The sequence below is a fragment of the Marinobacter metalliresistant genome (assembly GCF_038098645.1).
Lineage (GTDB): Bacteria > Pseudomonadota > Gammaproteobacteria > Pseudomonadales > Oleiphilaceae > Marinobacter > Marinobacter metalliresistant.
The window spans coordinates 344,792-460,134 of the sequence record NZ_CP101118.1 but is presented as its reverse complement, the minus strand read 5'-3'; the positions used below and the strand labels follow the sequence as shown (position 1 = coordinate 460,134).

The window sequence follows — 115,343 nt, the reverse complement described above, 5'->3', positions numbered from 1 at the left end:
AATTGCGCAGTTCACGGGCCTTTTCATTCATGGCGTCTTCGGCGCCATCAACGCCGACGGCGGTGGTTGTGATGACTTTGCCGGAGCGCAGCAGCCCCACCCGGATCTTTTTCACCAGTTGATCCGTATCGATGCGCTGCATGGTGTCGTTGACGATCCGGCTCACGGCCATCACGTAGCGATCGCCGCTGGGGTTGTCAACGGCGCCGCTGGAGAGCAGGTCCTGCAACGCGGCATCGGCGGCCCGCTCAAAGTCGCGGTAGTCCATAGTCATGGCAACCGCGCCATCATCGGCTGCCGGGTCGATGTAACGTGTTGGGGTCGCGCAGGCGGCCAGGAGTGTTGAACACAAAACGACGGGCACCCATTTATTCATTACTCATTCCTTTTCGCATAACGCACAATGACAGTTTTATGGACGGCGATATCATCCGGCTCAGGGTTCGCGGTCCTCACGTAAGTGAAGTTGGTAGCTGACGACCTTTTCATGTGGCGCTGTCGCCGTAAAGAAGCGGGTCTGGTTCGGGAGCACGCGGGCGGGACGATACCCTTCACCGACACCGGGCACGACCATGCCCTCTGCATCAAACCAGGTGACAGCCCATTCCATCAGCGTGTCCTGATACGCCTGCACCGCGAACTGGATTTTGAGCAGATCGCCGCCGCCCGGCATGTCGATCCGCTTTTCGAGCAACTCTGTCACCGTCACAAAGCCCCCGATCTCAGGATCGACCCGGAGATCGTCGCGCTGCACGACTTCCCTTTCCGGCTGTATGGGCGCGCAGGCGCCCAGCAAACTGGTCACGAGTATCAGAACGGCTAACTGCATCATTCTGGACATAGTGTCTCTCCTATAAAGGTGCGGACGTCTGGTTCGAGGGGGCTGGCAGCACCAGGCGTTGTCCGGGATTGTTCCCTTGCAGATCCAGTAACATTACCGTAGCCGGGCTGACCATGGTAGGCCGTTTGACGTAAATCAGCGTGAACGGTTGATCCGGCACCTTTATCCGGCCCAGCAACCCCTGCTGGCTGTCTTTCAGGGTGAGGTTGCCGTCGGCCGGTCGCTCAAGCCGGGCAACCTCCCAGTGATCCGGCAGGGCCTGCCAGCCCCGCAGGTCGGCCTGGGTGGTGGCCAGGGTGTAGATAATTGAGCCAATCTGGCCAACAGCGCCCAGTTGTTCGGTGGCCTGATACTGCATGACTCCCTTTACCACGGCCGCTGAAATTGCGCGGGTCAGGATGCCGGGGAAGCGCGCCTGCATTTCCGTACGAATGACCCTGCCCATCTGGGCCATGGTGTCCGTGTTCACTGACGGGCCGTCACCGGAACTGGCAATCAGGTTGCCGGGCACAGCGCGGCGGTCTTTGTAGCGCGGGAGCGCGATGGCGGCGAAAATCAGTGATGGTCGATCCCGGGGAGTCACAATGAGCGGTACGTCAAAGCGAACTTCCTCGAGTACCGGCCCCAGGCCGTTTTCGTAGAGCACCCAGACCATGGGCGGCAACTCTTCCCGCCGGAGCTTGCCTGCAGCCAGTGACTGAGCCAGTCGGGCATCAACCGCCAGCGTTGGATTGCCCGGCGTCATACGGGCAACCCGCTCGAAGGAACTGACCGCTCGATCAATATCCGACTGGCCGTTACCCGCAGCGAGAAAATACAGGCCGTGCAGGTAGGTACTGACCGGCACGATATAATCGGCATACACAGCCCAACCCGCCGGATCACCGTAGCGGTCCTCCAGCACTGAGCGGAATTCCCTGCTTTCAGCGTTGCGGCGCACTGAGGCGGCATTAGTGGGCCCGGACTGTACCGCCTCGCGCTGGGCCCGAATATCTTCGGAAAAATAATCCACCGCACGCCGGGTCCGGTCATCGGCCCGGTTGAATTCTACCCGGGCAAAGTCGCTGTTGCCCTTTGCCAGAAAGGACAGCCCCTTGTAGGTATTCACCAGAATGGCCTCAGACATCAGCGCCCGGTAATCCCGCGATGATTCGTTAACCAGTACCGAGGCGACCTTTCCCATAGCGGAAGAAGCCACCGTTTGGGTATCCAGGTACTTCATGCCAGACTCCGCCTGGTCAAAGGCGCTGATGGCGGCATCGTAATCGCCCGCCAGGCGGTAGGCTTCGCCCAGGTGCAGCAGTTCCAGTACCCTATCGCCGGAACGGCCATTCTGCCCGCTGTCTTCCTTTTTCGTCGGCAATGCCATGGCGTTGGCGGCAGACTGATAATTACCCCGATCGTATGCGCTATTAAAGGTTGCCATCCGGTCACGCTGCTGGAAGGCGGAACAGCCCACAATGCCCGGCAGGAGGATCATTGCTATGGAGAGGTTCAAAAAACGGCTTGGCAATCGGCTGTTCAACATCATTATCCCGAGCGGCGCCTGGAACTGGCAGGTCTGATAGAGAGTCCGAAGTCATTGGCTTTGCCCCCTCATGGGTGAGGAAGAAAACCGCAGTTCGGACTCAGCTATGGCAAGAATACATCAAGTGAACCGGATATGTTTCCGGACCACACTATCGATGGCCCTCAGTAGACATCCTCCAGATACCGCCCCTCGGCTCTGAGAGTTTCCACATCGGTGCGCAATGGCTCGAGAATGTCTTCAATGACCTGCATTACCCCTGCTGCCATATCCCGGCCACCACAGACCAGGATCTGAGCCCCCTTTTCAACCATCTGACGCACAGCGATCTGATCCTGCCTGAGCTTATCCTGAACATAGACACGCTCGTCAGATCGAGAGAACGCCGTATTCAGGGCCGTCAGCCGATGGTCTTCAAGGTAGCGCCCCAGCTCGGGTTGATACAGAAAATCCGACTGCGAACTGCGCCCACCCCAATAAAGATACATAGGATGACGTTCGGTATTTTTCCGGATAAAACCGGTTAGTGGGCCAATCCCTGCACCGGCACCAATCAGAATAATCGGGGTGTTGCCAGTCGCTGGCCGAAAGCCAGGGTTATGGCGGATAAAGCCATCGATACAATCCCCAGGCCTGAGCTCGTGTAAATATCCGGAGCAAAGACCACCAGGTTGTTTGCGTACGCATATCTCCAGAATCCCGTCACTGGCAGAGGATGCCAAAGAGTAAAATCGCGCGGCCTGGCCATGCGGAGGCATGACACCAAGCAGGTCGCCCGCGTCAAATGGTGGCAGAATTTTGCGGCCTCGGAAGAGAAACTTCGGCCACCGGCCCCGACCCGGCTCTGCCGCCCTGAAACGAAGGATGCTGGTCGGTGCCTGCACGGCGAGCCCGTAATCCGCCCGCTCCACTAGTTCCAGCTTTACCGTGGGCGGCGGCAGCGGATCGTGGCTCAGCGAAAGCGGAGTCCCGATAAGCTCACCGACCTTGTCTCCCCATTCGCTGAATTGCGTGGCGGAACACCGATCAATCAGCTCAATGGTCTGCAATTGGCTCAGGCCTTTACTGGCGAGCGCCCCATCCACGTCCAAGGCAAACTGACAGAAATTCGGAAACTGGCTGTCACCAAAGCCCAGAACGGCATATTTCAGGGTCTTCTCGCCCCTGAAATCACTGAGTCTGGCCATGAACCGGCGAGCGGACGCCGGCGCGTCGCCGTCGCCATAGGTTGAGGTCAGTACAAAAAGCAGGGAGGCCTGCGGATAATGGTCAGCCAATGCGTTCATCTCGCTGCAATGCACCCGAAAACCTGCCTTGTTCAGGCTGCCATGGAGTTCCCGGGCAAATCCCCTGGTAGTATTACCTTCGGAACCGACGAGGATAATAGCTTCAGCCTGAGAGACATCGGCATTGTCCGGAATCTGCCCTGACGACCGGCGACGTCGCCACCAGATGCTTATCCCTGTCACCGAGAGCACCGGCACGGTCAGCGCCGCAGCTCCGAGAATCAAACCCAGCCACCACAGGCCCTCGCCGGTATGCAAACTGATCATCCACTGCTGGAACACGCTACCGCCAGAGCGGGGCTGGTACTTCAGCAGCTCACCGGTCGCCTGATCAACAAACCCGGAACCGCCGCTGGTGGTCAGTGAATAGACATCCTGCGGGTCATCAGGATAGGGAAACACCAGTTCCCGAAATTCGCTGAGGTCCACCTCCGAGAGGGCGCCCAGCGTTGCCACCGGAGCCGGTTTTCCACCAGAGACCTCAGCAGGGAAAGTCGGCCCGGTTTCGGGAGTTTCCGGCAGCAAACCAAAGCGCTGTGCCGACATATAACTGCCGGTCAATGCCGACAGCAGCAACCCGAGAACGGCAAACCGGGCCAGTTCGGAATGAATCCGTTTGCCGCCGGAACCGGCGAATGGCCGTAACAATGCCTTCCAGCCGCCGGTCCGACGGACCAGCAGCAGAATTCCGGAGATGCAGAGAAGTAGCATCACGGCGGCCATCACCCCGGCCAGCCCCCGGCCCGCGTCATCCAGCAGAAACGAGCGATGCAGGTCCCTGATCCAGATAAAAAAGGCCGATGGCTCATAGGGCGCAATGCCTTCGCCAGTCAAGGGATTAACCAGATCCGCCCCGGGCCGGCCGTCACGGTTGTAATAAACGACTACTCCACCTGAAGGGCCACGCACAATCTGTTCGGTTCCCGGGTAATGGGCCACGACCCGTCCTGCCAGCTCCGCCACGCTTACCTCGCCAGCAGCCGGGATCACAGCTGCCGCCCTGTCCATGGCGGGCGCCAGGGCCAGTACCGCCCCGGTGACGGCAAGCGTCACCAGGAACAACGCCACTAGCAGACCCGGTAAACCGTGCAATTGTCGCAACATAGCCTTGGCTCCTGTCAGTCCGTTAAAAATCGTAGCGGAATGAGCGAACATAACCACGCCCGGTGACCGGCTTGCCGGAACCTTCAGTGGTCAGTGGTACGGCGACATCCGCCCGGTTGTCCCGCATATCTTCAACGGCGGTGTCGATACGGATCTCATAGCCCTTGTCGATCAGCGCATCGTCCAGGTTCAGGGTGATTTTCAGGGTGCGCCCGCTGGTTATACTGGCTCCGGTCAGCCCATCGTACTCAGCCGGATTCAACCCGCTGCCACGGGCCCAGCCACTCAGGTGCTTGTAGTATTTGGATTTTTTCCCCGCAACCCAGAGAGTCCCCTGATATTTGCCGGAAGCATCCGTAAGGTAAAGCGCCAGGTAGGCGCCATCGCCACCGTAGTCGAGTAACTCGGTCGTAAAGGTCACTTCACGAGCCTGTGCAAGAGCGGGTAAAGCAATGGCTATAGCCAGGGCCAGAGCAAAAAAGATCTTTTTCATACAGTCTCTCCGATAGAAACGTACAACGCGTTAAACAAGAACGGACAGGATTGGCGGATTATTCGACCGTCACACTCGGGCGACCCTTGACGATGCCATTTCGCGGAACCGGCGTCTCGCCAGTGCCCTGGCCGCCGTCACGTGCCTTTGTCCGGTAATCTCCATCGCTGTCATCATCGTCATCGTCGTCCTCTTCCTCTCGCTCCATGTCCATCAATATCAGGGAGGCGGGTCCGAAAGAGGCCTCCGCCCGGTTACCCTCCGGGTCACGGCCCTTTACCTCATAACAGCCGTCATCCACCTTGATGCGGTATACCGTCCAGCCCTCGGCTTCAAGTTTCTGGCGCAGGTTTTCCCGGGGCTGCCAATTGGCCACCGGGTCATCACAGTCATCGTCAGCCAGCAGAGGCGTACTCAGAAATAGTAGAGCGAGGGATATAATCACGGGTTTGGTCTTCATGGGATGTCTCCTGTTGAATCCACAATGAATACCCTATGAGGTTTTCCTGACAATGGCCTGAACGCGGCCAATCATGGACATCTTCCACCGTGTTAAAGTCACGAACGCAAACTGTCCGCGCCATTCAGGCTGCTGTCAGGTCCCGGCTGTAGTATCTTTCTCCCAGAACTGGATCAGAGGTGAACTATGCGGGTACTGTTGGTTGAGGATACTGCAGGGCTTGGCGAGGCAGTGCGGGATCAGATCGCGGATGACGGCCACGCGGTAGACTGGGTGCAAACCCTGGCCTTTGCCGAAGCCAGTGTTCAGACCACGGCTTACGACCTGATTCTGCTCGACCTGATGCTTCCGGACGGCCATGGCTTCGGTTTCCTGAGGAAACTAAGGGCAACCGGAAACACGACTCCCGTAATCATCCTTACTGCCCGGGATCAGGTGTCAGACCGGATTGAAGGACTGAACGCCGGCGCCGACGACTATCTGGTAAAGCCCTTTGATCTTTCCGAGCTGTCGGCCCGTGTGGCAGCGGTAGCCCGTCGTTACCGGGGCAACCCGAGTCCACGGATACGCGTGGGTCATCTGGAGGTGGATCTTGGTGATCATCGCATCAGTCGCGACGGCAAACCGGTGGAGCTTACCGCTCGAGAGTGGGCACTGTTCGAGGGCTTCATCCAGCGACCTGGAATGTTATTATCACGGTCGCAGTTGGAGGATCGCCTTTACGCCTTCGGGGCAGAAATCGAAAGTAACACCATCGAGGTTTATGTCAGCCGTTTGCGTAAAAAACTGGGGCGGGACGCCATCATAACGGTCCGGGGCATGGGCTATCGCCTGGAAACACATGACCAATAGAACCAGCTTACAGAAAAACCTCGGCATCGGCCTCACACTCGGCGTCATCCTTCTCTGGCTGTTAGGCGTTATAGCTTCCGGACTCGTGGCACAGCACGAAATGAACGAGGTTTTCGACAGTGCTCTGGAAGAAACGGCCCAACGCATTCTGCCGCTGGCCGTTACCGATATCCTGAACCGGGAAACTGGCACCGGAAATCAACGGGCCCCCGCCATGAAAGACCATGACGAATACCTCACTTACCTGGTCCGGGACGACCAAGGCAACCTCCTGCTCCAGTCCCACGATGCCGACCCCCGGGTTTTTGGCACATTACCCGGGGAAGGGTTTTCAAACACGTCGACACACCGGATCTACGGAGCATCTGCCGTCAGTGACACCATCTACATTGAGGTGGCGGAACCCCTGGCTCACCGGCGCGAAGCTGCGTTGGAGGCGGGTCTGGCATTGCTGATGCCTCTGATTTTCCTGATTCCGGTCAGCCTTCTGGGTGTCTGGTGGATGGTCCGGCTTTCCCTGCGCAAGGTGGTCGAATTCCAGCAATCGATAGAATCCCGGGGCGCTGGAGATCTGTCCCCCGTTGCGGGCGATCGGTTACCAAAAGAATTTGAGCCGATCGCCGTTGCCGTCAACCGGTTGCTGGAACGATTGCACCGCGCTCTTGAGGCAGAACGGAGTTTTACGGCCAACAGCGCCCATGAATTGCGGACACCACTGGCAACTGCACTCGCCAAAGTGCAGCGACTGAAAACCCAGGTACAGAGTGATCAACTTAAGAATAATGTTGCCGAGATTGAGGAAGCTCTGCGCAGCCTGTCGATGCTGTCCGGAAAACTGCTCGAGCTGGCGAAAGCCGAAGGAGGGGGCGCAATATCGCAAAGTCGGCACAACCTTGTGCCAATACTGGCGATGATCGTTGCTGATTTTGAAGGTCAGGTACCGGGTCGAATCATCCTGAACCTGCCCGAGAGTGAAGTGAACTCCTTCCTCGATCCCGATGCCTTTGCCATCCTGGTGCGCAACCTGATTGAGAATGCCCTCAGGCATGGCTCCCATAAACAGCCTGTGGAGGTCAGCATGGTAAACGATGGCACGCTGAGAGTATGTAATGGCGGTAACATCGTGCCACCGGAACAGCTCGCCCTGTTACGGAACCGGTTTGCACGCTCAAAAACGGATGCGGCCGGTTCCGGCCTGGGCCTGGCCATTGCGGATGCTATTGCCACGGGTGCGGGCCTGACATTGCATTTGCGTTCGCCGGCAACAGGACGCCAGGACGGTTTTGAAGCGGAGCTTAATGTGGCAGGCGCCCGGTAAGTCCGCAGTATTGGCAGCGTGGGCCGATCTCATTGTGCCCTGGACTGGGTTATTCCCAACTGCCTGTTGACCGCATCCCGAATCTCCCGGTAACGATCGGGATTATTGATCAATGCGTCAAGATCATCCTCGGGAAAAATCTCTTTCTTCTTTATCCTGGCTTGCTCTTTGGCAAAGATGGACGGCAACAATTGTTCCAGACAGCGCAACATAACCTCGGGCGAAACCGACGCCCCGGGCGATGCCCCCAGTAACGTCCCGTAGGTTTTGTCTCTGGACACGAGGATTTCCGTGCCCATTTGCAGATCCCCATCCTTGATGATTTGCACTCGCTGGCCTGCTTCAACCGGTTTCCAGTTAAACTTTTTACTCAATCCCGGGGCAAAGTTGTCCAGTTCTTTAAACATGCTTTTTTCGCCCTTGAACGTCTCTGAAACCAGATATTTAACCAGTGGGAAATGCTCCAGGACGACATTCAGCAAGCCGGGGATGTCATGCAGACGCATCGAACCAAGGTAATCCAGAAGTCCACGACCTTTCTCAAGAACCGGTTTGAATGACGCGAAAGGACCAAACAACAAGTAGTACTGACCCTCCGCCACCCGCAAATCCAGATGCGGCACGGACATGGGCGGTGCGCCAACCTTCGCCTTACCATAGGTTTTAGCCCGGTAATGATCGGCCTGCTCGGCGCTGATCGGGGCCTGCAGGAAGCGGCCACCCACCGGGAAGCCGGTAAACCGTTTTGCAAAAGGCAAGTGGCTCTTTTTCAGGATCGGAAAGGCACCGCCGCCGGCGCCCACAAACAGCACATCCGACTTGTACCGGCTTGCAACTCCCCTGCTTTTCGTTTCGACAAGCCAGGTTCCGGACGGACTACGATGTACACGCTTTACATGGGTGCCGTATTGGATTCTCACGCCCAGATCTTTGACGGCATACTCGGCCATTTGCTCCGTCAGGGCGCCAAAATTAACATCCGTCCCCGTTTCAATAACGGTAGCCGCCATTTTTTCATGGCGGGGCCGTCCCTCCATGGCGTAAGGAATCCAGCTCTTTATTTCATCGAAATCCTCTGAGTAACGCATGTGCTCAAAAAAATGATGAGCGGACATTTCCTTGAACCGCAACCGCAGTTCTTCAATCGCAGATTCGGAAACAATGGTGCAGTGTTTGGTCTGGTTGATAAAAGACGTAGGGTCCTTGATGGCACCCTTCTCGATCAGATAAGCCCAGAACTGCTTGGCAACATTGAACTGGGCGTGGATCTTCAAGGCTTTTTCAACCGAAATGACCTCTGCATCCACCGGAGTATAGTTAAGCTCGCAGTTTGCTTCATGCCCCGTACCGGCGTTGTTGAATACCCATGAGTTCCCCGCCCCGGCGCCATCCAGTCTTTCCAGAATGGTGATATCCAGCTCGGGTGCCAGCTCTTTCGCCAGGATGGCGAACGTGGTACCCATAATCCCTGCGCCTATGACGATTACGTTCATAAAGTCTGCTCACCGGTCTGAATTTTTCTGACAGTAGTCAACAAAGTCTTCTGGCTCGAAAGTACCATGGGTGGTTTATGGATAGAAAGAGGCTTGCTCAGCCAGTATCAAAACGCCCCGTGTCTGCGAAACCGGACAGAACTGTCCGAAAAATCCGACAGTCTCTAAGGGTTTCGCGCTTGAGCTGTCCCGATGTCCGGACATTTGATGCGAAATACCTGGAAAAACGATCCAATAAAGATAACAAAGCTTTATAAACCAAAGTATTACGCGATTGGCACGGTTTCTGTATATTTCTGTATAAGTGCCAGCAATAACTATAAAAACTGCCTGAAGAACAACTCGTTAAAAATGCTGTTTTTCAACTTCGCTCGGATAATAATAAGGAACAACTATGCGTTTTCTCCTCTTGGCTCTTCTGCTGGTAAGCCCCCTGTGTTTCAGTAAAACCGTCGTTATCATCCAAAGCTATCACATCCAGTACAAATGGGACGCGGATTACATCGCCGCTGTTCAGTCAGTACTTGGCGACAACCATAAAATTCATATTCTCGAGCTGGACACGAAGCGTCTGCCCAAGGCCGAATGGCCCCAAAAAGTTGAAATCACGCAGCAAGCCATCGCGAAAATCAATCCGGACGTCGCTATTCTTGGTGATGACAACGCCTTTTCGTTAATGGCCGCGCATCTGGTTGAAAAGAATATTCCCGTTGTCTTCCTAGGTGTGAACGGAGGGCCCGTGCAGCACCCTGCTCTTGAGCACCCTCTGGTCACCGGCATACTGGAGCGGCCCTTCTTCGCGGAAAGCATCCGCCATCTGAGAAAAGTACTCAGCCAGAAGGATCGTTTCCTTGTGTTGATGGATGATTCACCAACCATGCGCAATGCCGTAAACGAATACTTCGGTGACAAAAGACAAGCCACCCTTTACGGCTCGCAACTGGACATTGTGCTTACCAATGACAAGGACACCTGGTTGCAAAGCGTTTTCAATGCACACGAAACCTACGACGCTATTGTGGTCGGAACGCACCACACCATTCGCGATGAAGCCGATAACTACATCACCCCAAAAGAGCTCATGACTGAGGCATTTACCCGCACCCGAATTCCGATCTTTTCATTCTGGGATATTTTCATCGGCAAGGAACAAAGCATCGGGGGATTCACCATTTCAGCCCATCAGGAAGGCCTGACCGCAGCTCGCCTCGCCTCCCTGATACTGAACGGGGTTAAACCCAATCGCATACCCCAGCTGAAATCCCTGAGTGGCCACTACGTGTACAGCGAAAGTGGACTGAAACACTGGAACCTGGATTTGTCGCCACTGATCGCCAGCCAGGCGAACTTTGTTGACTAAATCGTCACGATTCACTCCAGACAATTCCCGTTCGGTCGTTAACTGAGATATCTAGCACTTTGGAAGAGGTTGTACAGTGACTGCCACCATTGTTGAATCTATTGAGCGTCGCCTCGGCGTGCGCGGCAAACTGCTGATTGCACCGGTGTTTATCTTGCTGCTGTTCGCGCTCGTCACTTTTTACAGTGTTCGCGAATTCCGGAGCCTGGATGATCGAATGGGCACTGTCGCCAGGGACCTTGCCCCCGAGACGGCGATTGCAACGGATGTTCTCATCAACCTTTACCGGTTGAGACTTTGGGTTTTCGACTATTACGCCACGGGTAACGAGGAAGTCCTGTCCCGTCTTGAGCAGCTCGAGTCTGGATTTTTCAACGATCTGGCAGATGCTCAGGCAAACATCCGGGCCCCGGAACGTATCCGGCTGGTCAGGGAAATCGAGCAGGCCACCTCCCGGTACGTTGGTATCTTCGAAGAGGAGTTGGTCCCCGCCAAACAGCAAGTTCAGCGAATTGTTGCCGAAGAACTGGACCAGTATGGCCCTGCCGCTTCCAAAGCATTGCGCAGGGCTATTGACGGCATCACCAACCGGGAACCGGACAGCCCACTCCGGGTCACGCTTGAGCAGTTGATCCACGATACGCTCCTGATGCGAATGGCAACCCAGCGATATTTTTCGGATGGCACTGAAACCTCCGAGAAAGCACTGGGTTATGCCATGGAGGATGTATCGGATGCCCTTTCCTTTCTCGATATGGATGCCGTGCCCGATTTCATACGCCAATACCTCGATACGGCCATTGAGGCGCTGGAGAAATATCAAGCCTCAGTGAACAATCTTTTGCTTCATCAAAGCGCCATGAACCGAACCAAAACAGAACAACTCGATGTTCTGGGCCCGCAAATTACGCAACTGGCGAGGGAGCTCGAACAAAAGGTTTTTGTTGCGCTGGAAGCCGTGGCCGATGAGGCGGAATCAGAAACCGACACTGCTCTGCGCCTGACTATGGCCGCCTTCGCAACCTCTGTATTGTTGGGACTGGTGGTTGCCTTCCTCTTTAGCCGGATGATGGCCATTAGCGTGAAACGCGCTCGCGCGGAAATCCTCGGATACCTGGAAGACATTGGCAACAATCGCGGCAATGTCTCAACCCGACTCACCAAAGGGCGCCCGGATGAAATCGGGGACTTCATATCAGCCGTCAATTCGTTTCTCGAAACCCTCGAGGACATCATCTCAAGGATTGCCACGGCATCCCGGGGGTTGACCAGCGAATCCGAGTCCCTGTCCGGCATTACAGAGAGGACGACAAAAAGCTCCGGGCAGCAGAGAGACCAGATTACCCAGGTATCGGCGGCGATGCAGGAAATGGTTTCCACATCCGATGAGATCGCTTCAAATACCAACGACACGGACGAATCCGCCCGGCAGGCCGCGCGGCTGGCCGATTCCGGACAGGCAACCGTGACCAATGCAATCCAGTCGGTAACCCGGCTTGCGGAACAGGTCCAGGAGGGTTCCAAACGCATTCAACGTCTGGAACAGGAGTCTGGTGAAATCGGTGGTGTCCTCGAAGTGATACAGAGCATCGCCGGGCAAACCAACCTCCTGGCCCTGAACGCGGCCATTGAAGCAGCCCGGGCGGGTGAAGCCGGCCGGGGCTTCGCTGTGGTTGCTGATGAAGTCCGCGGGCTCGCCAGGCGGGTTCAGGATTCAACGGTCGATATTGAGCGGATTGTTTCCAATCTTCAGAGCGGCGCCGCGGGGGCCGTGGTTGATATGAGCAAGGCCAGACAGATGGCCGGAGAGGCCAGCGAAGAGGCTGGCAGGTCCGGCACGGCGCTGTCGGACATTCTGGCCGCAGTGAACCGGATTGTGGACATGACCACACAGATTGCGAGTGCCACCGAACAACAACGGGCGACCGCCGCGGAAATGACTCAGAATGTCGAGGCCAGCAGTGGTGCCATCGACGAACTGACTGGAGACATTTCTCACGTAAACGATTCCAGCAAGGCGCTTGCAGGTATGGCCGAAGAAATGGACAGCCTCGTTCGCCGGTTTCACGTCAGCTAATTATTCCGGTTGTTAACTGCGTCATAGGCGGTCCCGGTTATTGCTGATACTTTCAGGGCTCACGTTACGAAATGTAAACGTATACGGAACAGCCCGGAGGGATTTCGCCATGAAACGCTCACGCCATTGCCAGGTTCCTGGCTTTCGCACTCAGGCCGCCGTCCTGTTCACGGCGGCCATGGGCTTCAGTGCTGCCCACGGGGCAAGCCCGGTAAATGTTATTTTTTCAGCGGAAAATGCCCTTTACGGCGCCGGCTATGACATCGGGCGTGCGGACGGCTGGTATGACAACAAGTTGCGGGCCGCTGTCCGGAACTATCAGGACAAAACCGGCCTTCCCACCAGCGGTGACCTGGATTCGCAAACCCTGAAGGCGCTGGGTGTAAATACCACCGCCAAGGCAACAGTCAGCAGCAATGCTGTCGCCAGCCGTGAAGACGCTGTGGCTGCACTGGGCTTACCGGAACTGAACCTGCGGTTACGGCCTCAAGCTGTGGCGAAAATGGTGCCGCGAACGGAGCCAAAGCCCGAGCCATCTGCACCGTTGATCGAGGCCCCCCGGGAAACGGGAACTGAAGAACCTCCTGCAAGCGCTGAGGCATCTGCAAGCAAGCCACCAGAACCTATTGATGATTCTGATAACAAAACCATTTATAGTCAATTAGTTAAAAACGAAACCTCAACTCCTTCTGAAGCTCCATCCTCGTCCTCCCCGGCCGTTTTGGGGGTCGTATCCGAGTCGTCCAGTGAAACTGCGCCAGCCCCGGAATCCGAGACCGAAATCGTTGACTCCGTACCACCGGCAAATCAAAAACCTGTTACCGCTGTTGCAGTGGTGGCCGTTGAGGCAGACGGCCCATTAACACAGCTGCCAGCAGAGCCAACAAGTACCGACCCCCTTGAGCCTGAAACCGAAGTTACAGTCACAGAACAAACCGCCGGCACTGGCAACCCTGCTGCAACGAATCAGCCTGAGAACAAACCCCGGCGAAGTACCGGTGGCGGATTCTTCAGTGCGTTGTTTGATTTCTTCTTTGGCTGGCTGGTGTGAACGTCAGCCCTGAGCCTGGCGGCTGAAAACCTTCCAGTCGACCACGTTGCCATCCGAATCAAAATGAACGTAGCCTCGGAAGCTTGGGTCTTCTTCCCAGGCTTTCACGAAGCCTACGGTTTCGCCGGCATCAGAAACGATTTCAAAGGCCTCGCTGCGGACAGCTGCAATTTCACTATCAGGATCAATCTCTGAACGTTTGAGGGTAACGGAAGAGTCTAAAGGCAAGGTGCTTTGCAGGAATTCCTGGATCATCGTCGAGCTCTCCTTTCTGGGTGAACCGTTGGGGTTCTGGAGGTAGCCAAACTATAGACTGGTCTGTTCAGGGAAAATACAGATTCAAATCAACTTTCTTATATTTTTTCGAGATAAAAACGCTTTAAGAACAATGGCATATTTTATTTTTGCCACATTCCGAAAACGCTGAACTGGTGATTTTCTCACCAGCTCAGGAGGTTACCGGTGCAATTGCCGGTCAGTTCTTCCGGATCAGAATTTCCAGAAAGGCGTGCTCAGTTTCTGTTCAACCAGTTCGGGTGAAAACCCGACGTCGTTCAGCAACCGGCGATCCATTGTCATAACCAGGCGGACGAAGTTGCGCTTCATCCGCCAGCCTTTGTAAAGAGAAGCTGCGCTTTTCATTTTAAAACTCCTGAGTCAACGACAAAATGTCGGTCATTCAAAACCGGGACCTTGTTTAATTAGGATCCTATTTTAGGGTTGACGAGGAGTTTTCTAAATACTTGGAAACCCCTACACACAGGGGCTCTCAGCGTTTTTCCGTTAAATTCAGGCTACACATTCATTACGTTTTCATGATGCCTTGTCGTTTGAAACCAGCGCCTGGTAAAGATTATCCTTAAGCCGGGCGCGCTTCTGTTTCATGCGATGCAATTTGTCGTCACTAATAGGCGCATCCCTCTTTTCCAACCCTTCTATCTCCTGATCCAGCTCCGCGTATTCCCGGAATTTTTCATCGAACCTCGGGTCGTTGCTCTTGAGCTCATCAATAAGGTCGCTGTACTGGGGAAATTCTTTGTGAAGCTCATGGCTGGAAATGCCCATCGTCTTGCTCTCCTCTTCTGTGCAGAGTTATGCATCGTGTCGATCAAAGGTGATCACCTTCAGCATAGACGAGCCTGCCAGTTTCCGGGCTTCTTTGACAAATCGCTAATTACGCACGACGTTACATGGGTATAGCATGGAAGAACGTTAAACCAGTTACGCCTCGGGACACTCGCGAATGACCTTTGCACGAATTACCGGCACCGGCTCTTACCTGCCAGACAATATCGTTACCAATAAAGACCTTGAGAAAATGGTCGACACCACAGACCAGTGGATTCGCGAGCGCACAGGAATCGAGCAACGGCATATTGCCATTGAGGGACAGACCACGGTCGACCTGGCCGAGCAAGCTGCGAGGAACGCCATTGACGCCGCTGGCATTAACGCTGAAGACATTGATCTGATTGTGTTCGCCACCTCCACCCCGGACAAGATCTTCCCGAGCTCCGCCTGCATTCTTCAGGCCCGGCTGGGAATCCACGGCTGCCCGGCTTTCGATATTCAGGCAGTCTGCAGCGGTTTTGTCTACGCATTGGCAACTGCGGAAAAATTCATCAAAACCGGCAGCAGCAAGAAGGCGCTCGTCATCGGGGCTGAGGTGTTTTCCCGCATCATCAACTGGGAAGACCGCGGCACCTGTGTACTCTTCGGGGACGGTGCCGGTGCGGTGATCCTGGAAGCCGATGACGAAACCGGCATTCTCTCCACGCACATCCACGCCGATGGCCAATATGAAGAGTTACTTCATGTGCCCTGCGGTATTGCGGATGGTTATGATCAGGTGAAAGCCGGGCGCGCGTTTGTGGAGATGAAGGGCAACGAAGTGTTCAAGGTGGCGGTGAACACCCTCGGCAAGATTGTCGACGAAACCCTCGAAGCCAATCAAATGCAGAAATCGGATATTGACTGGCTGGTGCCCCACCAGGCCAATCTTCGAATCATCTCGGCTACTGCCAGAAAACTGAATATGTCCATGGACCAGGTTGTGGTTACCGTCGGCCAGCATGGCAACACCTCAGCAGCTTCGATACCCCTTGCCCTGGATGTTGCCGTGCGCGACGGGCGAATCAAGCGCAATGAGGTGATCCTGCTGGAGGCCTTCGGTGGCGGATTCACCTGGGGTTCCGCACTACTGAGATACTGATTTTCCCTTCCCGTACCCTGTCTTTCCGGGCTTCGGCAATTGCTGAAGCTCGATTGCCATTGTGTTGGCGACCCCCTGTCGGATAGACTGTGTTTTTATACAGTACTACTAACGCTCACTGCGAGGAATGACCATGGCAGTACAAGCAGTCTACTTTTCCGATAGGGACGGCCTGGATATGGCACTGAAAAATCCTGACACGATGCTGTTCACCTCAAAAGCCGAAGCCGATGCCCGGGACAAGGTTCTGGAGCTGGCCGAAGAAATTCAGGTATTTCTCAGCCGCAAGGTTGAAGGGCTTGGCGATGACCTGGCTGAACGCTGCGCCATGGCCATCGCTGAAGAAAAGGATCTGTTTCAGAAATCGCTCAAAAAACCGGATCTTCTTAACGCGGAGCAGGAATAAGAGCCAAGGGCGGCAGGCAGGTAAAGGCCGCCCTGCCTCACGCTATGCTTTTCCACTGCCCCTTATTGTAACGCTCTGCCCCATTCTCAGACATCCGGCACAGGCAGACCCACTGATTCTGCACCAGGGCCGCCACGTCTGGCTGGCAACGAATCACCGACTCTATCCGCTGTGCCGGAGCGTCAATCAGCACCGTCAGCCGAACCGGTTCGTGGCGCCAGTAGGTTCCGTCGTGCACCGATTGCAGAGGCAGGCCGATCCTAAGATGCGACCCATTGCCTTCAACCACCCCCACATTGCCACCAACGACCGAATGAAGCAGCTTGTTCCCTGAGCCGTAGACTTCCGGAACCGTTACCGAAGCAAAGTACTGGAGGTTAATCCAGTTGGCTACGATCATCGGAGCGGCAAGCAGCCCTTCCAGCAGGCTGCCATCGGCATCCAGGGCGGGATCATAATCGTGCAGAAATACCCGGCCGGAAAGATTCCTGCCGCGGGTTCTTGTCCGCTTGGCAAAGATGATGGCTGCATTGTTGGCCAACCCCCACTCCGGACGCACCTCTGACCAGTCTCTGGTCCTTGTCTCCATGGCTTCTTTCAGCTGGTCATCCCCCAACCCATTCAGTTTCAGTGGCGTTGCCCGCTCCTTGCGAACCCGAACGCCAGCCTCCTCAAAACCCGCCTGTAAATCCGCCAGCTTATGAACGTGGGAATCCGGAATCAGGTGGCGATCGGCAATGGTCACCTTGTCAGTGGCCGTGCAATGCTCGGCAGCCACGGCCCAGGTATAGTCGGGGATTCTTATACCCCGGGCGGCCAGCCCTGCCCGGATTTCGGGCTCGTTGATCAGGCGGGCGGCAAGGCGCGCGTTGACGCCGCCACTCTGGCCGCCGCAGGCGCCGCAATCCAGTCCGGCCTGATTCGGATTGTTATCGGTATGACTGCCATGGCCAACAAACACCAGCAAGGGCGCAAAGCTGCCGGTTAACGACATGCCCCGGAGCATGTTTTCTGCCAGCGTTACCTTTTCCGCATCGGAAAGGGGATCACCGCCATGGTTATGAACCAGTCGCCCTTCAATACAATGTTCAGTATTGCTGTGCTGGCCACGCTTCAAGCTGTCCTTCAGCAATTTCCAGGCCCACGCAAGCCCGGTTGTTTCCACCATAGTGAATGTGGAGAGACTGCTGTATTTCGCCTTTCTCACCGATTCCCGGGCAATTTCCTTCTGATCCAATGCCCTGTTTTCAGCGAAGTCTTCCCGCAAGCTGCCCTTGGTATCGATTAAACGGTATGGCGCTGACAATAGCCCCGGCAGGCGCCGGACCGGCGCGAAAGGCCCGTGCTGCTGGTGCGCAATGGGCATTCCGAAAAAGCCCGCGAAACCCAGCGTCTGAACGCCGGGACAGACCTCTTCCAGGTGTCGGCGCATCACTTCAGACCGGACATCAATACAGAAGACAGCCTGGACTTCCAGCGTCTCGTTGTCTGGAACCGAAACCGGCTCGGTCTGATGCCCGAATCCAAGCGCCTGCCAAAGCGTGCGCTGATAACCGAGCTCAAACGCACGCTGCCACACCCAGAGCCTGTTTCGATCGTTCCGGTCGCCGGCACGGCGTGCCCGCGCTCTCTGTTTCTGCCATTGGGCTTTTTGGGCGGGCGAGGCAAAGCCAGCGCCGAGGGACTCCCAGACCAGCATGATGGCCAGCAGTTCTGCGCAGCGATCAGACGATGCGCCCTCAAGGCCAGCGCGCCAGTCCTCTCCACGGCACCAGGAGGCCCAGCCGTTTACCCGAAGCAACAGACTGTGGAACAGGGCCTCAAGCTCCTGACCAGAAACCCTGATGGCCTTGATCGATTCTTCAATCGCCTCATCCATGGTATCCGGCACGGCGTTGAAAAACGCCCGGGCACCCGCCAGACCGGTTCTGAAATCCAGGGAACGATCCTCGCGAACCGACTCGAGCCAGAACCCGAACAAACCCGTGTCATATTCGCCCCTGGTCGCAGACCAACGGCCCTGGCGCTGGTCAAAAAAAGCGCCACAGGTTTTCGAAACCTGATCACAAACCACCTCAGCCAGGTTCTCTTCACCATTGCCTGCGGAGTTTGCCGGACCTCCTGAAAACGTACCAAGAATCGAGCCCTGTCCGGGAGCAGAGGTGTTTGATGGACGGCCAGGCCAGTCCAGATAATCCGCAAGACACTGCTCGCCGCCAAACTCCTCGATACTCGCCCTGAGATCCTCTTCCCGGATCCGGCCGCCGTCCCAAGCCTCCCGGTAATACTCCGGGGGCATCAGCATGTTGATCCCGCCACGCTCCTGCAGAAGCTGGTCTGCTCTCGCCGCCGTACTATGCCTCAGGCCCCAGAACGGGTTGACCGCAATCCACTGATCCAGCGGCCACACCGGCGCAATCAGGTTACAGGCCTTGCGGAAAGAGTCGCGCCAACCATCATCCATTACCTGCAACTCCGGCACCGACACCGATAAATTGGTCATGATCTTTCCTCCAGTCTGAACGGATGATGGGGAACTCTACGAAACATTGACGGCACCCTCAGCGCTTCGGCCGCCAGCTGACGGGTCAGCCGGTCAAACGGCAGGTCGAGATAGAGCCCCTGCCGGAAGTGGGCGCCGAGCACCCGGGTTGCCCGGAAACGGGCGCCCAGAACAATCAGCAGCGAACATAGGGCCAGCAACGCGACCATTGCCGCCCCCAGTGCGTAACCGACCGGAGGAACGGCAAAACCCTCATGCACGGGCACCGCCGGCCCCACCAGCGTATGCAGCAGTGAATAGACCGGAACCAGCAACACCGACATGCCTGCCAGTTTGAATTTTACTGAAGCGGTTGCGCCGGCCGGTATGCCCATGGCCGCGGCGGCGACTGCAAGCACCAGCAGCGCCCCGAAAACCGGGTTGTGCTCAACAATCCACGGAGCCTGGAACAGAATCAGAGTTGCGACCAGCCCGGTTGAGCCCGCCCAGAGCATCCGGCTGGCCACTGGAGGCTCGGCAAAGCCACCCGCCGCCGACACCACCACCGTGCGCCCGGAGGCCAGGAAGGAGTGGGCCTTATAAAGCGAGTGAGCCAACAGATGCAGCAGCGCCAGCGTGTAGGCTCCCATGCCGATTTCAAACAGCATGAACCCCATCTGCGCACAGGTGGACCAGGCCAGAGCATGCTTCACGGAGTGTTGGGTCATCATGGTGAGCGCCGCAACGACCGCTGTGAGGCCGCCAATCACCAGCAGTAACAGGTGTCCGGCGGTGAATCCGTCGAAGACCGGGAACAAACGCAGCCACAGAAATCCGCCGAGGTTGATCACGCCGGCATGCAACAGTGCAGAAACCGGCGTCGGCGCCTCCATCACCCGGATAAGCCAGCCATGGAAGGGGATCTGGGCACACTTGAGAATGGCCGCCAGAGCCAGGGCCACCGAGGCCATGGTCAGCTCCGGCGAACCACCTGCACGGGCGGTCTCGCTCGTCACCATCTCTGGCAGGTAAAAGGTGCCGTAGTGGAGATACAGCAACACCACACCCGAAATCACCAGCACGTCTCCGGCGCGGCTGACGATAAACTTCTGAACCGCTGCCATTCGCGCCTGTGGCCGGTCCTGGTAAAGCGTAAGAAGGTGGTGCAGGGCCAGGCTGACACCAATCCAGGCGCCTGCCAGAATCAGCAGGTTATTGGTGAAAACCAGAACCAGAACCGAAGCGATCGTAACCAGGAACCAGGGAAGGAAGCGATCACGGCCGGGATCCTGGCTGAGATAATTGTGCGCAAACCGCAGAATCACCCACCCAACGAACGCCACCATCAGAGCCATCCAGACGGCGATACCATCCGGGTACAAGCCAAAGCGACTGCCGAGGGTAGCCAGTGTGTTGCTGTCGCCAACGACCACGGACTGGATGATAAGCAAAGTGGCAACCAGTAAAGACGCGGCCATTGAGAGCACCATCAGCCAGCCGGCAATGCGCCAGCAGTGATTCCGCTTCAGGGGGCTTTTCAGCCAGCCGCTCAATCCGGCCAGCGCAAAAAGGGCCACCGGCAGCATCAGCCAGATGGCCAGTACCAGTAACGAAGAAAATTCAGCGATTGGATTCATAGGGACAAACCTTCTGTTTGGCGGAACCTTTCGGGAGTACTTTGCCCTTGCCAGACCGATATAAAAAATGGTTTATACTGATTAATTCATTCTGTTTTTGAGAACGGTCGGCAATGAAGCTCAATTACCACCACCTGTATTATTTCTGGAAGGTTGCCCGCACCGGCCATCTCACCCGGGCGGCAGACTCCCTGCATATTTCCCAGTCCGCTCTTTCAGGGCAGATCCGGAAACTGGAGGAAAGCCTCGGCCATGACCTGTTCATTCGGGAGGGGCGCCGGCTCAAGCTGTCCGAGGCGGGACGCATGGCTTTCTCCTATGCCGAAGAAATCTTCCGGCAAGGTGAGGAACTGTCGGCCCTGTTTGCCTCAGGCGCGCAACCGAACCGGGAAATCCTCCGCATTGGCGCCGTCGCGACCCTGTCACGGAACTTTCAGGAGGGTTTTCTGCAACCCTTACTGAACCGGGAGGATCTGGAGCTTAGCCTGCAAAGCAGCCACATCGATGAATTGCTGCGGCGTCTGTCGGCCCATCGACTGGACCTGATTCTTTCCAATCAGACAGTACAGGGGGATGAGCAGAACCCCTGGCGCTCCCGTCTGATCGCCAAACAGCCGGTAAGCATCATTGGCCCGACGGGCCTGGAGGTGCAAAGAGAGTTCCCTGAGATGCTCAGGAACCGGAGCCTGATTGTTCCGGGACCGGACAACAACATACGCCAGGCTTTTGATCAGCTCTGCGAATACCACAGGCTCCGCCCGCACATTGCCGCGGAAGTGGACGACATGGCCATGATGCGACTGCTGACACGGGACACCGGGCACTTTGCCATCATGCCGCCGGTGGTGGTGCGGGACGAACTTAAAAGCGGGGCCCTGTCGGATTACGGCGCCCTGCCCGGCGTCTTCGAGGAATTCTACGCCATCAGCATCCGGCGCCAGTTCGAGACTCCAGCGCTGCGGGCGCTGCTTTCGCAGACCTCTGATAATTTTCTCGCCCAGCCCACGGTTGATCATTCTGACTAGCCAGTCTGGCCAAAAAAGTCATCCATCGGGGTGCTGTAGAACCGTATACTGATCCCGAACGAGCACAACAATAATGACGGACAGCCTTCCATGACCCCGCCCAGCGAACGTGAACGCCCATCCATTCTGATCATTGGCGCCGGTTTCGGCGGCCTCGGAATAGCCATAAAACTGAAGCTGGCGGGCTACACCAACCTGACACTGCTGGAAAAAGCCGACCGGGTGGGTGGCACCTGGCGCGACAATACCTACCCTGGCGCAGCCTGCGATGTCCAGTCCCACTTCTACTCCTACTCGTTTGAACCCAAGCACGACTGGTCCAGAAAATTTGGCCTGCAACGGGAAATCCTCGGGTACATGGAACACTGTGTCGCCAAATACCGGCTGGCCGACCACATCCGTTTTAATTCGGAAGTGCAGGAGGCGGCTTTTGATGACAACAACAATCAATGGACCGTTACTCTGGCCACCGGCGAGCAACTGACCGCAAGCGTGCTGATCACGGCAACAGGCCAGTTGAATCAGCCCGCCTGGCCAAAGCTCGATGGCCTGGAGCGCTTCAAAGGCAAGCTGTTTCATTCAGCCCGCTGGGATCACGGCTATGATCTGACGGGTAAGCGGGTAGCGGTTATCGGTACTGGCGCGAGTGCCATCCAGTTTGTGCCGGAGATTGCCCCAAAGGTAAAACAGCTGGACCTGTTCCAGCGCTCTGCCGCCTGGGTGCTGCCCAAGCCGGACCGCCCCTTCAAACCCTGGGAGCAGGCCTTGTTCCAGAAAGTCCCGGCCTGGGACCGGGTCTACCGCTATCTGATCTACTGGAAAAACGAAAGCCGGGCCCTGGCATTCACCAAATTCAGCGGATTGCTGGAGTTCCATGCCAACCAGGCAAAACGAGAAGCCAGAAAGCAGGTCACCGACCCGGCAAAGCTGCACCGTATCATCCCCGATTACAAAATCGGCTGTAAGCGCATTCTGATTTCCAACGATTGGTACCCGGCCATTAACCGGCCAAATGTGAATCTGATTACCGACCCCATTGACCATATTGATGAGACCGGTGTAGTTACCCGAGACAGCCACCACCACCCGGTGGATGCCATCATCTGCGGGACCGGTTTCCGGGCCTCGGAGTTTCTCTCCCCCATGCGGATAACCGGCCGGAGCGGGAAGACCCTGAACGAGGCCTGGCAGAACGGCGCAGCCGCCTTCAAAGGCATCACCGTCAGCGGCTTTCCCAATCTGTTCATGCTGTATGGCCCCAACACCAACCTGGCCCACAACTCCATTCTGTACATGCTGGAGTCCCAGTTCCGTTATGTCCTCGGTTGCCTGGATGCGCTCGGAAAATACCCCGGCTCCGCCATGGACGTTCGCCAGGACAGGCAGGACCGGTTTACCCATGTCGTCCAGGACGGGCTTGAAGACACTGTCTGGAGTTCCGGGTGTACTTCCTGGTACCTTGATGCTAATGGCCGGAATACCATTAACTGGCCGGGGTTTACCTTCACCTATCGTTTCGCGACACGACGGGTGGACACTGCGGACTATCAGTTTATTTATCCCTCTCAGCCATCTGACTGAGGCAAATCCTTCATCAATACTTGAAGCCTTCGCTAATTCATAGGATGATTGGGTCATAGGTTTGAGGGATGATAGACACATGCTAGAACGTATCCGCAAAGGCTCGCTTGTGGAAACCGCGATAGAAAGCCTCCGAAATGCCATCGAAAAAGGCGACTGGGATGTTGGCGATCGTCTGCCGGTGGAATCGGAGTTATCAGACGCTCTCGGGGTAGGCCGGAACACTGTCCGCGAAGCGGTTCGGGTGTTGGTGCATGTGGGGATGCTGGAAACCCGGCAGGGAGATGGCACCTACGTGCGCGCCACCCGGGACGCCGGCGAAACACTCCGCAGGATCACCCGTACCCAACTGGCGGATCAGCTGGAAGTGCGCATTATGCTGGAAACCGAAGCCGCCAAGCTGGCTGCGGCAAGGCGCACAGTCCAGGATCTGCGGAACATGACCAGCGCCCTCGATGCGCGGGCCAAAGCCGGTGGGGATCTGCAAAGCCGCATCCGCCATGATGAAGCCTTCCACCACGCCCTGGTGGCGGCCTCCCATAACCCGGCACTGGCTGAGCTGTACAATTACTTCTCCCACGCCGTCAGCCAGACCATCGAGCAGACCGAAACCAATACCGACCTGCCAGAGCCGTCCCAGGAAGATCATGAACTTCTGCTGGCCGCGGTCCGCCGGCAGGATGAGACCAGGGCGGAGAACCTTGCCAGGGAATTATTGAAACCCAGCCTTCAGGCGCTCAAGCGGCAGGAGTCCTGAAATATGAGGTTCAGGATTGATACCTTCACCCTGCTCCTGCTCGGCGCCATCGTTCTGGCAACGTTTCTGCCCGCTACGGGCCAGGCCGGAGACATGCTGGCGACCGCCGGCACGGTAGCGGTCGCCCTGCTCTTCTTCTTCCACGGTGCCGCCCTGTCCCGGGAGCAGATTGTTTCCGGGGCCACCCATTGGCGCCTGCACATTCTGATCACATCGCTCACGTTCATTTTCTTCCCGCTGGCGGTGTTGCCCATCAACGGCCTGAGCGACATTGTGCCAACCTGGATGCCGAAAGATCTGGGCCTGGGGTTCCTGTACCTGGGTGTACTGCCATCAGCGGTCTCCTCCTCCATCGCCTACACGGCCATGGCCCGGGGCAACGTACCTGCGGCCATCTGCAGCGCCGCCGCCTCCAATGTCTTCGGCATGATGCTGACACCCTTCCTGCTTCTGCTGCTGGTGAGCACCTCGGGGGGCGGAGACTTTTCAGTGGCCGAAGCGCTGAAAGACATTATCCTGCAACTACTACTCCCCTTCACGGTTGGCCACGCCATGCGGCCCTGGCTGGGCGGTTACCTGGCGCGAAATGAAAGCCTGATGGCACGCTACGACAAGTGTGTAATCTGGTTGATTGTCTACTCGGCCTTTTCCTTCTCGGTGGAAAGCGGCCTGTGGCAGAAACTGCCGTTGCAGGCGATCCTGTTCGCTATCGCGTTGTGCCTGGGTTTGCTCTTGCTGTTTATAGTGTTTGCCAGGTTTCTGGTGCGGCGATTCGGCTTCAGCCTCGAAGACGAGGCAGCTGTCGTGTTCTGCGGTTCCAAGAAGAGCCTGGCATCAGGGTTGCCCATGGCGAAGGTACTGTTCTCCGGCCACCCGGGCTTCGGGATGATCGTTTTGCCGATCATGTGCTACAACCAGATCCAGGTGATCGTCGGGGCAATCCTTGCGCAGAAATACCGGGAGAAGATTGAACAGGCCAATGCAGAAAAAGCGGAATAACCGGGGTGGCGGCTTTAACCGCCCCCCATTCCGCCAAAGAACGCGGCAAGAATGACCAGGCCCACAATCCAGCCAATGATCGCAGGCCAGAAATTGACCATCTGGGGAGGCTCATCGTCCTGCGCTTCCGCCATCTCCCGTTCTGGGTAATTGCACTCATCCGGCAAATCCCGAACCTGCTCAACGCTGAACCAGTTAAACCAGTCCCCGAGAAACTGGGCGACAGGAGCGGGAAACGTGCCGTTTTCAGCCATTGGGCGCAACTGCGGCTCAAGTTGCCGGCCAATCTCCCGGCGCAGTGGCTTCTGATCCGCTGGCGGTTCATTAAGAATCGCCTTCCAGATACCGACGTCCCTGCTCCGGGAGGAGTCGTTCAGCAGCGCCTTGATCTGGATAACCACCTCACGGACAACCTGGCCGTCGTTGGCATCAAGTGGACGATCAGTTCCCTCACCCCCGGCCCGGCCCTGCTCCTGCAGCCGAACGGCTACCGGCTCCTCCCCCGGTGGCTCCGGGGCATCACCCACCGCCTCCCGAAACGCCTGCTCAAGGCGCCGGGCCTCGTCATCAGAGGCAAATTTTAGCTGTTGCTCATACGCGTCCTGGATCCGCTGGCGATCGCCGGTGGGCTCAATTCCAAGGATTTCCCAACAATTCATACAGCTGCAACTCCCGGGCCTGACATTCATTACATTTTTGAGAGACAAAATGCCCCACGTCCCCTACGATAGGCACCAATCACACTATAACAATACCAACTTTTTTCTCGGCAGATTATAGAACGTCAACCATGCATCAAGCGACAAAAACGGCAGGAATGAAAAAGGGCCGCCCCTTTGTGACCTGGCTCAGCGCCACTTTGATTGGCGGTGCGTTGTTACCGTCGACAGGGTTCGGCCAATCCCCCACATCCGATCTCATGCCCGGCCTGCTCGCCCTTGATGGTGTGCAAACCGAGATACCCGAGGTTCTGACAACAACACGATTACGACAGTCAAAACTTCGGGTGCCCGGCACGACCACCATTCTCACCGGCGACATGATTCGCGATCTGGGCATCATGAACCTGGTTGAAGCCTTCCGTCTGGTTCCCGGCATGGTCGTTGGTGCATATGGCAGCAACAACCCGGTCGCAACCTATCACGGAACATCCCAGTACGAGCAACGACGTCTGCAGGTTCAGGTCGATGGCCGTACGGCCTATCGGGTCAGCCTGGCAGACGTTGACTGGATTACCATGCCGGTGGCCCTGGAAAACATAGAACGGATCGAGGTGAGCCGTGGTCCTAACTCCGCCGCCGATGGTATCAACGCGTTCCTGGGCAGTATCAATATAATCACGCGCTCACCCCAGGACACCGCTGGCGTGGAAGCATATGCAAGCGCAGGCTCCCGCGGCTTCGTCAGGGCCTTTACGTCCGTCGGCGAGGCCGGCCAGGCCGGTAGCTGGCGGCTTTCTTACGAAAAGCGCAAATCAAATGGTTTCGACACCACCAGGGATGGAGTAACCCCCTTTCATGATGGCCACAACGTCAACAACTTCAACTTTGACAGTATTATAAATATCGACAGCCGCCACTCCGTGGACTTCCGTGCCGGCGTGATCGACGGCATCAACGAAGAGGACCGGGACAGATCCGGCAAGTTGGGCGCGATGACAGACCCAGACATTGTCGCGGATGATTACTACCTGCAGGTCCAGTTTAATGGCGCCACCTCCCCCAATCACTTTTATCATGTCCAAGCCAGCCACCAGGTTCAGCAGCGCCGCCAACGCTGGTCTGTCAGAATCCCCGAACTACCGGAACCGGGAGAAGCCCCGCCAACTGCTCCGGATTTTTTGGCGGACCTGTTTCCTCCGGGAGTGCCGCTCCCTTCCCAGACCTCTCCGCTCATCGCAGACTTGAATGAGGATATCAAGGAATCCCGTCATGAATTCGAGATTCAGGACACGATCATCTTCAATCCGGGCCTGAAACTGGTGTCCGGTCTGGGCTACCGAAACGACGGCTACGACTCGGAAACCTTCTTCAATGGCAAAGGCAGTACTTATCAGAGCCGGCTGTTCGCCAACCTGGAATACTCACCGAGCCATTGGCTGACCCTCAACGCGGGCGGAAACTGGGAACGAACCTCTACGACCGACGAGGGCTATTTTTCTCCGAGGATCGCATCCAATTTTATTCTGAACAACAACCATGCCCTGAGGTTTGTCTTCTCCCGGGCTGTGCGTACACCGGATGCTTTTGAACAGTCCCCCGACTGGTCCTACCGGCCGGTCAATGTGCGCGCCCCTTACGAAGCGCTCGAGGGCACCCGCCTGCTGATCGAGGATCTGGTGGATAGCAGCACCTCCACCTATGGAGAAGATCTCGAGGAGGAGTGGATCACCTCCCGGGAAATCAGCTATTTTGGTCAGTTCCGTTTTGAGCATGCGATGCTGTCCACGGAGATCCGGTATTTCAACGATGATTTCCGGGACATGATCAGTGGGGTCATTAACGAAGAAGAGTGGTTCATCGCCAACAACGTTGCCATGAAGCAGGAAGGTGTCGAACTTGAGACCTCACTCACATTCCCGGGCACCATGCTGCGAGCCACTTATGCTTACATGGATCAGGAAGGGTATTATACCGGTGATCCTGCCGCCCTCTCGCCCAAGGACCAGAGATATGTGGTCGGCCTGCTTTCCCGACTGTCTGCCCGTCACTCGGGTAGCGCTGCCTGGATACAGGAGCTGCCATTCGAACTACAATCTTCAGTATCCTATTACTGGACTAACGAAGTCCGGGAGACCCGCTTTGAGCGCGCGGATTTTCGCCTCGCCAGGCGCGTTGACAGGCCGGACTACAGCTATGTGCTGGCTTTGACGATCCAGCATTATCTTGATCTTCAGGCCTGGATGAGCCCGGACAACCGGATTGAGGACCACAACCAGTTTTTCGTTGAGGCTGGAATTCGCTTCTGAACACCTATTATGGAAAGCATCTGACCCTGGACGGTATGAGGCACACATCAAACAGTTTTTCTGAAACGCGGAACGGAGCGCTGGTCCGAAGACTGGTCCTCCGGCTTTGCTTCGGATTGCTGATCTGGGCGTTTGGCCACTCGGCTTTTGCCCAGGATGAAGCCGTCAGGCGAACCGTCTATCTTGCCGGTTCCGGCAATGGCGCCCTGGACCAGCATTTGACCGGCTTACTTCAGTCGCAAATGGGCGAAGGCGTCAACCTGCGCCCGATAACCGATGACCAGATTCCGATGACCGCGGAGGCGCCGGTCATCACCATTGGCCCCTCTGCCTTCTCCCGGGTCCGCCAGGGCAACCGCTCGGCGCCCATTCTTGCGATGCTTGTGGAAAAATCGTTTATTTCGACATTTGCAGATCGCTCGCCGGGCCAGATTTCCGGCATTCTTTACGATGTTCCCCTGATCCGTCAGGCGCTGACAGGAAAGGCAATCCTGCCCCAGGCGACCAGGATTGCCCTGCTGGCAACCGCGGATTCGGTGACGCTCTATGAACCGTTGCTTGATGAACTGCCGGCCTTCGGAATGGCCGGCAGGATTTTTCTGGTGGATGACGCCGACGACTTGATCCCAACCCTTGTTCGGGCGCTGGGGTATGGTGATTTCCTACTGGCCGCTCCCGACAGTGCGATCTACAACCCAAGGACCATCAAGCACATCCTGCTGACCGCCTATCGCCGTAACCAGATTGTCATCGGGCCCACCCAGGCCTATGTGAAAGCGGGTTCACTGGCATCCAGTTATGCACCATTTCCCGAGATGGCTCGGTTGGCCAGCCAATTTCTGGACACCTACTTTGAGACCGGAGAGTTCCCTCCGCCCTCCTACCCGGATCAGTTCCGGGTAGAAATCAACAAACAGGTCGCGCGCTCCCTGAACATCCCATTGCCCAGCCGGGAGGACATTGCCGCCCGGGTGGATCGACAACTGACCGTCAACGGAGAGGTGTCTGATGAGTAATACGCCCCGACAGCAGCGCCCGTTGTCCCGCAAGCTGTTGCTGCTCGGCGCATTGCCCGCCGTTGTCATGTTCCTCGTGCTTATGGTGTTTTTCACATCAGCCCGGCTGGAGGATGCCCGTCGCGACTTGTCAGACAGCAGCCAGATGCTGGCAGACAGTCTGGCTCCGGCTCTGGAGTACGCGGTTGTATCCGGCAACACCCTGGCTCTGGAGCAGGTTCTCTCTCAATCCCTGCGCCGCAGCAGGACGGACTGGATCCGGGTATCGGATGTTTTGGGCGAGCAGGTCGGCTTCGTTGCCCAAGGACCGGTGAATCCGCAGGAAAACCCGGAACGCTATCAGGTTTTTGAGGCAGAAATTCTCCAGCAGCCTCTGGAGCTCGGGTCAGAACGCGCCGCGGAGTGGTTTGAACCGGACTATGGCTTTGGTTCGGGCGCACTGCGGGTGGGAACTGTGCAGGTCGGTGTCGGCACCGATGTTCTGGCGGACCGTCGCATGGGCATTCTGTGGACATCCACTGCCGTCGGTCTGGCATTGCTTTTGTTCACCATCCTGATCATCAACCATTTCCTGACCACTATCCTCTCTCCGGTCCGGGATCTGACCGACCGGATCGGTAAGCTGACAGCCGGCGATTACCAGGAACGACCGCTGAATACCCGCCAGACCTCCCGGGAAATCGTCGCCATTGAAGAGCAACTGAATCAACTGGCAAAACACCTGGCCGGCCTGCAGACCGCCCGGGATCAGACCCTGACGGCGTCTGAAAGTGCTCGCGAAAAGGCGGAAACGGCGAATCAGGCGAAATCCGAGTTTCTTGCAACGATGAGCCATGAATTACGCACGCCGCTTAATGGTGTACTCGGCATGATTGACCTTGTTCAGGAAGAACCACTCAGCAACCGCCAGCGCGACTACCTCATCACGGCCCGCCAGTCCACCGAGGATCTGCTTACCGTGATCGGCGACATCCTTGATTATTCCCGTATGGACAGCGGAACTCTCAAGCTGGAGACTCAGGAGTTTGACCTCAGACAACTCATCCTGAACTGCACCGCTACCTACCGGCATGTGGCCGAGCAACAAGGCCTGGCCCTGAATCTCACATTCTACGGCGACTGGCCCGATACCCCGCTGGTTACCGGTGATGCCGCGCGCCTTCGGCAGGTGCTCGCCGGGCTAGTGGACAATGCCATCAAGTTTACCAGTGACGGCTTTATCAATATTCAGGCCGGCTGCTTCTGCCTTGAAGACAACTGCGTCATCCTGAACTGCTCAGTCAGCGATTCCGGGTCTGGCATTCCGGTGGAGCGCCTGCACGACATTTTTAATTCGTTTGAACAGCTCGACGGCGGAAACACCCGGCTGCACGGAGGTACCGGGCTGGGCCTGTCTCTGGTGCAATGCCTGGTGGAGCTGATGGGCGGCCACATTCAGGTTGAGACCGACCTCGGCAAAGGTTCGTCGTTCCGGTTTGAATTGCCTTTTGAGCTGGCAGAAACCAATGCCCGACCAAATCCCCCCGGCATCCTGCCGCGAGAGTCGATAGGCGGAACCAGCCATGCCCTGGTGGTGGAAGACAACCCGGTGAACCAGCGGGTTGCCACGGCCATACTCAGCCGGTTGGGCTTTCAGACCGATTCCGCCGACAATGGCAAGGAAGCGCTGGAAAAGGTAACCACCAATCACAACGGATACGATGTGATTCTGATGGACTGCCAGATGCCGGTTATGGATGGTTACGAGGCAACCCGATACATCAGGGACTGGGAGAAGAGTAACGGTCAGTCAGGAACGCCGATCATTGCGCTGACCGCCGATGTACTGCCAGGCACGGAGAAAAGCTGCCTTGACAGCGGAATGAATGACTACCTGGCCAAACCGGTCCGAAAGGAAAATCTGCGCGAAGTACTGAGCCGCTGGATACAGCTTTAAGGTGGGTTGGCGCCCTTCCCTGGGCGCCTTTTGGTGATTCAGGGCTGATTCAGGCCACCGGCTCTCTCATGGTGACGAACTCTTCCGCCGATGTCGGGTGAATACCCAGCGTGGAATCAAACTGCGCCTTGGTGGCACCGGCCTTGATGGCCACGGCGAGGCCCTGGGTTATCTCGCCGGCATCCGGCCCGACCATATGGGCGCCCAACACCCGGTCGGTTTCATCGTCCACCACCAGTTTCATCAGGCTGCGTTCATCCCGTCCGCTGAGGGTGTATTTCATTGGCCGGAATTCGGAGCGATAAATCCGCAGGCGATGTCCTGCTTCGCGGGCCTCCTCCTCGGTCAGGCCAACCGTACCGATGCTGGGCTGACAGAACACAGCGGTGGGTATGGCGGAATAATCCATGTCGCCCTGGCCGTCACCGAACAGTCGTCTGGCCAGCACCATGCCTTGCGCCAGGGCCACAGGCGTGAGCTGCGGAGTGCCAATCACGTCACCCAGTGCCGTGATTGAGGGGACGGCGGTCTGGAAATGATCATCCACAACCACATGCCCGGACGCACTCAGCTGGACGCCCAGATCTGTCAGCCCCAACCCGTCGACCAGAGCCCGCCGGCCTGTTGCAGCCATCACCAGGCCGGTTTCCATGACCTCTCCGTTACTGAGCTGCACCCGGTAATGGGCATTTTCAGCGTCAACCGATTCGATCGTTACGCCAAACTGGAGGTTGACGCCCTTCTTGCGCATTTCCTGTTCCGTGAACCGACGGACATCGCCATCAAATCCTCTCAGGAACAGGTCACCACGATACAACAGCGTGGTCTCAACGCCCAGACCGGCCAGAATGCCGGCAAACTCAACGGCAATGTAACCACCTCCCCAGACGACCGCCTGTTTTGGCAGTTGCGGCAGGTAGAACATCTCGTTGGAGGTAAGAATGCACTCTTTACCCGGTATGTCCGGAATCACCGGCCAGCTGCCGGTGGCCACGGTAATGTGTTTCGACGTATATGACTTGTCGCCGACCACAACCGTATGGGCATCGGACACAGTGGCGGTGCCTTCGATAATTGTAACCCCGGCATTCTCAAGCAGCCGGCCGTAAATGCCGTTCAGGCGCTCAATTTCGGCGTTCTTGTTGGCGACCAGCTTGGGCCAGTCAAAACGGACGTCATCCAGCGGGACCTGCCAGCCATAACCGGCCCCGTCTTCCAGCTCATCGTGAACGTGGGCACCGTATACAAACAGTTTCTTGGGCACGCACCCCACGTTGACACAGGTGCCTCCCAGGTACCGTGATTCCACCACGGCAACGCGGGCGCCTCGTTGCGCCGACATACGGGCAAGTCGAACACCGCCAGAGCCGGCTCCGATAACAATCAGATCAAAATCCTGCTGGTCAGACACAGTTTCTCCCGTTAACAATTAAAAATCAGGTACGGCCTGGCACGGCCGTTTTGCTTTCCGGATGCACTTCCCGGAACAGAACGTGATCCTCGAAATCTCCGAGCCGGATCTTGCCCAGGCTTCGGAAACCTTCCGATTCGTAAAATGGCAGATAACGGTTGTTACCAGTATCCAGTACCAGCCCGCTGCCCTGCGGATTTTCTGCGCAGAGCTTCTCAACCGTTTTCAGCAACAGCCGGCCATAGCCCCGGTTCTGATACTTGGGATTCACCCCCATCAACGGCAGCTGGTGGGCCTGGGGCTGTGGCAACAGGTTGCGGATTTTCTCATGGTAATCGAGATAACGGCGCGTCGATGCGAAACCGGTGGTCAGCACCATACGGATACGCCAGCTGATCTGGTCCGCCAGATTCATCCGGAGCTCCGGATCACCGATGAAAGCCACTGCAACGAGGGTATCGTCGACCATAACCCCGATGGCGTCCTGATCGAGCTCAAAATACAGATCAATCAGTTCGCGTACGGTGGCCCTGACCCGCTGATCGTACCCCGGCCGGCGATGATCAAACAGATACTGGAATGTCGGTTCATTCCGGTAAGCATGGAAAAGTATGGATCTGGCTTCATTGCACGCACTCTCGTCCAGGCGAACAATGGCTGGCTCGGATTTATTCTTGTTGTCGCTGCCGTTACTCATCACTTTCCTCTCCCGCGTCATTCCGGGCACCGGCCCGGAATCTGTTTTTCAGAATCAGATGGTCAGTGTGAAACGAGCGGAAACCCGCCCCGGTTCACTGGCCCTGTCCACGGCGGCCTGATCAACCATCACGCCATGGTTCGTATTCAGATTCTCAAGCCACGCCGCAACCTCTGCAAACGGTGCGTTCTCCAGCCAGACGCGAATAGCGCCCTCGCCGCCGGGCTCAAACCGCTGCAGTGACAACCCCGCTTCGCCAGCGGAACGGGTCACCAGAGCCATCAGGGCTCGACCGTCTTCCGGCTTGTCTGCGGCGGCCGATGCGGTGCCCCCACCGGAATTGCCCAGGCGCTGGATCGTCTGTTCATTCGCCTGCATCCAGGCCAGCAGCTCGGCAGCATTATCCCGGGCGCTCAACGACTGGTCATGGAACTCCGCCGATGGGCGCCAGACAGCAAAGTACAGAATGCCGATAAAGACTGCGATCGCGAGCACGATCAGAGCCTGCTGGTCACGCCTCGGTAACTGGTCGTATTGTGCAATCAGTTTGCCCACCACCGGCTGATCCTCGATTCTGGAAAGCATACCCTTAACCTCCGGATACAGTCAGGCGGCCGCGGGCACCGCTGGATTCGTTCACCACCGAACCAATCCGGGCCTCAAGGCCCTGACTCGCCAGACCATTGCGCAAGGCACTCAGGCGATCGTAGCTATCCGCCCGCACATCCACGATCAGTTCCCCCCGGGAGCGGCTGTAGTTCACCGAATTGAAATTGACCGACTGGGTCCCCGGCAAGCGCGCATACTGCTGGCCGGTGTATTTCATCAGAGTGATAAAGTCCACCTCCGGACCACTGGCGCCGGCAACCCGGAGCTGCCCCTCAATGACACGCCTGACATTACCGGCATGGGTTCGACGATCAGCGGGAAAGGCATCGCGGTAGATCGCCATAGCGTCATTTCTCAGCGCTTCGGCCTGGTTCTGATAATAGAATCCCATGCCCGCCTGCAACGCTACCTGAATGACAAACCAGACCGCGGCAACCGCAATCAGCGGTTTCCAGGGCTTCAGCGGACTCGTTTTGCCGGACGTTGTCGAAAACATGCCCTGGCACAGATTGACCGGCTCACACATATGGTGATGATGGGCGTAGGCCAGCAATTCAAGTGGCATGAGCTCGAGGACTTCTTTCTTGAGCACAAGGCGGCCGGAAGCATTCAGCTTACCAATGCCCGATTGCTGAAGTTCAAATTCCTCCTCGGTGCCATAGAGGGTTACGGGTATTTCCGCAACCACTTCGTCTGCGGAGGGTGCGGCGAGGGTGTGAACAAACATGCCAAGATTGGCCGACTGCATGCTCAGCCACTCACCCCGCTCGCTGACCATCATCGCGGTATCGCCATCCAGACAGACGGACCAGCCGCCAGCGGTACGTGGTAGCACAGAGGCATCCGGATAGATTGCGTCCAGACGCACCAGCTCCCAGCCACTGAGCAGAGTCACCCACTGCGCCATGCGTTCGCGGTCAATCGCGGCTACCCGGTAGCCGTGATCGCTATGGCTACCCAGCGCCAGGTGAACGGAATCAATATCCTGGGCGATCTGCTCCTCAACGGCGTAGGGCAACGCCTGGCGGATGAAGCGGCTTTGTTTGGCCGGAATATCGGCAAGGCAATACAGTGCCTCGTCGCCGGGAATCAGGCCAATCAGCAAAACGTTGTCCAGGGCGTTCTGGCCCAGAGTCTGTTCAATGCTATCGCGGCTGTCTCCGGTTCCACGGGCCTGGGTATCGCCACTGGCGTCGTGCAGCACCCAACTGAACATCTGGGCACCGGGATTCTGGTCAGCGTCCGCAAAAGGCGGTATCGGGCGGACGTAAAGGCGATAAGACATGGTTATCCTTCTGAAATGGTAAAAGGCTCTTTGGTGATTCGGTTTTTCTGTCCGGTATCCCTGTGAACCGTCCGGACCTCCCCTTCCGGGGTCCGGTACACGGTACTGACCATATTAACGACACGGTTATCGTAGGTAATCCTCGAAGCAACTTCAAAAAAACGGGTCCGCAAACCCAGGCCCGCAGACTTGAGCCCGAGGCCGGCAAACTCCGGCAGCGCCAGGAAGTCCTGCAGGTTCTCGAAGGGTTCTTCTTCCCGCTTCTCTAGAATAGACGCAGCCTGGGCGTCCGTCAGTTCTTCATGCAGCGAGCGAATCACCATCGCGGTGGCGGTATTCACGTTAACGCCAGCCCCGGACACCGGAAGTGCCACGACGTGGGGCCTGAGGGCCTGATAGATTTCCTCGGTCATGCCGTCGATCAGCCGCAGCTCGGTCACGCTGGTAAAGGGCTGATTGCCGGCACGGTAGCCCGGATCGGCCATCAGATACTGGCCGTCCTCGGCACCGTAGGCAGTCACCGTCTGGTCATTCGGATCAATCCAGTCGACCAGGGCGTCTACCGACACGGCGGTAATTCCCAACGCCGCAAAAAGCCGGACAAAACGGTCTCGTGTCAACGCGTCAACCTGGCCGTTTCCGCCAACCAGATCGTTCAGGTTCAGGCGCCCGCCCAGATCGTCGATCTGCACTTCGGCCACGCCGTTGTCATCCAATGGCAAAACAGCGGCGTTGGCGGCCCAGAATTCATCCAGGCTGTCGACCATCAGGCTGTCTTCCTTGTCTTCTTCGAAATCCCTGCTCAGAATCTGCCGGGCAAAGACCTCAGCACCCAGGGCAATGCTCTGCCCCTGTTGTTGAGCCAGGTAATGACCCGCCCTGAAAACCCGGATGCTCTGCTGCTGGGTCATCCCTGAGGCAAGCATGACCACCAGAGCCATGGCAAGAAGCACCATGATCAGCGCTACGCCATGCTGGCCCTTGCCCGGAAAACCGGAGATTCGCTGCATGACCTGTCAGCCCCCCTGCCCGGGAACGCCGGCGCTGCCGCCAGCCTGCTCTCGCGTGGTTTGTTCTTCAGACTCATTGCCCGCCTGATTGGCCTGGTTGATGGCACCCTGGGCAACCGCCGGATCAAAGTCCGGCAAAACAAAGGTCCTGACTATTGTTCCGAAGCGCTCATGCTCAAGGGTAATCTCGATCCCGAGGGGCAGCGTTATATCCGGACGGCTTCCAGGGGTTAACCCGGCCACCGCTTCATCAGTGGGCCATTGCGGTTGCCAGCTACGATTCGCATCGAGAAACCGGACCTCCAGGCGGTTAACACGCTCAAGCAGTAACACATCGCGGCTGTCTTCCTCCTGGCCCTGATCCACCATCGGCCAGTAGCGCCGACGCAATTCGCTGCCGGTGTATTCCCACGCAACCCGCTGGAGCCCGCTGCGCCGGATACCCAACGGGTTCCGCCAGCCTTGCCGGGTCAGTAGCAGGGCAAACTCATCTTCTCGGCTGGACAGCGCCGGCTTGAAATCGCCATAGATATCGCGGGCGGGCCTGTTTACCACTTGCAGAATATCTCGCTCCAAAAGAAGCATGGCCTTCTGGAGGCCATCGAACTGTTCCGCCAGTTCGTTGACCCGGTCACGGGAACTGACCACGCTGCTTATCACCTGCCATACTCCCAGCCCGATCACCGCGGTGATGGTGACGGCAATCAACACCTCCAGCAGAGTGAAGCCGCCCTCTGATCGCGAGACAGACTGAGCGTGCGCCCGCATCATCATTCCCCTACAAACGCAGAGAGGGTGTGTATTGGCACCGGCGCGGCGCCATCATCCCGGTATCGGGCGACGGTCACTTCGACGCGGCGCATCCTGGCTTCTGCGGTCGCCAGAACCGCCGTTGTCACCTGCCAGCGGTAAGGCCCGTAATCGGTATCCCGGGAGGTTTCGGAAATACCCGGGAGGGTTTCCTGCAGACGGATCTGGTTGATCCGGTTATCCGCCAGCCAGCTGGCCAGCGTTTTATCCCGGATCCGTTCATAACTGGAGATATACTGGCTTCCAACTTCGGCCGCGGCGGTCGCAATGAGGCCGAAAACAAGCAGCGCGATCAGCACTTCGATCAGCGTAAAGCCGTTCTGAGTCCTCACCTGCTGCTCCCGTCATCGCCCGGTTTACGCCATTCCATCGGCGACACACCATCAGATGCCAGCACCTGCTTGTAATCCGACCCGCTACCGATGGTAAATTCCAGCTCGAAAGGCGTGGTCTCGCCACTGGAAAAAAACACCACGTCCGGCAGCAGACGATCCTCCGCCGAGGCCAGCCTCGGCGCATCGCTTTCAATGAACCGGGTAACGGCCAGCCACTCCGGCAGGCTGCGGGCACGAAACAGACGCTCTCCAGATGCGTTCCAGTCGCCCGTCTGGTCCTGGAACGCGACAAACTGATAGCCGCCCTCTTCCAGCCGAAGCCCCAGCTCCAGATTATTAAGAACGGCCTGCTCCGAAGCCGTCTGCATCAACAGGTACAGTTCGCTGACTTCGTTCTCCAGTTCACGCTGCTGGGAACTTCCGCCCATGGTAAACACGGCGAGTGACGCCAGCAGCCCGACAACCACCAGGACAACCAGTATTTCAATCAGGGTAAAACCGGTAGGCGGGGCTCTGAGTTGCACAATGGTTCAGCCCTTGGTGTTCCAGACACTGATATCCGCAGCGTTGCTGTCACCGCCTGGTTGCCCGTCGGAGCCATAGGAATACAGATCGTAGGGACCTTCGGTACCCGGGCTCACATACTGGTACTGGGCACCCCAGGGATCTTCCGGAACGCTCTTGAGGTACCCGTCGGGGTTCCAGTTTTTCGGTTCCGGGCTGCCACTGGGCTTCGACACCAGTGCTTCCAGGCCCTGTTGGGTGGAGGGGTAATGACTGTTATCCAGGCGGTAAAGATCCAGTGCGTTGGCGATATTGCTTAATTGGGTTTCCGCAACCGTCACTTTTGCCTGTTCGCTGCGCCCCATGATATTCGGGGCAACGATGGCCACCAGCAGGCCAAGGATGACCATAACCACCATGATCTCGATCAGGGTAAAGCCCTGGCTGTGCTTCGGTGTATTCAGGTTCTTGATCGTCATTGTTTCACTCGTCATTGACTTGGATTTCCATTCGGTTCGGGCCTGTCTCCTGACAACCCGGCGCGGCTTTAACCCACGAGATTACTCATGTTCAGTATCGGCAGCATAATCGCCAGAACGATAATCAGCACCACCACACCCATCACCAACAGCATCATGGGTTCAAACAAACCCACAATGGCGGCGATTTTCGATTGCAGGGTGTTTTCCTGCATTCGTGCCGTGCGTTCAAGCATGCTGTCGAGTTCGCCACTGGCCTCCCCGCTGGCAATCATATGCAGCATCATGGGCGGAAAGTACCCGGTCTGGTCCAGTGAGCGATGCAATGAGCCCCCCTCGCTGACCTTTCGGGCGGCGTCCCGGAGTTCCTGGCGCAGGAAGTCGTTCGAGAGCACCTCGCCGGCAATACGCATGGCCTCCACCAGCGGCACGCCACTGGTCGTAAGAATGCTCAATGTACTGGCATAACGGGCTGTATTTACCCCGCGCACCATCCCGGAAAGCAGCGGCAAATGCAGCAAACGCTTGTGAAAGCGCATTCTGAACCCGGGCTTGGTCAGGAAATACCGGAACACCATCAACGCGCCCACCAGCAAGATAAAAAGGTAGACACCGTAATCCGCCAGAAATTCCGACACCGCCAGCATCGCCATGGTGAGCGTTGGCAGTTCCTGCCCCTGTCTCAGGAACACGTCAATGATATCCGGCACCACATAGGTCAACAGGAAAACCACGATCGCGATGGCAACAATGCTGAGAATGATGGGATAAATCGCCGCCAGCTGAATTTTCTGGCGAGCTTCCTGGCGGCTCTCGGTGTAATCGGCCAGCCGGTTCAGCACCAGATCCAGGTGGCCGGCATGCTCGCCCGCAGCAACGGTGGACCGGTAAAGTCTTGGAAAGGCTTTCGGAAACTCGCCGAGACTGTCTGCAAGCGTATAACCCTCCATAACCTTGGCGCGGATCGCAATCAGCATGCTGCGAATGCGGGGCTTGGTTGATTGCTGCGATGCCGCCGACAGGGCCTGCTCAATGGGAATACCCGACTGAATCAGTGTGGCCAACTGGCGGGTGACCAATGCCAGGTCCGCCGCAGCAAGAGAGCCGCGACTACTCAGCGGATTGCTGCGGGTCTGCTTTTCAACTGCCGGTTCCACGGCCAGAGGGGTCAGCCCCTTGTCCCGGAGTTGCTGGCGAACCACCCTCGGTGCATCGGCCTCAACCACACCGCGCTTCTGTTTGCCCCGGGCATCAAGTGCCCTGTATTCGTATGCGGGCATGGTTTACCGGCCCCGGTGAGTGACGCGAAGCACTTCTTCCACCGTGGTGACACCGTCCAGTATCTTCTGCACCCCGTCGGCATGAATGCTGGGGCCGTGCTGGCGGGCAACCCGTTCAAGGTCCAGTTCCCCGGCGCGCTTGTGGATCAGGGAACCGATTTCCTCGGAGATTTCCACCACTTCATAGATACCGATACGGCCACGATACCCAAGGTGGTTGCAATGGGAGCACCCCTTCGCCCGGTAAATGGTTGGTGGATTGGCCGGATCCTGCTGCAGGAATTCGCAATGCTCCTCAGTGGGCGTGTAGGGCTCCCGGCATTCCTTGCACAGCACCCGCACAAGGCGCTGGGCGACGATCCCCACCAGACTTGAAGATATGAGGAATGGCTCTATGCCCATGTCCATCAGACGCGTAATGGCACCAACAGCCGTGTTCGTGTGCAAAGTGGAAAGCACCAGGTGCCCTGTCAGACTGGCCTGAACTGCAATTTCCGCGGTCTCCAGATCCCGGATCTCACCGATCATCACCACATCGGGATCCTGCCGGAGAATGGCGCGCAAGCCGCGGGCGAACGTCATGTCCACTTTGGTATTGACCTGGGTCTGGCCGATACCGGGCAGGTTGTATTCGATCGGATCCTCAACGGTGAGGATGTTCCGGCTGCGATCGTTGATTTCCTGAAGGGCCGCGTAAAGCGTGGTGGATTTACCGGAACCCGTCGGGCCGGTTGCCAGCAGGATACCATAGGGCCGGTAGATCAGTTTGCGAAGCACTTTCAGATCCGGATCGGCCATCCCCAAAGACTCCAGCCGTATGGCCCCTGCCTGCTTGTCCAGCAGTCGCAGAACCACCCGTTCACCGCTCGAAGAGGGCATCGTCGAGACCCGGATATCCACCTCACGCCCGGCCACCCGCAGGGCAATACGGCCATCCTGGGGCACCCGTTTCTCAGCAATATCCAGCTTTGCCATGACCTTGATCCGGGACACCAGCAGCGGAGCCAGCGCCCGCTTGGGCTCGACCACTTCCCGCAACACACCGTCCACCCGGAAACGAACCACAAGCCGCTTTTCGTAGGTTTCAATGTGCACGTCCGAGGCGCTGGTTTTCACCGCTTCGGTCAGGATCGCGTTGATCAGGCGAATGATCGGCGCATCGTCTTCCTGCTCCAGAAGATCCTCGGTTTCCGGCACGGAGTCAGCCAGTGACGCCAGGTCCATGTCATCGCCAATGCCCTCGACCATCTGCATCGCTTCGGCTGAATCATTCTGGTAGGCAGAGTTAAGGGCCTGATCGAACCGGTCTGGATCGATCGAGGCAAAGCGGGCGCGGCCGCCGCTGATCCGATTGGCTTCCGCCAGCGCGGAATGGGACGCCCCGGGACGAACCAGAATGACCGGCTCGCCCGCATCCGAACGGGTCAGGATCACCCCGTTGCGCTTGGCAAACGTAAAGGGAAGACGGCCCAGCGGAGCATCCTGCGGCTGAAGTTCAGTGTCTGTGGTCAAGGTCGTCCTCGTTCGTGAAACCCTTTTCGATTCAATCAATTCAGAAAGGCTACCACAGGATATGGAGCCGCTGAATAACTCTGTACACTATACTGCCAATAAAACGTTGCAGTCTGATAACCTGTGGGCTTTTCGCGGCCCACAAACTTGCATTCAGGATGATCGATGCTCCTAAACAACGAACGGCTTCCCCTGATCCTCACGCTTCTGGCAGGGGCTGCCATGGTGGCCCTGACAGCGTGGCAGGGCTACCGTTTCTGGCAGATGGAAAGCCTGCAAGGTGATTATGGCACTGCACAGCCGCGGGTTTCCGAGTCCGCTCCGGCCCGGGAGCCGCCCGGTGTTGACCTCTCTTCCCTGGACCTGTTCGGGGCGGCCACCGGGGACAGCACATCGACGGAGATTGATACCGAAAACCTGCCGGAAACCAACCTTCGGCTATTCCTGCGCGGCGTTCTGGCCGCGGACGGCGATTTTCCCGGCAGCGCACTGATCGAAGACGACAAGAGCAAGACCGAAGCCTACCTGGTGGGCGATCAACTGCCCGGCAATGCGAAGCTTCGGTCGGTTCACCCAAACCGCGTAATCATTGAACGCGCCGGTAAGCTTGAGAACCTGTATTTCCCAGAGTCGGAGGATCGCGAAGGGATGTCATTCACCGCAGATCGTGAGGCCGAACCGGTCAACGCCGTCCAGCCTGCGGCTTCGGTCACAACCTCCATAGCGCCAGCCACCGCCGCGAGCGATGATCAGCGCCGGGAGGAAATCCGCCGGCGCCTTGAGCAGCTCAGGGAACGCCTGCGGAACAATAACTGAGGCCCCTATATACCGGCATAACTGCGATACCTGCATACCTGCGCTGTGGCTGCCAGTTTCCGCCGTGGGTGCCTTTGAGTTCCGCTGGCGGTAAATGACAGCGTCCCTGGCGCCAACCGACACCTGCGCCTGGCGCAAAGCCTATAGAATGCGCTCACATTCGTTTTAAATCCGGGAGAAAGAGAAAGATGCGACGCTGGAACGGCTGGGGCGATGAGACCTTCAATCTGGCAATGCCGGAACAGGGCCATGACTTTCTGGCCAGCAAGATCGGGAACGGCCGTCCGCTGGCCGACACAACCCTGGAGTCGGCTTGTGCCAGGGTGCCGGAAACCCGACTGCATCCCGGGCCTGACCTGGAGGCCCTGATCGATACCGCGCCGGAAACGCGGGTTCGGCACGCCCGGGGCCAAAGCCTTGCTGACTGGCTTGCCATGCGCAGCGGCGATTTTGGCGTGTTCCCTGATGGCGTCGCCTATCCGGCATCGAACGAAGATGTCCGGAAACTGCTTGCCTGGGCGGCGGAGCAGCAGATCAACGTGATTCCCTACGGTGGCGGCACCAGCGTAGCCGGGCATATCAATCCGGTCGACAACGGCAAGCCCGTGCTGACCGTGGATATGGGCAGAATGAACCGCCTGCTGGATCTGGACCCGGACAGCCAGATTGCCACCTTTGGAGCAGGCACCCCCGGTCCACTTGTGGAATCCCAGCTTCGGGCCCACGGCTATACCCTTGGCCATTTTCCGCAGTCCTTTGAACTGTCCACCATCGGGGGCTGGGTGGCTTCCCGCTCCAGTGGCCAGCAGTCCCTGCGTTATGGCCGAATTGAGCAACTCTTTGCCGGCGGCCGGGTTGAGACCCTGCAAGGCACCCTTACCCTGCCCACCATCCCGGCCTCGAGCGCCGGCCCGGATATCCGCGAGATGGTATTGGGCTCCGAGGGTCGGATCGGCCTCATTACCGAGGTTAAGGTGCGGGTAACCCGGCTACCTGAACACGAGAGCTTCCACGTTGTCTTCTTTCCGGACTGGGAGCGTGCCCGCACTGCAAGCCGAATGCTGGTCCAGAATCGAACCCAGCTGTCCATGCTGCGCCTCAGTAACGCCGTGGAGACCGAAACGCAACTCGCCCTTGCCGGTCACCCCCGGCTGATCGGCACCCTGGAACGCTTCCTCTCGCTCCGCGGCGCCGGAACCGGCAAATGCATGATGACGTTCGGAGTCACCGGAAGCCGGCGCCAATGCCGGAATACCCTGCAGGAGGCCCGCAGCGTCTGCAAGGCTCACAAAGGGGTCTACACCGGCACCCGGCTTGGTGATAAGTGGGCCGCCAAACGGTTTACCATGCCCTACCTCCGGGAGGCGCTCTGGCAGATGGGCTATGCTGTCGACACGCTGGAAACCGCAACCGACTGGGACAATGTCGATAACCTGCTGGGGCTTATCGAGACCAACCTTCGGGAAGGGTTGGCGGATAAACAGGAAAACACCCACGTGTTTACCCACCTGTCCCATTTTTACAGTCAGGGCTGCAGCATCTACACCACTTACGTCTTCCGGGTAGGCGACAGTTACGAACAAACCCTCGCTCGCTGGCAAAGGCTCAAGACAAGCACCTCCGAACTGATTGTGAACAACCGGGGCACCATCAGCCATCAGCACGGTGTTGGCAAAGACCATGCGCCCTACCTGCCAGTGGAGAAAGGCGAGCTGGGTATGCTGGCGATCCGTTCCCTGTGCCACACCTTTGACCCGGACGCCCTTCTCAATCCGAAGACCCTGGTGGAGTGAGACGAATCATGACGCGGGCTGAGACTCTTAAAGCGCTGACAACCGACAACGCCGGGTTCGATGTGGTTGTGATTGGCGGCGGCATCACCGGGGCCGGCGTTGCCAGAGAAGCGGCGGGCAGCGGTCTGCGCACCCTGCTGGTTGAACAGAAAGACTTTTCCTGGGGCACTTCCAGCCGTTCCTCAAAGATGGTTCACGGAGGACTGAGGTACCTGGGCAGCGGGCACTATGGTCTGACCCGGGACGCCGTCCGTGAGCGCGAACGATTGATGGCGGAAGCACCGGGGCTTATCGGCCCACTGCGATTCATCATGCCTCACTTCAAAGGCCAGTTTCCCGGGCCGCGCCTGTTCCAGCTGCTGCTCCGGGCTTACGACTTCATCGCTCACTCTCCAAGCCGGCACTTTCTGAGCCCGGCCCAATCAGAGCTGTGGGTTCCCGGACTAACCACCGAAAATCTGGCAGGGGCCAGCGGCTTCACCGACGCCGTTACCGACGATTCCAGGCTGGTACAACGGCTGATTGCAGAGGCCCGCAGGGACGGTGCCATCTGCCTGAACTACACACGTGCTCAGGAGGTAAAGCGCAGCCAGGGCAAAGTGTCCGGGCTGGTTATCCAGCCAGAGGAGGAAGACACTCCGATAGAGGTATCCGCCGATCTGGTGATCAATGCAACGGGTGCCTGGGCCGATCGACTCCAGACCGGCGGGAACGCCACCAAGGCCATGACCATCCGCCCCCTTCGCGGCAGCCATCTGGTACTGCCCTGGTCGTGCTTGCCCGTGTCCTGCTCGGTATCGCTGTTTCATCCGCAGGACCGTCGCCCGGTGTTTGCCTTTCCCTGGCAAGGTACAACCGTTCTGGGCACCACCGACCTGGACCATGAGGGCAGCCTGGATCAGGAGCCCGTCATTTCAGAGGCGGAAACCGAGTACCTGCTTCAGATCGCTTCTCGCCTGTTCCCGGCCACTCCCATCTCCCGATCCAACATACTCTCAACCTGGGCCGGAGTGCGGCCCGTGGTCACGGATGGCACCGGCAAAGCACCGTCAAAGGAAAACCGCGAACACTCGGTTCGACAAGACCGGGGGCTCATCAGCATTGCCGGCGGCAAGCTGACGACGTTCCGTGTGATTGCCCGGGAAGCCCTGAAAATGGGTCTCGGGGAAAGCGCAGGCAGCCTTCTGCGGCCGGGCAGCCAGGCGGTTTTCCAGACTGCACCAAAACTGGCGCGGCCGGAGCAGGTCGGGCATCAGACCTGGCAGAGACTGCAAGGATATTACGGACCCGACCTGAATCAGCTGGTTGCATCGGGCCCCATGGAGCCTGTGGTGCCGGACCGCCATTGGGATTTGCTCTGGGCAGAGCTGCTATGGGCCTGCAAGGCAGAAGATGTTCGGCATCTGGACGATCTGCTGCTGCGAAGAACGCGACTTGGCCTGATTCTGGCCGAGGGTGGCAAGGCGCTGTTGCCGGCGATCAAACTCCGCTGCCAGGCAGCGCTGGGCTGGGATGACCAGCGCTGGGCAGAAGAAGAGACCCGCTACCTCGGTATTTACCAGAGCGCCTATTCCCTGCCCCGGAAGGAATCGCCCAATGCCAGCTGAACCCCTGATCCTGGCCATCGATAATGGCACCCAGAGCATCCGCGCCCTGCTCTTTGACACCAAAGGCAACCTGATTGGTAAAGGCAAACAGGAGATCGAACCCTACTTTTCCAGGCAACCCGGCTGGGCCGAGCAGCATCCGGAATACTTCTGGAAGCAGCTCGGCGAGGCCTGCAGATTACTGTGGCGGACAACCACTGCAATGCCTGACCAGGTGGCTGGCGTTACCGTGACCACTCAACGGGGAACCGTGATCAATCTGGATGAGAACGGCCAACCGCTGCGGCCGGCAATCATCTGGCTGGATCAACGCCACGCACGGGTTGATGGCCCCGTCAAAGGTCCCTGGGGCTGGCTGTTCAAACTGGCCCGCCTTGAAGACACCATCAATCGGTTCCGGGAAAAAACCCAGGCCAGTTGGATTGCCCAGAACGAACCCGAACTCTGGGCCAGAACCCGACATTTCCTGCTGCTTTCCGGATATCTCAACTATCGCCTTACCGGCGAGTTCAAAGACTCAACCGGCAGCCAGGTGGGCTACCTGCCCTTCGATTACAAAAAACACCGCTGGGCTGGTCCCAGGGATTTCAAATGGCAGACCATGCCGGTCACCCCGTCCATGCTGCCGGAACTGGTATCACCCGGTGAAACCCTGGGGTATCTGACTCAGGAGGCCGGCCAGCATCTGGGCCTGAACCGGAAGTTACCGGTCATCGCGGCAGCATCGGATAAAGCCTGCGAGATTCTCGGTTCGGGCGGCCTGACACCGGACATCGGCTGCATGAGTTACGGCACCACCGCTACCATCAATACCACCAGCAAGCGTTACGTAGAGCCCGTCCGGCTGATGCCGCCCTATCCTTCTGCGCTTCCGCGCCACTATTCCACTGAGGTCATGATCTACCGGGGCTTCTGGATGGTGAGCTGGTTCAAGCGGGAATTCGGCCTGCGCGAACAGAAAATCGCGGAACAACGGGGAATCGAACCCGAGACGCTGTTTGATGAACTGGTCAAGGCCGTCCCGCCAGGTTCCATGGGCCTGATGTTGCAACCCTACTGGTCACCGGGCGTGCGCCAACCGGGGCCGGAAGCGAAAGGATCCATTATCGGTTTCGGGGATGTGCACACCCGCTCACACATTTACCGGGCCATACTCGAGGGGCTGGCCTATGCGCTGCGCGAAGGCAAGGAGAAGATCGAAAAACGGAGCGGTGTGAAGATCAAAAAGCTCCGGGTGGCCGGCGGCGGCTCCCAGAGCGATGCCGCCATGCAACTGACGGCCGATGTGTTCGGACTCCCCGCTGAACGCCCCCACACCTATGAAACCTCGGGGCTCGGCGCCGCTATCGACGCGGCTGTGGGCCTCGGGCTTCACCCGGACTTTGACACCGCCGTCGCCGAAATGACCCGGGTCGGGGACGTGTTTTCCCCCAATGAGAAAACCCGGGCTCTCTACCAGAAGCTTTATTCCGAGGTGTACCTGCGCATGTACCCGCAACTTCAGCCGCTATACCGGAAAATCAGGGAGATAACCGGCTACCCGGGCTGATACGGTCTGCAATCCTGGCGGAAGGCGGACCCTACGACGCCTTCTCCACAGCGTCCGCCAGCATCTCGGCGGTAATGGCCGACAACGTCCAGCCCAGATGACCATGGCCCGTGTTGTAGAACACGGTCGGCAGACGGCCCGGTCCGACTCGCGGCATCATGTTGGGAAGCATGGGGCGCAAACCCGCCCAAGGTACAACACGGCGTGTACAAACCCCGGGGAAACACTGCTCGACCCAGCGGGTGAGCGGCCGGATCCGGTCATCCTTGATATCGCGGTTGTAGCCGCTGAATTCCGCGGTACCGGCAACACGGAAGCGACCATCACCGAGCCGGCTGGTGACAATCTTGGTGGCATCGTCCAGCAGACTGACCGTCGGTGCGGCTTTCTGAGAGGCTTCGTCGTCAAGCTCAACCGTGATCGAATAGCCTTTGACCGGGTAGATATTGACCCGGTCCCCCAGCTTTGATGCCAGCCCCCGGCTACCAACACCCGCACAGATCACCACGCCATCGAAGGTATCCCGGGATTGCTCTTCTCCATTGTGCACTGTAATCCAGGCACTGTTTTCGTCCGCACTCAGCTCGGTCACCGTGTGGCCATAGCAGGTTTTAACGCCAAGTCGCTGGATGGCATCCGCCAGCCCGTTGGTGAACTTGTGAATATCACCTGTGGAATCACTCTCGGTGAAAAAGCCGCCGTAATAGGTGCCTGCCAGAGTCGGCTCAATGGCCTTCATTTCCTCCGGAGTGACGGACCGGCGCTCCAGGCCGCCAGCGGCCAGAAGCCGTGACACCCTGGCAGCGTGATCAAACCCGGCCTTGTCGCGATAAATGTGCAGAATGCCCTGCTTCTTGAGATCGAAATCGATCCCCTCTTCCTGCGCCCAGGCAAACAGGTGATCACGGGCAGCAATGGCCAGACGGGCGGTTTCGGTGGTGTTCTTCTCGTACTGGGGAATTGCAGCCATGAACTCGGCGAACCAGCTCAGTTTATGCCAGGAGGGTTTGGGATTAACCAGTAACGGCGCATCCCGGCGGGACATCCACTTGATGCCCTTGATCACTGTCTGCCAGTTATTCCAGACCTCCGCATTAGAGGCCGACAGCTGGCCACCATTGGCGAAGGAGGTTTCCATCGCCGCATAACGGTGCGTCTCGTAAACAGTGACATCCAGCCCGCGCTTGGCAAGGGTGTAAGCCGTGGTAATACCTGTGATACCACCGCCAATAACAGCGATTCGCTTCATTACAGTCTCCGTGAGGCGTCCAGGGTTTCCTTTCTACGCAACATGGTAGAAAGCACCCCTTCCGTCACGGGACCTGAGAGATTCACGGGCCGTTTCAGCGAAACCGGCCGCTTGCTCCTTCGGTGTGCCGACTGACGCGATTGTCGACAGCTCTTCGGAAAGTTTTCATGCCAGCGGTCCTTTTGCCTGAGAGTTTCCGGGGCAGTTGCTCCTTCGGCGCTGATCACACTTATGTGTGATTCAGTCTCTCCCGCTGACATGTCTGATCTGCATCTGGTGCCTATCAAAGCGTATAAGATAGCAAATAACCCGGGGGCAGGAAACCGGGCTGCCGCACGGGAGCCTGATGCGGGAACACATGGCCTTTGGCGCCTTATACCCACCCCTGCATAACCCCCTGCTTTGGTTACCATCACAGGGATGTTCACGATACAACACCACGCTCCCGGAGCACCCTGATCTCCTCGGGGGACAGCCCCGCAATGTGCTGCAGGACCTGTTCCGACTGTTCCCCTAACAGCGGCGGTGCCGCTCGGTAGGTCACCGGTGTCAGTTTCAGCTTGATTGGATTGCCGACCATCGGTACCTCGCCCAGGTCCGGATGCGAAACAGACTGTTTCATCCCCCGCGCAAGGACCTGGGGATCATCAAATACCTGATCCAGGGTATTCACCGGCCCACAGGGCACACCTGCCCCCTCAAGGATTTCCACCCACTCCCGGGTAGACCGCATCACCGTGGCCTGCCTCAGTTTCGGGGTCAGCTCCCTGCGGTTGGCCACCCGGGCTCGGTTCGTCGCAAAGCGCTCATCGCTCGCCCAGTCCGGATGTCCGAGCACGTCACACAGCCGGGCAAACTGCTGATCGTTGCCGACGGTCAGCACCATGTTGCCGTCCGCGGTAGGGAAATCCTGATAAGGAACGATGTTGGGATGGGCATTTCCCATCCTGGCCGGTGCCTTGCCCGTAGTCAGGTAATTCATCGCCTGATTGGCCAGGCAGGCCACCTGCACATCCAGCAGCGCGGTCTCCACATACTGGCCCTCGCCGGTCCGGTCCCGGTGGCTGAGGGCAGCAAGCACGCCGATGGTGGCGTATAACCCGGTCATGATGTCCGTCAGGGCTACCCCGACCTTCATTGGCCCGGCCCCGGGCTCGCCGTCCGGCTGCCCGGTAATGCTCATCAGCCCGCCCATGGCCTGGATCAGGAAATCATAGCCGGGCCGTTTCGCGTAGGGGCCATCCTGGCCAAATCCGGTAATCGAGCAGTAGATGAGTTTGGGGTTGATGCGTTTCAGGCTGTCATAATCCAGGCCATGGCGTTTGAGGCCGCCCACCTTGAAGTTTTCCAGCACCACATCCGATTCGGCCACCAGCTTGCGGATCAGTTCCTGCCCCTCGGGATGGGCGATATCGATCGCCAGGGACTGCTTGTTCCGATTGGCGGTCAGGAAGTAGGCGGAGAGCTCGGCGCTGCCATCAACTCCCTGCAGATAGGGCGGCCCCCAGGAGCGGGTGTCGTCACCGGTTCCCGGGCGCTCGATCTTGATGACCTCCGCGCCCAGATCCCCGAGGATCTGCCCCGCCCAGGGGCCGGCCAGGACCCTGGAAAGGTCCAGGACACGAAGGTGCGACAAAGGGCCTGACACCCGGCTCTCCTTGCAAGCGGGCATTTAGCGCATGCCACCGAGGCAGAGATACTTGAGCTCCATGAACTCGTCCAGACCATAGCGGGAGCCTTCCCGACCCAGGCCGCTTTCCTTGACGCCGCCAAAGGGGGCCGCCTCGGTGGAAATGATCCCCTCGTTGATCCCGATCATGCCGGTCTCAAGCGCCTCGGCTACGTGCCAGATGCGCCGGATGTCGTTGCTGTAGAAGTAGGCCGCCAGACCAAATTCCGAATCGTTGGCCATGGCGATTGCCTGCTCCTCGGTATCAAACCGGAACAGCGGCGCCACCGGGCCAAAGGTCTCCTCACGGGCCACCAGCATGTCCTGGGTGACGTCGGTGAGGATGGTTGGCTCGAAGAAGGTGCCGCCGAGGGCGTGCTCCTGCCCTCCCAGAACCACTTTTGCCCCCTTGCCGGTGGCATCGGCGATATGCCGCTTGACCTTGTCCAGGGCCGCCTGATTGATCAGCGGACCCTGGTGGGTCTCGCCTTCGAGACCGGCGCCCACCACCATCTTGCTGACGGCTTCCTTCAGCTTTTCAGCAAATTCGTCGTACACGCCGGACTGGACATAGATGCGGTTGGCGCAGACACAGGTCTGCCCGGTATTGCGGTACTTTGAGGCCATCAGTCCGGCCACCGCGGCATCGAGATCGGCATCGTCAAACACAATGAACGGAGCATTGCCACCCAGCTCCAGGCTCACTTTCTTGACCGTGCCGCTGGCCTGGCGCATAAGCAGTTTGCCTACCGGCGTGGAGCCAGTGAACGACACCTTGCGCACTGCCGGGTTGGTAGTCAGCTCCTCGCCTACCTCCGGCGCCCGGCTTTTCGAGCAGGTAATGATGTTAAGGACCCCCGGTGGAACACCGGCCTCCTCTGCCAAAGCCCCCAGAGCGAGGGCGCACAAGGGTGTGTCTTCCGCGGGCTTGACCACCGCCGGGCAGCCAGCGGCCAGGGCCGGCGCCACCTTTCGGGTAATCATGGCTACCGGGAAGTTCCAGGGCGTGATCGCCGCCACCACCCCGATGGGCTGTTTGATCACCACAATCCGCTTGTCCCGACCGTGGCCCGGAATCACGTCGCCGTAGGCCCGTTTGGCTTCCTCGGCAAACCACTCGATGAAGCTGGCGCCGTAACCTACCTCACCGCGGGCTTCCGCCAGAGGCTTGCCCTGCTCCGCCGTCATCAGGCGAGCCAGGTCTTCCTGATGCTGCATCACCAGATCGAACCAGCGGCGCAGTATACCCGTTCGTTCCCTGGCCGGGCGGGCACGCCATTCCGGCCATGCGGCCTCCGCCGCCCGGATGGCCTGCCGGGTGTCGTCGGCGTCCATATCCGGCACATTCGCCAGATGCTCACCATTGGCCGGATTGGTTACCGGGAGTCGGATACCTGAACGGGCCTGGACCCATTCGCCGTTGATATAGGCGCTTTCGCGCACAAGTTCCGGATTCGCCAATCTGATAGTCATCACAGTCCTCACAGGAGAGAGTCAGCGCCCTCAGAGCAGATAGCTTTCAATTACATCCCTGACAAACGCAGCATAGTCGTCAACGGCAACATTCTGGTCACGGTATTTTCTGCGCTTCAGGTACCAGTCCTGCAACAGGGCCTTGGCCATCGACGCAACGAGGCGGGCATTTCTTGAGCGGTAAACCCCCGCCTCAATGCCGTCTTCAATTAACCCCAGGAAGATCTCTTCGATCTCCAGCTCAATGGCAACCGCGTCGCGTTTTTCCTCAGCCGGCAGTCTCGTCGCTTCCATGTAGGAAAAGTAGAACCAGGCCCGCATCAGTTCGCTCAGGTACAGGTGTGCCTTGATCGCCGCAAACAAACGGTCACGGACATCCGGGACCTCTGCGGTGTAATGCAGCAGGGTCCGGCGCGTGATAATGAAGCCGTGGCTCTGGATCAGATGGATCAGGTCGTCCTTGTTGCGGATATAGGCATAGAGGCCACCCATGCTCATTCCGGAATCCCCACACAGATCCCTGAGCGTCATGGCATGGAAACCCTTGGAGTTGGCCAGCCGCAGGGTCGACTCGATGATCCGGGTCAGATTTCTGACCGCCGTCGCCTCCTTCTTGATGCTGATCCGTTCCTTGTTCTGACGGTAAACATCACGGATCACATCCTCCTTGGACATGCTGAGTTCACCACGAAATGCCTCATAATTCTCGATCATAGCTGCCACGCCTGTCTGCTCCTGCGGGCGGGGATTATAAGCCAGATTATGCCACCGAGAGGAACCGGTCCTGGGTGGCCTGATCAGCACGCAACTCATCACTGCTCGCTTCATGCACTACCTGACCCTTTTCCAGGATGTAGGCTCGCTGGGCATGCTTGAGGGCAAACCGCACGCTCTGGTCGGTGAACAGGATGGTTGTAGTCTGACTGAGGTCGTCAATCAGCTCACCAATCTGCTGCACAATAACCGGGGCCAGTCCTTCATTGGGCTCATCCAGCAGCAACAGTCTGGGCTGAATCATCAGGGAACGCGCCACCGCCAGCATCTGCTGCTGGCCGCCAGACAGGGTGGCACCGTCCTGGTCCGCCCGCTCACCAAGCATTTCGTACTTCTTGAGGATGCCATCCACCGTCCAGCGGGCGGTACTGCCCTTGCGTTGATAGGAGGCCACATCCAGGTTGTCCCGCACCGTCAGCCCGGGGAATATCCGGCGATCTTCCGGCACATAACCGATGCCTGCGCGGGCAATCCGGTGCGCGGGCCAGCCCTGGACCGGCTTGCCATCATAGATCACCTCTCCGGATCGCGGCGGCGTCAGCCCCATAATACTTTTCAGGGTTGTGCTCTTTCCCGCACCGTTACGGCCAAGGATGCAAACCGTCTCACCGGCTTCGAGCTGAAGGGTAACACCCTGGAGCGCCTGACTCTCACCGTAGAACGTCTGGATATTGCGAACATCAAGAATCATGGATTGGCCTCCTCGACCGCCTCGTCGTCTTCCTCACCCAGGTAGGCGACACGAACCTCCGGATGGTTCTTCACTTCCTCGGGTGTACCGGCAAACAGCTTTTCGCCACGGTGCATGACCAGAATCCGGTCCGCCAGGTTGAAAACCACGTCCATGTCGTGCTCGGTAATCATGAACGTGTAGTCACCACTGTCCGCAAGCTTCTTGATCAGCCGGGTGGTGCGCCGGGTTTCATCCGGGGTCATCCCGGCGGTGGGTTCGTCCAGCAGTACCAGCTTGGGTTGTGTCGCCAGCACCATGGCGATTTCCAGCAATCGCTTGTCGCCGTAACTGATGACTTCGGCACGCTGGTCCCTGAGGCTGTCGATGCCCAGGCGCTGCAGAAACTCGACCGCCTCCTGCTGAATTCCGGTGTTGCGGGAAGCAATGTTGAACAGCTTGCGGCTGTGGCCGTGATAGGCCGACAGCACCACCTCCACATTCTCCTGCACCGTCATCTCCGGGAAGATGTTATTGATCTGGAACGACCGGGATACTCCCAGCCGGCTGATCTTGTGGGGCGGCAGGCCGGTGATATCCCTGCCGTCCAGCATGATCTTGCCTTCAGTCGGCTGCATCCGGCCGGAAACCATGTTGTAGAAGGTTGTCTTGCCGGCACCGTTGGGGCCGATAATGGCAATGGTTTCCTTCGGCATGACCTCCAGGTTAATTCCAGATACCGCAGTGACTCCGCCAAAACGCTTGGTCAGGTTAGCTATGGTAAGGATTGGATTACTCATTTCTTCACCTCCATCCACCAGTCAATGACAGTACCCAGCAGACCCTTGCGGAAGAAAATCACCATCATGGCCAGGATGATGCCCAGAACCAGCATCCAGGATTCGGTATAACTGGTGATCCAGGTTTCCAGCAGCACAAACACCGCGGAACCGACGAAGGGCCCGAGAAAATACCCAGTGCCACCGAGGATGGCCATCAAAATCGGTTCGGCGGACATGGACCAGTGCAAAAGTTCCGGGCTCGCCACCCGCAGGAACGGTGCGATCAGGCCACCGGCCAGGCCCGCAAAGCTGCCGGCAATAACGAAAGCCACCAGACGGTAGGTGCGTACGTTCAATCCGGCAAAGGACACCCGTTCCGGATTCTGACGGATGGCCCTGAGGATCATGCCGAAAGAGCTGCGACAGATCACGTAGAGCACCACCGAGGCAACAGCCACGATCCCCAGCACCACGTGGTAATAAACCGACGGATTGGCCAGGGTCAGATCAAGGCCGAGCCCGAAGGAACCCAGGGTAAACCCGGCAAGGCCGTCACTGCCGTTGGTTACCGAACGCCACTGGTAGGCGATGGCAAAGACCATCATGCCAAAGGCCAGGGTGAGCATGGCAAAGTACACCTCGTTAAGCCGGACGCTCAGGAAGCCGATGACCAGCGCCAGCAGCGCGGATGCCCCCATGGAAACCAGCAGGCAGGCCAGGAACGGCCACTCCAGATGGATCAGTACCAGTGCCGTGGCGTAAGAGCCGATACCAAAGAAGGCGGCATGCCCGAAGCTCAGCATGCCGGTATAGCCGAAAATCAGGTTGAAGCTGGCCGCGAACAAACCCAGGATCAGGATCTCGGTAAAAATAAAAACATAGAAATAGGAAGCGATCCAGGGCACCGCAATCAGCCCCGCGATCACCACAGCCAGAATGGCCATCAGAACCTTGGTCTTCATGCGGCTGCCCCCTTGCCCATAATGCCGTTTGGCTTGAACAACAGAACCAGTGCCATGCCTACAAACGGCAACAGCAGGTTCACTTCCGGCAGGTAGCGGCCACCGAAGCCGTGAATCAGGCCCAGGATGATGGCGCCGAGCAAGGCACCCGGGAAGCTACCCAGACCGCCAATCACCACCACAATGAACGATTCGATAATGATCTTGTCCCCCATGCCGGGATCCAGTGCACGCATGGGTGCGGCCATTACACCGCCGACGGCGGCCAGCCAGGCGCCAAAGGCAAAGACGCCGGTCACCACCATCCGGGTGTTGATGCACAGGGCCTCGGCCATGTCCCGGTCCAGTGCGGCTGCCCGCATGACGCGGCCGACGCGGGTGCGGTTGAACAGGTACCACAGCCCGGCCAGCAACAGCAGGCCGACGACAATCACAAACAGGCTGTAGGTGGCAACGGAACTGCCCAACAGTTGCACCGAACCGGAAAGCAGCTGCGGCGGCTGGACCACATGAATACCACTACCCCAGATCATCCGCACACTCTCGTTGATGATCAGCAGGATGGCGAAGGTCAGTAGCAGGCTGTCTGCCACGTCCCGGGAATAGATGAAGCGCAACAGGACCCGGTCGATGATCACCGCCAGGATGGCGACACCCATCGGAGCCAGTATCAGGGCCACCCAGAAGGGCATGCCTGCAATATTGATCAGGGTGAAGGCCAGGTAGGCCCCCAGCATGTAAAGTGCCCCATGGGCAAAGTTGATGATGTTCAGCACACCGAACACGATATTCAGGCCCACTGCGATGATAAACAGCAGCAGCCCGATATCGAGACTATTCAGCAACGCCGCTCCGATGCCAGACATGGATTACCTCATTAGGTTAGGGCCGGTTCCGTAGCGCCCCGGAGGACGCCACGGCAAGCGTAAGAACAACAATCAGATCAGAGCTTGCAACCGGTCTCTTCGATAGTGCGGGCTACTTTTTCGCCGTCAAAGATCCGCAGGTTGGTCAGCGTGCGGATGCCGTGCTCCGGATGCATGGGGCCGGAAACACCCCAGTTCGGACTGACCATCGCCTGGTGATCACCCTCACGGAAAGTCACCGTGCCGTTCGGCGCCTCCAGGCTCATGCCGCTGAGTGCCTTGGCGACGGCAGGACCTTCGGTGGTACCGGCTGTTTCCATGGCCTTTTTATAGGCATAGATAGCCGCATAGGCGCCCTCGGCGTTGTAGCTCGGGGGAGTGCCGTAGGCGTCGATGTACGCCTTGACGAAGCGATCGTTCACCGCGTTGTCATAGGCCTCATACCAGTAACGCGTGGACAGATGCACACCCTCTGGCATTTCCTCACCCAGGGCGGACAGTACTTCTGTAGCCGCCCCGACGGTAAACATCACCTCCAGGTCCTTTTCGAAGAACCCACGGGTATTGGCCTGGCGGATAAAGTTGACCAGGTCACCACCCCAGACGGAGATGAGCACACCCTCGGCGTCGGAGTCCATTACACGGTCAATGAATGGGGTGAAGTCCTCGGCCCCGAAGCGCGGAAAGTTGGTCTCCGACATCAGGTTCACTTCCGGCTTGATGTCCTTGAGGTAGTTACCGAAGAACTCCCAGGACTGGTGGCCGAAGGCGTAGTCCGGACCGATGGTGGTCCAGTTGGTGGCATCGGTTTCCGCGGCCACCAGGGCGGCAGCCTTCATGTTCTGGGCCACGTTCACACTGATGCGGTAGGTAAACGGATTACACAGACTGCCGGTGACATCCGGCGTGGCGGCGTGGGTAATGATCAGCGGCTTCTGCAGCTCTGGCATGGTCGGAACCATACCCTGGGCAACACCCGAGCTGTCCAGACCCACCAGGGCGTCAACACCCTCGGAGTAAACCAGTTTCCGGGCTGCCTGAATGGCTACCGATGCCTTGCCCTGGCTGTCCTCATAGACCATTTCGACCTGGCGACCCAGGATGCCGCCCGAAGCGTTGATTTCGTCCACCGCAAGGTTGATGCCCTTCTGGGCAAACTCACCGTAGGTGGCGGCACTGCCGGAGAGAATGTAGATGCCCCCGATCCGGATCGGATCCTCGGCATAACTGGTACCGGCGGTACCCAGCGTAGCGGCTGCGGTCATCGCAACCAGGAGTTTCCTGATGCTCGTTATTTTCATGATAATGCTCCTGTGTTCTTGTCTTTGTTGTCACTGGAACTTGCAGACCCGTTGAATCAGGCCCGGTTTTCGTCGCTGTGAATGCGTTGTTTTCGCTATCGCAACCTCCCGCCGACCATGGTCAGCCTAATCATCGGGACAGCCCGGTCATCGTGACAGCCCGGTCATCGTGACAGCCCGGTCATCGTGACAGAGAGTCCCGGAGAATGTTTTTGCGGATCTTGCCGGTGGCGGTCTTGGGCAATTCACCAAGCACCACCTTCCGCGGTGCCTTGAAGTGCGCCATGCGCTCCCGGCAAAAGGCAATAATCTCCTCGGGGGTGGGTGCCTCGCCGTCGTCGACCGGATTGACAAAGGCACAGGGTACTTCGCCCCACTTTTCGTCGGCCATTGCCACCACCGCCGCCTCGGAGACCTTCGGGTGCCGGTAAAGAACCTCTTCCACCTCCAGGCTGGAGATGTTCTCGCCACCGGAAATGATGACATCCTTGGCACGATCCCGGATTTCCACATAGTGATCCGGGTGCATGACGGCCAGGTCACCGGTATGAAACCAGCCGTCCCTGAACGCCTTCTCCGTGGCTTCCGCATTCTTCAGGTAGCCCTTCATCACGGTATTGCCGCGGATACAGATCTCGCCCATGGTGTTGCCATCGGCAGGCAGCGGTTCCCCACTGTCCATATCCAGCACCGCGACCTCGTCCAGACCATGGGTGGGAACACCCTGGCGGGACATTTTCACTGCCCGTTCCTCCAACGGCAGCTGCTGCCATTCCGGCTGGAGCACACACAGTGCCGAAGGGCCGAATGTCTCCGTCAGGCCATAAAGGTGAGTAACCTGGAAGCCAATGTCCTCCGCCTTATGGATCACGCTGCTGGGGGGCGCCGCGCCACCCAGGGCAAAGTGGGCGGGCCGGGACAGTGTCAGGCCTTCGCGTCCCAGGTCCTGCAGCAACATGTTCATCACTACCGGCGCGCCGCACATGTGGGTCACACCGTAGTCCTCGATCCGGCGGTAGATTTCCATGGCGTCCACCTCCCGCAGGCAGACGTGGGTGCCGCCCACCGCCGTGATCGCCCAGGTGTAGGCCCAGCCGTTGCAGTGGAACATCGGCAGGGTCCACAGGTAGACGGTCTCGGCGGTCATGTCGAACACCATGGCGTTGGTCATGGCCGCCAGGTAGGCGCCGCGATGGTGGTAGACCACACCCTTGGGATTGCCGGTGGTGCCTGAGGTGTAATTCAGGGTAATGGCGTCCCATTCATCGGCGGGCCGTTGCCAGGAGGCCTCCGGATCGCCCTCCGTCAGCAGGTGCTCGTAGCCCAGGTCTGCCAGGCCCTCGCTCGCCCCCGCCTTGCGCTCGATGGCCACCAGCAGCGGCGGCACCTCCAGCTCGGCAATAGCGGCCCGGATCTCGTTCTCCCACTGGGTGTCGTAGAACAGCACCCGGGCTTCGCCATGGGCCAGGACAAAGGCTATCGTGGCCGAGTCCAGGCGGATATTGATCGAATTGAGCACCGCCCCGGCCATCGGCACCGAGTAGTGGGACTCCAGCATCTCATGACTGTTCGGGCAGAGGATGGCCACCGTGTCGCCGGGGTTGATGCCGCGGCGACGAAGCGCATCGCCCATCTGGCGACAACGCTGGTAGAGCTGCCGGTAGGACAGTATCCGGTCATCATCGATGACTGCCCGCTTGTCCGGGAAGATCCGTGCCGAGCGCTGGAGCAGACTCAGTGGTGTCAGCGCGGAGTGGTTGGCGGCTGTCTTGTCGAGGTTGTTGTACTTGTTCATGGTTCACCGTTTCAGATAGCCGGGGTTGTTGATCCGCAACCGGGCCTCCGTGAGGTTCCGGAGCACCGATCGCACGGCCGGATCGGCGCCATCGAGGTGACGCTCTCGAACGGCCCGGGCAAGGGCGGCCTCAGCCTCACCGGCGGTAGCTTTGAGGGACCGCTCCGCCAGGAATGCCCGGACGGTTCGGTCGGTTTGCTCCGGTTGGCCCTGCTCGCGCTGCTCAAGCTCCCGGATTGCCATACCCATGGCATTGGCTACCATCAGCGCCTGGTATTTGCGCTCTCCCGTCAGCTCCGGGGCCACTGAATCCAGCAACACCTGGCGGGCCTCGGTGAGCAAATCCCGGGTTTCCGGTTGGTTGATCATTGCCCATCCTCCAGTTCCTGAATCTGGTTCAGCAGGTCGGATTCCATCTGGGCCACCATGCGGCCGGTCAGTGCCAGTTCCAGCGAACGCTGTTCACCGGACATGTGCCTGCGCGCCTGCTGCAACGCGATCATCGCCCAGCGCACCAGGGCCATGACTTCCCAGTAACTCACCGCCGCCGGGTCAAGGTCGGTTCCGCTTGCTTCCCGGTAACCGTCCAGAAGATCCTGTTTGGCTCCGACGCCACCAACTTCCCGGTCATCCGCCCCAAATCGCCAGCTGCGGCAACAGAGCCAGCCCAGATCTTCACAGGGATCGCTCCAGGCGGCGAATTCCCAGTCCAGGACAGCGGTCAGCTCGTCACCGTCCATCATGTAGTTGCCGGTCCGGAAATCACAGTGGCACAGCACCGTCGGGCCCGGTTCCGGCGCACGGTCCTCCAGCCAGTTCAGCGCCCACTCCAGCACCGGATGGGACTCACCGATCTCTTTCAGATAGCGGCGATACAGCGCGACCCGACTCAGGGCCGGATTGTCCGGATCCGGCAGTGCCAGAAACTCCAGCGACTCCTGCGGTGGCCTCACTGTGTGTAGCCTGGCGAGCTCGGCACCCAGCCTGCGCACGATGTTCCGGCGCTGCTCTTTGGTGAAATCCGCTTTGACAAGCTTGCGCGGTGAGGCGCTGCCCGAAGCCCGGGTCATGACATAGAACACCCGCCCACTGACCTCAGTATCCTCGCACAGCCAGAGCGGCTCCGGAGCGGTAACCCCGGCCTGAAACGCCGCCTGCAGAACCTGGAATTCCTCAGGCCTGGACAGGCTCTCCGACACCCCGGAGGGGGCGTCCTGCCGGACCACAAATTCCTGCCGCCCCGGCCGGCTGCCGCCCTCCAGCTCCAGGGTCAACCCGAAGTTGTCCTGGATGGCGCCCCCGGAGAGCTTGTCGAAATCGATAACCCGGGCACTCCGGGCACCGGTTTGCCGGGCAATGAATGCGCTGAAGGTGTCGGCAAGCGCAGACATCAGGCCTTCACTCCCCAGTGCCAGAAGTCCGTACGCTCCGCCAGCAGGGTCTTCGAGAACACCATCTTGTGTATTTCCGAGGCCCCATCCACCAACCGCGCCTGGCGGGCATAACGGTAGATCCACTCCAGCGGGGTATCCTTGGAATAACCCCGGGCACCGCACAGCTGAATGGCCGTGTCCACCGCCTTGTGCAGGGTGTCGGCCACCGCGACCTTGGCCATGGAAACTTCCTTGCGGGCGAAGTCACCCTGGTCCAGCTTCCAGGCAGCGTGCATGGTCAATAGCCGGCCGATCTGGATCTCCATCGCGGCCTCGCCCAGCAGCCACTGCACGCCCTCGCGCTGGGCCAGGGTCTGACCGAAGGATTCCCGGGTATCGACATACTCGGTGGCAATCTCCAGGGAGCGACGGGCCAGGCCGAGCCAGCGCATGCAGTGGGTCAGACGGGCCGTGCCCAGGCGGATCTGGGTGACCTTGAGGCCGTCACCGACCTCCATCAGCCGGTTCTCATCCGAAATTTCCAGGCCATCGAACCGGAGCTCGCAATGACCGCCGTGCTCTTCCGGCCCCATGATCGGAATCCGCCGGACGATCTCCCAGCCCGGATCATCCTTGTGGAACATGAAAGCGCTCAGGCCCTTGCGGGTATCGTCGGAAGTCCGGGCAATCAAGATGAAATGGGACGCTTCGGCGGCGCCGGTAATATAGTGCTTGTGGCCGTGGATGACCCACCGGTCGCCCTTGCGCGTGGCGGTAGTCTGCATCATGCCGGGATCCGAGCCGCAGCCGGGGGGCGGTTCGGTCATGGCAAACGAAGACCGTACCTTGCCCTCCACGATGGGTTTGAGCCAGCGCTCCTGCTGGGCCTCGGTCGCCACCTTCGCCAGCACGATCATGTTGCCGTCGTCCGGTGCCGAGGAATTGAACACCACCGGCCCGAAAATCGAGCGGTTCATTTCCTCGTAACAGGCCGCCATACCGGAGACATCAAGCCCCTGGCCGCCCAGATGCCCAGGAATCTGCAGGCACCACAGGCCCTGCTGTTTTGCCTTGGCGCGCATCTTCTCGAGATGGTCGTGCGCAATGTTCTCATGCTCATCGTAGGCCTCCGGGTTCTGCTCCAGCGGCAACAGTTCCTGTTCCACAAAATCCCGGATGCGTTTTCGGTAAGACTCGTTCCTGGCGTTCAGATTGAAGTCCACAGCCCACTCCTTACAGTGAGGATTGAAGATGACCGCCATCAACCACAAGGGTGCTGCCGGTCATGTAGTCGGAAAGCCCTGAAGCCAGAAGCAGCAACGGACCGGAGAGATCATCGGCCTGCCCCAGGCGACGCTGGGGAATGCGACGGATCATTTTCTGACCGGGTTCACTGGCGAAGAAATCACGGTTCAGGTCGGTTTCAATGTACCCCGGTGCCAGCGCGTTGACGCGGATACCGTAACGGGCCCATTCGAGCGCAAGGGCACGGGTCAGCTGCTCAACGCCGGCCTTTGCGGCGGCATAAGGCGCCACGTTGCCGGCCACGCGATGGCCAAGAATGGAAGAAATCATGATGATGCTGCCGCCCCGGTTGATTGCCGAGAGGCGGCGTGCCGCTTCGTTGCTGACCAGCCAGCAGCCCTTGAGATTGGTGTCAATCACCCGGTCCCAGTCCGAACCGGTCAGGTTCAGTGCCTTCTTGCTGGTCGCCACGCCAGCATTGGAAACCACGACATCGGGGATGGCAATGTCATCGGCCATGGTGTCGAACGCTTCAGTGACGCTTGCCTCGTCGGTGACATCCATGGTGACAACATGGACCCGATCAGCATGCTCGGGAAATTCAACCTTGAGGGACTCCAGTGCCTCGCGGCGGCGGCCACTGACAATGACCGTTGCACCGGCCTCCAGCAGGCATCGGGTAAAGCTGTGGCCCAGGCCGCCTGCCGCACCGGTAACCAGTGCAGTCTTGCCGTCCACGCGCAGGGACCAGTTTGTGTTGCCAGGGTTCGTGTTATTGGAATTGTTCATATTTCGACCTCCGGAATATAAAAATAGAACGAGCGCTCGAATTATTCAAGTTTCAGATCGAACCGGGACCCGGAAACCGAAAATACCCCGGGGCGTTAAATTGCGACCAAACCCCGATCAGGAGTACACTTATTGTGTACACAAATGGGGTAAAGGTTATGCAGACAATCAATGTCCGGGAAACCCGGGAAAAACTCTCAAATCTATTGGACGCCGTGGCCGCCGGAGAAGAGATTGTTATCCTTCGCCATGGCAAACCTGCTGCGCGCCTGACCGCAGCCCTGCCAGAAAAAATTCAGTTTCCGAACCGGTCAGAACTCAGGGCCTCATTGCCCCCCTCCCGGGAAAGTTCCGCTCGGGCGGTGCGGCAGCTCAGAGACGATGAGCGTTATTGATGGTTTACTTTGACACCAGCGCCGTTCTGCCCTATTACCGCCAGGAACGCACCAGCGATCAGGTTCAGGCTTTGCTTGAGTCACAGACCAGGCCTGTTCTTATCAGTCATCTGACAGAAGTTGAGGTTGCAAGCGCACTGGCCCGTTGGGTTCGAATGGGGGAACTCAGTGAGCCTCAGGCGAACCGTATCGAAAGTGCGTTCCATGACGATGTAAGTCATGGCCGCTTCACCCTTTGCCCCATTGAAACGACCCACTATCAACGAGCGAGCCACTGGATTGGAACAAGGAAGACGAGCCTGAGGACGTTGGATGCGCTTCACCTGGCCTGCGCGGAACATCACCAGGCCCGTTTAATCAGCGAAGACGAGGCGCTTGTGAACGCAGCCATTTTCTTTGGCATCGACGCCAGCCTTGCTTCAAAGAGCGTCTGAGTACCATGGCGAGTCCTAAACATCTCACCCGCACACTTTTTGAGCACTGGGAAACCGTTGAATCCTTGGTCAGGGCCACCCGGGATATGCCGGCGTTCTCCGAAGAGCAGATCCTTGCAGCGATTCGACAGGCCCAGCCGGCACTGGATGACAATCAAGTCGGTGATGCCCTGCGCAAACTTTTTGCCAGTGGCGTGCTGGAGGTTCAGAGTCGCTCTGAACGCTTTGTGGTGAATGCCCACGTGTTGGAATTTGTGCGTGGTTTGACTCATGAACACGAACTGGGGCTGTCTTCGGTCATCCAGGCACGCATTGAGGCCATTCGTGGCGCGACAGAAACGCTCACCTCCGGCATAGAGGCGGGTGATACCGGCCAGCAAACCTCTGCAATTAATCGGCTCTCCACCCTGTTCAGAGACATTGCCCGCCAACTGGAGCAGGACCGCCACGCCATCGCGGAGTTGGCCGAACAGGCCAAGTCATCCGATACCCGGGCCCCCATTGCCAGGCGCTACAAGTCCGTGCTCGATGCCTATGACCAGTATGTTGAGCCGATGAACGCGATGATGGATTCCGGCCCTTCAGGCATTTTCTATCATCATCTGGCAGCGGCGGAAGAGGCTCTCGACCTTGGCTACAACCGTCTGGTAACCAAGGGTGCACTGTACAGCCACCTGAACCGTCTCAGGCACGTTGGTTACCAGGCAAAGGAATTGCGCCGGCTGGGGCGAGTCACGGCCCAGCAGTGTGCCGACATTCTGTTGCCCCTTCGGGAGGAAGCACGCCAGCATAACAATCTGTCCTCCGCCATAAGCCGCCTGCTGGGCCAGGTCCGAAAAAAGGGCCTCAACCGGGCGTTTCGGAAGCGGCAGGGTCAACCCTGGTTGCCGGTCTGGCGTGTGCACCAGAGCCGCAGTGTGTCCGTGGGGGACCAGGTGAAAACCATCATGGCCGAGGCCAGGAATTTTGAGCCCAATGAACAGGCCTTCCCGGACGAAGTGGATGCAGCGCCCGTGGCCATTGCGGAGTGGATTGACGAAGACCAGCTCCGACAACAATTGTTGACCGGGCTTCCGGTTTACAACCTGCTGGAATGGCTGCGGCAACACTACCCCTCCCTGCCTGACCAGGTCCTCCTGAGACTTTATCATGACCTTGCGAGGGAGGATCAATGGGAAACGCAATTGGAGGCAGAGCCCACAACTACAAGCCTTTCAAAGGTTTCTGTCCTTTACTGGCCCTACCGCCTGGTCCAGCCCGATCCAGAAGCCAATGATCCTTTAAGCGAGCCCTCTAAGTGAGATCCGTGAGTGACAACTGTGAGTAGCAACTGTGGATAATACGAGCCAATTCAATCAGATCGCGGATAACCTGCCGAGCCTGGCCCAGCTTTTCCGGTGGTTCAGCCGGGGCCGCCACCTGAACCGCCTCGCGGAACCGGCGTTATGGGAAGAGCTTGAACGCAATATCAACGACTATCAGGCCATCTTTACGGCGTTGGGACACGAACTTCGTCTCGATGGACGTGGGTTTGCCTGGTTCCATCAGGACGAAGGCAGCGCGACAACCAACAAGGCCACGCGCCAGTTGGCCCTGTTGTTCATGGTCCTTTTCGACACTCAGGCGGATGCGGGCATACCGCTGATGAAATTCGGGCACTGGCGCATTGATCAGACTCTGCTAACCACTGTTTACGAGCAACATCAGGACCTGCTGGATGCGGAGGAGCTGGATCTACCCGGTTTGTCAGGGTTAATGAAAACCGCCGAAAACTTCGGCTTTGCCCGTTTCGATTCCGGAGCCTGGCAATTGCTGCCGGCGGTGTGTCGCTACCTGGACCATTACGAAGAACTGGCCAGCCAGGTGGATCAGGCCGAGGATGTGTCCTGGGCTGGCGATCAGGATGACGAGGATGATACCCCATGAGCTCAGATTACGGTTTCCAGCAACTGGTGCTCCTCAACAGTGCCGGGTACGAACGGGCAGAGCTTCCCCTGGATGAGTCCGTCTCTCTCATCGCCCCGAACAACACCGGCAAAACCAGCCTGATCAACGCCCTGCAATACCTGCTGATCATCGACAAGCGGCACCTGGACTTTGGTGCTCATGACAAGGATAAGGCCCGGCGATTCTACTTCCCCTCCAACAGCAGCTATATCCTGCTGGAGGTCACCCTGCCGGAATCCGGTTCCGTGGTACTGGGCTGCGTAGGCAAAGGCTTCAGCCACGACTATGAGTATTTTGCCTACCGGGGGCCTTTGGATATCGAAGAGTACCGCCTGGAAAACGGCAAGCTGGTGACACAACCCCGGCTATTGGAGCAGCTTGCCCACCATGGGCGAACGGCCAACTTCTACTCATCCACGGACTTCGCCGAAATGGTCTACGGCGGCGCCCGCAAGCGCGGACAGACCAGTTCCGACTTTACCGTGTTCCGGCTGGAGAACCGCAACGACGCCAGTGCCTATCGGCAAGTGCTCACCCGAACCCTGCGGTTGGACAAACTGAGTTCCGCCGAAGTGAAACGGCATCTGTTGCAAATCTTCAGCCGCCAGTTGCCGGACTCCGTCGTGGACTTCAAACAGGAGTGGGACAAAGCCTTCGCAGAAGTGAACCAGGACCGGGAGCAATACAATGCCGCCCGCAACCAGCAAGGGCTCATTGACGACCTGGAAAAACTTCAGGAAGAACGACTCACCATACGGGGTCGGATCATTGCCCGGCGCCCGCTGATCGATGATGGTCTGGAGCGCTGGCAAAACCATTACCACACCCAGGGCCAGAGCCTTCAGGACCAGCACCAGAAACTGGAGCGAGAGGAAGCAGAACTGCTGGCAAAAGACCGGGAGCAGACCCGGCGCCAGCTTGAACTTAATCAGAGGCTGCAAACCCTGAAGGCCGAAGAAACGCGCCTTGCGGAGCTGGAGAACCAGTTTGCCCTGGTCACTGCCCGGGCTCAGCTTGAGCAGCAGCTGACCACCGCCATCCAGAACCGTGACCGCCAGATTGCCCTTCTGGCCGGCGCCGACAGTCAGTCCGGCGCAGCTCTCGAACGTCAGATCCAGCGGGAGAAAAAGGAGCTGTCGGCACTGAGCAAGGAGCAGGAGACGCTATCAGACAACCTTTATCTGACCCTGAAGCAACACGTCTCTGAAGAAGGGCTCAACGTTCTCAACAGAAGTCTTAACCGCCAACTGCTCACCCTGTCCCCTCGGGAGTATCAACTGGACTCCGCTGAACTTCACCATTGGCTACAGAGCATGCCGGAGGACAGGTTGCTGCTACCAGGCCTGAACCTGTCCCTCCAGAACCAGTTGCCGCAACATGAGCAACGGTCAGCTGAGGAGATTGCGCGCCTGACCGAAGAATGCCAGGCCCGGCTCCAGGCGCTGGAGGAACAGCAGGCTGCGGCCCGGGAGCTCGATAGCCAACGGAAGCGCAAGCTGGAGCTTGAGCAGGAAGCAAAGAATCTGGAAAAGGGCCTGGAACAGTTTGATGAGTTGAAACGCCTTCAAAACACTCACCCGGACCGACGAAAGGAAATGGGCGCAGCCAACCGGGAACTGACTGAGATTGACCATGCCCAGAAACAGGCCAGCGTCCGACAACAAGCCCTGAGAGATCAGCTCCAGACATTGGCGAACCAAAAGCAAAAGCTGGAGGCCGCGCATCAGGAGATAGATCGCATCCGCCAGAACCGGGGTGATACAGACGAGCAATTTAACTGGCTGGAAGACCTGCCCCACACTCCCTGGGTGGGCGACCCCGAGTTACCCCTCGACCGGTTGGCCGAAACGTTGCGGGAATACCAGCGGGACTGCCAGCGACTGAAAGACCTGGACCGGGACCTCCACCACCTGCGCATCACGCTCCACAGCGGCGGACTGACCAAGTTCCAGTATGCCCCGAGCACGGAGGAGGAAATCCGGCTGATGGTTGAATTTCGCCATCACCTCGCCCGGGAAGCAGAAGCACTGGAAAAGAAAGCCCGCAGCGCCGTGGTCACCGTGACGGCCAGTCTCCGGGATCTTCGGGGCAACCTGCAGTCCTTTGAAAATGCCATGCATGAATTCAATCGGTTAATCAGCCGCAGAAGGCTGTCAGATCTCAAGGTGTTCCGCATCCAGCCGGTTCACGAAAGCCACCTGGTGGACGCCATTGATCTGCTGATACAGACTGCGGAAAAGGTAGAATCCGGTGAGTCCTTTGAGTTGTTCAATCAAACCAGTGTGCTCGACGACCGGCAGCTGGACCAGGCCCGCCAGTTATTGATTGACGAGGGCAGCGCCCGCCACGGCCTGAAGGTGGCCGACCTGTTCCGACTGACATTCGAGCTGGGAAAGGAAAACCAGGACCCTGAGAGCTTTGACGATATCGACAGCGCGGCCTCCAACGGAACCGTGCTCATGGCCAAACTGGTTACCGGACTGGCCATGCTGTACCTGATGCAGGACAAGACCCGTCAGATCCAGGCGTTGTGCTACCTGGACGAAGCCCTGGCCCTGGACGCGGCGAACCAGAAGAGCCTGATCAAGACCGCTTCCGAATTTGGTTTCGCGCTGATCTTTGCCTCACCTTCACCGTTGATCACGGCCCACTACTGCGTGCCTATTCAGCAGAGGAGCAACGGTATGAACCACATCAGCCGCAAACACTGGCAGATCCTGCAACCGTTAGAGGCTGTTGAGGCGTGAGTTCCCACCCATGAACAGATCCCTGAGAGAAGCATTGATCAAGCTAGAGGATTCTGGTGGAGAGTGCGTGGGCTCGCGGTTCACTCCTTCCCAAAAACGAGTACTTGATGACTTCCTCCGCACGACCGCCTGCGTAACCAGGGTGCGCCAGGGAAACGGCACCGTCTATCGTGTCACCAACCCGACGGTGTTTAGGCAGAATCTTCGAGAGTTACGACCTGATGCCGAATCGGTTGACGAGAATCTCCCGGTTCGTGCAAAGAACCTGGCGCTTACCCGATCCACGAAAGGTCGGAAGAATACTCACGAGGCTTCCTACCGGCTACTGAAAGCAACGGCCCCTGGAGTGACCTGGAGTTGCGACAGCAAATCCCTCAATCTCTGGGCCCTATCCTCCCTGGCAGGAGCCCTGGCCATCGATATCAGCCAGGCGGATACCTCGCTGACCTCGGGCAACCCCTTGTGGTTGGTGGAAAACCAGGCCCTGCTGGACGACACCAGTTGGGTACCCGAGGACCTGAATGGATCCGTACTCTTTTATCAGGGCCAGATCAGCAACCGGCTGATCACCTGGTTAGTTGCGAGAAGCCGAAGCCCGAGGATTCTTTTCTTTCCCGACTACGATGGCGTCGGGCTTCAGAATTATGCCCGTCTGCGCCAGGCAATGGGCGAAAACGTCGAACTGTGGCTAATGCCTGACTGGAAGCGGAAACTGGAACGCTACGGCGATTCTGACGTGTGGCGAAAAAATCTTAAATATGTGGCCAGTGCCGAGCAGAGGTTGGATCCGGACAAGGAACCGGAAGAGGTTCTGGAGCTTCTGAAAGCCCTGAAGCTCAGCGGAAAAGCGCTGGAGCAGGAGGCCGTGTTTTTGGTTTAATCCGGGTATTTTTCGGGTGAGAGAACAAAGCTTTCTATCAGTTTGACAAACGATCAAAATGTGCGCACAATTTTCAGACTAATTATTGGACTTGGTTAGCCTTATGGCCCAAAACGCTGCCCTTAAATCTGACAATCTCTTTAGCCGTCGTAGTGCGGAAAAAGAAATTGTTCGCATGCGCGACTATAAAGACCCTGCCTATGGCAAAGAGATGTCCGCCCTGCTTAAAGGTGCTGCTCCTGCGCCTGTAAGAGCTCGTGTCAGAGGCTAATCCTCCCCCCGACCAAACATTCCCGCCATCGTTTCAGGTCATCCAAGACCAACAGCGTTCCGTTGTAGAACAATATTTTCTTATCAATGACCTGCTTTGCCGAATTCCAGACAGCGCACGGGATCTGGTCTTTGTCGTGGGCGGCCGGCCAAGCACTTATGTTTTGGTCCATGAAATATGCCCAGACACGACCAAGCCCCCTCGAGTTCAGCGAAGATGAAGCAATCGCTATTGCCAGCATGGACCTGGATCTTTATGCCAGGGACAAACAAGCTATCGAAGCTTGCGCCGAGCGCTGGGTAGGCAAGGCCACCTACCCGAAGTTCGGTGACAACACGCCACAAAGCGCCATCGTCCTTCTCAATCTGCCAGAGGAAGATGAACCATACAAGATTGATTTCATGGAGAGCGTACAGGGAGTGCCTCAGAAACATATTGAGGCCTTCTGGGATGGATTTGTGATTGGTGGCGAAACTGTGCGCTTTCTCTCACCCCCACTTTGTCTGGCAAGCAGGATTCATAATTTCGCCACACTGGGTTACGGGCCTGACAAGGCTGCTCGCGAGGCCATTCGAATCAACACAGCCATAAAGATCACTAAATGTTATCTGAGTGAACTGCTTGATGAACAGTATCTTGAAAATAACGGGGGGGCACCCCGCCACGCGCTGAATATTCTTAAGTTCTTGTCTCAGCTGTTTGAACATGACGACACCGTAGAGGCAGTCCTTGGTGCCGATGCGGACCCAACGCTCTGCATACCTGCTGCTCACCGAGGATGGCCCCAAAGAACTCGAGACGAACAGATACCCCGGATTATTGGCAAGGCTTATGACAAGTACCGTCGAAGAGCCATGCTCAGGTATCGTCACCTCAAACCCGGAAACGCCGCACCAATTGGAATTCATCGCTGGTTACCGACCGGGCATGCGACCTAAACCCGTAAAAATACTTTGGGTTTAATTTGGATATTTTTTGGGTGAGAAACTCAACCAAATTAAGGCGAGTTAGTTTGTTGATTTTAAAGGGTGAAAATGGAGGCGCGGGTCGGAATCGAACCGGCGTACACGGAGTTGAAGAACGAACCTAAAGAAGACCTTTTAAATTCTACAAACAGTAAGATACTGCAAACTCCTAAAGGTAAAACTACGCCTGCTTACTTTTTATAAAACCTATCCGATCAATAGGTTACGATTTCATTTTCTAGGTGATTATTTGAGTTCCCGGCTGCGGCTGCTGATTGTCTGATCAGGCCTGCACCTGCTGGCCCCTTTTCAATCCACCGGGTACCGACAGCAATTGATGTAATCCATGGATCGAGAGAAGATAACGCTCTCAGACTTCATGGGCGAAACCTGCGCCCCCTCTGCAAACCAACAAACAGGGACTTGCCATGAAACTCAAAGATTCCGTCGCCATTGTCACCGGCTCCTCCTCCGGTATCGGCGCCGCCATCGCCCGCCTGTTTGCCGAACACGGCTGCCACGTGGTGATCAACTACAGTAACAATGAGGACGGCGCCCGGGCGGTAGCCGCCGACTGCGAGAAGTTCGGTGTAAAAACCCTGGTAATGCGCGCCGATGTGGCGGAAGACGCCGATTGCCGCGCCATGGTGGACGCCACCCTGGACCAGCTAGGCCGTGTTGATATCCTGGTAAACAACGCCGGCACCACGAAATTCTGTGATCACGCCAACCTCGACGGCCTCGACAAACAGGACTTCCTCGACCTGTACGCCGTCAATACCGTGGGCCCCTATCAGATGACCCGTGCCGCCGAGAAAGCCCTGCGAGCCAATGGTTCCGGACACATCATCAACATGGCTTCCATTGCCGGCCTCGCTGGTATCGGCAGTTCCATTGCCTATGCCGCCTCAAAGGGCGCTCTGGTTACCATGACCCGCTCCCTGGCCCGGATTATGGGGCCGGAAGTCCGGGTCAACGCCGTCTGTCCCGGTTTCGTTCAGGGTGAGTGGCTGAAAAAGGGTCTGGGCGAAGAAAAGTACGACGCGTTACTGGAGAAGACTAAGGGTAAATCGCCCCTGCATGATACCGCCTCACCGGAAACCGTAGCCGACGTCTGCCTGGGCCTGATCATCGGCGGCGACCTGACCACCGGGGAAACCATCCTCATCGACGGCGGCGCTCACCTGGGCATGGCGCCGGTCCGTCGCTAACAGCCGTGAGCAGAGGGTTCACGGTCAGGGGGTGGCGGGTATCAGGCACTCATTTACGTCCACGGGGACGTTGTAAGCGCTGTCTGCGTCCGGATGGAATACCTGCAGGTATTCCGAAAACGCGTCCTGCTCTCCTCCAGTGCCGGGGTGGTGAATATCTCCGGCTGCCAGTCGACGTGATCTGTGGCAGGGTTGGAGTCACAGCGCCAGCGAAACCAATGCGCTTACCGTTAACAGTGATAACTACCGATGTGGGGCAATCGTTCCGGGTATATCAGCAGCGCGTGACTCGGTGTTTGAGATTTTTTGTAACGATTGGATCACAGGCCAGATGTCAGAACTCTGGAAAAGCCGTCCAGTCATCCAGCCAGGCGGATGTGGCGCGCGGGTTTATCGCACCCTGGTACGCTGCAGACTCATCGAAAAACTCACTTTTGGGCGGCCGCTTTGCTTTCATAGTGCGCAGCATTCCTCGGGGCCGGAACTGGGGTGAGGATTCGCTTCTGACAGAAGCGTGAAGGCCGCTCTCAACCTGCACCTTATTGAACATTGACGGCGTGCGAATCCATGCTTCCTCGTTGAAGCCGAAATCGTCGTCATCAGTCTCTTCAGCAACGGCAAGATTGCCAAGGCTGCCATTATTAGACAGCAGGTTGTGACTGAACGTCAGGGCATTCATCCCAATAAGCGCAGTGACTTCGTCACGGGTGTCTAGCGCCTCAATGGCGAAGCTGTCGATGACCATGTTGTGGAAATGACCACCGGAACCCTCGCGTAACAGAATGGCACGATGTTCCTTCGCGGATCGACCGCTACCATAAAGAGTTACGTTATAGAAAGTCGGTTCCGAGCGCGGTCGCGCAGAATGATCGGAGCCGTTGTTGTCTCCTTCAAAGGCGTTGTCGCCCACGTCCTGGTGTTGCTGAATAACTGCAAACTGGACACGCCCGGTCCAGCCCCAATCCCAGTCAATACTGTCATCGGCGGCTCCAGTGACCACGATGTTTTTCAGGTCCACTGTGCCACCGAACATTTCTATGCCGTCGTCGAGTGCCCGGTGAACCTGAACGTTCTGCACGATCGTGTTGGCACCGCAGCCGCCCAGTGTCAGGCCGTTCAATTCGTTGTTCTTGTAGACTTCGAAACCGGCAAACTCTATTCGTGTGTACTGCAGCACTCCGCAACTGTGATCCGAATCCGAACCACCGAACCGGCCACGAAGATCGGTTTCCGGCACGCCCTCTATGGCAGCGTCAGGCTCGTTAACAGGTGCCTTACCCAGAAGCACCACTCCGCCCCAGTCTCCGCGAGCACGTTCACCCTCGGGTTTCGCGCTGGTAAACACAACCGGTTCGTTCCGGCTGCCTCGTGCAAAGAGCTTGGCACCAGAGGTGACGATGAGAGCAGAACCTGCTTCGCCCTGGACAATAACGCCCGGCTCAATGGTCAGTTGGGCGTTCTCCACAAATACCTTGTCTTCGAGCACATAGCGGGTGCCGGCTTCCCACACGGTATCGGTCGTAATATCAGAATCGATACGCTCTGCCCGGTTTTCGAACGCCGTAAAGCCGGCGACCGTTGCCACAGTCACACCGAGCACCGGCATCAAAAGCATAGCCTTACGGCCAAACAAACTCCGGCGATTTACGGGGCGTGGTGCCGAGGCATCCAAAGCTCTGTCTGGAGACTTTGCCATCAGCGATTGCCCGTCATCATTGGCCATGATTTCCCGGGCCAATGCCTGTAGCTCGGGGGTGCCACTGGCTTCCACCCGCCGCAGAACATCGGTTCGATACGCGGGTTCCTTCAGAAGCACGTTCAGGTGGACAAAATCGACACCGGGACATGCCCCTTTATCGATACGGCGTTTCAGGCGCCAGAGTTTTTCTACAAGAAGGGATGACTGATCGGACATTACTGCTGCTCCGTTACAATGGGAGCCCCTTTTCTACAGGACGCAGGTTAAAGCTTTATTTCAGTTCAGGACGCCACGGCACCTGATTTGACTGTTTTGGAGAAATGATTCCGGCAGGTTAAGAGGCACTTCGGTGAAGATCGTCGAACTCCGATAGGCCATTTTCGGCTTCGTGTTTTTCACGCAATGTCTCCAGTCCCTGGCTGACCTGCTGGTAAAGCGTCCGAGCCAGCTCGCGGGGGCTGTCACTGACGGAAACTGTCAGAGGTGGGTGGAACATAACATCCACTCGCACCGCAGGCTTTCTTAGCAGACGAAACAAGTGGGCGACGAACTCATCGTCACCAATAAAAGGCACCAGGCGGTCGGGTTGCCCGTCCCGGTGGTAGGCAATCGTGATCGCCTGCACCGGGCACCCGGCCGCGGTCGCCGCGCCGAGCAGGCGCGTGTGAAAAGGTCGAACGCCCTCTCCCGCGGTCGTGGTTCCTTCAGGGAAAACCAGTATGGACTCCCCCGCTTCCAGGGCCGAGACCAGTGTCTGTCGCACCGCAGCGGAGTCGCCGGCACCACGCTTTACAAAAATGGTTCCAACCTGGCGCGCAATCCAGCCAATCAATGGCCAGGAGGCCACCTCACGTTTGGCAAGGAATCGCAAAGGAAGGCCGGCGGCCAGAATCGGGATATCCGTCCAGGAAATGTGATTGCACACGCGCAATGCCGAACCTTCGATTGGCAGCCCGTGCGTCTGGATGCGCATGCCCAACAGGCGGCAGAGCCCAGCGGAATACCTGTTCACCAGGAGGGTCCGGTCGATTCGTTGTCTGCTGCAGAGTTCCAGGGCCCGCAACAACACAAGGGTCGTCATGCTGAGCACCAGAAACCCGACAAACGCGCTCAGGCGAGTGAACAGCCGAAGACTGTCGGCAATACGCTCTATTTTACTCAAGCGGTCCTGGCCTCAAGTTTGTAGCGCCGCGCATAACGGGCTGCCAGTTTATCCACATTCAACAGCACCAGCAGGTCCGCACAGCGGAAAGCGGGATCCCAGCAGGGCTCACCACACACCTCTGCACCCAGGCGCATATAGCTGCGGATCAGCGGCGGAATCGCCACTTTGTCTGTTTGTGTGCGGTGGCTGGCAAGGTGGGGCAATGTGCGCTTGGGCGTGACCCGGAAGTTGTCAGCAGCCAGATGCTCCTGCTGCACCTGTTGCGTAATTCGCCACGCCTTGTAGCCGCCATCAAGCATACTGATACTGGCACAGCCCAGCAGATAGTCGATGCCTTCCTGAACCAGATACTGTGCCACTTCGGACCACAGCGTGCTCAGTGCCGCTCCCGAGCGGCAATCGCTGCGAATGCAGGTTCGGCCAAGTTCCGCGAACACGCCAGGATTGCGTTTCAGGCGATCGAGATCGAATTCGTCTTCCGAATAGAAACCTCCGATTTCGGCAGCTACCTCACCATGCAGCAGGCGCGTGGTCGCAACCACATCGCCGCTTTGATCCGTTACTACGAAGTGTACGCACCAGGGGTCAAAGCGATCCTGGTCGATACCGGTGTCCGTTTCCAGGTCAGCGCCGTATTCGCTGGTGAATATCTGGTGCCTGAGCCGCTGAGCCGCGACGATCTGGGCCGGTTCCGTTGCCACACCGGAGGTAAGCTTTCGGCCGGTGCTGGAGGCTGTCGACTGACTTTGCATGTTCTGATCCCTTTGACTGGCTGATTCGTTGCCGCCGCTGATCGTCAGCGGACCGGCTTAATCAGACGGTAAGGCAGAGGTATTGCACGCAGATGAAGAGTTTGCGACGAATCGATGACAGCTCAGCCGGTAACGGCCTGGAAGCGTTGATCGACTGGAAAGTAGCTATTGAGTTGGGCAATCAGCCACTGGGGATCGTCCAGTGGCAGATCATGGCCAGCGCCGGGATGCACTTCCAGTGGGCACTCAAGAGCCTCGGCCAGATCCCGACTGCAACGCCAGTCCGTCAGCCGATCACCACGACTGGCCAGCACGAGGGTCGGCATCAGCGGCACCTGAGGTGGCGCCTTATAGCGGGAGGCCGCGTAAAGCTGTCGAATCACATCGGTCCGCCGCACCGGGCGCTCCCGCTGAATCGACTGCCATTGCTCAGTAACCGCGGTGGTAACAGGCCGGTTGCTGGTAAGGGCCAGAATAGACTGTTCCCGCCTATCGCTGTCGGCCTGCGTCAGCATGCGCGTTACGCGCGCCCATTGAGCAGGGCGTAGTCGCAGCCAGGGAGAGCTAAGCCCGGAACTTGAGGAAATCAACACGAGGCTCGCACAGTCTTGAGGCCGATGGAGCGCCCAGTCCAGTGCCACCATGCCTCCGAGAGACAGCCCAATCAGCCCTAACGGGCGGGGCAATTGACGGGTCGCCCGCTCGGCGAACTGGCGCATCCCGGCAATACAGGTGGGCGAACGTAGATGCTGGGCAAGCCCGGTTCCGGGTAGGTCCAGGGTATGAAAGCGGTCCTCTGGACGGGCCATTCGAAGCTGCGCCGGCCAGTCGCCCCAATGAGCACTTTCCCTTGCCAGTCCCCGAAGTAACAACCAGTCCATTACAGGTTCTCTCCCCTGCTGTACCAGTGCATTCTGGCGGCCGCCCTCAACCACTCGTCTTCTGACGTGGTGGGCAACCAGTTGCCGTAATTGGCGCTGGCGTTGAGCAGGAAATCCAACAGGATCAGATGGCTGCGCAAGACACGTTGATGGCGATGAGTCGGCAGCGGGTTAAATAGTCCCTCCCGGCTGAATAGCTGACGGGGGCGCTTGCGCACCCAGCGCCAGGACCCCATTTCCAGGGTAAGCGGCAGCCAGGGCGAGCTGGCCTCGCGATTATGGCGTTTGTAAAAGTAGTCCCACAGGTCGCCATGGGTAACATAGTGCTCTGATTGCGGCTCGAACTGATAGTTGTGGTGAGGATAGGCTTGCTCCCAAAGCAGCTTCAGCGCCATAACGGAGGAGATATTACGCATTGGCCGGCGTCGGTAAGCGTACGGAAACCAGATCTGATCACGCCAGCCAAAGCCCGAGTGGCAATCCAGCGACACGCTGAATGGCCGTCCCGGCAATACCTCTTCGATGATGCTCTGCAAGGCCAGATTTTCCGGCTCCATCCCTTGATCGGATTTGCCTCGGTACCATGGGAGCACCGGAGATATGCGCTGCCCGCCCACCAGGAACGTGCTCTGGCTTTGGGCAGAAATGGGCGCATTGCGCATAAGATCCACGCCGGCGGGATTGCTGCGCCGGTTGAGAAACATACCGCCGGGATTGAGTATGGGCACAACCACCAGGCGTACCTGCTGCAGCAGTTCAGACAGATGTTCGTCCCAGCGCAGCCTGTTGGCCAGGTTGCGCAACCATGCCAGAACCACCTGGGTGCCGATGCGCTCCAGCCCGTGCACGCCGCCCAGCAGCAACAGTGCCGGGCGGTCCGCCGGGGCATCGCCCACATCAATGCGGTAAATTGGCAGCTCAAGCGAGCCCACCGGAATGCTTGCGCTTACCTGCGCGGAAAACTGCGCCGGTGACTCAGCGAGGATACGCTCCAGTTCAATCAGCTCCGGTAACTTTCGTCGCAGCATACGCCGCTGCTGTGCATCACGCAGGCTCTGCTGTTCCGGAATCGCCTTGATGTGAGTGAGATCGCTCAGTTCAGTCATGGATCTGCCTCGCCGATCTACACTTCATTATGGAGCGACCTGTCTTCGTACCAGTCTTCCATGGTGTCGTACATCTCACCCTTGAGAATGTAGTAAGGCGCCTTCTGGTAAATCTTGATGTCGTGGAAGGGGTCGGTGAGAATCTTGGTCATCCACACCAGGCCAGACTGCACCCCCATTAGCTTGAACAGATGTACTGTCCTGAAAAGCACGGCGCCCAGACCGATGAACAGCCACACCAGAGCCATGTTGCTGATGAACCCAGCCAGATCGGTTGCCGGGGAAAGCAGGCCGAACAGGTCGGGGCCCAGCAACAATGCCACCGGGGTCAATGCCCAGATCGACAGCAGCACAACCTTGCGGTTCAGGTTGTAGCCGACTTTCACGCTTTCCTTATAGTCGTGGCTGGCCTTGTTCACTTCGTCGTAGGTTTTGGGCTCAAAAAAGAAATGCCCGGTCTGGCGCAACGTCATCGCCAGCAGCCAACCAACCAGAGCTGCAGCAGCCGGATGAAAAAACACCAGAACATAGCTGACCAGAAAACAGCTGGCACTGAGCAAATGCAGGAACTGGTTAATCCGGTTGTGGTGGTAGTAACGGTGGTCGTCCCAGCGTTGTTTTTGTAGTTCTTCAAGAAAAGTCATGGCAGTTTCCTTGCACATCGAGTGTTGCAGTGGGTTTTTCGGATAAGCGGGACACAGAGGGCGACTCGTCCGGCAATGGATGACCTGACAGAACGGCCTCGCCCGTTCTTATCGGATGTCCTTCGGTGATTTCCTGGCAAAGCCGGTAATGCTCAGACGCGAACACAATGATGGTGGAGCCGTGCTGGAAGAAGCCCATCTCCTCACCTTTGCGAAACAAAGCGTTGCACGCGATCTGATTGGCGCCCCGGTATTTCAGGTCCAGCGGCTGCGGCAGAAAATGGAACTTCATGCTGGCCACCAGAATGGCGGCCACCGGCACCAGCGTCAGGCTGAAAGCCGGGTTGCCCGATTCCAGTTCAACCACCGCCCTTTCATTTTTGCAGAACAGCTTCTCGACCTGTTTCAGGGCAATGGGATTTACGTTCCAGGTGTCTCCGGAGACGTAGCTAACCCGGCGAACCCGGCAGTCCACTGGCGCGTGAAATCGGTGATACATACTGGATTTGAGGCGCAGGGTGACAAAGTGGCCGTTGCGGTACTTCGATGCGAGATCAGCATCCGGAATCAGTTCTTCCAGTGTGTAAGGAAAGCCCTTGGCCTGAAACAGCTGGTTACCGGCAATACGCCCGCAGGCTCCGACAATGGCATCACAGGGACTGGTGACAATGTCCGGCCGGGCGTCTGTCGGGCGCAGACCGGGCTTGAGCTGGCGCGTAAAACACTCCTGCAAACTGCGAAAGTGATGACTCCTGGCGTCCTGTAACCGGAGATCGTCAGCGAACCATTGCCAGACAGAGATCGAGAGCGCTGTGAGCCAGGGGCTTTGTATCCGGCTGAACCTGCCCATAAACAACGTCAACCAGCGCCTTGGCAGCCGGTTGGTCAACAGGAAGTTCAGCTGCTCACCAGGCGTTAACCGGGATGTTGCCTTGTTGAATCGGTTCATCAGGCCACCGTGGCTTCAGTGTAAGCCTGTTCCGGATATTCCAGCCCCAGATCCGCAAGAAACTGGCGCATGATGGGCTCTGCCTGGAACCGGGCGGCGCGTTTGCGGGCATTTCCGGCCAAGCCGGAATGACTCTCGGGTTTACTGAAGAAACCCGCGATTGCCTCCGCCATGGCGTCGATATCTTCGACCAGGTAACCGCTCTGCCCGTTCTCAATGATGTCTTTGGGCCCTTTGCAGTTGTACGCCACGGCGGGCATGCCATGGGTCAGTGCCTCAAGCAGAACGTTGCCGAAGGTGTCAAAGCGTGAGGGAAACACGAACAGATCCAGCCCCAGATACAGCGATGCCAGTTGTTCCCGGCTCTGCCAGCCCAAAAAGACGGCATCGGGCATAGCCTTTTGCAGCTCTGCACTGGCCGGCCCCGACCCGGCAATCACGATCCTGAGATCCGGAACCGACAGGCGCGCCTCTCTCACAATCTCTGGCAGATCAAAGATGCCCTTTTCACGGCTCAGTCGGCAGGCAATAAACAGCACCGGGGTTTTGTCGTTGGCGCCGGGAATCAGGTCCGACTTGCGCGCCGGCTGAATTTTGAGGTCTCTCGGGGACGTGTGGTGGGCCGTGAGCAACACCTTTTCTGCCGGCAGCTGCATCTCGTACCCGGTCAACCAATCCCTGTGTTCACGGTTAAGCACGAATACGCCGTCAAACTGACTGTATAACGCCCGCATCATGCGGCGGACCCGGTCTCTTTCATGTTGGTTGAGGTTGGTGGTGTGAGTAATGAAATCGATCCAGTCCGTATGCATGAAAAAATAGCTGGGTACGTTGAACATCTTTTGCAGGAACAGGGCGACCAGTGCCATCGGCCCTTCCGTGGAACAGACAATGCGGTCATAGCCGCCTTCATAGAAGATTCGGGCAATTTCCAGCACGTCTGGTACCTCCAGGGTCTGTTCTCCGAAGGGGTGCAGGTCGATGTCGGCAATGGGCTGAACGACATGAAGGTGGGGTTCGGATTCCGCTTCGGGATGGCAGATCAGAAAATCAATGGGCAAGTTGGTGCGTTTGATCTCCTTGAGCTTGCCGCTGAGCGAGGTGGATACTCCGTTCTTGTCCAGCAGGGTATCGGTCAAATACAGTGCCCGTCGCGAATGCTCGTTTTCTCCAATCTGCCGGGCAAACCGGTTGAGCAGGTCGCGATTCTCATACAGCACACGGGTTGATGCCAGGGTTGACCCTGCCAGTATGGTACTGATCAGCACCGGAAAGGACAGGCTGTCCAGCGCTTCGGCCAGGTTAACGTTACTCATGTTGTCCTGGCGCTTGCCGTCACCCAGGAACAGCGCTGTGAGCTGGCTGGGTATTTCCAGCTTTCGGGTCAGCTCTTCGGTAGAGAAGTCCTTCAGGCTGGCACCCTGATTCTTGTTCACCGCCTTACGAATGCGCCCGGCGATCAGCTGGTTCAGATGGTTGAACAGATCACCAATGCTGTCGTTGACGGTATCCACGAACGCCTCCGGATGATTGCGTTTGCTATCGGCGATCTTCTCCAGCTGGGCAATGCAAAATTTATAGTCTTTAGCGGCGTGCCATTTAAGAAACCGATTGGGCTTCTTGCCCTGAAGCGCGTCGTGAATGAACGAGAAAAACTTCATGGTTTTCTTGTGCTTTTGCATTTCCAGAAACAGGTTGGCGACCACAAAACAGCCCATCTTGTCCCAGGTTGATCCCCGATGAAGCAGAATGCGCAGTAATCCTGGGTCCTTGAGTTTGGTGGCTGCCTGCGAAAAGTAGTCCAGCAGCGCAATATTGAGTTTCTGGTTCTCGCCGACCGTGCCGAATGGCGCAACCTGGCCATTACGCAGTGCTTCCAGGGCAAGATCCGAGGCCGCTTCGGTTTTCAGGCGTCTTTGCAGATCCGGCACGTAAAGCTGCGAGCCGCAAAGCCCGGCGAAAATACCGGTGTGGTCGTCAGAGCCGCCAGTAACGACTTTCGGCTGATCAGGGTCTACACCGAATTCTGTCGGGTCCAGGTTGTGCTTGCGGCCATACTCGCGCATGCGTTCCGGCGTCAGGCTCCGGACCCAGTTCAGGGTCAGTACGCTCTGCCACAGATCCCGCTGGCCATTCAGCACTTCGAAGCGCCAGAACATCACCGCCAGCTTTTCGAACAGGCACAGGTCAATGTGGTCATTGCGGCTATAGAGATAGAGCGGATGCGGAAGAATCACTGGAATATCGTAGAGGGCGGCGTAGCGCAAGAAGTCGTAGATGTTCTGGCGCTTCTGGTTGAGGACCGTTTCCTGTTCCCGAGTGAAGCCGTAGGTGAGCACATGAATGAACAGGTCGTATTCAGGAAAAAAGCAGGTGAATTCACAGCCCACAAGTACATCCATGCCCTTTTCCTGAAGCTCCCAGCAGGATCGGGCGTTGTTATGATTGGTGACCGTAAACACGGAGCTGCCGTTCTGTTCCAGAACCTTTACCAGTTTTTTGGTTTTCAGCCAGGTTTCCGGCAGCCGCAGTATCCGGCCCCACAGTTCGTCCGGTACGTCGCTATTATGATCGTGACAATGAAAGTCGATGCGCAGGCAGTTATCAGGATCAAACCGCTGTGCCTGCTGTGTCATGAAGCCATCGAATTCGGCTCTCAGGTCCCGACGGAAACCGGAGTCGCCGTTGACGTGCTGTTGAACTGCCATACTCAACCCACCTTGCTGGAGTATTGATCCTGATCGGGTGCCCGACCGGTTCTTTTCTGGCGCCCGGAAGCGATCAGCGGGCCGCGGATCCGGCCAGCCAGCGCCGGAAAACGGGCGGTCAGCATGTCCACCAGGAACTGCCGCTTGATCGCCTTGTTGGTCAGCGCTGGGCTCTGCCACCACCAGCCGCCCTCCTGCATCCGGTGCGCGGCGTTCACAAACCGCTGAATAACGTCGTCGAACTCAGCATCACTGAAGCTGTAACTCATGATCAGCCGACCGGTACCGGTCCAGCTCAGCTCCAGCCCGGCCTCTCTCAGATAGAACTGGAACATCCAGTTGTAGCGACTGGGTTGGGTGTAGATCACTGAAAGGATGGAATGCAGGTTGGTGATCTGTAGCGGAAGTTTTTCACTGCGCAAGCGGTGATTGAACTGAGCAACACGGCGATTCCAGAGACTTTCGGAGTCCCGGTACTGCTGCTGGATTTCCGCTTGGCGGATGCGGTTCAGAAACGCACTCATCGCACCCATAACATAGGGGTGGGAGTTGAAGGTGCCGCGAGCGAACGACACGTTGACCGGCTGATCGTCTTTAAAGCGGGCCATCAGCCGGTGGGTGCCCGCCAAAACACCAACAGGCAGGCCGCCGCCCAGGGTTTTACCGTAAGTCACCATATCGGCGTGAACACCGTAGAATTCCTGCGCGCCACCGTAGGCGAGCCGGAAGCCGGCAAACACTTCATCGAAAATAAGCACGATGCCCCGTTGATCGCAGACCGCTTTCAGCCGGTGAAGCCATTCCGTATATTCACGCTTGTCGAAGCCGTTGGCGCGGTCGCTGGCAATCAATGCAGTATCTGATGGCGCGTCGCTGTTGGGGTGGAAAGCCTGCAGCGGGTTGATCAGCACACAGGCGATGTCATTTCGAGACTCGAGGATGCGCAGGCTCCGCTCGCTAAGATCTGCCAATGTGTACACGTCGCGGGCCTTGCGGGTGTTGCCTATGCCGGGCTGAACCCCGTCCCACCAGCCGTGGTAGGCACCGCAAAAACGAACCAGATGGGTTTTGCCAGAGTGGTAACGGGCCAGTCTTACTGCCTGCATAACCGCCTCGGTGCCGGACATGTGAAAGGAAACCTCATCCAGCCCTGAGATCTGCCGAATGGCCTCGACGTTTTCGGCGATCAGCGGATGGTAGATTCCTAGCACCGGCCCCAGAGCCCGGGTTTTTTCAATGCCTTCTTCCAGGCACTGCTTGTAGAAGTCGTATCCAAAGACGTTCACGCCGTAGGATCCGGAGAGGTCGTAGCGCCAGTTTCCGTCCAAATCCTTGAGCTGGGAGCCCCGGGTTTCCTCGGCCATGGAACCCAGCCGGAAGCACTCGGGCAATTGCTCGCTGAACGGAAAGGGCACCCGGTAGCGGCTGGTGAATTTAACGTCTGATACGTTGTTTTGAATGGAGCGGCAGTGGTCGAGGGTTTTGGCGCATTGCCTTTCGGTGCGGGCCTGTAGTTGCTGAAGGGCGTTGCGGCGCTGCTGAACCACGGGCAAAGGCGCACCGTCGCAGGCAAAAAAACCGGCTTCATCGTAGCTGAAAAAAGGAATCAGTCGCGCAATGCGCCGGGACCAGTTGCTGTGCCCACGAAGGGAGGCATGTTTCGCCCGTGAAAGTTGCAATCTTATCTGAGCTTTGTAGATAAGATAAAAGCTTACAGCTGCCGCGAGGGCGTAAAGGCTAATAGCGGACATCATCGATTCTGTTCCTGCCAATTTGCTCAAAAATAGCGGAGCAAAGTGAAACCAATGTGTCATTTTTCCTACCGTTGTATGACAGGTCTTGGTGACCATCGCGCAGAGCGCAACGGCAACAAAAGCTTCACACAACTGAAACAGTCATCTCCGACAATTGATTGTTGTACGCAAATTGTTCAGCAGCGACACAAAATCACAGTATTCTGGAAAAAGTCGGGACGCGGGAGGTCCAGCATGGACGAAACATCGCGAGTAACGCTGGCACCCTCGGACATTGAGGAAGTTGGCGACTTACTGGAAAAGCTGAGGAACCTGCGAGAAACACTGATCCGGGAAACGGTGGAGCATCGGGCTAACCTGAATGACATCAATCCCGCCTATCAGCTCAGCGCCGATAACCTGCTCTGCTATTTGTCTCTTAGGCGGCAAGACATTCGGCCGATTCAGCAACGCCTTGCATCGCTTGGGCTGTCTTCACTAGGCCGTTCCGAGTCCTGCGTCTTGTCTACTCTCGATGCCGTGATCAGAACGCTGGCAGCACTCCTTGGTCAATGCCTTCCCCGTCCAGAGTTCGACCCGATTCCAAAGGTAGATATCCAGGAGGGTTCCAGGTTACTCACGGAGCATACGGATCAATTGCTCGGGTGCGCGACGAACGACAGAAACGTTCGCATCATGGTTACGATTCCGACAAAGGCCGCCCACGACGACAGTATCATTCACAACCTCCTGGCCAAGGGCATGAACTGCATGCGGATCAACTGTGCACATGACACACCTGAGACGTGGGCAGCAATGATCAGCAATTTGCGTAAAGCAGAAAAAGCCATTGGTGTCGATTGCCGTATTTTTATGGACCTCGGCGGGCCCAAGATACGAACTAGCGATATTCAACCAGGGCCAAAGGTTGTACACGTTCGGCCTAAGCGGGACGAATTTGGCATTACAGTGATACCTGCCCGGATTTGGCTTTCCTCGGAGGAGTCTCCGGCAGAAGCACCCGATGACTGTGAAGCAGAGTTCCGGGTTTCAGAAGGTTTCCTCAAATGCTTGCAGCGGTGTGACGAAATCACCTTTCTTGATGCCAGGAAACAGTCCCGCAAATGGACCGTCGTGAAGATAACGGACGTGGGCTGCTGGGTAGAAAGTATCAAGGCTTGCTACGTGGTGCCTGGTGCAAAGCTACACCGCAGGAACGGAAAAACTCAACAGGCAGTCACTGAGATCGGTGATTTCCCGCCCCGCCCCGGTGTGATCCTGCTCAACAGAGGCGACTCACTGATCGTTTCCGCACAACCTGTATCTGGGAATCCCGACGAACACGACAGCTCAGAATACCCTTCCCCGCTCCCAGCGATAAGCTGCACCATGCCGGAGATTGTGTCTCAAGTCCGGCCCGGGGAAACGATCTGGTTTGATGATGGAAGGATTGGTGGCGTAATCGAAAAGGTAGAGCAGCACCGATTCCTGGTGAAGATTCAGCATGCGCGCCCAGAGGGCAGCAAACTCCGTGGCGGTAAAGGAATCAACTTCCCTGACAGCCAATTGAACATCGATGCGTTAACATCAGCAGACATCGAAAATCTGGCTTTTATAGCAGAACATGCCGACGCGGTTGAAATGTCCTTCGCAAACTCTGCACAAGATGTCCAATTACTTGAAAAAAGTCTGGAAGCCGTGAAATCCAAAAAGCCGGCCATCGTGCTAAAAATTGAAACGCTGGAAGGCTTTGAAAATCTCCCCTCAATGCTCCTGGCGGCCATGCGATGGCCCAGCTGTGGAGTAATGATCGCCAGGGGCGACTTGGCGGTTGAATGTGGTTACGAACGCCTGGCAGAGGTTCAGGAAGAAATACTCTGGGTTTGTGAAGCAGCTCATGTGCCGGTGATATGGGCAACACAAGTATTGGAGAATCTGGCTCAAAAGGGCATGCCGTCGAGAGCCGAAATCTCCGATGTTGTCATGGCGCATAGAGCAGAATGCGTCATGCTCAACAAAGGCCCTTATATCATAGAGGCCGTAGAGATCCTGAGCGGTATTCTGAAGCGGATGCAGAACCACCAACGGAAAAAAAGCGCAATGCTGAGGGAACTCAAGTTGGCCCATATGAAGCCCTGAGCGCACTTACCGTGTTCACATAACGGACACACAAATCCAGCAAGCTTATCTGATCTGAAAGACAGAAAACCGGGTCGGTGGAAAATGGACGTGGTTGATCAAGATCTCGAAGCACTTTACCTCGAACGACGCTTGCTACCCCACGAAGCTGTACAGACAATTGCGGGTTGTAAAAATCTGATCCTTGGTATGAGTGCGGCACAACCGCCCGCACTTATGGGAGCCACGGCAGACGCACTTAAAGATCAACTTATTGGTCCTCTGGCAATCTATTACCTGCATGGCACGGAAAGCCTGCGCCTAAGTCTTTTGGCCTCTGAACTTTCCGACCGTGTCACTCCCCGCCCCCTGTTTTTGAGTCACTCCGATAGAGCCGCTATTGCGCAATCCGGTTCCCAAAGCTGGATAGAGTTCGTACCCGCCATGCTGCACCAGGCCGGGCGTCTGCTAACTGAACACATTGATCCCGAATGCTTTTTTGTGACGGTATCGCCTATGGACCGTCATGGCTATTTCAGCCTCGGCACTAATGCCGACTACGGCGCATCGGTTATTCGCAAGGCAAAAAAAGTAATTGTAGAGGTCAATCGTTACATGCCTCGAACATTCGGCGAATGCTCGGTTCACATCTCTGAGGTTGATTATCTCGTGGAACATGATGAGCCGCTGATCGAGGTAACTCCTAACCCGCCGACCCCTGTGGACATGAAGATTGCCGAGCAGATCGTTGAGCGCATTCATGACGGCGATACACTGCAAATAGGCGTTGGCGGTGTTCCCAACGCCGTACTAGCGGGGTTGACGAATCACAAAAACCTGGGCCTGCACAGCGAGCTGTTTTCTCCGGGCATGATGCCACTGATTCAGTCTGGCGTGATGAATGGGCGGCGAAAAACCTGGATGCAACATAAGCACGTGTTTACCTTTGCCCTCGGTGACCGGGCTCTATACGACTTCCTGGACGACAATCCCTCGATTGTCGGATATCCGGCATCGTGGGTGAACAACCCTGACATCATTCGGCTAAATGACAACATGGTGTCCGTTAACTCTGCGCTGGAGATAGACCTGACCGGACAAATCAACTCCGAGCAGCTCGGGGATCACCCGTTCTCGGGGACCGGAGGGCAGTTAGATTTTGTGCGCGGGGCCTATTCCGCAAGGAACGGACGCTCGTTCATAGCGCTCCGTTCAACAGCTCAGTCGGGCAAAGTCAGTCGCATAGTGTCACGGCTTCTTGGAGGAGCCGTAACCGACCCCAGAAACGATGTGCACTTTGTAGTCACTGAGCATGGGTGCGTGAACCTCAAAGGACTTTCGATTCCTCAGCGCGCTCGGGCATTGATTGATATCGCTGCTCCGGAATTCAGAGAGGGATTGGAGCGCGAAGCAACGTCTATCGGGCTAGTGTAAACAGGGTAAGACAAGAATTTTGTCCTATGTTTGACAGCAAGAAAGATAAGAAATGACAGCTCAGAAACAATCAGGCATTGCTTTGGTTACAGCAGCACCAGAGGAATTGGAGAGGCCATCTGCAAAATGCTTTCTGGAAACCGAGATGCCATGGTTCGCGAGAAAACTTGGCAAAATCTCATGGCCGAAACGCCAACTTTTCAGAGCTCCACTTTTGAGGTCGTGGCGCAGTTCTTGTCACGGCAGCAAAAGCTGGCGCTGATTAACGATAAGGAAGTCGGCCTAGATGATCCAGATTGGGAGCTTGTTCAATTTAGCTGTCAGACTTAGCACTCCAGTCCTGACGTGATTTCAAAAGCTGATTTTTATAGGGTCCGATCGACTCCAGCAATACACTGGACCTTGAGAACCGGCTGCGCCCCCATGCAATTTCGTTGTCAGCCTCGTCGTACAGTGTCGATTCAATCGTCCACTGATGCAGGTCGGAATGAAGCACTCTGGCCACCGAAACAACGCGGCACTCGTAAAGCGGCTGAAAGGGAGAAAACTCGAACCTATCGCACTTTGCCAAGAGCGAGGCTTCCTGAGTGTTCGCAGCCAAAGCTGCCGCATCCCAAAGAAGCTGAAAGATGACGGTGTCTCTTACCGTTCCCCAAGGCGTTGAGGCAAAGGGGGTGAGTCGGACTGAAACAGAGCAGAAACCGTACTCAAAGTCGAGACTTGGACGAGTCCAGGCATTGGCTGTTGAGGAGAAATACAAAGCCTGTAAAGCGCGATAGTGACCTTCCCTTTCACTCATTGCACCCCTCCCTAAACTGCAGAATTCGACGCGGCCTGTTCAGAAGCGCATGAAAACTCCAGGACGACACCTCAAAGGACGAGATAGTTGGCGAAAAAACCGGGAGGGGCTCTCCCGGCAGTGCAATTCCACTAAGAGATAACACGATGATGTCGTTTATCGACGTGAGAATGGTACCGAAAAGGCATTACAGTAGTGTTTCAAGTTCCGGTTACTGGGAGGAGCTCGCCTTGGCTGATGGGAATATCGCTGACAAAGAGCGATAAGTGCGTCTTAACCTCTTAGACCCTCTCAAACAAAAATATATCGCCACGGAAGTGTGCCGGGGACCAGATCATCGGAAGGCCAATAACACCTGATTGCGCATTGTCATCTCATTGCAATCAAGGTGATCCGCTGATTATTTCTTTAGATGAAATTAGCCTTGAGCCACGTCATTTTCCTTTAATGTGTTCGGTATAAACTTCAAAAAGATTGTGAACGACATTCAGCGTGTTGATGAATATAAGGTAGCCCTCAAATGAATCCTGATCTGCTCGCCCTTACCCTTCTCAACGATCAAAATTTCACTCTCAGCGAAATCAGCCACGAGGACTCCGATATGGAGTCCAACCGAGAACGTCGCTTTTCGTTCGAAATGCTGTCGAACGATGGAGAAATCGTTGGTTATATCAAAACCTGGCATCATGAAGACGGTTACGCAGGATTTGTTCATTTCGACGCCGAAGGCAACATCATTGACTGGAAAGCTTTTGCTCAAGCACCGGGCTCCATCCAGTCTCACTGAAATAGAACTGTCACAGATTTCTAAAGCCACTTATGAGTGGTTTGGATTACAGCACCACTGAAGGTGGGTTGTCCTTACAGAGAGGGTTCTATGGACCTGTCTCGGTTTCTCTTTCTCCTATTTGCTTTGTAAAAGTCGCTCAAAAAGGCCCCTGTTAAGACTAAGCCGGCATCCATGCCCGCAAGCAAAAGTGATGCGGCGCAGCAAGCCCGGAGCCGCAGTGCCAGCAAGACTATCAAGGAACTGGAGGCCCGATTGCAGCGTGAGCGCTCCTCTATCCAGACCGGGTCAATGTCAAAGCCCACTCCGGTCTAATAACGGACTAATGCCTTAGGGAGCAGATCCGGCTTTGATGGTTTGACATAGCTCAATCAAAAGTTGTCCGGAAACGGCGGGTGAGGTCGCTCATCAAGTGCGCTTCCTGTTTCAACCCCAAACTTATCTCTCGGCTACCAGCCACGTTTCCACTGACAGTCGCTGCATGCGCATCAAGCGCCACAAACCGTTCACCCACACGGTCAATCTCCTCACGTTGCAGCGAAAGCGCCTCATTGATCGTGACACTCCGCCGCTCCAAATCCGAAAACCAGTGGTTCATCGCTACAAGATGCCCTTTGAGACCTTCAAGAGTCTGCCGGTTATCATCACCGGCTTGCGTCATTTCAGCGATCAAGTAGTCGACGCCCTGCACTCCCTTTATCAGGTCGGTTACCCACTGCCGGATTTCATCGGTGGAATCGGCAGTGCGCTTCGAAAGGGTCCGAACCTCGTCGGCAACAACGGCAAACCCGCGGCCATGCTCGCCCGCCCTTGCCGCCTCGATCGCGGCATTGAGAGCCAGCAGATTCGTTTGCTCAGCTATCTCAGCAATTACCCCGATAACCTTCTCGATTTTCGAGGCTGATTCCGTCAGCTCTTGTATGGACCCGGAGACCCGGCCAATTACCTCTACAGTGTGCTCTGCTGCAGTCTCACTTTTTATGAGGCTGGACTGGATGTCCGAGTTAGCAGCCACCGCCGCCTGAACGGTTTCAGTGGATTCAAGGGTCGATGCCTCAATGGTGGAAGCCTGGTCTGCCATCGCTTTCATCGAGTCAGTCACATCCTGAATCTGATGCTGAGTCGTTTGGGAGGCAGACTCCAGTTCCCTCGCTTGTATATCAAGACGATCGGATCGCTCGTTGATACTTTTCGAGGTTTCCCTTATTTCCCGGATAAACTCCTCAAACCGGCCGACCAGCCGAATAAGGGCCGCAGCAACTCCTGCCACTTCATCAGACCCCGCCAATCCCGGTGGATTGGCCAGATCCGAGCACTCGTCCATTCTCTGGATATCCCGCTCGATGCGCTGCAGCCTTACAATAACTGTTTGTCTCAGCCAGAGCGTTATCAGAACAATAACAGCCAAAAAGGCAACGGAGCCCATAATCAGCGAAACCTGTTGGCGGTCGAGGTACCCCAGAAGCTCATCAGATTCCTGAGCTATACGACTGCGACTTCCTTCCTTACGATCGTTGATACTCTCAAGCAATGGCGACAAGGCAGGGAAAAGTGAAAAGTCCACGGTTTTGCCTGCCTGATAGTAACTCTTCTCCTCGATTCCTTCCGCGAGTTCCTCCAGGTATTCAATTACCGCCTCGTGCGTACTTGCGTTTTCTTCTGCCCAGGTGCTGAGCTGTGCATTCCGTTGAATCGCGCTCCACTTGGCAGGAACAGACTCTGAAAGCGATGCGTATTCTTCATTTATCTCACCCCACAGCAATAACTGACCTTTGATTCTGAAAGAAAGATCCTGCACACGACGAAGGTCCTGCTCCAGATCATCCAATAGCCAGGCTTCATGCATGCGATTCTGGATCAGATCTTCTGCAGCGTTTTCCGCCTTTCCAATGATCGCCCAGGACAACAGGGCAAGAGCCGAGAGCGCGAGGATCGAGAAGAAGGAAAAGAAAAGGATTCTACTGCGAACGGTCTTGAGCATGACGACACCACACTTGAATGATGGTGACAATGCTGCATGTCAGTTGTGACAGTCCTGTTACCAAAGCCACAGAAGACGTTGATTTCCCGGGACAATTTACAAAAATTAACATCGCCTGGCACACGGCTTCCATGCCCCTGAAATATGAATGTCATATTGAGCGTAGAGGATGTGGACCTTACTACGGTACTTGGCACAACCGGATATGAGCCAGTCAAATCAGTAGGTTCGGGGTATGCGAAGGAGCTACGCAATTTGGTTTCCCGAAGCCGCACTCACATCCAGGAGTGACCCAATGCAGGACTGCCTCAGTCAGGAACTGAACCGCTTATTGTTGAAAGAAGACATTACGACACTTCTGCAACCGATCGTAGATATCGAGAAAAAAAGTGTATTTGGTTTTGAAGCACTGAGTCGCGGACCATCAGACAGCCCTTTGCATACGGCGCCAATGCTGTTTGAAACCGCCGAACGCTGTGGCCAGACACTGGAACTGGAAACACTCTGCCTTCGCACCGCTGCACGCCACTGGTCCGGCCATGGCACCCCGTTGAAACTTTTCGTCAATATCAGTCCGGCCAAACTGATGCCTCCGGAGTTCAACCCGACGCAACTGCAGGAACTCCTGCTCGCGAATGGCTTGAAGGCATCAGACATCGTTATCGAACTCTCTGAGCGCTACCCTACCGCTGATCCCTCAGAACTTCTGAAAACGCTTGTCTGGCTCAAGGCAGAAGGCTTTCTCATCGCTATCGACGACCTCGGTAGTGGCTATTCCGGATTAAAGCTCTGGTCAGAGCTGAAGCCGGACTATGTAAAGATTGACCGGCACTTTATTCGCGACATACAGGACGACCTCATCAAGCGCGAATTTCTAAAGTCCGTTGTAGACCTGGCAGACCGATTGGGCTGCAAATTGATTGCGGAAGGGATCGAAACGGAAGCAGAATTCCGGGTTGTATCAGATCTCGGCATTGCGCTGGTTCAGGGTTTTCTCTTCGGTCGGCCAAAGGCGGTAGCTACCGCCTGTCTCGATTCGCTGAACGTGCAGAAGGCGCATACGCCCAGGTTACCCCAGAAAGAAAAGGACACGGCAGGGCTACTGTGCAGGCACATTGAACCCGTAACTTCGGAATCGACGTTGCAACATGCCTGGGAGCGGCTCCAAAGTGAGCCAGGCGTGTTCGCTCTGCCAGTGGTGGATAACGGCAGGCCACTTGGCCTTATTCACAAGTGGAGGGTTCTGGAAACCTTCAGCACGCCCTACGGCCGGGCGCTTTACGAACGGCTTCCGGTTACCCAAATGCACAGCGCGGATGCACTGGTTGTGGACTACGAGGTGCCACTGAACGAAGTGAGCGAAAGGCTGATTAATGACGATGCTCACTATCTCAAACAGCATTTCATTATTGTCAGGAATGGGAAGTACGCCGGGCTGGGAGCCACGCGCTCATTGCTCAAACACATCACCGAACGAAAGATTGAAAACGCACGCTATTCCAACCCCCTGACTCTTTTGCCAGGAAATGTTCCCATTCAACAGGCCCTGGTCGCCCGGACGGAGGAAATGCGCCCCTTTTCACTGATTTATTTCGATATCAATACGTTCAAGCCTTTGAACGACGTCCTCGGCTACCGGGTCGGTGACCAGATAATCCTTTTGCTGTCTGAGCTTCTGACAGAGGTATTCCTAGCCGATGATGACTTTGTCGGGCACATAGGCGGGGACGATTTCGTAGTCATCAGCTCTTCACCCTCGGCCAATTATAATGCCGGTACCGTACAGGCACTGTTCGCCGAACGAAGTCGGCGCTTTTACAGCGATAGCGTACTAAAAAGCGGGTTTATTGAATCCGAAGACCGAAACGGCCAGCCCTGCCGCTTCCCACTGGTATCTCTGGCAGCGGGTACCGTAGAAGTAGGCCCGGACGAGAAGGTGACGGCCGATCAGGTCTCAGACCTCGCCAGCTACGCCAAGAAAAGGGCAAAAGCCTCACCAGACTTCTGTTTTACTGACTTTTCAAGTTCCCGATCCGGTAAACGATTGAAAACGTCGCAGGACGCAAATCCCAACTTCAATACTGCGTAGGATATCGATATAGATGTGAAAAATGGAGGCGCGGGTCGGAATCGAACCGGCGTAAACGGAGTTGCAGTCCGCTGCATAACCACTCTGCCACCGCGCCGGAAAAGATCGAAGAAATCGGATCTTTGTGCTCTCAGGTGGGCATTGAGAGACTTGAAATTGGAGCGGGAAACGAGATTCGAACTCGCGACCCCAACCTTGGCAAGGTTGTGCTCTACCAACTGAGCTATTCCCGCTCTTCGCTAAGAGGCATTGCCTCGTCAACGGCTGCGTATTCTACGGATTACCGTTCAGGCGTCAATAGTTTTTTATCAAGGTTCTGTTTTATTGGAGTTTGTGGGTAAAGTTTGGCCAATCGCGAACACACGATGCGATGAAGCAGATTCCGCACTGGCAGATATCCACTGCACTCTCTAAGCTAGTGAATGGCCAGCAACATTACTTATGGATTCGACAGAACGTGCCCAGTCCCGTTTCTTCCGAGCAGACCGATCCACAAAGACCTTTCTCCGGCCCGGGCTCCGTGACCGTTGAAGCCGGTACCCTCAGGGTCGCCGGGGACTGGTTGCTGAGCCATTACCGGGCGCTGACATCGGTGGCGTCTTCTGTGTCTGTACAGGAGATCAGCAAATTACCGGTTGACCTCTCCCGGTTGGACCGGATTGATACCGCCGGTGCATCACAACTGGCCTCGCTGGTCGGGCCGGATCGCTTGCTGGAAGCGGCGTCGGCCCCCGGAGAGTTACCCCGCGAGAAATCCGCCCTGATTGCGGCCGTCTGCGAAGCGATGAAAGACCAGCCCGCACCGGGCCGTGCGGCACCCTCCCTGCTCTGGAGCTTTATCACCGGAACCGGTCAGAAGGTGGAAAGCATCTTCCGGCTGCTGTGGATTCTCGTGGGTTTTATCGGCCAGACCCTGGCCACTCTGGCCTGGAACCTGCCCAGACCAAGGCGCTGGCGAATGACGGCGTTTGTAGCGGCCGTTCATGACACTGGCCTGAACGCACTGCCCATTGTGGCATTACTGACATTTCTGGTCGGTGCTGTTGTGGCCTTCCTCGGAGCCACGGTACTGGACGGCTTCGGCGCTACGATTTATACCGTCAACCTGGTGGCATTTTCATTCCTCCGGGAGTTCGGTGTGCTCCTCGCTGCCATCCTTCTGGCCGGCCGTACCGCCAGCGCTTTTACCGCACACATAGGCGCCATGAAGGTTAATGAAGAGCTGGATGCCATCCGCACCCTGGGGCTCAATCCCATTGAACTACTGGTACTGCCCCGGGTAATGGCCATGATGGTCAGCCTGCCGATTCTTACCTTTGTCGGGATGATCTCGGGGATGGTTGGCGGGGCCGTGGTGTGTGCCCTGGTGCTGGATATCTCGCCCACCCAGTTCATGGCCATTGTTGAGCGCGATATTGCACTGAAGCATTTCCTGGTGGGTCTGGTTAAAGCTCCGGTTTTTGCCTTTCTGATAGCGGTTATCGGCTGCCTTGAGGGGTTCAAGGTTGCAGGCAGCGCGCAATCCGTTGGGGAACACACAACCGCCAGTGTCGTCCAGTCCATTTTCATGGTCATTCTTCTGGACTCCATTGCTGCGCTATTCTTTATGGAAATGGGCTGGTAATCATGGTGTTTATGAGTGCAACCCGGGAAACCAAAGCCGCTACGGAGCCAGTAATCGAAGTGCGCGAACTGTGCAACCGGTTTGGTGACCATATTGTCCATGAAAACCTGGAACTGGACCTCCTCGGCGGCGAGATCCTGGGCGTGGTTGGTGGCTCGGGAACCGGTAAAACCGTGCTCCTGCGAAGTATTGTCGGGCTTATTACGCCCGCCTCCGGCCACATTCGGGTATTTGACCAGGACCTTACACAACTCCCGGCGATGGCCCGCTCAAGGATCGAGCAACGATTTGGTGTCCTGTTCCAGGGGGGCGCCCTGTTCACCTCCCTGAACCTGCAGGAGAATATCGCGGTACCCCTGATTGAACACGCCGGCCTGAAAAGGCCGGAAGCGGAAAAGCTGGCACGAATGAAACTGGCGCTTACCGGACTATCACCGGAGGCCGCCGTGAAATACCCGTCTGAACTCTCCGGTGGCATGGTCAAACGGGCGAGCCTGGCAAGAGCGCTGGCCCTGGATCCTGAAATCCTGTTTCTGGACGAGCCCACCGCCGGGCTGGATCCCATCGGCGCTGCCGCCTTCGACCGCCTCATTGTGACGCTACGGGATGCCCTTGGGCTGACGGTGTTCCTGGTCACCCATGACCTCGATACTCTGTATTCAACCTGTGACAGGGTTGCGGTACTGTCACAGCGCCGCGTGCTGGTAGCTGATACTCTGGAGACGGTTGCCACCATGGAGGATGAGTGGATTCAGGACTATTTTAACGGCCCCCGCGGTCGCGCAGCCAGTTACGCCTTCATGGATCATTCGCAGATACGGAATCAGGAGTAGTAACCATGGAGCCCAGGGCCCATCACCTGATCATTGGCCTGTTCACCATCATCGCGTTCGGGGCAGCCCTGATTTTTTCCCTGTGGCTGGCAAAATCATCTGCTGACCGGGAATGGGCTTACTACGAAATTGTCTTTGACCACGCCGTCAGCGGCCTGGCTGAAGGCAATCCGGTTCTTTACAGCGGCGTGCAGGTGGGTGACGTGATGGCGCTGACCCTCGACTCTGAAAACCCTGGTCGTGTCCGGGTGCTCGTTCGGGTTGATCAGTCCGTACCCATTCGTGACAACACCAAGGCAGGGCTCGTGCTGGCAAACATTACCGGCAGCATGAGTGTTCAGTTCAGTGGTGGCAGCCCGGATCGGCCAGCACTAAAGGGAAACCGCGACAATCCTCCGCTGATCGTCGCTGAGCCCTCTACATTTAACAGCTTGCTCGCCAACGGCCATCAGCTTTTGGCCAAGGCGGACCTCTTGCTCAGTAACGCCACAGAACTCCTTTCTGGCGATAACATCGAGAACCTGACGGCTATCCTGCGGAATACACGTGAAGCAACCGACGCCCTTCTCGCCCGCCGCGAACAGCTGTCAGCCCTGCTCGACCGGTTGGATGCTGCCGGGTCTCGCACCGAGGAAGCCGCCATCAAGGTTTCGAGGGTCTCTGATAACGCAAACGAATTGCTGCAAACGGACGGTCGACGGGTCCTGCAATCCATGGACAAAACGCTGGGCATCATTTACGCCACCATATCCAGAATTGATCAGCTGACGCGCGACAACCGGGGTGCCATGGATTCCGGGCTTCAGGGGATGGGTGAACTGGCACCGGCACTCAGGGAGCTGAGGGCGACGCTTCGGAATCTGAACCAGTTTACCCAACGCCTGGAAGAGGACCCGACGGGGACTCTGTTCGGAAACGACACCATGAAGGAGCTTTCCAAGTGAAGGTAGCGCCAATCGTTAACCTCGCCCTCCTCCTGGGCATCGGCCTTGCAGGTGGCTGCACAGTGTTTCCGACCCCCGAGCCACCCCGGGTGATGGACATGGCTGCACCAGAAACAATCAGCAAGGCAGACCAACGCTTCCCGGAATCGCTGCGCGTTGATACACCCTATGCGTCCAAACCATTCAACAGTACGAGGATCCTGGCCAAGCCTGCGCCCTGGGAGTTCAGGTCTTATGAAGGCGTTCGCTGGCGCGACACGGTGCCGGTTGTGGTGCGTGACACCCTGGTCAGCACCCTGAGACAAAGCGAGGCGTTTGCCAGCGTGATCAGTGAAACCAGCCCCGCCGAGGCAGAGCTCACCCTGATCAGCGAGCTTTCCGCCTTTCACGTCGAAAATCCTGAGAGCACGCCCCGGATTGTTATCGAGCTGCACGTGCAACTGATCCACAACCGCTCCCGGGCCAGCCTGTGCAGCAACAACTTCAGGATAGCTGAACCGGCGCCCGGCCCTGCTATTGAGCAGATTATCGAAGCGTTCGGTGCCGCCGGCAATACGCTCTCAGACAGAGTGATTCTCTGGGCTACGGCGTGCGACCTTCCGTCTCACCCGGAAAGAGATCAGCCCAGGCAGCCTTGAGGTAGAGCCCCATGGACCAGAGGGTAAGAGTGGCGGCGATATAGAGCAGCACCAGCGCAACATTGGACCAGAATACCCCCGGCGGAAACGCCAGCAACCCAACGATGGCAGCCATCTGAGCCGTAGTCTTGATCTTGCCGATGTAGGAGACAGCGACGCTGCCACGACTGCCAATTTCCGCCATCCACTCGCGCAGGGCGGAAATCACGATTTCCCGACCGATGATTACCGTCGCAGGAATGGTCAGAAGAATGGCCGAATGCTCCTCAATAAGCACAGCCAGAGCCACGGCCACCATCAGCTTGTCAGCGACCGGATCGAGGAAGGCCCCAAATGGGGTGCTCTGGTCGAGCTTTCTCGCCAGGTATCCGTCAAGCCAGTCTGTGGCCGCCGCCAGCCCGAAAATGGCCGCACTCACGAGATAGCTCCATTCCACTGGCAGGTAGAAGATCACCACGAACACCGGAATCATGATGATGCGGGAAAGGGTGAGGATATTAGGTAGATTCATGCTGTCCTTACTCGTCGTGCAAAGCTGCGTATAGGGTTTCTGCCAGTGATTTGCTGATGCCCGGCACCTTGACCATCTCATCAACACCCGCTTTGCGGAGTTCTTGTATTCCGCCGAAATAGCGTATCAGGTCGCGGCGTTTTTTCGGCCCCACACCTTCGATACCCTCCAGTGTAGACTGTCGCCGTTTTTTGTCCCGGCGCGCTCGGTGCCCGGTAATCGCAAAGCGGTGGGACTCGTCCCGGATGTGCTGAATCAGATGCAATGCCGGCGAGTCTGCCGGTACCCGGAAGACATCGCCGGTCATCGCATCAATGAGCTGCTCCATGCCTGCCCGGCGGGTCACGCCCTTGGCGACACCGATCAGCGGTATATCGGAAATTTCAAGCTCATCAAACACTTCCCGGGCAATGTTCAGCTGCCCCTTGCCGCCGTCAATAAACACCAGATCCGGGCGCTTGCCCTCTCCGGCCACCATCCGTTTGTAGCGGCGGCTCAGGACCTGGCGCATGGCGGCGTAGTCATCGCCGGCGGTCACGCCCTCGATATTGTACAGGCGGTAATCGCTCTTCAGGGGACCATTCTCATCGAAAACCACACAGGATGCGACGGTATTTTCCCCATGGCTGTGACTGATATCAAAGCATTCCATGCGTGAAGGCGTTTCCGGCAATTCCAGCAAATCACGCAGGGCCAGTAGCCGCCGATATACCGTCTCCTTGCTGGCCAGGTGCGTGAGCAGTGTCTGGCGGGCGTTGGTCATGGCCAGTTCAAGCCAGCGCCTGCGCTCTCCCCTCACATTGCCACGGATACGGATCTCCCGGTTAGCGGACTCCGTGAGTGCCCGGGCGAGAAGCTCCTGACCCTCAACCTCAACGGGCACAAGGATGTCCCGGGGAATCTCCCGGCGGGTATTGCCACCAAAATAATACTGGCCGAGGAAGGCGCTGAGCAGCTCGCCTTCGGTCTGTTCGATGGAGTATCGGGGAAAGTAGTCCTTGGTACCCAGCACCCGGCCGCCACGAACAATGATGACCACAATACAGACAACCCCGGCATCCTGGGCAATGGCGACCACATCGGCATCGCCGCCTTCGCCATCCACCGACTGCTGTTCCTGAACGTGGCGCAGATGGTTAATCTGATCCCGGTAGGCCGCCGCCTTCTCGAACTCCAGGTTTTGCGAGGCAGCCTCCATGGCATTCATCAGATCATGGATGATGGCCGGGTTCTTCCCTTCCAGGAACATGGTGGCGTGGCGAATGTCCTGCTGGTATTCCTCCGGCGCCACATAACCAACACAGGGCGCGGTACACCGGTTGATCTGGTACTGCAGGCAAGGCCGCGTCCGGTTTCGGAAATAGCTTTCACTACAGGATCTTATGCGGAATACCTTCTGCAGAATATTAAGACTTTCCTTGACCGCACCGGAACTTGGAAACGGCCCAAACCAGGTGCCGCCGCCTTTCTTGGTGCGCCCCCGGCGAAACGTCAGCGAGGGATAGTCGCTGTGGGAGGACAGGTAAATATAGGGATAGGACTTATCGTCCCGGAGAAGAATATTGTAGGGCGGCCGTAACGACTTGATCAGGTTCTGCTCGAGTAGCAGGGCCTCGGTTTCACTGCCGGTAATCGTGACTTCGATTGAGGCAATCCTGGCAACCAGCGCTTCGGTTTTCGGCGCCAGGCCGGTCTTGCGAAAGTAGCTGCCGACCCGCTTTTTCAGGTTACGGGCCTTGCCGACGTACAGCACTGCGCCGCCCTCGTCATACATTCGGTAGACGCCGGGCCGCTCCGTGAGCTGCTTCAGGAAGCTCTTGCTGTCAAACTCCCCGATGTTGTTACTCTCAGGGTCAGACCTTGTCGGCATCAAGCAAACCAAGCCGCACTGCCATCAGGGCCAACTCCACATCACTGGAAATTTCCAGCTTCTCAAAAATCCGGTAGCGATAGCTGTTGACCGTTTTCGGGCTCAGGCACAGCTTGTCGGAAATGTCCTGCACTTTCTGGCAGCCCACAACCATCATCGCAATCTGCATTTCCCGCTCGGAAAGCCGGTCAAACAGCGACAGCTCGCCGTCTTCATCCCGGTCGCCGCCGCCAAGCTGTTTCAGCGCCATTTTCTGAGCGATTTCCGGGCTGATGTAACGCTGCCCCGTATGGGCCATACGAATGGCGCGAACCATCTCCCTGATGTCTGCACCCTTGGTTATGTAGGCCGTGGCGCCGCTTTGCATCACTCGGGCCGGATAGGGGTCGTCCGCACAGGCGGTAACGACAATCACGCGAAGGGAATCATCAATCCGAAGGATGCGGCGGGTAGCCTCAAGGCCTCCGATGCCGGGCATACGGATGTCCATCAGGACAATGTCCGGCCGCTGCTGGCGCACGAAATCGATCGCGTCCTCTCCGGAGGACGCCTGCCCGATGACTTCAATGTCCGGGTTATCAGCCAGCATCCGGGTAATACCGGATCTCACCAGCTCATGATCATCAACAACCAGTACCCTGATCAAAATTCACCTCGCACACGGCTTTCGGGAAAACAGCGCGATTGTAACGTTTAGTTCAGGCCCCGGGTAGGTGCAACCCCAAATACCATAACAGACATGCCGCCTATGCAGGCACACCCAGGCCCGCGGTATTCTCTACGGGGTCAAACCAGACCACCAGATCGCCCCGGCGAACTGCAGCCAGCACCCGGCTCCGTTCACCCATGGGGTTTTCGGTGTCGTTCAGTCCGTGATACCGGGTGCAATATTCTTCAACCAGGCCCAGAAGCTGATCTTCCGTTAACAACTCGGTATCAACGGTGAACTTTTCCTGTCTGGGATCCTGCTGGGGCTGATGCTCGGTGCTGTCGGTCATACTACCTCCTGTGGGCCACCATAGTAAGGATAATGATGGCCAGCAGATTGGTCTGTTCGGCAATCTCCGCAATCACGCCGATTACCTGCTCGATCTTGCCAGTGGACTCATTCAGGGCATGAATAGAACCGGAGACACGGAACCGGCGACCAGAAAGTTTTGCTGGCCGGAAAGAAACTTCATCCGGGCCATCAGGGCCTGAACCCGCTCGAAGTTCTCTCTGTGATCTTCCGCCCAGGCACTCAGGGTTTCTGAAGCGTCTTGCGCTTTCAGGATGATGCTCCAGGACAGAGCGGCGAGTCCTGCCAGGGCAAAGACCGAGAGAAACGCGAAAAACAGAATCCGGGTTCTTACTGTGCCGAACATGACAACTCCAACAGCGGGCTATGCCGCGGATGGTATGCCGAATCTGTGACACTTTTATTGCAATCGTTGCGTCAGAAAATCACCTTCACTGCTCGGCTGCCTGCCGCCGGGCGTGGCATTTGCTGCGCAAGATTCCGTCCTCAACGCTCGCCACCAGCCGGGAATCCTTCAGTGCCGCGGTACGGTGCCTGACAACACCCTTGTACTCAGCGCTTTCGATCATGGCCATAAAGGCATCTATGGAGGGGTAGCGAACCAGAAGAATCTGGTCCCAGGACTCATCCGGTGGCGCGATCAGCGGGCCGAGGCTCCTGCCAGACCAGATAACCTCGGCACCCACGGATTCCACACAGGCGGCGGCCTCCTCCATATACAGCTTATAGGCCTCCCGGCCAGACCGCTCCGGCGCCTCTTCCTTGTAACTGGCCCGCTCACGAAAACGCAGCAGGTTCAACATAACCACTGGCTGATCCTTGGGGGTATCTGCCAGTACCTTCTGCAGCTGCTCGGGCGTGGGATTAATGGCGTCCATCCTTATCCTCTTGTTCTCGTGGTTCCGGCGCCTACTATAGCCTAGCCCTGATGCATGAACGCAAGGGTTTTCATTACCTTTCACTCAGGCTGCACTGTTTGCCTTCTTATCTCGTATAGCTACAGTGAACGAAACGATACATTGGCCGGCGGCTCTGCCCTGGTTCTGGCTGCCCGCTGGGATATGCCCATGGCCAGCGAAAAAGCGCAATTCGGCGCTGGCGCCATGCCCGGAGGCTGGGTGGATAACCCCAACGTGTTCATTCACATTGATGCCGATGGCACCGTTACCATCATGAATAACCGATCCGAGATGGGCCAGGGCATCCGAACCAGCCTGGTAATGGTGGGTGCCGACGAGCTTGGCGCTGACTGGGACCGGGATAAGGTCCGGCAGGCTGAACGTGACCACAGCAAATATGGCAACCAGAATACCGACGGTTCCCGTAGCATGCGCCACTGGTTCCGCTCGGTGTACAACCTTCCTCATGCCTGGGCGATCCAGAGCTTTGCCCATGAGCTGTCGGTGGCCGCTGGCCGGGATCACCGGGATTACGTGCTGGATTTGCTCGGCCCCGACCGCGAGATCCATAACCTGACGGTGGGCGATGGCTGGAACTACGGTGAAGACTCGGACCTCTATCCGATCGATATCGGCAGGATGCGGAATGTGATTGAGCGGGCTACTGGCGAAGCGGGCTGGAGCAAATCCCTGGGTGACGGTCGGGGGCTTGGTCTGGCCTTTCATCACAGCTTTGTCTCCTACACGGCCATCGTGTTCGAGGTGGAAGTAGATGATCAGGGTGAGCTCACCATCCACCGGGCAGACATTGCCTTTGACTGCGGCAAACAGGCCAACCCGGAGCGCATTCGCTCCCAGTTGGAAGGCGCCTGCCGGTCGGTGATCAGTTGAAGGGTTAAAGCAACATCAGGGCCTCCTCAGAGGCCCTGATCTGTCTCTATCCGGTTGCGCCCGCCTGTTTTTGCCGCATACATGGCTCTGTCGGCACGGGCCACCAGCTCCTTACGCTTGTCCTCGGGACGCCAGGTAGCGACTCCGATGCTGGCGGTTACGCCTTCCGGCATCCTGCTTATGCGCCCACCGGCAACTGCCTTACGGATACGCTCCGCCAGAATCACTCCGTCTTCCCTGGCTGCGCCGGTGGCCACAACCACAAATTCCTCACCGCCCCACCGACCAATATGGTCTTCCTGCCTCAGCACGCCGTTTACCTCGCAGGCAATGTGCCCCAGCAACTCGTCTCCTGCCTCATGACCCCAGGTGTCGTTCACTCGTTTGAAGTGATCAACGTCCAACAACAGGACACAAAACGGAAGTTTGTGCCGGCGGGCTTTCGCCAGTTCCTTGTCCAGCTCCTGTTCGGTCCGGTACCGATTCCAGATACCGGTCAGGGAATCATGACTGACCGCTTCACGGAGTTTTTCATTTGCCCTGGCAAGCGCCTGCTGCTCCTCCCGGAGCATTTCGTTCAGCCGGGTAATTTCGCTGGCCGATGCCAGCAGGGCCACATCCTCTCCAAGATCCACCGCGGCCTGACGCTCAATCGGTTTCCACGGATCGCTGGTGCCCCGGACCTCCTCCTGCCAGGCGCTGAAGGTGCGGTGCAGGTCCTGCCCGCTGGCGGGGGCGCTGACCAAAGCATCGGAATCCGGTTTTCCAGCCCAGTAAAACGTCCTGTCATGCTCCGGGCGGAAAAACATCAACCAACCTTCAGAATCTTCCCCCGGCAAGGGTGCTGCGAGCATCCCACAGCAACCATTCAGCTCAAGGCCCGCTGCCAACGGTTCATTCCTGAGTCGGCTGCTCACCCAGGCTCCCTGGCCGTGGCTTTGTTCGAGCCTTCTTGCAAACTCTGCGATGGTTTTCAGGGGTGGAGTCACGCCGAACCCGGATATCTCGCCTTTAGTCCTGAACGCCAGGCCGGCCGCGCGAAAAAACACGAGCCATTCGTTGCCGTACTTTTCGAGCATTGCCGTGGGCGACAGCCCGGCTTTGACATCCTCCACCAGAAAGTCCCTGGACTCCTGCACCTGCAAAAGAAAGCTGGATTCCATTCGCGCCTTGAGCAGGAACAGTCGTTGAGTCGCCATGGTAACCAGAGTTCGGGCGGCATCCCTGAGTGTGGGTGCCAGCGGCATTGGCGTCGCGGAAATGCAGGTCACCATTCCCCAGAGGCCGGTCTGACCTACGATGGCGAGAGACAAAAGGGACCTGGCATTGAAGTCATCCAGAAAGTTTCGCTGACGTCGGGACGGGGCCCGCAGCACCGTACCACTGGCATCAATGTCCCGGATCCTGTGTTCTGAAAGTGCTGCTGAGGAAACAACCGGAACGGCATCCGCACCCAAATCCGGAATGCTTCGAACCTCCCTTGCCGCAAACTTTTCCCGCTGTTCCGCCGGATAGTCACTCGCGGCAAAGCGCTGCCCCACAACCGGGGACAGACCTTCGGCCAAATCCTCCGCAAGACAGACACCATGGCCTTCGTCATCGAAATGGAACACCAGGACACGCTCAAAACGGGTTATATCCCGCACACCGGCCACCAGGATGTCCATCAGAGCGCCCGGCGTTTCGGCCCGGGCCAGTCTGGTCAGCCACTGGTTCACCGTTCCCATCAGGCGCCGGTTGCCAAGCGGTGTAATGGGCTCGATCTCGACGATGACCGCATCACCGGACCGGAAGGCATTGACCTGCAGCCGGGTCTTGCGACCGTCAATATCTCTCTGGATTGAAAGCGGACCACTGAGCCGGCTGCCCGTGCGCAATTCGTTTCGCGCCTTCCCCGTAATCCGTTTACCGAGCACCTGTTCAGGCTTCTGATCCAGCAGCTCATCAGCAGCCACACGCAAATACTGCTGGGCGTTCGCACTGCATTGAACAATCAGGGAAAGGTCCTTATCCAGAACCAACAGGCAGCCACAGGGTTGAATGCTGAGGAGAGACGTATTCCGCACAGGAGGGGCAGCAGACGATTGAGAGGCCTGGCTGGCCTGAAGAAGGTGGTCGGGGTTCAAGATAAGCGACGGCTCCAGCGAAACAAAATGACAGTTAGCCGGAAACCTGTCCGTGGAGCACAATTTCCCTGCAAATCCGGCGATGAGTTGCCTGAAGTATACAGCTTTCACCCCACCAAACTATGTCATCTTGTCAACTATTTGTTAAATTCGGAACCACTCCTGAATGGAACCTTGGTGGCATTCCGGTAGCAGGCTAGGTAGTGCAGCGCTTATAATCCTCATCCTCAACACAACCCGGAAATGGCCAGCCGTAATGACCCTGATCGACCTGTTCCTGCAAACCATGGAAACCACATTACCGGTTTTCATAATGGTCTTTATTGGGCTTGGGCTGCGACGCATCGGCTGGATTGACGGCGCATTTGTTAACACGGCCTCGGCCCTGGTCTTCAAGGCAACGTTACCGACTCTCGTGTTTCTGAGCATCATCCGCGCGGACCTGGATACAGCCTTCAATCCCGGCCTTCTGGTGTTCTACCTGGGCGCGACCCTGGCAAGTTTCGCAATAGCCTGGCTCTGGGCGCGCTGGCGCGTTGTCCGGGAAGATCGGGGGGTTTATGTGCAGGGTGCCTTCCGTGGCAACTGCGGCATCGTGGGTCTCGCGCTCGCCGCCAACCTGTATGGCGATTTTGGCTTATCTGCCGGAGGTATCCTGCTGGGGCTGGTGATTATCTCCTACAACATCCTGTCCGTGATCGTATTGGTGGCCTATCAGCCCGGGCAGGCCACAGACTGGCGGAAGATCTTTCACGATATTGTTCGTAACCCGCTCATTATCGCCGTGTTTGTCGCCATTCCCTTTGCCGCGCTGGAAATCACGCTACCGGGCTGGGTAATGATCAGCGGTGACTATTTTGCATCCCTGACCCTTCCGCTGGCGCTGCTCTGCATCGGGGCCACAGTCTCTCTCAGTGCTATCCGGAACGACAGTAAAACGGCGTTCAGCTCCAGCCTGATGAAGATGGTCGTGCTACCCACGCTGAGTACGGCCGCAGCCTGGCTGGCAGGCTTCCGCGGTCCTGAACTGGGACTGATGTTCCTGTTCTTTGCCAGCCCCACCGCCGCGGCCAGCTTTGTGATGGTAAAAGCTCTGGGTGGAAACGACCGGCTGGCCGCCAATATAATCGCCCTGACAACCTTGATGGCCAGCATTACCGTGACTCTGGGTGTGTTCGTATTGCGAAGCGCAGGGCTGATCTAGTGTCCCGTCTGGCTAATAGACTCAATAACGGCAATCCCGGCCTGACAGCCGCCGAGATACCCGCCACCGAACAGATTGTAGTGATTCAGATAGTGGTAAAGGTTGTAGACCTCACGCTTCACGCCATACACAGGTGTTCGGGGATATTGACGATCGTAGGCGGCGTAGAAGGATCGCCCGAAACCTCCGAACATTTCCGTCATGGCGAGATCGGCTTCACGGTCACCGCAATAGACAGCTGGATCAATCAGCCAGGGCATTTTCACATCAAACAGCACGTTTCCGCTCCAGAGGTCGCCATGAAGCAGGCTCGGGTGGTCACAATGGGTGTCGAGCCATTTCATGAGCACTTCACCCTGCTGCTCCAGCACCTTCTGAAAACGGGTCCGCTGGGCGGCGTCGCGCACCCTGGTAACCTGATATCCAAGGCGGTCCCGAACAAAAAATTCGCCCCAGCTGCGGCACCAGCGATTGGGTTGCGGCGACAACCCGATGTAGTTGTCGTGGCTCCAGCCGTAGGCATCCCGCGGAAGGCTGTGCAGTCGGGCCAGGCCTTCACCAAGCGCTTGCCGGGCACGATCCGACGCCCCCAAGGCTTCGATGGCGGTGATTTCCAGTTCGGATTCATCTACCCGGTAAACCTTCGGAACACCGATATCAGTGACCCCGGCCTCGCCAAGAGCGCTGGCAAGACGCTCCAGACCTTCTGCCTCGCAAATCAACGCATTGGCATAGCCGGTGGCGTTCTGTTTCAGGTAGGTATCGGCCATGGGGAACACACTCCTTGAAGTTTTCCTGCCGGAACCGGTAGATTGAACCAAAGCCTGACACGACGCATTTAAAGGGGCAAATGATGGATAAAAAACGCTGGCACCTTCTTATCTCCGGGCGGGTACAGGGCGTCTACTACCGGGCCTCTACCGAAAAACGGGCCGCTGAACTTGGCCTCACCGGCTATGCCCGCAACCTGCCCTCCGGCCAGGTAGAAGTGGTTGCCGAAGGATCGGAAGGCCAGTTGCATCAGCTTCATGAGTGGTGCAAAGGCGGGCCACCGGATGCCCGGGTAGACGCCATCGAAATCACGGAACAGCCCCCCTCAGGAGCGTTCACTGATTTCAGCGTTCGCTAATCGATGCCTTTCAGTGACCGATACACCGGGCCAGGGTTACCACCACTATCTACCTACCACCTTTCAGAGGTCGGGGCATGCCAAAGGACAAACCGTTTTCCCAAGCTTGTGAGAATAACAGGCAACCGATTCTTGAAAAACTCTCCGGGCTTTTCAAACAACCGGGCACGATTCTGGAAATCGGAACAGGCACCGGCCAGCACGCGGTGCACTTTGCCGGGCATTTGCCGCACCTGACATGGCAGCCCAGTGATCGCCCGCGCAACACCCAGCTTTGCATTCCGTGGCTGGACGACGCAATGCTGCCCAATATCAGCCCGCCTCTACCCCTTGATGTCCTCGCCGGGGATTGGGCCCAGGTACCCGCCATCAGCGGCGCCTTCTCCGCCAATACCGCTCACATCATGGCCTGGCCGGAGGTAGAGGCAATGTTTCGGGGCATCGGCAAGGCATTACCAATGGGCGGTACTTTCTGCCTCTATGGCCCGTTCAGTTATGCGGGCAAGCATACCAGCCCCAGCAACGAACGGTTCGACAGCTCGCTCAGAGCGCAGGCTCCACACATGGGTATACGGGATATCGAGGATTTGCAGCGCCTGGGTAAGGCCACAGGCCTGACGATGGAACAGGATTTCGACATGCCCGCCAACAACCGGCTGCTTGTCTGGCGCCGGTCTGAGTGAAGGTATAAAAACCTCGACGGTGCCGGGGTTTTGTATTGGCGGATTGTATTGGCGGAGAGGGAGGGATTCGAACCCTCGATACGCTATTAACGTATACACACTTTCCAGGCGTGCGCCTTCAGCCACTCGGCCACCTCTCCAATAAACTGTTTCAAATCAGCGATGTCGTCGCGCATTTGAGGGCGCAAACTTTAATGGTTTTACGGGCGATTGGCAACTCCCTTTGGAGAAATCGCCAAAAAATTTCGGGAATCGCCGGCTTTTCTGTTTACCGGTTGAACAGATTCAGGACTATGGTTAACACAACGCTGATGATGATCATGGACGTAATCGGGATAAACACCCGGCTGTTTTCCGAACGTATATTGATGTCACCGGGCAGTTTTCCGAACCAGTTCAGAATGCCGGGTGTAAAATGGAGGATAGCCCCAACAACAATCAGTATGATGCCGGCGACAATGAACCAGCGGGCCATGGCGGGTACCTTTGGTGACCAGATCCGATAAAGATACGGGGAGAATAACAATGCTGATGAAAGCTGAGCAATCGACATTGCTGCTGATCGACGTACAGGAAAAGCTCATGCCAGCCATAAGCCACGGTGAAGAGGTGGTTGACCGATGTATTACACTCGCAACCATAGCTGGCCTGATGGAAGTGCCGGTACTGGCCACCGAACAGCTTCCGGACAAGCTGGGCCATAATGTCGAGGCGGTTCGGGAGCTTTCTCATCAAACTCTGGCGAAACACCATTTTGACGCCTGCCCCGACGGGCTTGTCGATCACCTTCCCGAAGGCCGGCAACACATTGTAGTGGGTGGTTGTGAGACCCATGTCTGCATGATGCAGACCGCCCTCAGCCTTGTCGACGCCGGCTACAAGGTCTGGGTGGTGGCCGATGCGACAGGTTCCCGGAACGAGTTTGACCGTGACGTCGCCCTGGATCGCCTGAGCGAAAGCGGAGCACGGGTCGTGACCCTTGAAATGGTGGCATTCGAATGGATGCGCCATTGCAGGCATCCGCAATTCAGGAACATTCAGGCGCTGATCAAGTAAATGCATCCAGCACAGCGATGCCGACGTAAACACACCCCCGAAATCCCACGCAGTTCTTGAGGTTACCGATGCTAAACATGGATTTTACCCGCAAGGTCGTAATTCGGACTGCCGAACAGGAATGGGTTCCCAGCCCCGCAGGCGGTGTACTCAGAAAACCCCTTGCCAGAGAGGAAGCGGAGCGCGGGCACGCAACCAGCGTTGTTCGTTATGAACCCGGAGCCTCATTCAAGCGGCACGAACATCCACTCGGCGAGGAAATTCTGGTTCTCGACGGCGTATTTTCCGATGAAACCGGCGACTATCCGGCAGGTACTTACCTGCGCAACCCGCCGGGAAGTGGCCACGCCCCGTTCAGCAAGGAAGGTTGCACCCTGCTGGTGAAACTGCATCAGTTCGATGAACGGGATCAGTCAACGGTTCGTATCGACACCACCAATACGCCCTGGCTCGCCGGCATTGGGGGCTTGCAGGTTATGCCCCTGCACGAGTTCGAGCATGAGCATGTTGCCCTGGTGAAATGGCCGGCGAACGAAGTCTTCCAGCCCCACAGACACTTCGGAGGTGAAGAGATTTTCGTACTGTCCGGGGAATTCTGCGACGAGCACGGCAGGTACCCTGAGGGAACCTGGATCCGGAGCCCCCATCTGAGCCAACACCATCCGTTCGTGGATAAGGAAACTGTGATCTGGGTCAAGACGGGCCACCTTCCTGGCGACCAGCCAATCGGGATAGGGGGGAGCCACTAGACTCCGCCCCTCCCACACCACCCGGCAAGCGGGTCCGCACCGGGCGGTTCGAGACGTTGAGGTATCACGAGAGACGCGGCACGCCCAACCGATCAAAGTAGGCAATCGTCAGCACGTTGTGAATGGCAGACCGACTGTTATGCCACCAGCGACGGCTCAGGGCCGCCACTGATTCCGCAACCCAGGGACTCGCGCCAAGGCGCAGCAGTTCCCGGTAAATGGTCCTGCCCCGCTTCCACTGTTTGAGATGCAAGGCTCTTAGGCGACGGCGTAACCACTCATCCAGCGACCGCCAGATGCGTGGCGTTTGCGCCAGCCGGAAGTACCCTTTCCATCCCAACAGGTAGCTACGGAGTTGCTCTACCACCTGCTCAATACTGCGCCCTCCGTTGCGTCGGGTCAGTTGCCTGATCCTCCACTTGAACGCCTGTAACGCCTTGGCTGATACCGCGCGCCGGACGTCTCCGTCCCTCGTCTGCCATAAGGCATAGCCGAGGAACTTTCGACCGAACGCACTGGCGACTGCGCTTTTGGATTCGTTGATCGTCAAGCGCAATTTGCCGTAACAGCGACGCAACAGTCGCATCACTCGCTCACCGGCTTTCTGACTGCGTACGTAGACGTTGCAGTCATCGGCATAGCGGGCGAAGCAGTGGCCCCGGCGCTCCAGTTCCCGATCCACCTCGTCCAGCAGGACGTTCGCCAATAAAGGCGACAGAGGCCCGCCTTGCGGCGTGCCTTCGTGTCGCTCAATGACGACTCCGCCATCCATAATGCCCGCATTCAGATACGCCCGAACCAGCCGGATGACTCCGGTGTCGTTCACACGCGGTTTCAGACGGTCGATCAGGATGTCGTGGTTGACCCGGTCGAAGAACTTCGACAGGTCGACGTCCACCACGATGTGGTGGCCCTGCTGGGCATAGCGGTGTGCAGCCAAAACCGCATCCTGAGCCCGACGGCCCGGGCGGAAGCCGTGGCTGTGCTCGCTGAAGGTTGGATCGATCAGAGGTTGCAGCACTTGCAACAGTGCCTGTTGAATCAGACGGTCGGTCACGGTGGGGATACCCAGTTCCCGTTCACTTCCGTCCGGTTTCGGGATGCCTACCCGACGGACAGGCTGAGGCCGATAGCGACCTTCCAGCAATTGTTGCCGGAGATCCGGCCAGGCCCATTGCAGGTGTTCGGCTGTCTGGGCAATGTCCAGACCGTCGATACCCGCCGCTCCCTTGTTGGCCTTCACGCGCTTCCATGCCCGTTGCATATTCTCTCGTGCGAATACCTGCTCAAGCAGGCCTCGCCCTGCGCCCTCCGGTTCTCGTCGCGGGAGTCCTGTTTCATCGCTGGTCACATCTGGCAAGGCTTCACCTTCCCGCTCCGTAACCCGCCCCGCTGGCGCGGGCATCTGATGCCGTACAATGCTCATCGACAAGGCGTTTGACGCTCCTTCTCGTTCGGCCCTTCGTTCCATTCCGGAAACTACTATGGCCTCTGCTGACTTCTCGCTCCGTGTTGCCACGTTGCCCTTTCAGGCATAAGGCGAGATATCCCCGGGTAAGAACACACTCCTTCACCGCACAACCGCCGGATTTACGCCGCATCGCCTTGGCCACAAGAGCTTCGCGGCTTCTAGCCCGCTCGCCCTGCTCGGCAGCGCCTTATATCCGATTCTTGTTCATCGGCTCACGGTTTACGCTCCACGCTTCCTCTCCACAGTTGGTCGCCCTTCCGCAGTTGCGCTTCACTTCGTTCGCTGTGGCCAGCTTACGGGAGGACTTGCACCTCCAGGAGTGCGCCCATGCCGGGCGCACTAAAAAAGGGCTCCGAAAGGAGCCCAGGTATCGTCAAGAGATCGCTGTGGGTTGCCAGTTACGCCTGGTGAAGGCATCGTTGCTTGCCCCTTCACCCGTAGGACTGAATGTTGCCGAATCCTCGTCGGCCGGAACCGCAAACACGTGGTATGCCTCGGGACCAAACGGATCCAGCGCAGTGTCGACATACTCAAACCTATCCGGCACAGGCTCACCGGAGTACACGACGCGGAATCGCCGTTCCAGGGTCGGAGTGGTGACATTCAAGGGCTGCTCCACCCAGAGGTAGACGGCCTTGTGGGGCACGATGTACTCGCTGCGCACCACCCGATAACCTTCCCGGAGTGAGAGAGTGGTCGGCTCCTTGCCCGGTTCCAGACGGAATTTGTGGATGGTTTTCATAGCTGCTACTCCTCTTCGGGTTGCTGCCTTTCACAATTTCATAGTGGACGGGAACAGAGATCGATAAAATAAACTTTCCTGAGGTTTTTGCATCGCTTTTTTCGAGGTCATTTCAGGCCCTGGAAGTCGGAGTGGGCCTCACAGATAGCTCTAACACCCTCATGCGCAATTTTTCGGCCACGGGTAATTGCGAAAAGCTCATCCACGACGTCATCAATTGAGGCGATTTCCTCAACCTCATACTGTCGGCAGACCTCCTCCCGAATGACTGTCGGTGCCGCAAATACGCCATAGCCCTGGCTTCCGAATACTTTGATCAATGCGCTGTCGTCTACCTGCGCAACAAGCCTCATCCGCACGCCATTGAGGCTAAACCAGTTCATGAGACGTTCGAAGTAAGGTGCATCGGTGGCGTTGGCCAGCAGCGGCTGACCATTGAGGGATTCCGGGAACCCGTCTTTTAACCGGCCCGCCAATGCCGGCGCCGCAAACAGGCTCATGCTTGAGCCCGCCAACGGATGGACGGTGAGATTGCCCTCCTCCTGAAGCTTTGGCATGCGGTCTGTAAGGACCAGATCAAGCTCCTTGCGCTTGAGACTAAGGACCAGGTCCTCAGTGCGCCCTGTCTGGCATTCCAGTTGAATCGACCGCTCAACAGCCATCGCCGGTTGCAGGAGATAATAGGCAATCAGCTTGTGAATCGATGCGGAAATGCCGGCACGGAGCGTGAGCGGGCGCGCTGAAGGGTCAAGTCGCAGGGTTTCAGTGAGCTCGCCGGTAAGCGCAAAAATGTCATCGGCATAACCAAGGATTAATCGCCCCAGATCAGTCAGAATCAGTTGTCGCCGTTCCCGTGAAAACAAACGGCCACCAACGGAGGCTTCGAACGTCGCAAGCTGACCGCTAAGGGTCTGTGGCGCCAGCTCCAGAACCTCGCTGGCCCGGGCAATGGAGCCCTCGCGACTGATCACCCAGAAATAATAGAGATGCCTTAGATTAAGCTGTCCCATTGCGACGCCCCTCGCCAGAATTCAGGAAGGCCTCGGAACCTTCAGTACTTCACCGAAGGTGACGTATTCGCTGCCGCCAAGGCGACCAAGCGGATCAATTGCAGAACCGTCAAACGTGAGCCGGCTCTTGTCGTCGTAACGGACCGCATCGTCGCTTACCCACACCCGATTTACCTTGCCGAACACCAGCGATTGCGGGCCGGCACCGATTTCCTTGATGTCATACAGCTCACAGGCAAAAGCGACGTGGCAGTCCTTGAGGCGCGGCAGCCTGCTCCCATCGAAGTCCGTCAACTCGAGGTCGAGATTGTTCAGCTCGGAGTCGCCATGGGGCAAGGTTCTGGATGACTCGGTTACTGCCGCCGCAAGCTCCCGGTGGGCAATATGAACCACGAAATGCTTTCGTTTTTCAATATTGACCCGGGTATCCTTTGAGGCCCTATCCGTGGGTTTTTTGCCGACCGAAATCATCAGCAACGGCGGATTGCTGGTGATGGGCGTAAAAAAGGAAAATGGCGCAAGATTGTAATCACCATCCGGGTTCTCACTCAACACCCAGGCGACGGGGCGTGGAATCACGGTCTGGGTCAGGATGTGATAGGCGTCTTTCGGGTCCATCCCCTCGAAATCGATAAGCATCAGTTTCTCCCGTTAACCGCGGCTTCAGGTGTACGCTCACGGATGAGCCACAGGGTCATAAGGATTCCGTGGAGGATAAGAAATGGCAGGGCGACCATAACAAGCCCGCCCCAGCCCAGCCAGCTCAGGATGGCACCGGCAGAGAGTGCAGCAGTGGCCTGGGAACCGAACACCATGATGTCGTTCAACCCCTGAACCCTGAAACGCTCTGCATCCTGGTACCCCCTGGGAAGTAGCGTTGTGCCACCTACAAAGAGGACGTTCCAGCCCACACCCAGCAACAACAGGGCCCCAAGATAATGATGGAAACTGATGCCGCTGGCAGCGAGCACGATGCAACCCAGATAAGCGAGAAGCCCTGCCGCCATCATCAGAGGTATACTCACAACACGGGTCAGCCAGCCGCTGATGAGCGAGGGAAAGTACATGGCCATGATATGGAGCTGGATAACACGCTTGGCGTCGTTGAGATTATGCCCGGCCATCTCGGTCATGCTCAGCGGTGTGGCCGTCATGATGAAGCTCATCACCGCATAACCAATAGCAGCAGCGCTGATCGAGGCCCATACCAGTGGATTGGAAAGAATCTCACGCAAAGGGCGGCCACCGCCAGGATGTGTTTCCCGTACCAGTTCACCTTTTGCCCGGTAACCGGCGCCCAGTATAAGCAAGGCCGCGCTCTGCACAACCGTCAGACCAACCCAACTGATCAGAAACGGATACTGCTCAGCCGACCCACTGCCAATAGCGGCGACTTCGGGCCCTAGCCAGGCAGCAACCAACCCGCCAAGCAGCACCCGGGCTGCGGCAGAACCTGCCAGCCCCGGAGGCACAGACTCCATGGCTGCGAAACGGTATTGATGAACTACCGCCAATCCGGTGCCACCAACAACCGTCGCCAGGCACAAAAGCGAAAACAATCCGAGCCAGGATGCCAGTGCACCGAGCAATCCGGCCAGCATCCCCATGGTTGCGCCCAGCAGCATCACCCGCTTGCGGCCGAATCGTTCCATCAGCCAGGTGGCAGGCTTGATGGCCAGTACTGTCCCGACGACAACAAGACCGACAGGAAGTGTGGCGTATTCCGCTGCGGGTGCAAGCATACGGCCCTGGATGCTGCCAATGAAAACAATGAAGGGCGCTGTGCACATCGCCAGCGCCTGAGCCGCAACCAGCACCCAGACATTCATGGGCATGGTTTATTTTTTCCTGTAGATAATTCCGGGGTGGCACTGGACCATCTCGTAAAGGTGGGGCAAACCGTTAAGAGATTCAGAGGCACCAAGAACCAGATAACCTCCCGGATTAAGGGTGGCATGCATCCTGGTCAGGATGTCTTTCTTTGATTCCGCTGAGAAATAAATCAGAACGTTGCGACACATCACAATATCGAATTTGCCGAGCATGTATCGCTCCAGCAGGTTCAGCTCCTTGAACTCTACCATGGTCTTGATCTGCGGCTTGATTTGCCAGCCACCGTTCAGGGACGGCGTAAAGAACTGCTTCTGCCGCTCCGGTGATAACCCGCGACCAATGGCGATCATCTCGTATTCGCCCTTACGGGCAACCTCAAGCACGCTTTTGGAAATATCCGTTGCGGTGATTCTTACATCACGCAATTTGCCTGGCCGGAGCCTTCGGAACTCCTCCACAATCATCGCAATCGAGTAAGGTTCCTGCCCGGTTGAACAAGCGGCAGACCAGATTCGAAGCGGCTGGCTGGAATTGCGCTCGGCAAATTCGGGAAGCAGTTTCTCCTGAAGGATCCGGAACGGATGGTTATCACGGAACCACAGGGTTTCATTGGTGGTCATGGCGTCAATAACAACTTCACGCAAACCACCCCGGCCTGGCCGCTTGAGACGATCAAGGAGCTCACCGAGCGAGTTCAGGCTGTTCTCCTCGAGAATCCGGCGTAACCGGCTTTTCACCAGGTACTGCTTGTTCTCTCCCAGCAAAATCCCACAGGCATCCTGCAGGAACGACTTGAAGGCTTCATATTCCTGTGGCGTTATATCCGCTTTCATTGGATCTCTGTTCTGAGTGAATCTCTGAGCAGCTTCATCAACCCTGGTCGATGATTTCCATTACCCGCTCGGCGAGTTCGTCCGGACTGAACTTTGCCATGAAGTCGTCGGCACCGACCTTCTTGACCATAGCCTGATTAAAGACCCCACTGAGAGAGGTGTGCAGCATGATAAACATGTCGGCGAGGGCCGGATCACCCTTAAGCTTCGTCACCAGCGTATAGCCGTCCATCTCTGGCATTTCAACGTCGGAAATGATCAGGGAGAAATGATCCTTTGCCCGCGAACCGTCGGCAGTCACTTCCTTCAGGTATTGATAAGCCTGTTTGCCGTCATTCCTGGTGACGACTTCCATTCCGATAGCCGTCAGGCAACGCTCTATCTGGCGACGGGCCACGGACGAATCATCCACCACCAGGACGGGCAGGTGGCCGGGCACCCGATCGGCACTCTTGCTCAGCACGGCTTCGGTAACATCCTCACCGAGCGGAGAAACTTCTGCAAGAATCTTCTCTACATCAATGATTTCTACCAGCTTATCATCGATCTTGGTGACAGCGGTAAGGTAAACATCCCTTCCGGCACCCCTGGGCGGTGGCAGAATATCTTCCCAGTTCATGTTCATGATCCGGTCGACACCAGTAACGAGGAAGCCCTGGGTTTTACGGTTGTACTCGGTAATGATGACAAAACTGGTCGCCAGCTCTTCCTGTGGAATTCCGGGCAATCCAATGGACATGCTCAGATCAATAATCGGAATGGTTTCGCCCCGGATATGGGCGACCCCCCTGACGACGTTCCGGCTGTTGGGAATAGATGACAGCCTGGGACATTGCAAAACCTCCTTCACCTTGAAAACGTTAATGCCGTAAATCTGACGCCCTCTCAAGCGGAAAAGAAGGAGCTCAAGGCGATTCTGCCCTACCAGCTGCGTGCGCTGGTTTACGCTGTCCAATACCCCTGCCATTTTGTTTCTCCTGGCTGGCCGGCTTTCCGCCGGCATATATCTTGCTGTTCACTGAATATATCGCCGAATAATCGCCTGATCGACGGGAAACCGTCATCTCAGCGGCGGGTCAGCCAACTTAACGGCCATTTTCCCGGAACCCTTAGCATTGTTCGGGTTTTTCTGCCCTGATATTGACAAGCATAGGACAAACTCATACGTATGCGCATCACCAATTTTGCCCTACTCCTGCTAATGTCCAGCCTGAGCGGCCCATTGCTGGCCCAAACCACTGCCAAACAGATCCGGCAGGCCACCCTGGCGTTTCTGGACGACTTTGCCAACGAACAGGCCAGTGCGGGCTATACGGTTTCCTTTGAACCAGGGTCCATCGATAGCCGCCTCACCCTCGCCGGGTGCGAACGCCCCCTGAGTGTCGGGTTCAGCGGCGACCCCTGGAAGAGTACAAGCCCGTCCCTGCTGGTAGCCTGTGAGGGAAGCCGCCCCTGGCGAATGTTCGTTACGGCCTCCATCTCAATCCGTGGGCCCGCCCTGATTGCAACCCGCCCCCTGACTCGCGGTGAGCGGATTACCCCGGATCTGGTGACGCATCAGTCCGTGGAGATCAATGCCTCAAGGCGCGGAGCGATAACCGAGACCGCACAAGCGGTCGGAATGGAGGTTCGGCGATCCATAAATGCCGGCTCTTTGATCACTCCGGATATACTCTCTGCGCCGGATGCGGTAGAGCGTGGGGATCATGTTATCATTACTGCGAAAACCGGCGGATTTTCAGTGCGTTCCCGAGGTAAGGCTCTGGCCAACGCAGGCATAGGAGAGCAAGTTCTGGTCGAGAATCTGAGCTCCTCACGTACGGTAAAGGCGAACGTTGTTGCCCCCGGCCGTGTTGAGATCCAGATGTAGCCGCGCTTCGGCAGCACTTTGCCGGCACGGCAAGATTCTGCCAGGCCCGGTGACAGTAGTAGCGGGAGCAGTAGTGGTTGGGGGTGAAAAAATTTACCGGGTAAAAATATGTTAATCCGGAAGGCAAAAAGTTTCTAAAGGTTTCTGCGGTTCCGCCGTTAAGAAGACATAAACTCGAGTAAGCGCC

At 57.4% G+C, this 115,343-nt stretch carries 107 protein-coding genes, 3 tRNA genes, 2 pseudogenes and 1 riboswitch (1 of these 113 cut by a window edge); of the genes and pseudogenes, 44 read left to right on the top strand and 68 right to left on the bottom strand.

Going from position 1 to position 115,343, the window contains the following annotated elements; all coding sequences use genetic code 11:
- The 6 genes from lpoB to NLK58_RS02165 all read right to left on the bottom strand — a co-directional run.
- Positions 1–376 carry the 5' portion of a penicillin-binding protein activator LpoB gene (gene lpoB, locus NLK58_RS02190; RefSeq protein WP_117617051.1) on the bottom strand. Its footprint begins 224 nt before the window's first position, so the window shows 376 of its 600 coding nt (coding positions 1–376); the start codon lies at positions 374–376; the stop codon falls past the left edge of the window.
- A gap of 60 nt (positions 377–436) precedes the next feature.
- A complete protein-coding gene (locus tag NLK58_RS02185) occupies positions 437–841 on the bottom strand; it encodes a YcfL family protein (RefSeq protein WP_117617050.1) in 405 nt (134 codons plus the stop codon).
- A 10-nt stretch (positions 842–851) separates the two neighbouring features.
- Positions 852–2,372 carry a COG3014 family protein gene (locus tag NLK58_RS02180; RefSeq protein ID WP_227539400.1) on the bottom strand — a complete coding sequence of 507 codons (1,521 nt, stop codon included), beginning with the start codon at positions 2,370–2,372 and terminating at the stop codon, positions 852–854.
- Positions 2,373–2,533: 161 nt separating this feature from the next.
- Positions 2,534–4,759 (bottom strand): PepSY domain-containing protein, encoded by a 2,226-nt coding sequence (locus NLK58_RS02175; protein ID WP_341581944.1) that lies wholly within the window; start codon positions 4,757–4,759, stop codon positions 2,534–2,536.
- A 22-nt stretch (positions 4,760–4,781) separates the two neighbouring features.
- Entirely contained in the window at positions 4,782–5,252 is a 471-nt protein-coding gene (locus tag NLK58_RS02170) for a DUF2271 domain-containing protein (RefSeq protein WP_117617047.1), read from the bottom strand.
- Between the two features lie 58 nt (positions 5,253–5,310).
- Positions 5,311–5,712 (bottom strand): PepSY domain-containing protein, encoded by a 402-nt coding sequence (locus NLK58_RS02165; RefSeq protein ID WP_117617046.1) that lies wholly within the window; start codon positions 5,710–5,712, stop codon positions 5,311–5,313.
- A gap of 186 nt (positions 5,713–5,898) precedes the next feature.
- On the opposite strand from NLK58_RS02165, the gene NLK58_RS02160 reads away from it, so the two are divergent.
- Both NLK58_RS02160 and NLK58_RS02155 read left to right on the top strand, forming a co-directional pair.
- A complete protein-coding gene (locus NLK58_RS02160) occupies positions 5,899–6,564 on the top strand; it encodes a response regulator transcription factor (RefSeq protein ID WP_117617045.1) in 666 nt (221 codons plus the stop codon).
- Entirely contained in the window at positions 6,554–7,882 is a 1,329-nt protein-coding gene (locus NLK58_RS02155; protein WP_341581943.1) for an ATP-binding protein, read from the top strand. The genes NLK58_RS02160 and NLK58_RS02155 overlap by 11 nt, the downstream gene beginning before the upstream one ends.
- A 29-nt stretch (positions 7,883–7,911) precedes the next feature.
- Here the strand turns inward: NLK58_RS02155 and NLK58_RS02150 are convergent, their stop codons facing one another.
- Entirely contained in the window at positions 7,912–9,375 is a 1,464-nt protein-coding gene (locus NLK58_RS02150) for a malate:quinone oxidoreductase (protein WP_341581942.1), read from the bottom strand.
- 394 nt (positions 9,376–9,769) lie between these two features.
- Between NLK58_RS02150 and NLK58_RS02145 the strand changes: the two genes are divergently transcribed.
- The 3 genes from NLK58_RS02145 to NLK58_RS02135 all read left to right on the top strand — a co-directional run bounded on the left by NLK58_RS02145 (position 9,770) and on the right by NLK58_RS02135 (position 13,863).
- On the top strand, positions 9,770–10,735 hold the full coding sequence (locus NLK58_RS02145) for an ABC transporter substrate-binding protein (protein ID WP_117617042.1): 966 nt from the start codon (positions 9,770–9,772) through the stop codon (positions 10,733–10,735).
- Positions 10,736–10,811: 76 nt separating this feature from the next.
- Positions 10,812–12,812 carry a methyl-accepting chemotaxis protein gene (locus tag NLK58_RS02140; protein ID WP_341581941.1) on the top strand — a complete coding sequence of 667 codons (2,001 nt, stop codon included), beginning with the start codon at positions 10,812–10,814 and terminating at the stop codon, positions 12,810–12,812.
- A gap of 109 nt (positions 12,813–12,921) precedes the next feature.
- Positions 12,922–13,863 carry a peptidoglycan-binding domain-containing protein gene (locus NLK58_RS02135; RefSeq protein WP_341581940.1) on the top strand — a complete coding sequence of 314 codons (942 nt, stop codon included), beginning with the start codon at positions 12,922–12,924 and terminating at the stop codon, positions 13,861–13,863.
- A gap of 3 nt (positions 13,864–13,866) precedes the next feature.
- Here NLK58_RS02135 and NLK58_RS02130 read toward each other — a convergent pair whose 3' ends face one another.
- From NLK58_RS02130 to NLK58_RS02120, 3 genes are all read right to left on the bottom strand, one after another.
- The gene (locus tag NLK58_RS02130) at positions 13,867–14,118 is read right to left on the bottom strand and encodes a hypothetical protein (RefSeq protein WP_341581939.1); all 252 of its coding nucleotides are present in this window, start codon (positions 14,116–14,118) and stop codon (positions 13,867–13,869) included.
- Between the two features lie 234 nt (positions 14,119–14,352).
- Positions 14,353–14,505 (bottom strand): hypothetical protein, encoded by a 153-nt coding sequence (locus NLK58_RS02125; protein WP_162893658.1) that lies wholly within the window; start codon positions 14,503–14,505, stop codon positions 14,353–14,355.
- A 171-nt stretch (positions 14,506–14,676) separates the two neighbouring features.
- Positions 14,677–14,928 (bottom strand): YdcH family protein, encoded by a 252-nt coding sequence (locus NLK58_RS02120; RefSeq protein ID WP_117617039.1) that lies wholly within the window; start codon positions 14,926–14,928, stop codon positions 14,677–14,679.
- 178 nt (positions 14,929–15,106) lie between these two features.
- Here NLK58_RS02120 and NLK58_RS02115 point away from each other — a divergent pair, with 178 nt between their 5' ends.
- Positions 15,107–16,075, top strand: a complete 969-nt coding sequence (locus NLK58_RS02115; protein ID WP_117617038.1) for a beta-ketoacyl-ACP synthase III — start codon at positions 15,107–15,109, stop codon at positions 16,073–16,075.
- Between the two features lie 133 nt (positions 16,076–16,208).
- Positions 16,209–16,481, top strand: a complete 273-nt coding sequence (locus NLK58_RS02110; protein ID WP_117617037.1) for a YebG family protein — start codon at positions 16,209–16,211, stop codon at positions 16,479–16,481.
- 37 nt (positions 16,482–16,518) lie between these two features.
- Here the strand turns inward: NLK58_RS02110 and NLK58_RS02105 are convergent, their stop codons facing one another.
- Together NLK58_RS02105 and NLK58_RS02100 are read right to left on the bottom strand one after the other, a co-directional pair.
- A complete protein-coding gene (locus tag NLK58_RS02105) occupies positions 16,519–18,984 on the bottom strand; it encodes a DUF2309 domain-containing protein (protein ID WP_341581938.1) in 2,466 nt (821 codons plus the stop codon).
- Entirely contained in the window at positions 18,981–20,600 is a 1,620-nt protein-coding gene (locus NLK58_RS02100; RefSeq protein ID WP_117617035.1) for an NADH-quinone oxidoreductase subunit L, read from the bottom strand. The genes NLK58_RS02105 and NLK58_RS02100 overlap by 4 nt, the downstream gene beginning before the upstream one ends.
- A gap of 113 nt (positions 20,601–20,713) precedes the next feature.
- Between NLK58_RS02100 and NLK58_RS02095 the strand changes: the two genes are divergently transcribed.
- The 4 genes from NLK58_RS02095 (at position 20,714) to NLK58_RS02080 (ending at position 24,962) form a co-directional block, all read left to right on the top strand.
- A complete protein-coding gene (locus NLK58_RS02095) occupies positions 20,714–21,625 on the top strand; it encodes a LysR family transcriptional regulator (protein WP_117617034.1) in 912 nt (303 codons plus the stop codon).
- A 90-nt stretch (positions 21,626–21,715) separates the two neighbouring features.
- On the top strand, positions 21,716–23,206 hold the full coding sequence (locus NLK58_RS02090; protein WP_117617033.1) for an NAD(P)/FAD-dependent oxidoreductase: 1,491 nt from the start codon (positions 21,716–21,718) through the stop codon (positions 23,204–23,206).
- A 79-nt stretch (positions 23,207–23,285) separates the two neighbouring features.
- The gene (locus NLK58_RS02085; RefSeq protein ID WP_117617032.1) at positions 23,286–23,963 is read left to right on the top strand and encodes a FadR/GntR family transcriptional regulator; all 678 of its coding nucleotides are present in this window, start codon (positions 23,286–23,288) and stop codon (positions 23,961–23,963) included.
- A 3-nt stretch (positions 23,964–23,966) separates the two neighbouring features.
- Entirely contained in the window at positions 23,967–24,962 is a 996-nt protein-coding gene (locus NLK58_RS02080) for a bile acid:sodium symporter family protein (RefSeq protein ID WP_341581937.1), read from the top strand.
- Between the two features lie 14 nt (positions 24,963–24,976).
- Here the strand turns inward: NLK58_RS02080 and NLK58_RS02075 are convergent, their stop codons facing one another.
- The gene (locus NLK58_RS02075; RefSeq protein ID WP_341581936.1) at positions 24,977–25,621 is read right to left on the bottom strand and encodes a J domain-containing protein; all 645 of its coding nucleotides are present in this window, start codon (positions 25,619–25,621) and stop codon (positions 24,977–24,979) included.
- A gap of 158 nt (positions 25,622–25,779) precedes the next feature.
- Here NLK58_RS02075 and NLK58_RS02070 point away from each other — a divergent pair, with 158 nt between their 5' ends.
- The 3 genes from NLK58_RS02070 to NLK58_RS02060 all read left to right on the top strand — a co-directional run bounded on the left by NLK58_RS02070 (position 25,780) and on the right by NLK58_RS02060 (position 30,882).
- Entirely contained in the window at positions 25,780–27,930 is a 2,151-nt protein-coding gene (locus tag NLK58_RS02070; RefSeq protein ID WP_341581935.1) for a TonB-dependent receptor domain-containing protein, read from the top strand.
- A 116-nt stretch (positions 27,931–28,046) separates the two neighbouring features.
- Positions 28,047–28,946 carry an ABC transporter substrate-binding protein gene (locus tag NLK58_RS02065; RefSeq protein WP_341581934.1) on the top strand — a complete coding sequence of 300 codons (900 nt, stop codon included), beginning with the start codon at positions 28,047–28,049 and terminating at the stop codon, positions 28,944–28,946.
- Positions 28,939–30,882 (top strand): response regulator, encoded by a 1,944-nt coding sequence (locus NLK58_RS02060; RefSeq protein WP_341581933.1) that lies wholly within the window; start codon positions 28,939–28,941, stop codon positions 30,880–30,882. The genes NLK58_RS02065 and NLK58_RS02060 overlap by 8 nt, the downstream gene beginning before the upstream one ends.
- Before the next feature lie 49 nt (positions 30,883–30,931).
- On the opposite strand, the gene gorA is transcribed toward NLK58_RS02060, so the two are convergent.
- The 11 genes from gorA to gspE form a co-directional block, all read right to left on the bottom strand.
- The gene (gene gorA, locus NLK58_RS02055) at positions 30,932–32,293 is read right to left on the bottom strand and encodes a glutathione-disulfide reductase (protein WP_341581932.1); all 1,362 of its coding nucleotides are present in this window, start codon (positions 32,291–32,293) and stop codon (positions 30,932–30,934) included.
- Positions 32,294–32,318: 25 nt separating this feature from the next.
- On the bottom strand, positions 32,319–32,990 hold the full coding sequence (locus NLK58_RS02050; protein ID WP_341581931.1) for a GNAT family N-acetyltransferase: 672 nt from the start codon (positions 32,988–32,990) through the stop codon (positions 32,319–32,321).
- 54 nt (positions 32,991–33,044) lie between these two features.
- Complete coding sequence (locus NLK58_RS02045) at positions 33,045–33,575, bottom strand: type II secretion system protein M (RefSeq protein WP_341581930.1); 531 nt, start codon at positions 33,573–33,575, stop codon at positions 33,045–33,047.
- Positions 33,576–33,579: 4 nt separating this feature from the next.
- Positions 33,580–34,884, bottom strand: coding sequence for a type II secretion system protein GspL (gene gspL / locus NLK58_RS02040; RefSeq protein ID WP_341581929.1), 1,305 nt, complete (start codon positions 34,882–34,884; stop codon positions 33,580–33,582).
- A gap of 2 nt (positions 34,885–34,886) precedes the next feature.
- Entirely contained in the window at positions 34,887–35,894 is a 1,008-nt protein-coding gene (gspK, locus tag NLK58_RS02035; protein ID WP_341581928.1) for a type II secretion system minor pseudopilin GspK, read from the bottom strand.
- 6 nt (positions 35,895–35,900) lie between these two features.
- Positions 35,901–36,668, bottom strand: a complete 768-nt coding sequence (gene gspJ, locus NLK58_RS02030) for a type II secretion system minor pseudopilin GspJ (RefSeq protein ID WP_341581927.1) — start codon at positions 36,666–36,668, stop codon at positions 35,901–35,903.
- On the bottom strand, positions 36,665–37,036 hold the full coding sequence (gene gspI, locus NLK58_RS02025; protein ID WP_341581926.1) for a type II secretion system minor pseudopilin GspI: 372 nt from the start codon (positions 37,034–37,036) through the stop codon (positions 36,665–36,667). The genes gspJ and gspI overlap by 4 nt, the downstream gene beginning before the upstream one ends.
- Positions 37,033–37,563 carry a type II secretion system minor pseudopilin GspH gene (gene gspH / locus NLK58_RS02020; RefSeq protein WP_341581925.1) on the bottom strand — a complete coding sequence of 177 codons (531 nt, stop codon included), beginning with the start codon at positions 37,561–37,563 and terminating at the stop codon, positions 37,033–37,035. The genes gspI and gspH overlap by 4 nt, the downstream gene beginning before the upstream one ends.
- A 6-nt stretch (positions 37,564–37,569) precedes the next feature.
- Entirely contained in the window at positions 37,570–38,022 is a 453-nt protein-coding gene (gene gspG, locus NLK58_RS02015) for a type II secretion system major pseudopilin GspG (protein WP_341582758.1), read from the bottom strand.
- Between the two features lie 68 nt (positions 38,023–38,090).
- Positions 38,091–39,302, bottom strand: a complete 1,212-nt coding sequence (gspF, locus tag NLK58_RS02010; protein WP_341581924.1) for a type II secretion system inner membrane protein GspF — start codon at positions 39,300–39,302, stop codon at positions 38,091–38,093.
- 3 nt (positions 39,303–39,305) lie between these two features.
- Positions 39,306–40,814, bottom strand: a complete 1,509-nt coding sequence (gene gspE / locus NLK58_RS02005) for a type II secretion system ATPase GspE (RefSeq protein ID WP_341581923.1) — start codon at positions 40,812–40,814, stop codon at positions 39,306–39,308.
- Between the two features lie 165 nt (positions 40,815–40,979).
- Here gspE and NLK58_RS02000 point away from each other — a divergent pair, with 165 nt between their 5' ends.
- The 4 genes from NLK58_RS02000 (at position 40,980) to NLK58_RS01985 (ending at position 46,579) form a co-directional block, all read left to right on the top strand.
- The gene (locus NLK58_RS02000; protein WP_341581922.1) at positions 40,980–41,630 is read left to right on the top strand and encodes a type II secretion system protein N; all 651 of its coding nucleotides are present in this window, start codon (positions 40,980–40,982) and stop codon (positions 41,628–41,630) included.
- Between the two features lie 188 nt (positions 41,631–41,818).
- A complete protein-coding gene (locus NLK58_RS01995; RefSeq protein ID WP_341581921.1) occupies positions 41,819–43,423 on the top strand; it encodes an FAD-binding oxidoreductase in 1,605 nt (534 codons plus the stop codon).
- Positions 43,424–43,431: 8 nt separating this feature from the next.
- A complete protein-coding gene (locus NLK58_RS01990) occupies positions 43,432–45,030 on the top strand; it encodes a glycerol-3-phosphate dehydrogenase/oxidase (RefSeq protein ID WP_341581920.1) in 1,599 nt (532 codons plus the stop codon).
- Positions 45,020–46,579, top strand: a complete 1,560-nt coding sequence (locus NLK58_RS01985; RefSeq protein WP_341581919.1) for an FGGY-family carbohydrate kinase — start codon at positions 45,020–45,022, stop codon at positions 46,577–46,579. Before NLK58_RS01990 ends, NLK58_RS01985 begins: the two co-directional genes overlap by 11 nt.
- Positions 46,580–46,610: 31 nt before the next feature.
- Here NLK58_RS01985 and NLK58_RS01980 read toward each other — a convergent pair whose 3' ends face one another.
- The 14 genes from NLK58_RS01980 to NLK58_RS01915 form a co-directional block, all read right to left on the bottom strand.
- Positions 46,611–47,828: a D-amino acid dehydrogenase gene (locus tag NLK58_RS01980; protein WP_341581918.1), complete on the bottom strand. Its 1,218-nt coding sequence runs from the start codon at positions 47,826–47,828 to the stop codon at positions 46,611–46,613.
- A gap of 164 nt (positions 47,829–47,992) precedes the next feature.
- Positions 47,993–48,091: riboswitch (glycine riboswitch) on the bottom strand.
- Between the two features lie 161 nt (positions 48,092–48,252).
- Positions 48,253–49,476 (bottom strand): CaiB/BaiF CoA-transferase family protein, encoded by a 1,224-nt coding sequence (locus tag NLK58_RS01975; protein ID WP_117617012.1) that lies wholly within the window; start codon positions 49,474–49,476, stop codon positions 48,253–48,255.
- Positions 49,477–49,500: 24 nt separating this feature from the next.
- Positions 49,501–50,964: an NAD-dependent succinate-semialdehyde dehydrogenase gene (locus NLK58_RS01970; RefSeq protein ID WP_117620235.1), complete on the bottom strand. Its 1,464-nt coding sequence runs from the start codon at positions 50,962–50,964 to the stop codon at positions 49,501–49,503.
- A gap of 36 nt (positions 50,965–51,000) precedes the next feature.
- On the bottom strand, positions 51,001–51,684 hold the full coding sequence (locus tag NLK58_RS01965) for a TetR/AcrR family transcriptional regulator (RefSeq protein WP_117617011.1): 684 nt from the start codon (positions 51,682–51,684) through the stop codon (positions 51,001–51,003).
- A gap of 46 nt (positions 51,685–51,730) precedes the next feature.
- Positions 51,731–52,435 (bottom strand): ABC transporter ATP-binding protein, encoded by a 705-nt coding sequence (locus NLK58_RS01960; protein ID WP_117617010.1) that lies wholly within the window; start codon positions 52,433–52,435, stop codon positions 51,731–51,733.
- Positions 52,432–53,214 carry an ABC transporter ATP-binding protein gene (locus tag NLK58_RS01955; RefSeq protein ID WP_117617009.1) on the bottom strand — a complete coding sequence of 261 codons (783 nt, stop codon included), beginning with the start codon at positions 53,212–53,214 and terminating at the stop codon, positions 52,432–52,434. The genes NLK58_RS01960 and NLK58_RS01955 overlap by 4 nt, the downstream gene beginning before the upstream one ends.
- Complete coding sequence (locus NLK58_RS01950) at positions 53,211–54,158, bottom strand: branched-chain amino acid ABC transporter permease (RefSeq protein ID WP_117617008.1); 948 nt, start codon at positions 54,156–54,158, stop codon at positions 53,211–53,213. The genes NLK58_RS01955 and NLK58_RS01950 overlap by 4 nt, the downstream gene beginning before the upstream one ends.
- Complete coding sequence (locus NLK58_RS01945; RefSeq protein WP_117617007.1) at positions 54,155–55,024, bottom strand: branched-chain amino acid ABC transporter permease; 870 nt, start codon at positions 55,022–55,024, stop codon at positions 54,155–54,157. The genes NLK58_RS01950 and NLK58_RS01945 overlap by 4 nt, the downstream gene beginning before the upstream one ends.
- A 77-nt stretch (positions 55,025–55,101) precedes the next feature.
- Positions 55,102–56,325 (bottom strand): ABC transporter substrate-binding protein, encoded by a 1,224-nt coding sequence (locus NLK58_RS01940; RefSeq protein WP_117617006.1) that lies wholly within the window; start codon positions 56,323–56,325, stop codon positions 55,102–55,104.
- Positions 56,326–56,506: 181 nt separating this feature from the next.
- On the bottom strand, positions 56,507–58,120 hold the full coding sequence (locus NLK58_RS01935) for a long-chain-fatty-acid--CoA ligase (RefSeq protein ID WP_117617005.1): 1,614 nt from the start codon (positions 58,118–58,120) through the stop codon (positions 56,507–56,509).
- A gap of 3 nt (positions 58,121–58,123) precedes the next feature.
- Positions 58,124–58,489: a DUF6285 domain-containing protein gene (locus tag NLK58_RS01930; RefSeq protein WP_117617004.1), complete on the bottom strand. Its 366-nt coding sequence runs from the start codon at positions 58,487–58,489 to the stop codon at positions 58,124–58,126.
- Positions 58,486–59,511, bottom strand: a complete 1,026-nt coding sequence (locus NLK58_RS01925; RefSeq protein WP_341581917.1) for a phosphotransferase family protein — start codon at positions 59,509–59,511, stop codon at positions 58,486–58,488. The genes NLK58_RS01930 and NLK58_RS01925 overlap by 4 nt, the downstream gene beginning before the upstream one ends.
- The gene (locus NLK58_RS01920; RefSeq protein ID WP_117617002.1) at positions 59,511–60,716 is read right to left on the bottom strand and encodes an acyl-CoA dehydrogenase family protein; all 1,206 of its coding nucleotides are present in this window, start codon (positions 60,714–60,716) and stop codon (positions 59,511–59,513) included. The genes NLK58_RS01925 and NLK58_RS01920 overlap by 1 nt, the downstream gene beginning before the upstream one ends.
- Positions 60,717–60,726: 10 nt before the next feature.
- A complete protein-coding gene (locus NLK58_RS01915) occupies positions 60,727–61,527 on the bottom strand; it encodes an SDR family NAD(P)-dependent oxidoreductase (protein ID WP_117617001.1) in 801 nt (266 codons plus the stop codon).
- Between the two features lie 158 nt (positions 61,528–61,685).
- On the opposite strand from NLK58_RS01915, the gene NLK58_RS01910 reads away from it, so the two are divergent.
- From NLK58_RS01910 to NLK58_RS01875, 8 genes are all read left to right on the top strand, one after another.
- Positions 61,686–61,922, top strand: coding sequence for a type II toxin-antitoxin system Phd/YefM family antitoxin (locus NLK58_RS01910; protein ID WP_117617000.1), 237 nt, complete (start codon positions 61,686–61,688; stop codon positions 61,920–61,922).
- Entirely contained in the window at positions 61,922–62,356 is a 435-nt protein-coding gene (locus NLK58_RS01905) for a type II toxin-antitoxin system VapC family toxin (RefSeq protein ID WP_117616999.1), read from the top strand. Before NLK58_RS01910 ends, NLK58_RS01905 begins: the two co-directional genes overlap by 1 nt.
- A gap of 5 nt (positions 62,357–62,361) precedes the next feature.
- The gene (locus NLK58_RS01900; protein WP_117616998.1) at positions 62,362–63,657 is read left to right on the top strand and encodes a hypothetical protein; all 1,296 of its coding nucleotides are present in this window, start codon (positions 62,362–62,364) and stop codon (positions 63,655–63,657) included.
- 31 nt (positions 63,658–63,688) lie between these two features.
- Positions 63,689–64,282 carry a hypothetical protein gene (locus NLK58_RS01895; RefSeq protein ID WP_205422249.1) on the top strand — a complete coding sequence of 198 codons (594 nt, stop codon included), beginning with the start codon at positions 63,689–63,691 and terminating at the stop codon, positions 64,280–64,282.
- Complete coding sequence (locus tag NLK58_RS01890; protein ID WP_117616997.1) at positions 64,279–67,050, top strand: hypothetical protein; 2,772 nt, start codon at positions 64,279–64,281, stop codon at positions 67,048–67,050. Before NLK58_RS01895 ends, NLK58_RS01890 begins: the two co-directional genes overlap by 4 nt.
- Before the next feature lie 10 nt (positions 67,051–67,060).
- Positions 67,061–67,930, top strand: a complete 870-nt coding sequence (locus NLK58_RS01885; RefSeq protein ID WP_162893656.1) for a hypothetical protein — start codon at positions 67,061–67,063, stop codon at positions 67,928–67,930.
- A gap of 441 nt (positions 67,931–68,371) precedes the next feature.
- Complete coding sequence (locus tag NLK58_RS01880; RefSeq protein WP_117616994.1) at positions 68,372–69,139, top strand: hypothetical protein; 768 nt, start codon at positions 68,372–68,374, stop codon at positions 69,137–69,139.
- Positions 69,140–69,594: 455 nt separating this feature from the next.
- On the top strand, positions 69,595–70,377 hold the full coding sequence (locus NLK58_RS01875) for an SDR family oxidoreductase (RefSeq protein WP_341581916.1): 783 nt from the start codon (positions 69,595–69,597) through the stop codon (positions 70,375–70,377).
- A gap of 334 nt (positions 70,378–70,711) precedes the next feature.
- Here NLK58_RS01875 and NLK58_RS01870 read toward each other — a convergent pair whose 3' ends face one another.
- The 9 genes from NLK58_RS01870 to NLK58_RS01830 form a co-directional block, all read right to left on the bottom strand.
- Positions 70,712–72,292, bottom strand: a complete 1,581-nt coding sequence (locus tag NLK58_RS01870; RefSeq protein ID WP_341581915.1) for a hypothetical protein — start codon at positions 72,290–72,292, stop codon at positions 70,712–70,714.
- 118 nt (positions 72,293–72,410) lie between these two features.
- Positions 72,411–73,238 carry a lysophospholipid acyltransferase family protein gene (locus NLK58_RS01865; RefSeq protein WP_341581914.1) on the bottom strand — a complete coding sequence of 276 codons (828 nt, stop codon included), beginning with the start codon at positions 73,236–73,238 and terminating at the stop codon, positions 72,411–72,413.
- The gene (locus NLK58_RS01860; RefSeq protein ID WP_341581913.1) at positions 73,235–73,993 is read right to left on the bottom strand and encodes a GNAT family N-acyltransferase; all 759 of its coding nucleotides are present in this window, start codon (positions 73,991–73,993) and stop codon (positions 73,235–73,237) included. The genes NLK58_RS01865 and NLK58_RS01860 overlap by 4 nt, the downstream gene beginning before the upstream one ends.
- A 122-nt stretch (positions 73,994–74,115) precedes the next feature.
- A complete protein-coding gene (locus NLK58_RS01855; RefSeq protein ID WP_341581912.1) occupies positions 74,116–74,874 on the bottom strand; it encodes an alpha/beta hydrolase in 759 nt (252 codons plus the stop codon).
- The gene (locus NLK58_RS01850; protein WP_341581911.1) at positions 74,874–75,980 is read right to left on the bottom strand and encodes a M14 family zinc carboxypeptidase; all 1,107 of its coding nucleotides are present in this window, start codon (positions 75,978–75,980) and stop codon (positions 74,874–74,876) included. The genes NLK58_RS01855 and NLK58_RS01850 overlap by 1 nt, the downstream gene beginning before the upstream one ends.
- Positions 75,981–75,997: 17 nt before the next feature.
- On the bottom strand, positions 75,998–76,624 hold the full coding sequence (locus NLK58_RS01845) for a hypothetical protein (RefSeq protein ID WP_341581910.1): 627 nt from the start codon (positions 76,622–76,624) through the stop codon (positions 75,998–76,000).
- Positions 76,611–77,573 (bottom strand): archaetidylserine decarboxylase, encoded by a 963-nt coding sequence (gene asd, locus NLK58_RS01840; RefSeq protein WP_341581909.1) that lies wholly within the window; start codon positions 77,571–77,573, stop codon positions 76,611–76,613. The genes NLK58_RS01845 and asd overlap by 14 nt, the downstream gene beginning before the upstream one ends.
- The gene (locus NLK58_RS01835; RefSeq protein ID WP_341581908.1) at positions 77,573–80,281 is read right to left on the bottom strand and encodes a glycosyltransferase; all 2,709 of its coding nucleotides are present in this window, start codon (positions 80,279–80,281) and stop codon (positions 77,573–77,575) included. Before NLK58_RS01835 ends, asd begins: the two co-directional genes overlap by 1 nt.
- A 2-nt stretch (positions 80,282–80,283) precedes the next feature.
- Positions 80,284–82,035, bottom strand: coding sequence for an aminotransferase class III-fold pyridoxal phosphate-dependent enzyme (locus tag NLK58_RS01830; RefSeq protein ID WP_341581907.1), 1,752 nt, complete (start codon positions 82,033–82,035; stop codon positions 80,284–80,286).
- Positions 82,036–82,269: 234 nt separating this feature from the next.
- Here NLK58_RS01830 and NLK58_RS01825 point away from each other — a divergent pair, with 234 nt between their 5' ends.
- The 3 genes from NLK58_RS01825 (at position 82,270) to NLK58_RS01815 (ending at position 85,896) form a co-directional block, all read left to right on the top strand.
- Positions 82,270–84,153, top strand: a complete 1,884-nt coding sequence (locus NLK58_RS01825; RefSeq protein WP_341581906.1) for a pyruvate kinase — start codon at positions 82,270–82,272, stop codon at positions 84,151–84,153.
- Positions 84,154–84,237: 84 nt separating this feature from the next.
- A complete protein-coding gene (locus NLK58_RS01820; RefSeq protein WP_341581905.1) occupies positions 84,238–85,566 on the top strand; it encodes an acetyl-CoA hydrolase/transferase C-terminal domain-containing protein in 1,329 nt (442 codons plus the stop codon).
- Between the two features lie 30 nt (positions 85,567–85,596).
- On the top strand, positions 85,597–85,896 hold the full coding sequence (locus NLK58_RS01815; protein WP_341581904.1) for a hypothetical protein: 300 nt from the start codon (positions 85,597–85,599) through the stop codon (positions 85,894–85,896).
- Here the strand turns inward: NLK58_RS01815 and NLK58_RS01810 are convergent.
- Positions 85,880–86,365: a hypothetical protein gene (locus NLK58_RS01810; RefSeq protein ID WP_341581903.1), complete on the bottom strand. Its 486-nt coding sequence runs from the start codon at positions 86,363–86,365 to the stop codon at positions 85,880–85,882. The genes NLK58_RS01815 and NLK58_RS01810 overlap by 17 nt on opposite strands.
- 520 nt (positions 86,366–86,885) lie before the next feature.
- On the opposite strand from NLK58_RS01810, the gene NLK58_RS01805 reads away from it, so the two are divergent.
- Together NLK58_RS01805 and NLK58_RS01800 are read left to right on the top strand one after the other, a co-directional pair.
- Complete coding sequence (locus NLK58_RS01805) at positions 86,886–87,152, top strand: hypothetical protein (protein ID WP_341581902.1); 267 nt, start codon at positions 86,886–86,888, stop codon at positions 87,150–87,152.
- A gap of 174 nt (positions 87,153–87,326) precedes the next feature.
- Positions 87,327–87,467: a hypothetical protein gene (locus NLK58_RS01800; RefSeq protein WP_341581901.1), complete on the top strand. Its 141-nt coding sequence runs from the start codon at positions 87,327–87,329 to the stop codon at positions 87,465–87,467.
- A gap of 52 nt (positions 87,468–87,519) precedes the next feature.
- On the opposite strand, the gene NLK58_RS01795 is transcribed toward NLK58_RS01800, so the two are convergent.
- Complete coding sequence (locus tag NLK58_RS01795) at positions 87,520–89,133, bottom strand: methyl-accepting chemotaxis protein (RefSeq protein WP_341581900.1); 1,614 nt, start codon at positions 89,131–89,133, stop codon at positions 87,520–87,522.
- Positions 89,134–89,428: 295 nt separating this feature from the next.
- Here NLK58_RS01795 and NLK58_RS01790 point away from each other — a divergent pair, with 295 nt between their 5' ends.
- Entirely contained in the window at positions 89,429–91,222 is a 1,794-nt protein-coding gene (locus NLK58_RS01790; RefSeq protein WP_341581899.1) for an EAL domain-containing protein, read from the top strand.
- Between the two features lie 23 nt (positions 91,223–91,245).
- On the opposite strand, the gene NLK58_RS01785 is transcribed toward NLK58_RS01790, so the two are convergent.
- Together NLK58_RS01785 and NLK58_RS01780 are read right to left on the bottom strand one after the other, a co-directional pair.
- A tRNA-Cys gene (locus tag NLK58_RS01785) sits at positions 91,246–91,319 on the bottom strand.
- A 60-nt stretch (positions 91,320–91,379) separates the two neighbouring features.
- A tRNA-Gly gene (locus NLK58_RS01780) sits at positions 91,380–91,455 on the bottom strand.
- A gap of 224 nt (positions 91,456–91,679) precedes the next feature.
- Here NLK58_RS01780 and NLK58_RS01775 point away from each other — a divergent pair.
- From NLK58_RS01775 to NLK58_RS01760, 4 genes are read left to right on the top strand one after another with little or no spacing between them, the layout of a single operon-like run.
- The gene (locus NLK58_RS01775; RefSeq protein ID WP_205422248.1) at positions 91,680–92,846 is read left to right on the top strand and encodes an ABC transporter permease; all 1,167 of its coding nucleotides are present in this window, start codon (positions 91,680–91,682) and stop codon (positions 92,844–92,846) included.
- 11 nt (positions 92,847–92,857) lie between these two features.
- Positions 92,858–93,679 (top strand): ABC transporter ATP-binding protein, encoded by an 822-nt coding sequence (locus NLK58_RS01770; protein WP_117620233.1) that lies wholly within the window; start codon positions 92,858–92,860, stop codon positions 93,677–93,679.
- A 5-nt stretch (positions 93,680–93,684) separates the two neighbouring features.
- Positions 93,685–94,623, top strand: a complete 939-nt coding sequence (locus NLK58_RS01765; RefSeq protein ID WP_341581898.1) for an MlaD family protein — start codon at positions 93,685–93,687, stop codon at positions 94,621–94,623.
- On the top strand, positions 94,620–95,261 hold the full coding sequence (locus tag NLK58_RS01760; protein WP_341581897.1) for an ABC-type transport auxiliary lipoprotein family protein: 642 nt from the start codon (positions 94,620–94,622) through the stop codon (positions 95,259–95,261). The genes NLK58_RS01765 and NLK58_RS01760 overlap by 4 nt, the downstream gene beginning before the upstream one ends.
- Here NLK58_RS01760 and pgsA read toward each other — a convergent pair.
- From pgsA to NLK58_RS01730, 6 genes are all read right to left on the bottom strand, one after another.
- Positions 95,206–95,772 carry a CDP-diacylglycerol--glycerol-3-phosphate 3-phosphatidyltransferase gene (gene pgsA / locus NLK58_RS01755; protein WP_117616991.1) on the bottom strand — a complete coding sequence of 189 codons (567 nt, stop codon included), beginning with the start codon at positions 95,770–95,772 and terminating at the stop codon, positions 95,206–95,208. The two genes, NLK58_RS01760 and pgsA, sit on opposite strands and share 56 nt — an antisense overlap.
- A 7-nt stretch (positions 95,773–95,779) precedes the next feature.
- Positions 95,780–97,642, bottom strand: coding sequence for an excinuclease ABC subunit UvrC (gene uvrC / locus NLK58_RS01750; RefSeq protein WP_341581896.1), 1,863 nt, complete (start codon positions 97,640–97,642; stop codon positions 95,780–95,782).
- Positions 97,626–98,288, bottom strand: a complete 663-nt coding sequence (gene uvrY / locus NLK58_RS01745) for a UvrY/SirA/GacA family response regulator transcription factor (RefSeq protein ID WP_117616989.1) — start codon at positions 98,286–98,288, stop codon at positions 97,626–97,628. The genes uvrC and uvrY overlap by 17 nt, the downstream gene beginning before the upstream one ends.
- A gap of 100 nt (positions 98,289–98,388) precedes the next feature.
- Entirely contained in the window at positions 98,389–98,640 is a 252-nt protein-coding gene (locus NLK58_RS01740; protein WP_117616988.1) for a hypothetical protein, read from the bottom strand.
- Positions 98,641–98,751: 111 nt separating this feature from the next.
- Complete coding sequence (locus tag NLK58_RS01735) at positions 98,752–99,006, bottom strand: hypothetical protein (RefSeq protein WP_205422247.1); 255 nt, start codon at positions 99,004–99,006, stop codon at positions 98,752–98,754.
- 85 nt (positions 99,007–99,091) lie between these two features.
- Positions 99,092–99,538: a DUF1330 domain-containing protein gene (locus tag NLK58_RS01730; RefSeq protein ID WP_117616987.1), complete on the bottom strand. Its 447-nt coding sequence runs from the start codon at positions 99,536–99,538 to the stop codon at positions 99,092–99,094.
- Positions 99,539–99,592: 54 nt separating this feature from the next.
- Here NLK58_RS01730 and NLK58_RS01725 point away from each other — a divergent pair.
- Both NLK58_RS01725 and NLK58_RS01720 read left to right on the top strand, forming a co-directional pair.
- Positions 99,593–99,937 (top strand): annotated as a pseudogene (locus NLK58_RS01725) (molybdopterin cofactor-binding domain-containing protein); the annotation flags it as partial.
- Between the two features lie 60 nt (positions 99,938–99,997).
- Positions 99,998–100,432 (top strand): annotated as a pseudogene (locus NLK58_RS01720) (molybdopterin cofactor-binding domain-containing protein); the annotation flags it as partial.
- Positions 100,433–100,476: 44 nt separating this feature from the next.
- Here the strand turns inward: NLK58_RS01720 and NLK58_RS01715 are convergent.
- Positions 100,477–102,471, bottom strand: a complete 1,995-nt coding sequence (locus NLK58_RS01715; RefSeq protein WP_341581895.1) for a diguanylate cyclase — start codon at positions 102,469–102,471, stop codon at positions 100,477–100,479.
- Positions 102,472–102,832: 361 nt separating this feature from the next.
- Here NLK58_RS01715 and NLK58_RS01710 point away from each other — a divergent pair, with 361 nt between their 5' ends.
- Positions 102,833–103,780, top strand: a complete 948-nt coding sequence (locus NLK58_RS01710; RefSeq protein ID WP_341581894.1) for an AEC family transporter — start codon at positions 102,833–102,835, stop codon at positions 103,778–103,780.
- Here NLK58_RS01710 and NLK58_RS01705 read toward each other — a convergent pair.
- On the bottom strand, positions 103,777–104,550 hold the full coding sequence (locus tag NLK58_RS01705; RefSeq protein WP_341581893.1) for a fructosamine kinase family protein: 774 nt from the start codon (positions 104,548–104,550) through the stop codon (positions 103,777–103,779). The two genes, NLK58_RS01710 and NLK58_RS01705, sit on opposite strands and share 4 nt — an antisense overlap.
- A gap of 83 nt (positions 104,551–104,633) precedes the next feature.
- Between NLK58_RS01705 and yccX the strand changes: the two genes are divergently transcribed.
- Both yccX and NLK58_RS01695 read left to right on the top strand, forming a co-directional pair.
- Complete coding sequence (gene yccX / locus NLK58_RS01700; RefSeq protein WP_117616982.1) at positions 104,634–104,909, top strand: acylphosphatase; 276 nt, start codon at positions 104,634–104,636, stop codon at positions 104,907–104,909.
- Between the two features lie 77 nt (positions 104,910–104,986).
- Positions 104,987–105,592 carry a DUF938 domain-containing protein gene (locus NLK58_RS01695; protein WP_117616981.1) on the top strand — a complete coding sequence of 202 codons (606 nt, stop codon included), beginning with the start codon at positions 104,987–104,989 and terminating at the stop codon, positions 105,590–105,592.
- 49 nt (positions 105,593–105,641) lie between these two features.
- Here the strand turns inward: NLK58_RS01695 and NLK58_RS01690 are convergent.
- Both NLK58_RS01690 and NLK58_RS01685 read right to left on the bottom strand, forming a co-directional pair.
- Positions 105,642–105,732 (bottom strand) — tRNA-Ser (locus NLK58_RS01690).
- A gap of 128 nt (positions 105,733–105,860) precedes the next feature.
- Positions 105,861–106,067, bottom strand: a complete 207-nt coding sequence (locus NLK58_RS01685) for a DUF2905 domain-containing protein (RefSeq protein ID WP_117616980.1) — start codon at positions 106,065–106,067, stop codon at positions 105,861–105,863.
- Positions 106,068–106,117: 50 nt separating this feature from the next.
- Between NLK58_RS01685 and NLK58_RS01680 the strand changes: the two genes are divergently transcribed.
- Both NLK58_RS01680 and NLK58_RS01675 read left to right on the top strand, forming a co-directional pair.
- Positions 106,118–106,648 (top strand): isochorismatase family protein, encoded by a 531-nt coding sequence (locus NLK58_RS01680; RefSeq protein ID WP_117616979.1) that lies wholly within the window; start codon positions 106,118–106,120, stop codon positions 106,646–106,648.
- A gap of 68 nt (positions 106,649–106,716) precedes the next feature.
- Positions 106,717–107,397: a cupin domain-containing protein gene (locus tag NLK58_RS01675; protein WP_117616978.1), complete on the top strand. Its 681-nt coding sequence runs from the start codon at positions 106,717–106,719 to the stop codon at positions 107,395–107,397.
- 64 nt (positions 107,398–107,461) lie between these two features.
- Here NLK58_RS01675 and ltrA read toward each other — a convergent pair whose 3' ends face one another.
- From ltrA to NLK58_RS01640, 7 genes are all read right to left on the bottom strand, one after another.
- Positions 107,462–108,829, bottom strand: a complete 1,368-nt coding sequence (gene ltrA, locus NLK58_RS01670) for a group II intron reverse transcriptase/maturase (protein WP_162893738.1) — start codon at positions 108,827–108,829, stop codon at positions 107,462–107,464.
- Positions 108,830–109,241: 412 nt separating this feature from the next.
- The gene (locus NLK58_RS01665; RefSeq protein ID WP_117616977.1) at positions 109,242–109,610 is read right to left on the bottom strand and encodes a hypothetical protein; all 369 of its coding nucleotides are present in this window, start codon (positions 109,608–109,610) and stop codon (positions 109,242–109,244) included.
- Positions 109,611–109,717: 107 nt separating this feature from the next.
- Positions 109,718–110,620: a LysR family transcriptional regulator gene (locus NLK58_RS01660; protein WP_341581892.1), complete on the bottom strand. Its 903-nt coding sequence runs from the start codon at positions 110,618–110,620 to the stop codon at positions 109,718–109,720.
- Positions 110,621–110,641: 21 nt separating this feature from the next.
- Positions 110,642–111,259, bottom strand: a complete 618-nt coding sequence (locus NLK58_RS01655) for a flavin reductase family protein (protein WP_117616975.1) — start codon at positions 111,257–111,259, stop codon at positions 110,642–110,644.
- A complete protein-coding gene (locus NLK58_RS01650) occupies positions 111,259–112,455 on the bottom strand; it encodes an MFS transporter (RefSeq protein WP_341581891.1) in 1,197 nt (398 codons plus the stop codon). The genes NLK58_RS01655 and NLK58_RS01650 overlap by 1 nt, the downstream gene beginning before the upstream one ends.
- A gap of 3 nt (positions 112,456–112,458) precedes the next feature.
- On the bottom strand, positions 112,459–113,286 hold the full coding sequence (locus tag NLK58_RS01645; protein ID WP_117616973.1) for a protein-glutamate O-methyltransferase CheR: 828 nt from the start codon (positions 113,284–113,286) through the stop codon (positions 112,459–112,461).
- A 37-nt stretch (positions 113,287–113,323) separates the two neighbouring features.
- Positions 113,324–114,253, bottom strand: a complete 930-nt coding sequence (locus NLK58_RS01640) for a chemotaxis protein CheV (protein ID WP_117616972.1) — start codon at positions 114,251–114,253, stop codon at positions 113,324–113,326.
- 201 nt (positions 114,254–114,454) lie between these two features.
- Between NLK58_RS01640 and flgA the strand changes: the two genes are divergently transcribed.
- Entirely contained in the window at positions 114,455–115,156 is a 702-nt protein-coding gene (gene flgA / locus NLK58_RS01635; protein WP_205422246.1) for a flagellar basal body P-ring formation chaperone FlgA, read from the top strand.
- Positions 115,157–115,343 lie beyond the last annotated feature (187 nt).

Bases quoted from the DNA above. Each gene is read 5' to 3' on its own strand.
- NLK58_RS01795 (WP_341581900.1), bottom strand. From the start codon at position 89,133: ATGCTCAAGACCGTTCGCAGTAGAATCCTTTTCTTTTCCTTCTTCTCG.
- NLK58_RS02100 (WP_117617035.1), bottom strand. From the start codon at position 20,600: ATGAATCCAATCGCTGAATTTTCTTCGTTACTGGTACTGGCCATCTGG.
- pgsA (WP_117616991.1), bottom strand. From the start codon at position 95,772: ATGAATCTACCTAATATCCTCACCCTTTCCCGCATCATCATGATTCCG.
- NLK58_RS01985 (WP_341581919.1), top strand. From the start codon at position 45,020: ATGCCAGCTGAACCCCTGATCCTGGCCATCGATAATGGCACCCAGAGC.
- NLK58_RS01995 (WP_341581921.1), top strand. From the start codon at position 41,819: ATGCGACGCTGGAACGGCTGGGGCGATGAGACCTTCAATCTGGCAATG.
- NLK58_RS01685 (WP_117616980.1), bottom strand. From the start codon at position 106,067: ATGGCCCGCTGGTTCATTGTCGCCGGCATCATACTGATTGTTGTTGGG.
- NLK58_RS02150 (WP_341581942.1), bottom strand. From the start codon at position 9,375: ATGAACGTAATCGTCATAGGCGCAGGGATTATGGGTACCACGTTCGCC.
- NLK58_RS02135 (WP_341581940.1), top strand. From the start codon at position 12,922: ATGAAACGCTCACGCCATTGCCAGGTTCCTGGCTTTCGCACTCAGGCC.
- NLK58_RS01805 (WP_341581902.1), top strand. From the start codon at position 86,886: ATGAATCCTGATCTGCTCGCCCTTACCCTTCTCAACGATCAAAATTTC.
- NLK58_RS01900 (WP_117616998.1), top strand. From the start codon at position 62,362: ATGGCGAGTCCTAAACATCTCACCCGCACACTTTTTGAGCACTGGGAA.
- NLK58_RS01650 (WP_341581891.1), bottom strand. From the start codon at position 112,455: ATGCCCATGAATGTCTGGGTGCTGGTTGCGGCTCAGGCGCTGGCGATG.
- NLK58_RS01770 (WP_117620233.1), top strand. From the start codon at position 92,858: ATGAGTGCAACCCGGGAAACCAAAGCCGCTACGGAGCCAGTAATCGAA.
- NLK58_RS02000 (WP_341581922.1), top strand. From the start codon at position 40,980: ATGCTCCTAAACAACGAACGGCTTCCCCTGATCCTCACGCTTCTGGCA.
- NLK58_RS01885 (WP_162893656.1), top strand. From the start codon at position 67,061: ATGAACAGATCCCTGAGAGAAGCATTGATCAAGCTAGAGGATTCTGGT.
- NLK58_RS01810 (WP_341581903.1), bottom strand. From the start codon at position 86,365: ATGAGTGAAAGGGAAGGTCACTATCGCGCTTTACAGGCTTTGTATTTC.
- NLK58_RS01860 (WP_341581913.1), bottom strand. From the start codon at position 73,993: ATGCAAAGTCAGTCGACAGCCTCCAGCACCGGCCGAAAGCTTACCTCC.
- gspF (WP_341581924.1), bottom strand. From the start codon at position 39,302: ATGCCCGCATACGAATACAGGGCACTTGATGCCCGGGGCAAACAGAAG.
- NLK58_RS02095 (WP_117617034.1), top strand. From the start codon at position 20,714: ATGAAGCTCAATTACCACCACCTGTATTATTTCTGGAAGGTTGCCCGC.
- gspJ (WP_341581927.1), bottom strand. From the start codon at position 36,668: ATGATGATGCGGGCGCACGCTCAGTCTGTCTCGCGATCAGAGGGCGGC.
- NLK58_RS01675 (WP_117616978.1), top strand. From the start codon at position 106,717: ATGCTAAACATGGATTTTACCCGCAAGGTCGTAATTCGGACTGCCGAA.
- NLK58_RS01855 (WP_341581912.1), bottom strand. From the start codon at position 74,874: ATGGACTGGTTGTTACTTCGGGGACTGGCAAGGGAAAGTGCTCATTGG.
- asd (WP_341581909.1), bottom strand. From the start codon at position 77,573: ATGAACCGATTCAACAAGGCAACATCCCGGTTAACGCCTGGTGAGCAG.
- NLK58_RS01830 (WP_341581907.1), bottom strand. From the start codon at position 82,035: ATGATGTCCGCTATTAGCCTTTACGCCCTCGCGGCAGCTGTAAGCTTT.
- NLK58_RS01825 (WP_341581906.1), top strand. From the start codon at position 82,270: ATGGACGAAACATCGCGAGTAACGCTGGCACCCTCGGACATTGAGGAA.
- NLK58_RS02105 (WP_341581938.1), bottom strand. From the start codon at position 18,984: ATGACCAATTTATCGGTGTCGGTGCCGGAGTTGCAGGTAATGGATGAT.
- NLK58_RS01655 (WP_117616975.1), bottom strand. From the start codon at position 111,259: ATGCTTATCGATTTCGAGGGGATGGACCCGAAAGACGCCTATCACATC.
- NLK58_RS01790 (WP_341581899.1), top strand. From the start codon at position 89,429: ATGCAGGACTGCCTCAGTCAGGAACTGAACCGCTTATTGTTGAAAGAA.
- NLK58_RS01880 (WP_117616994.1), top strand. From the start codon at position 68,372: ATGAAATATGCCCAGACACGACCAAGCCCCCTCGAGTTCAGCGAAGAT.
- NLK58_RS02050 (WP_341581931.1), bottom strand. From the start codon at position 32,990: ATGAGTAACGGCAGCGACAACAAGAATAAATCCGAGCCAGCCATTGTT.
- NLK58_RS01875 (WP_341581916.1), top strand. From the start codon at position 69,595: ATGAAACTCAAAGATTCCGTCGCCATTGTCACCGGCTCCTCCTCCGGT.
- NLK58_RS02060 (WP_341581933.1), top strand. From the start codon at position 28,939: ATGAGTAATACGCCCCGACAGCAGCGCCCGTTGTCCCGCAAGCTGTTG.
- flgA (WP_205422246.1), top strand. From the start codon at position 114,455: ATGCGCATCACCAATTTTGCCCTACTCCTGCTAATGTCCAGCCTGAGC.
- NLK58_RS01640 (WP_117616972.1), bottom strand. From the start codon at position 114,253: ATGGCAGGGGTATTGGACAGCGTAAACCAGCGCACGCAGCTGGTAGGG.
- NLK58_RS02045 (WP_341581930.1), bottom strand. From the start codon at position 33,575: ATGCTTTCCAGAATCGAGGATCAGCCGGTGGTGGGCAAACTGATTGCA.
- NLK58_RS01730 (WP_117616987.1), bottom strand. From the start codon at position 99,538: ATGGACGCCATTAATCCCACGCCCGAGCAGCTGCAGAAGGTACTGGCA.
- NLK58_RS02085 (WP_117617032.1), top strand. From the start codon at position 23,286: ATGCTAGAACGTATCCGCAAAGGCTCGCTTGTGGAAACCGCGATAGAA.
- NLK58_RS01925 (WP_341581917.1), bottom strand. From the start codon at position 59,511: ATGTCTGCGCTTGCCGACACCTTCAGCGCATTCATTGCCCGGCAAACC.
- NLK58_RS01955 (WP_117617009.1), bottom strand. From the start codon at position 53,214: ATGAGTAATCCAATCCTTACCATAGCTAACCTGACCAAGCGTTTTGGC.
- NLK58_RS02160 (WP_117617045.1), top strand. From the start codon at position 5,899: ATGCGGGTACTGTTGGTTGAGGATACTGCAGGGCTTGGCGAGGCAGTG.
- NLK58_RS01850 (WP_341581911.1), bottom strand. From the start codon at position 75,980: ATGACTGAACTGAGCGATCTCACTCACATCAAGGCGATTCCGGAACAG.
- gspL (WP_341581929.1), bottom strand. From the start codon at position 34,884: ATGTCTTATCGCCTTTACGTCCGCCCGATACCGCCTTTTGCGGACGCT.
- NLK58_RS01950 (WP_117617008.1), bottom strand. From the start codon at position 54,158: ATGAAGACCAAGGTTCTGATGGCCATTCTGGCTGTGGTGATCGCGGGG.
- yccX (WP_117616982.1), top strand. From the start codon at position 104,634: ATGGATAAAAAACGCTGGCACCTTCTTATCTCCGGGCGGGTACAGGGC.
- NLK58_RS02070 (WP_341581935.1), top strand. From the start codon at position 25,780: ATGAAAAAGGGCCGCCCCTTTGTGACCTGGCTCAGCGCCACTTTGATT.
- NLK58_RS01735 (WP_205422247.1), bottom strand. From the start codon at position 99,006: ATGTTCGGCACAGTAAGAACCCGGATTCTGTTTTTCGCGTTTCTCTCG.
- gspK (WP_341581928.1), bottom strand. From the start codon at position 35,894: ATGCAGCGAATCTCCGGTTTTCCGGGCAAGGGCCAGCATGGCGTAGCG.
- NLK58_RS01940 (WP_117617006.1), bottom strand. From the start codon at position 56,325: ATGAAAATAACGAGCATCAGGAAACTCCTGGTTGCGATGACCGCAGCC.
- NLK58_RS02165 (WP_117617046.1), bottom strand. From the start codon at position 5,712: ATGAAGACCAAACCCGTGATTATATCCCTCGCTCTACTATTTCTGAGT.
- NLK58_RS02175 (WP_341581944.1), bottom strand. From the start codon at position 4,759: ATGTTGCGACAATTGCACGGTTTACCGGGTCTGCTAGTGGCGTTGTTC.
- NLK58_RS02120 (WP_117617039.1), bottom strand. From the start codon at position 14,928: ATGGGCATTTCCAGCCATGAGCTTCACAAAGAATTTCCCCAGTACAGC.
- NLK58_RS01705 (WP_341581893.1), bottom strand. From the start codon at position 104,550: ATGGCCGATACCTACCTGAAACAGAACGCCACCGGCTATGCCAATGCG.
- NLK58_RS01915 (WP_117617001.1), bottom strand. From the start codon at position 61,527: ATGAACAATTCCAATAACACGAACCCTGGCAACACAAACTGGTCCCTG.
- NLK58_RS01645 (WP_117616973.1), bottom strand. From the start codon at position 113,286: ATGAAAGCGGATATAACGCCACAGGAATATGAAGCCTTCAAGTCGTTC.
- uvrC (WP_341581896.1), bottom strand. From the start codon at position 97,642: ATGCCGACAAGGTCTGACCCTGAGAGTAACAACATCGGGGAGTTTGAC.
- NLK58_RS01910 (WP_117617000.1), top strand. From the start codon at position 61,686: ATGCAGACAATCAATGTCCGGGAAACCCGGGAAAAACTCTCAAATCTA.
- NLK58_RS02145 (WP_117617042.1), top strand. From the start codon at position 9,770: ATGCGTTTTCTCCTCTTGGCTCTTCTGCTGGTAAGCCCCCTGTGTTTC.
- NLK58_RS01905 (WP_117616999.1), top strand. From the start codon at position 61,922: ATGGTTTACTTTGACACCAGCGCCGTTCTGCCCTATTACCGCCAGGAA.
- NLK58_RS01665 (WP_117616977.1), bottom strand. From the start codon at position 109,610: ATGAAAACCATCCACAAATTCCGTCTGGAACCGGGCAAGGAGCCGACC.
- NLK58_RS02080 (WP_341581937.1), top strand. From the start codon at position 23,967: ATGAGGTTCAGGATTGATACCTTCACCCTGCTCCTGCTCGGCGCCATC.
- NLK58_RS02090 (WP_117617033.1), top strand. From the start codon at position 21,716: ATGACCCCGCCCAGCGAACGTGAACGCCCATCCATTCTGATCATTGGC.
- NLK58_RS02170 (WP_117617047.1), bottom strand. From the start codon at position 5,252: ATGAAAAAGATCTTTTTTGCTCTGGCCCTGGCTATAGCCATTGCTTTA.
- NLK58_RS02110 (WP_117617037.1), top strand. From the start codon at position 16,209: ATGGCAGTACAAGCAGTCTACTTTTCCGATAGGGACGGCCTGGATATG.
- NLK58_RS01710 (WP_341581894.1), top strand. From the start codon at position 102,833: ATGACCCTGATCGACCTGTTCCTGCAAACCATGGAAACCACATTACCG.
- gspG (WP_341582758.1), bottom strand. From the start codon at position 38,022: ATGACGATCAAGAACCTGAATACACCGAAGCACAGCCAGGGCTTTACC.
- NLK58_RS01845 (WP_341581910.1), bottom strand. From the start codon at position 76,624: ATGACTTTTCTTGAAGAACTACAAAAACAACGCTGGGACGACCACCGT.
- NLK58_RS01890 (WP_117616997.1), top strand. From the start codon at position 64,279: ATGAGCTCAGATTACGGTTTCCAGCAACTGGTGCTCCTCAACAGTGCC.
- NLK58_RS01935 (WP_117617005.1), bottom strand. From the start codon at position 58,120: ATGAACAAGTACAACAACCTCGACAAGACAGCCGCCAACCACTCCGCG.
- NLK58_RS01820 (WP_341581905.1), top strand. From the start codon at position 84,238: ATGGACGTGGTTGATCAAGATCTCGAAGCACTTTACCTCGAACGACGC.
- NLK58_RS01660 (WP_341581892.1), bottom strand. From the start codon at position 110,620: ATGGGACAGCTTAATCTAAGGCATCTCTATTATTTCTGGGTGATCAGT.
- NLK58_RS01800 (WP_341581901.1), top strand. From the start codon at position 87,327: ATGCCCGCAAGCAAAAGTGATGCGGCGCAGCAAGCCCGGAGCCGCAGT.
- NLK58_RS01680 (WP_117616979.1), top strand. From the start codon at position 106,118: ATGCTGATGAAAGCTGAGCAATCGACATTGCTGCTGATCGACGTACAG.
- NLK58_RS02115 (WP_117617038.1), top strand. From the start codon at position 15,107: ATGACCTTTGCACGAATTACCGGCACCGGCTCTTACCTGCCAGACAAT.
- NLK58_RS02180 (WP_227539400.1), bottom strand. From the start codon at position 2,372: ATGATGTTGAACAGCCGATTGCCAAGCCGTTTTTTGAACCTCTCCATA.
- NLK58_RS01990 (WP_341581920.1), top strand. From the start codon at position 43,432: ATGACGCGGGCTGAGACTCTTAAAGCGCTGACAACCGACAACGCCGGG.
- NLK58_RS01965 (WP_117617011.1), bottom strand. From the start codon at position 51,684: ATGATCGAGAATTATGAGGCATTTCGTGGTGAACTCAGCATGTCCAAG.
- NLK58_RS02185 (WP_117617050.1), bottom strand. From the start codon at position 841: ATGTCCAGAATGATGCAGTTAGCCGTTCTGATACTCGTGACCAGTTTG.
- NLK58_RS01740 (WP_117616988.1), bottom strand. From the start codon at position 98,640: ATGACCGACAGCACCGAGCATCAGCCCCAGCAGGATCCCAGACAGGAA.
- NLK58_RS01945 (WP_117617007.1), bottom strand. From the start codon at position 55,024: ATGTCTGGCATCGGAGCGGCGTTGCTGAATAGTCTCGATATCGGGCTG.
- NLK58_RS02125 (WP_162893658.1), bottom strand. From the start codon at position 14,505: ATGAAAAGCGCAGCTTCTCTTTACAAAGGCTGGCGGATGAAGCGCAAC.
- NLK58_RS01695 (WP_117616981.1), top strand. From the start codon at position 104,987: ATGCCAAAGGACAAACCGTTTTCCCAAGCTTGTGAGAATAACAGGCAA.
- NLK58_RS02155 (WP_341581943.1), top strand. From the start codon at position 6,554: ATGACCAATAGAACCAGCTTACAGAAAAACCTCGGCATCGGCCTCACA.
- NLK58_RS01765 (WP_341581898.1), top strand. From the start codon at position 93,685: ATGGAGCCCAGGGCCCATCACCTGATCATTGGCCTGTTCACCATCATC.
- NLK58_RS02130 (WP_341581939.1), bottom strand. From the start codon at position 14,118: ATGATCCAGGAATTCCTGCAAAGCACCTTGCCTTTAGACTCTTCCGTT.
- NLK58_RS02075 (WP_341581936.1), bottom strand. From the start codon at position 25,621: ATGAATTGTTGGGAAATCCTTGGAATTGAGCCCACCGGCGATCGCCAG.
- NLK58_RS01835 (WP_341581908.1), bottom strand. From the start codon at position 80,281: ATGGCAGTTCAACAGCACGTCAACGGCGACTCCGGTTTCCGTCGGGAC.
- NLK58_RS01960 (WP_117617010.1), bottom strand. From the start codon at position 52,435: ATGATTCTTGATGTTCGCAATATCCAGACGTTCTACGGTGAGAGTCAG.
- NLK58_RS01870 (WP_341581915.1), bottom strand. From the start codon at position 72,292: ATGTCCGATCAGTCATCCCTTCTTGTAGAAAAACTCTGGCGCCTGAAA.
- NLK58_RS01980 (WP_341581918.1), bottom strand. From the start codon at position 47,828: ATGAAGCGAATCGCTGTTATTGGCGGTGGTATCACAGGTATTACCACG.
- NLK58_RS01930 (WP_117617004.1), bottom strand. From the start codon at position 58,489: ATGATCAACCAACCGGAAACCCGGGATTTGCTCACCGAGGCCCGCCAG.